The sequence below is a fragment of the Acidovorax sp. WCS2018Noco2-16 genome (assembly GCF_031843945.1).
Taxonomy (GTDB): domain Bacteria; phylum Pseudomonadota; class Gammaproteobacteria; order Burkholderiales; family Burkholderiaceae_C; genus Paracidovorax.
The window spans coordinates 854959-968686 of the sequence record NZ_JAVTJJ010000001.1 but is presented as its reverse complement, the minus strand read 5'-3'; the positions used below and the strand labels follow the sequence as shown (position 1 = coordinate 968686).

Below are 113728 nucleotides of genomic sequence, written 5' to 3'. Positions count from 1 at the left end.
CCGTGACGCCAAGCACCTCAACGCCGAAAGCTTCCAGCCGCACCTTGGTGTTCTGCAACTCTTGCACGGTATCTACGCGAAACGAGATGTGGTTGACCCACAGCGGCGTGTTGGGCGATGGCTCTGCCTTGACGTCGTCGCCCAGGTCGAAGAAGGCGATGAACGAGCCGTCGCGCAGCCGGAAGAAAAAGTGCGTGTACGGGCAGTACTCACCCGTGCTGGGCACGTGGTCGCTCTGGATGATGTGATAGAGCGGCAGGCCCAGGATGTCTTCGTAGAAATGGCGGGTTTCTTCCGCATCGCGCGCCTTGTAGGCGAAGTGGTGCAGCTGCTGCACGGCGGCGGGTGGGGGCAGGTCGGCCAGCACGGGTTGCGCGAGGGCATTCATGGCGGTCTCCGGTGAATAGTAAGTAATGGGGTGAATTCTACTATCCGTAATCAATTTCATTAAAGTGAACTTGCATGGGCTGCCGACTGCTCTTAAAGTTCGCAGCTTCGATCACGCCCTGATCGCTGCAACACCTTCACCGAGGTTCTTCACCCATGCGCCTGTAAGCCCCCTTCCGTCCGTTCCGCCTTCCCACAACGTCGGGGAATGCGGCTGATTCGATGGCTTGCAGCTTGACCATGGCGACATTCAACGCGGGCACCCGTCCGCAACGCGGTGCATGGGCCACCGCCCCCGATTTCTCTTCCTCTTCTTCTTCCTCTGATGCTTGCGCGCTGCGGTTCTGCCAGGTGCAGTGGCTGCGTCCCGACGGCAATGTGCTGTGGGCCGAGCCGCTGACGCTGAACCTTTCCGGCGGCATTGCCGGCCTGGTGGGCGACAACGGCGTGGGCAAGAGTGTGCTTTTGGCCCTGGCGGCCGGCACGCTGGAGCCGGCCGCAGGTACCGTTGCGCGCCAGGGGCGGGTGCATGTGGTGAACCAGCACTGTGCGGGCGTCACCGTGGCTGCGCTGGCGGGCATTGATGCCGTGCTGGCAGCGCTGGCCCGGCTGGGGGAAGGCCTAGGCAATGAAGCCGACTTGTTGCTGGCGGACGGTCGCTGGGATATGCCAGCTCGCTGGCAGCGTGCACTGGCCGGCGTGGGGCTGGAGCATCTTGCGCCGCGACAGGACGCAAACAAACTGAGCGGCGGCGAGCGCGCCCGCGTCGCCTTGGCCGGGGCGTTTCTTTCAGACGCCGACGTGCTGCTGCTCGACGAACCCACCAACCATCTCGATGGGCCCGCGCGGCAATGGCTGATGTCTGCGCTGGCCGATTGGCACGGCGCCGTGCTCGTCGCCACGCACGACCGCGAATTACTGGACGTGGTGGACCGCATCGCCGAACTCAGCCCTTTGGGCCTGCGCCAATACGGCGGCGCTGGAATCCGCACTGGCTTCGTTCACCGGTGCCTTGCTGGTGGTGTCGCACGACCCGCGCTTTTTGAGTGCGCTGAAGCCGCAGGTGAATTGGGCGTGGCAGCAACGGCGGTGGAACTTGGATGCGTCCCTCGCCAGCGATTTGCCGGTAACCCCATCAGCTCAATGGGCCAACGCGGCGTTCTTCCAGGCCGCGGCGGCGGCATCAGCATCGCCGCGCTGCTCGGCCAGTTCGGCCAGGTGACGCCACGCACGGCTGCGCAGGGCGTCGTCGTCAAGCTGTTGCGCCGCCTGCATGAACCGCTGTTGCGCAATGCCCCACAGTTGCCGGCGCAGGCAAGCCATGGCCGACAGGTAGTGCAGCCGTGGGTCGCGCGGGTTGTTCTGCTCGGCGGTTTCTATGCGCGCCAGCCAGGCGGGGTCGAGCGCGTCCAGGCTGTTTTCCAGCACGCGCACTAGCTTCAACGCTACCGCATCGGGCAAGCCTGCGGCCGCGTCGGCCAGCCGGTCCCAGGCGGGCAGCAGCCAGGTGCGCACCTGGGATGCGTCGCCCCCCAGGTGGCTCAGGCGCTGCGCGGCATGCACCGCCAGTTCGGGCATGGCGCGCTCGGCGGGCTCCAGCGCCAGCCACATGCGTTGCAGCTGGGCCGTGTCGTGCGCGCCGTCGATCAGCTCCATCGCCAGGCCGCGCACCATGCTTTGTGCAGCGGCGGGCGAGAAGGCGCGGTGCTTGCCCAGCAGGCGTGCGGTGTCCAGCGCCTCCTGCGTCTGGTGCGACAGGCGCGTGGCCTTCAGGCGGGCGCGCAGCGCCAGCGTGCGGCGTGCGGCGCCTTGTGGCAGCGCGGCCAGCCATTCCAGCGCGGCGGGTGCGTCGCGCTCGTCCAGCGACCAGCGGGCTGCGCGCAGCTGGGCGCCTTCGCGCAGCTCCAGCTCGCTCAAGGGCGCACGGTCTGGAATGTTGCGCAGGGCGTGATCCAGATGCGATGCGCGCGTGGGCCGGTCTTGCAGCGCGTGCGATGCCTCGGCCGCCACCAGATGCGCCAGCGTGCGCAGCTGGCGGCCGTGCGGTGCGGGCTCGCCGGCGGTATCGAGCGCGCTTTCCTGCATCAGCGCGGCGACGGCGGCCTTGCGCGATCGCAGGAAGCGGCCGGCCAGCAGTTGCGAGAGCGAGTCCAGCAAGGCGCCGTGCATGGCACGCTCCTTTTGCTGCACACGCCAGCGTCGTGCTTGCCGGGGCAATTCGAGCAGCGCGGCCAGGCCGCGCAGTGCCGCATACAGAAAGCCGAAGCCGCCGAAGATCAGCAGCAGCACCAGATTGAGCGACAGATCGATGCGGTAGGGCGGCCAGAACAGCGTGACCGAGCCCTGGTTGTTGCCCGCGAAAAGCGCCACCGCCACGGCGACGCCGAAAAGCCCAAGAAGCCAGAGTGCTGCGCGCATGTGTCGTAACCCGTGCGGTTCAGCGGCCGGCGGCGGCGGTGGCCAGCGCGGAGAGCGTGTCGTCCAGCGCGGGCAACTCAGCTGTCTTCATGTGCGCCTGCGCTTGCTGCAGCGTGGTGGCCGCAGCCTGGGTGCGGCGCGACGCGGGGTCGAAGTATTTGTTCAGCGATGTGTTGGCGGCGGCGAGGTCTGACCGCGCCGAATCGATCTGCCGCGCCAGCAATCCCAGGCGGGCGTTCAGCAGCTTCAACTTGAGGTTTTCGCGCAGAAAGAACGCCTGGTCGGGCGCCAGCAAAATAGCGTCGGGCCGGTCGATGCGGCTGATGCGCAGCAGGCCGCGGGCCTCGTCGCGCACCACTTCCCATACCGTCACCAGTGCCGCCTGCCAACGGGGAAGGTCAGCGGTGGAGGTGGGGGCGTCGCCCGCGGCCTGCGCGGCGGCCATGCGGCGTGTGGCCGCCGCCTGCGCCACGGCGTTCAGCAGGGGCAGGTCGTCCACCTGGCGCACCAGGTCGTCGATGCGACCCAGCAGGCCTGCCGTGTCGGTGACGGCTGCGCGGCTGATGCGGTCCTGGTCGCGCTCGATGGCGCGCTGCAGCGGTGCCAGGCGCGGCTGCGCTGCGCGGTCGATGCGCTGGTGGGCGCTGCGCAGGGCCGCAATCAGCGGCTCCAGGCTGCCGGTCAGCTGTGTCTGTTGCTGGGCCAGGCGAATGGCCGACTCGATGTCGACCACCAGGTTCTCGTCGCGCGAGCGCGACAGGCTTTGCATCAGCTCTTCGAGCTGGCTGCGTTGCAGCGCGACCTCGCTCACGCGGGTTTCGGCCACGGCCAGCCGGGCGGCGGTCTCGCGCGAGACGTCTTGCGCCTGGCGGGCCATGGTGCGCGCCTCGATGGCCTGCGCGCCGGAATCGGCCGACTGCCGCGCCAGCTGTTCCTGAATGCCCGACAGGCGCTGCCACAGCAGCACGCTGGCCACCAGGCCGGCCAGCGCGATGAAGCCCAGCACGGCAATGAAAAGCCGTGCGCTGGCCGTCAACGGTGCCGCTGCGGCCGTTGGCGGGTTTTGTGGCGCAGGAGGCGCAAGGCCGGGGGTGGGCTCAAAACTCATCGCAGGGATTCTATCGATGCGACCACGTCCGAGAGGGCCGGACGACATTCGGTAACCATGCCGAAACCCAGGCCGCGCGCCGCCTGCGCAATGCGCGGATGGGTGCACAGCGCCTGGGCCGCCTGCCAGTGCTGGCCGGGCAGGGCGGCGGCCAGGTGGGCGACGGCTTCGGAGCTGCTCAGCAGCCATACCGATCCATCGACAGTTGCTTGCTGCGCCAGCGATTGCTGCGCGGGCGTGAGTTGCGGCGCGCCGCGTTCGTAGACGGCGACGAAATCGACCTGCCCGCCGGCCTGTTCGATCTGCTGCGCCAGCCAGTCGCGCCCCCGGCCGCCTGTGCCGCCTGGCTCGACTGATGCGCCCGACGTGGTGCCGCGCACCACCAGCACGCGATCACCCGGCCGCACCTGCGGCTGCACCTGCAGCCAGAGCGACTCGGAATCGAACTGCTCTGCATCGGCTGCGGGGCTGTCGATGGCTGCAGCGGGAACGCCTGCCTCCAGCAGCGCCTGGCGCGTGCCGGGGCCAGGTGCCCATGCTCTTGTTTTGATAGCTGTCAGCGCTTGCGTATCAAGCGCTAGAGCCTGATTTGGCTCAAAAAAGTAATGCACGGCATTGCCGCTCACGAACATGAGGGCGCGCCAGCGGCACAAGTCGGCCCGAGCCTGTTGCAGCGCCGTCTGCAAGGCCGGCTGGGTGGCGGGCCCGATGGCGATCAGCGGCAGGGCCACGGCCGGCACGCCGCGCGCCTGCAGGTCGGCCACCCATTGCGCGGCGTCGCGCGCAGGACGGGTGACGATGGCGCGGCGGCGTGGTGGAGGCACTTCTTTCAGCCCGCGCCGCCTGCACGCAGCTGGGCCGACACGTCGGCGCCCAGCGCTTCGGCCTCGGCTGCGCGCTCCACGGTGGCCTCGGCAAACGCGTGCACCAGCGGGCGGCGGCCTTCCGGGTCGCCCCAGGCGGCCTGCAGCCGCAGCGTTTTGTCTGTCCAGCGGGCATGCGCGGCCAGCGGCATGGAGCAACTGCCGCCCATGGCGCGGCTGACGGCGCGCTCGGCCGTCACGGCCAGGCCCGTGGGCAAGTGCATGAGGGGCGCCAGCGCGGCGATCAGGTCGTGCCGCTCGCCCAGCACCTCGATGCCCAATGCGCCCTGGCCGGCGGCCGGCAGCATTTCGGCAGGATCAAAGGCGGTGCGGATGCGGTCCGTCAGGCCCAGGCGCTTGAGCCCGGCGGCGGCCAGCACGATGGCGTCGTAGCGGCCTTCGTCCAGCTTGCGCAGGCGGGTGTCCAGGTTGCCTCGCAGCGGCTCGATCTTCAGGTCCGGGCGCAGCGCCTGCAGCAGCACCTGGCGGCGCAGGCTCGATGTGCCGACCACGGCGCCCTGCGGCAGGTCGGCCAGCGACGCGTATTGCGGCGACACGAAGGCGTCGCGCGGGTCTTCGCGCTCCATCACGCAGGCCAGCACAAAGCCCTCGGGCAGCTCCATGGGCACGTCCTTGAGGGAATGCACGGCGATGTGCGCGCGGCCTTCTTCCAGCGCCACTTCCAGCTCTTTCACGAACAGGCCCTTGCCGCCCACCTTGCTGAGCGATCGGTCCAGGATCTGGTCGCCCTTGGTGGTCATGCCCAGCAGGTCCACGGCATGGCCGCGCGCACGCAGCAGGGCCTGCACATGCTCGGCCTGCCACAGGGCCAGGCGGCTTTCGCGCGTGGCGATGGTGATGGAGAGAGCGGGGGAGTTTTCTGGGGTCATCGCGGGGCTCGAAAAGGCCGCTGCCAGCAGACAAAAGGGGGCCTGGAACGCGTGCTGGACAGGGTGCCCGGGATGCTAGCATGCTGCGCTGCAGCAGCCCTGTTGACGCAAGTCATAGAAACCAAGAACCACGACAACCTGCGCCGACGCGCCTGGAGATCTCTGCATGAACGCGACTTCCCGCAAGACCGACGCCGCCAGCGGCACGCCCGTGGTGGTGGCCCGCAAGACCGACAAGGATTTGCCGCTGATCCAGGACATTCGCCTGCTCGGCCGCATTCTGGGCGATGTGATCCGTGAGCAGGAAGGCGTGGCCGCATATGACCTGGTCGAGCAGGTGCGCAAGCTGTCTGTGGCGTTCCGCCGCGATGCGGACCAGGACGCCGACAAGGCGCTCAAGAAACTGCTCAAGGGGCTGACGGGCGACCAGACGGTGAGCGTGATTCGCGCCTTCACGTATTTCAGCCACCTGGCCAACCTGGCCGAAGACCGCCACCACATCCGCCGCCGCACCGTGCACGAGCGTGCCGGCAGCGCGCAGGAAGGCAGCATCGAAGTGGCGCTGGCGCGGCTGCGCTGGGCCGGCATTGCGCCGCGTACCGTATCGCAGACGCTGGCGAAAAGCTACGTGGCGCCGGTGCTCACCGCCCACCCCACCGAAGTGCAGCGCAAGAGCATTCTGGATGCCGAGCGCGACATCGCCACGCTGCTGACCCAGCGAGACGACATCACCGACCGCGCGCAGCTCTACAACAGTGCGAAAGACGCGCTCACGCCGCGCGAGCTGGCCACCAACGAAGCCGGTCTGCGCGCCCGCGTCGCCCAGCTGTGGCAGACCCGGCTGCTGCGCTATTCCAAGCTCACGGTGGCCGATGAGATCGAGAACGCGCTGTCGTATTACGAATCGACCTTCCTCTCGGAGATTCCGAAGATCTACGCCGATCTGGAACGCGAGCTGGGCAACCAGCCCGTGGCGAGCTTTCTGCGCATGGGCCAGTGGATCGGCGGCGATCGCGACGGCAACCCGAACGTCAGCGCGGCCACGCTGTCGCTGGCGCTGGGACGCCAGGCCGAGGTGGCGCTGCGCCATTACCTGACCGAAGTGCATTACCTGGGCGGCGAGCTGTCGCTGTCGGCCCGCCTGGTGAAGGTGTCGCCCGAAATGCAGGCGCTGGCCGAGCGTTCGCCCGACACCAGCGAGCACCGCCAGGACGAGCCTTACCGCCGCGCGCTGACCGGCATGTACGCGCGCCTGGCGGCCACGCTCAAGAACCTGACCGGCGGCGACGCTGCGCGCCACGCCGTGGCGCCGCAGAACGCGTACCCGTCTGCAGGCGACTTTCTGGCCGACCTGCGCGTGATCGAGGCCTCGCTGCATTCGCACGGCGGCGCTGCCATGGCCGCCGAGCGTCTGCACCCGCTGGTGCGCGCGGTGGAGGTCTTCGGCTTTCACCTGGCCACCGTAGATTTGCGCCAAAGCTCTGACCAGCACGAGCGGGTGATCGCCGAGCTGCTGGACACCGCGCGTGTCGAGCCTGACTACGGCGCGCTGCCCGAGCCCGAGCGGCGCGCGCTGCTGCTGCGCCTGCTGTGCGACGCCCGGCCGCTGCGCGTGGTGGGCGCCACGTATTCCGAACACACGACGGCCGAGATCGCCATCTTCGAGACCGCGCGCCAGATGCGCGAACGCTTCGGCGCCGAGGCGATCCGCCACTACATCATCAGCCACACCGAAACGGTGAGTGACCTGCTGGAGGTGCTGCTGCTGCAAAAGGAAGTGGGCCTGATGCAGGGCACGCTGGACGGCCCAGCGCGTGCTGATCTGATCGTCGTGCCGCTCTTCGAGACCATCGAAGACCTGCGAAATGCCGCGCCCATCATGCGCGAGCTGTATGCGCTGCCCGGCTTCGCCGCGCTGGTGCGCGCCAGCGGTGCCGAGCAGGACATCATGCTGGGCTACAGCGACAGCAACAAGGACGGCGGCATCTTCACCAGCAACTGGGAGCTCTACCGCGCCGAGATCGCGCTGGTGGCCCTGTTCGACGACATGAACGCCGCCGCGCTGCCGGCCGCGCCCATTCAGCTGCGCATGTTCCACGGCCGGGGCGGCACCGTGGGGCGTGGTGGCGGGCCCAGCTACCAGGCCATCCTGGCGCAGCCGCCGGGCACGGTGCGCGGGCAGATCCGCCTGACCGAGCAGGGCGAGGTCATCGCCTCCAAATACGCCAACCCCGAGATCGGCCGGCGCAACCTGGAAACGCTGGTCGCCGCCACGCTGGAGGCCACGCTGCTGCAGCAGACCAAACCTGCGACCAAGGCCTTCCTGGAAGCGGCCGCGCAACTGTCGCAGGCCAGCATGGGCGCCTACCGCGCGCTGGTCTACGAGACCCCGGGCTTTACCGAGTACTTCTTCAATTCCACACCGATCCGCGAGATCGCCGAGCTGAACATCGGCTCGCGCCCCGCGTCGCGCAAGGCCAGCCAGAAGATCGAAGACCTGCGCGCCATTCCGTGGGGCTTCAGCTGGGGCCAGTGCCGCCTGACGCTGCCGGGCTGGTACGGGTTTGGCGCGGCGGTGGAGGCGTTCATCAAGGCGCCGGGCGAAGACCCGAAGGCGCGCCTGGCGCTGTTGCAAAAGATGTACCGCCAATGGCCGTTCTTTCGTACGCTGCTGTCCAACATGGACATGGTGATGGCCAAGAGCGATATGGCGCTGGCGTCGCGCTACAGCGAACTGGTGACCGACACGCGCCTGCGCAAGAGGGTGTTCGGCGCCATTGAGGCCGAATGGCAGCGCACCGGCGACGCCTTGTTGCGCATCACCGGCGAGCGTCAGCGGCTGGCCGGCAACACGGCGCTGGCGCGGTCCATTCGCCACCGGTTTCCGTACATCGACCCGCTGCATCACCTGCAGGTCGAGCTGGTGCGACGCTGGCGCGGCGGTCAGGGCAACGACCGGGTGCAGACGGGTATCCACATTTCCATCAACGGCATTGCGGCGGGCTTGCGCAACACGGGTTGATCCATGGCCGGTGGCTGTTGCTGATGGGTGGGCCGGGACGGGTGGGCTTGGAACTTGCGTGCTCGCCCTGGTCTTCGTGAAAAGAGTGGAATCGTGCAAAGCGCTATGACAGGTTGGTTGCGGCGTCTCTGGGCGCAGGACGCGTTCGTCTACAGCCTGCGGGTGTTCGTGGCGCTCAGCGGCGCGATGGCTCTGTGCTGGTGGATTGGCCGGGTGCCGCTGGTCATCCCGGTGTTCCTGGGCATCATCGCCAGCGCGCTGGCCGAGACCGACGACAGCTGGCGCGGCCGGCTGCGGGCGCTGCTGGTCACGCTGAGCTGCTTTGCGGCGGCGGCGTTTTCGGTCAAGGCGCTGCTGGGCTGGCCGATGGGCTTCGTCGTGGGACTGGCGCTGTCCACTTTCGGCTTCACCATGTTGGGCGCCCTGGGCGAGCGCTACCGCGCCATCGCATCGGCCACCGTGATCCTGGCGCTGTACACCGCCATCAGCGTGGTGCCCAGTCAAAGCGAGGGCAGCCCGTTCTGGCATGTGCCGGCCCTGCTGCTGGCGGGCGCGGCCTGGTACGGTTTGCTCTCGCTGGCCTGGTGCGTGCTGTTTCCGCACCAGCCGGTGAGGCAGAACCTGGCGCGGCTATACCGTGAGCTGGGCGCCTACCTGCGGCTGAAAGCCAGCGTGTTCGAGCCGGTGCGGGCGGTGGACATGGAGCGCCGCCGCCTGGCGCTGGCCCAGACCAACGGCCGCGTGGTGGCTGCGCTCAACAGCACCAAGGAAAGCCTGTTCTCCCGGTTGGGCCGCCAGCCGCCCACGGGCCGCATGCTGCGCCACCTGAACCTGTACTTCGTGGCGCAGGACATCCACGAGCGCGCCAGCTCGTCGCACTACCACTACAACGAATGGGCCGACGTGCTGTTCCACAGCGACGTGCTGTACCGGTGCCAACGCGTGCTCAAACTGCAGGGCGTCGACTGCACGCAGGTCGCAGATACGCTGCAGCTGCACCAGCCCTTCGTGCGCGACGGCGAGGTCGAGCGCGCACTGGCCGACCTGCACGACTCCATCGCCTACCTGGAGCGCCAGCAGCAGGCTGCCTGGCAGCGCCCGCTCAGATCGCTGCGCGCGCTGGCGCGCAACCTGGCCACGCTGGATGCGCAACTGACCGCCGCCACCCACCCCGAAGGCGGCGAGCGCCTGGGCGACAGCAGCCTGTTCGACCGCACGCCGCGCTCGCTGGCCGACGCCTGGGGCCGCGTGCGCGCGCAATTGCATGCGGGCTCGCCGCTCTTGCGGCACGCGGTGCGGCTGTCGCTGTCGCTGGCAGCGGGCTATGGCGTGATGCAGTTCACCGACCCGGCGCACGGCTACTGGATCTTGCTGGCAACCCTGTTCGTCTGCCAGCCGACCTATGGCGCCACGCTCTCGAAGGTCACGCAGCGCGTGGTGGGCACGGCCGTGGGGCTGGTGGTGGGCTGGGCGCTGCTGCGGCTTTTTCCGAGCCTGCAGCTGCAGGCGCTGTTCGCGGTGGCTTCGGGCGTGCTGTTCTTCGTCACGCGCACCAGTCGATATCTGACGGCGACGGCGGCCATCACGCTGCTGGTGCTGATGTGCTTCAACCAGAGCACGGGCGACGGCTACGCGCTGATCTGGCCGCGCTTGCTGGACACGATGGTGGGCAGCGCCATCGCGGCGGCCGCCATGCTGCTGGTGCTGCCTGACTGGCAGGGCCGGCGCCTGGCTGCCGTGGTGGCGCAGGCGGTGCGGTCCAACGCACTTTATCTGCGCGAGATCATGTCGCAGTACGCCACCGGCAAGGCGGACGACCTGGACTACCGCCTGGCGCGCCGCACGGCGCACAACGCCGACGCCGCGCTGTCCACCGCGCTGTCGCAAATGCTGCAGGAGCCGCGCCCCGTGCGCCGCCATGCGCGGCTGGGCATGCAGGTGCTGGTGCAGTCGCACACGCTGCTGAATTTTCTCTCGGCACTGGGTGCCCACCGGGGCCAGCTGGCCATCGAGGAGAACGACCCGCTGGTGGCCCAGTCAGCCGAGCACGCGGCCGGGCAGATCGAGCAGATCGCCCAGGCACTGATGGCACGCCGCCCGCCGGTGCCCGACGACGGCACCGCCGCCGCCCTGGCCGATGCGCTGGAGCGACAGGCCGACACGGCCGGCGAGCCGCTGCGGCTGGTGCTGACGCAGCTGGCGCTGGTGTGCCGGCAAATCGCGCCGCTGGGCATCATCGCTGCGCAGCTGGTGGCAGGCCCGGCGGCCTTGGCCGAGGCGTCGTCAGTCGCCCAGTAGCTCGCCCACCGGGCGCAGGTCGTCCACCCGGTCGCAGATGGCCTTGACGATCATCATCACTGGAATGCCCAGCAGCAGGCCCCACAGGCCCCACAGCCAGCCCCACGCCAGCACGCTGACGAACACCGCCACAGGGCTCATGGCGCTGGTGCGGCTGGTGAGCCACGGCGTGATGAGGTTGCCGATGATGGTGTGGATGATGAGCGACGCACCGCCGATGGCCAGGGCCATGTCCAGCGTGCCGAACTGCAGGAAGGCGACCAGGGCGGATGTGCCGGTGACCACCAGCGAGCCGATGTAGGGTGCCAGGTTCAGCGATGCGGCCACCACACCCCACACGGCCGGGTTTTCCAGCCCCAGCGCCGCATAGGCGGCCCACGTGGCAAAGCCCACCAGCACGCTGGTGAACACCTGCACCAGCAGGTAGCGCTGGATCTGTTTGGTGATGTCTTCCAGTACCTCGGCCGTAATCCGGCGCCGCTCCAGGCTGCTGCCGGCGATGCGCATCAGCTTGCGCTTGAAGAGGTTGCCCGACGCCAGCGAGAAGAAGGTGAGGAACACCACTACCGTCATCTGGCCGACGGCGGACGCGAGGCCCATGGTGCCGCTCCAAACGTAGTCGCGGATGTTGAAGGGCGGGCGCTCGATCACCACGCGCTGCACGCCGCGCTGCGTCTGCGGGGGCGCGGTTCCGGCGGCGGCCTGCTCGATCTGGCTGGCCGCGCGCTGCACGGTGTCCAGCGGGCTGGGGCCGCTCACGCGTTCGCGCACGGCATCGCGCACCTTGCGGGCGGCCACGGGCAGCGAATCCACCAGTTCGGCCGCGCCTTCGTTCAGCGACCAGGCCGTGCCACCCAGCGCGCCGAGAATGCTCAGCAGCAGCACGCCAGCGCCGGCCCAGCGCGGCACATGCCAGCGGTAGAGCCACTGCACGGCAGGCCGCAGCGAGATGGTCAGCAGCACGCTGAGCATGAGTGGAATGAACACCGCGCTGGCCCAATGCAGCACGGCGATGCTGGCAAACAGCGCCAGCAGGGCGAGCGACATGCTGCGTATGTCTACCGGCATGTTCAGCACGATGCGCTGGGCCTCGGCCTGCACGGCGGCAGCGGCCTGGGGCGTCAGGCTGGGATCGGCGGGTGGCGTCACCACCTTGGCAAACGGCTCGTCCGGCGGGGCTGGCTCGCTTGCAACGGCCTCGCCAGCGGCGGCCGGTGGCTCGTCGGCGGGGGCGCTGGCGGCTTCTGCGGGCTGTTCGGCCGCTGGCGAGGGCTCCACGGCCGGGCGGGCGGTGGAGGTGGAGGAAAGAGGCGTTTCGGGCATGGCCGCGATTGTGCGTCGGCCGTGGCCGCGCCGCGCGTAGGCGGCCACCGCAGCGCCGTCTGGTGCGCCGTGCCGCGCAGCATCGGCGCCACACTTGTGCTGGCTGCCCGCCGGTTTTGAGTGAAATAGGCCTGTAGCGCTTGATGGGTAAGCGTTGGTAGCTATTAATATAATAGCAATCTGATCCGAGGCTGTTGGAGGGCCGCCGGTGTTGCCTTGAACACCAGCGGGCAAGCAGCCCCTGAAAGCCTGCGCTGTTCGGCCGATTCAGCGGAGCCCGGAGCCTTAGCATTCCGCAATGCTTCTCGAACCACGCGCCCCGGGCGCTTCCCGCCACGCAACCGCTAACGCGGTGCTCCGTATCCGGCCTGCGCGCCGGACTCTGCCGCTGGCCCGCACATGCGCCGTTGCCGCGGCGACGGTGTGGGCCCTGACCGGCTGCGTCGCGCCCCCGCAGGACGTGCCAGCACCCGCAGTGCACGCGCTGTCTACCCAGAAGACCGCCCGCGCCGCCCACCACTGGGACGTGCTGGCGACCGACGTGGCCGCGCAGGTGGCCGACCGGCTGCGCGAATGGCCGGCGGGCGAGCATCCGATCCACGTGGCCTTGTCGCCCGACGACTCCGGCTTCGGCCGGGGGTTCAAGCAACTGGTGGTGACGCGGCTGGTCGAGCGCGGCCTGGCGGTCTCCACCGACGCGGGCCCGCTGCAATTGCAGATCGCCACGCAACTGGTGCAGCACCATGCGGGCGCGGCGCCCACGTCCAACGGGCCGTGGGTGGCCGACGGCGTGCGCACCGACCGCAGCCCGGTCGTGCCCACGCCAGACATCGCTGCCGGCGCGCTGCGCACCGAAGTGCTGGTGACCACCTCGCTCGAGCGCGAGCAGCGCATTCTGGTGCGCACCTCCGATGTCGTATCCATCGCGCAGGACGACGCGGCGCTCTACCAGGCACGCGTGATTCAGCCGGCCGCTGCGCCGGTGCCGATCATGCGCACCTGGAGGGTTGTGCCATGACGACCGACCGATCGTCCGTGTCGCCACCGGGCCGGCGCCTGGTGTTGCGGGCTGCCTTGGCGGCCGCTGCCACCGTCATGCTGGGCGCCACGGGCTGCGCACGCTTTTATTACGGCAGCGCCGCGCCCACCGATCCGGTGGATCTCGTCGAAGCCAATTACCGCGCGGCCGACGTGCTGCTGCAGACCGCGCCGCTGGACCCAACGCTGCCCGTGCTGGTCGCCACCATCGTGCAGGTGGACCGGCTCAGCGAATCGTCGCGCCTGGGCCGCGTGATTTCCGAACATATCTCTGGCCGGCTGGCGCAACGCGGCGTGCGGGTGACCGAGTTGAAGCTGCGCGAAACATTGGCCATGCGGCCAGGCCAGGGCGAGCTGCTGCTGTCGCGCGAAGCCCGCGAGGTGACGCAGGCGCAGTCGGCGCAGGCCGTGGTGGTGGGCACCTACGCGGTGTCGTCCGGTGCGGTGTTCGTCAGCCTGAAGCTGGTGAACCCGGTCGGCAACATCGTGCTGGCAGCGTGCGACTATGCGTTGCCGATGGACGGCACGGTGCGCGGGCTGGTGGCAGCGCAGTAAAGACTCTGTCGGGGTATGCTATTAAATTGGTAGCTGATTGCGCTGGTGGATAAAGCGCTGGAGGCCTGAAAGGCCTCCATTTTTTTTGTCTGATGCGGAAGTGGTGCGCTTAAGCTCAATGCAGCATCAACGCGCCGGCGCTCTTGCTCTTGCCTGCGCGGGCCGGCGGGTTGCACAGGCCGCAGACATAACCCCGGTTCTCATACAGCTCGGTCACGAACTGGCCGTTGCACTGCGTGCACTGCGTGCGCGTCAGCATGCCGGCATCGACGAACTTGACGAGGCGCCAGGCGCGGGTAAATGACAGCAGCGGCTCGATCTCGGCCGTGGCGACTTGCTCGTTGTACAGGCGGTAGGCCTTGGTCAGCAGTTCCACCGAGTCCAGGTCCACGCCCTTGGATAGGTATTCGTAGATGTTCAAAAACAGCGACGAGTGGATGTTCTCTTGCCACGTCAGGAACCAGTCGGTCGAGAAGGGCAGTTGGCCCTTCGATGGCGACTTGCCCGCGATCTCCTTGTAGAGTCGAATCAGCCGCTCGTACGACAGCGTGGTTTCCGATTCCAGCACCTGCATGCGCGCGCCCATCTGGATCAGCAACGCGGCGCGTTCGATCTGCTTGGATTCGTTCAGGACGCTTTTGACGGGTGCGGACATGGCGGGCTTTCGAAGGACGGTGAAGGGAGAGGCGAACGGTGCGATGAGCCAGGGCGGCTTCAGAGCACTTCCGACACGCGGCTGGCCATCAGGATGTTGGCGTGCAGCGCGTTGGTCGCTTCGTTGCCCACCTTGCGGGGCGTGTTGTGGTTGGTCAGCAGGCTCCACACCAGGCTATCGTCCACCCGGAAGCTGCACAGCAGCGTGTTGCGCGATGCCAGCTTGAGCACCTGCGCCGACGACAGCGAGGCCAGCAGGTCAGCCGCGTCTTCGTTCATGCCCAGACGGAACACCGCCTCCGCCTTGTCGTGACGGATCAGCGTCTGGGCCAGCATCAGGTAAGTGAGGTTGGCTTCGCGGATTTCAGCGAGAAGTTGTTCGGAGGTCATGTTCAATCCTTTTTCCAGTACCCGGTTCGGCGTTGCATGCGGTCTGCATGTGTTGCCTGATCCGTTGAAATGGATTGTGAATTCGCCCCAAACAAAAATTAAGTCGGGGGCTGGCTGCGCGTAGCGTCTGGTTGGCGCGCCGTTCTTGTAGGAATTTGCCTTACAAGCGCGTCTCGTCCGTTGGTGCGCCAAAGCCTTGCTCCAGACTCCTGTCACTGTGAAGCAACCGTCAGGCGACGCCCTGGACTGTGCTGTGCCGAGTCGGCCCTGGCGCTGCAGGCTGACAAATGGCCGTCCGACTGTTACATGTGGGCGCTGCGGCAAAACGGCGGCAAGCGGGGCGGAATGCTGTCTTATCGCGCCACCCATGCTGCTCTGAAAATGCTAGCACTCGGAATACCGTGCAGGCATGAAAAAACGGGCCGAAGCCCGTTTGTTTGTGTAGAGCGCCCGGAAGCGCCCTGGTGACTGTCTGCTCAGTCCTCTTCGCTCATCTGCGACTGCAGGTAGTTCTGCACGCCCACCTTGCTCAGCAGGTCGATCTGGGTTTCCAGAAAGTCGATGTGCTCTTCCGTGTCGTCCAGAATGCCCTGCAGCAGGTCGCGGGAGACGTAGTCGCGCACGGTTTCGCAATGGGCGATGCCGGCCTTGATGGTGGCCTGCGCGCCCAGCTCGGAGCGCAAGTCGCATTCCAAAATCTCTGGCACGTCTTCACCGACCTGCAGCTTGGCCAGGTCCTGCAGGTTGGGCAGGCCGTCCAGCATGAAGATGCGGTCCATGATCTTGTCGGCATGCTTCATCTCGCCGATCGACTCTTCGTATTCCTTCTTGGCCAGCCGGTCAAAGCCCCAGTGCTTGAGCATGCGGTAGTGCAAGAAGTACTGGTTGATGGCCGTGAGTTCGTTCTTCAGTTGCGCCTGCAGATGCGCAATGACTTGATCGTCGCCTTTCATGGGGCTCTCCTCTTTATCTATCTATGTATGGGTAATGCGCGCATTGTCGTGATCCAGGTCACGCCACACAAGGCAAGACCCCGCCTTGCCGGTCTGCGTGCGTGTGAGGCTGAGTCGCTTTCTCGTTTGGCGGCCTCATTGGATCGGACTTTCACCACGTCTTAATCGATAGCAATTGACAATCGAACTCATGGGTTCAATTAATTGGATTGATCGGGGGTTTGCACCTAGACTTCAGTCTTGTTCTTACCCATCCGCTCCATTCATTAAGGAAAAAGCAATGTCCCTGATCAATACGCAAGTGCAGCCCTTCAAAACCACCGCCTTCGTGAACCGCGACGGCAAGGGCGACTTCGTCGAAGTGACCGAAGCCAATCTGAAGGGCAAGTGGTCGGTTCTGATCTTCATGCCAGCCGCATTCACCTTCAACTGCCCCACCGAAATCGAAGACGCGGCCGACAATTACGCCGAGTTCCAGAAGGCCGGTGCCGAGGTCTACATCGTCACCACCGACACGCACTTCTCGCACAAGGTCTGGCACGAAACCTCCGACGCCGTCGGCAAGGCCAAGTTCCCGCTGGTGGGCGACCCAACGCACCAGCTGACCAAGGCTTTCGGCGTGCACATCGATGAAGAAGGCCTGGCGCTGCGCGGTACCTTCGTGATCAACCCAGACGGCGTGATCAAGACCCTGGAAATCCATTCCAACGAAATCGCCCGTGACGTGTCGGAAACCCTGCGCAAGCTCAAGGCTGCCCAGTTCACCGCCGCCAACCCAGGCCAGGTCTGCCCCGCCAAGTGGAAGGAAGGCGCCAAGACGCTGACGCCTTCCCTGGATCTGGTCGGCAAGATCTAAGCGACTCCCGTTCGCTAGCAGGAGGCGCCGCCCGGCGCCTTCCGGCCGGACCTCAGCATGGCGCCCCTGCGCCATGCCGTCCGGCTTTTTTTCGCCCGCTTTTTTGCCTGACCGCCAGCCCGCGCTGGCCCCACAACTCGAACTCCACAGGACACTTCCCATGCTCGACGACCAACTCAAATCCCAACTTTCCGCCTATCTGGAGCGCGTGACGCAGTCGTTCGAGATCGTGGCGTCCCTGGCCGACAGCGAAACCTCCGTGCAGACCCGCGAGCTGCTGGAAACCATCCAGACCCTGCGCAGCGACAAGATCAGCCTGCGCACCGACGGCAACGACGCACGCAAGCCATCGTTCACCCTGCAGCGCGCCGGCGCCCAGAACAGCCTGCGCTTTGCCGGCCTGCCGCTGGGCCACGAATTCACGTCGCTGGTGCTGGCACTGTTGTGGACGGGCGGCCATCCGCCGAAGGTGGAAGCCGACGTGATCGAGCAGATCCAGGCACTGGCACCGGCCGATGGCAGCGACTTCAATTTCGAGGTCTACATGAGTCTGACCTGCCACAACTGCCCTGACGTGGTGCAGGCGATGTCGCTCATGGCCATCATCAACCCGCGCATCAAGACCACGGTGATCGAAGGCGGCGCCTTCCAGCAGGAAGTGACCGAGCGCGAAATCATGGCCGTGCCCATGGTGTTCCTCAACGGCAAGGTGTTCGGCTCGGGCCGCATGACGGTCGAAGAAGTGATCGCCAAGCTCGACACTGGCGCGGCTGCGCGTGAAGCCGCCAAGCTGTCGGCCAAGGCGCCCTACGACGTGCTGATCGTCGGCGGCGGCCCTGCCGGCGCGGCGGCTGCCGTGTACGCCGCCCGCAAGGGCATTCGCACCGGCGTGGCGGCCGAGCGCTTCGGCGGCCAGGTCAACGACACGCTGGACATCGAGAACTACATCTCGGTCAGCAAGACGGACGGCCCCAAGTTCGCTGCCGCGTTGGAGCAGCACGTGCGCGACTACGAGGTCGACCTGATGAACCTGCAGCGCGCCCGTGCGCTCAAGCCCGCCGCCACCGAAGGCGGCCTGATCGAGATCACGCTGGAAAACGGCGGCACGCTGCAGTCGCGATCGGTCATCATTTCCACCGGCGCGCGGTGGCGCAACATGAACGTGCCCGGCGAAGAGCAGTACCGCACCAAGGGCGTGACGTACTGCCCGCATTGCGACGGCCCGCTCTTCAAGGGCAAGGCCGTGGCGGTGATCGGCGGCGGCAATTCGGGCGTGGAAGCGGCCATCGACCTGGCCGGCGTGGTCAAGCACGTGACGGTGCTGGAATTTGCCGGCGAGCTGAAGGCCGACGCCGTGCTGCAACGCAAGCTGCGCAGCTTGCCGAACGTGGACGTGATTCTGAATGCTCAGACCACCGAGGTGAACGGCGACGGCAACCGCGTCACGGGCATCACCTACAAGGACCGCACCAGCGAGGAAGTGCGCCAGATCGCGCTCGAAGGCATCTTCGTGCAGATCGGCCTGCTGCCCAACACCGACTGGCTCAAGGGTACGGTGGAGTTGTCGCGCTACGGCGAAGTCGTGGTGGACGCGCATGGCCGCACCAATGTGCCGGGCGTGTTCGCTGCAGGCGACTGCACGACGGTGCCCTACAAGCAGATCGTCATTGCGGCCGGCGACGGCGCGAAGGCCGCACTGGGTGCGTTCGATCACCTGATCCGCACGTCGGCACCGGCTTGAGGCCCAATTATGTGAGGGGGTGCATGCCTCAGACGACAGACAGAAAGCTCCCGTTCGGCCTGAGCTTGTCGAAGGGCTTGCGACACACGAGCCTTCGACAAGCTCAGGCCGAACGGTGGATATGTCTGAGGTAGGTTTCTATTCATGTTAAATCGGCCTCTATCGCTTATCCATCAAGCGCTATTAGCTATAAAAAAAGGAGCATCCGAAAGGTGCTCCTTTTTTCTTGTGCGCCGTTCGCTTGGCGCCGACGACTCCGCTTCAGTCAGGCGTTGGCGCCGCGCCGCTGGCCCAGCCGCCGCCCAGCACCTTGTACAGCGTGATGCGATTGGCCTGCTCGGCCAGTTGCAGCGAGATCTGCGTCTGCTGCGCGGTGTAGAGCGTGCGCTGCGCGTCCAGCACCGCCAGATAGCTGTCGGCGCCCAGGCGAAAGCGGCCCACCGACAGGTCGAGCGCGCGCTGCGTCGCATCCACCAGTGACGCCTGCGCGGCGAGCCGCTCCTGCAGCGTGGCGCGGTCGGCCAATGCGTCGGCCACCTCGCGGAAGGCGGTCTGGATGGACTTGTCGTACTGCGCCACGGCCGTGTCGCGTGCCACTTGCGCCACCTGCAGATTGGCCTGGTTGAGTCCGGCGGTGAAGATCGGCAGGCGGATCTGCGGCGCGAAACTCCAGGTGCGATTGCCGCCATCGAACAGGCCCGACAGCGCATTGCTGGCCGTGCCCACCGAGCCGGTCAGCGTGATCGACGGAAAGAACGCCGCGCGCGCTGCGCCAATGCTGGCGTAGCTGCCGCGCAGCGTGTATTCGGCCGCCTGCACGTCGGGCCGGCGCAGCAGCACGGTGGCGGGCAGGTCGGCCGGCACGGCCAGCAAGGCTGTGGCGGCGGCAGGCGGTGGCGGCAACGGCGCGCTGCTGGTGGTGCGCAGCGTGTCGCCGGGCGAGCCGGTTGGCGCGGGGCTGGCGTCGGTGCGTTCGGCCGCTGCCACGCTGTCAGGCAGCAGGGCGGCCGGCACCGGGGCGCCGACCAGCAGCGCCAGCGCATTGCGGTCGCGCGCCACCTGGGCGGCGAAGGTCGCCACATCCACGCGGGCCGAATCGACGGTGGTTTGCGTCTGCGCCAACGTCAGTCCCGATACGCCGCCCAGCGCATGGCTCCGGCGCGTCACGTCCAGCGACTGCTGCCGCGTGCGCAGCGTTTCGCGCGCCAGGCGCAGGCGGCGGCTGTCGGCGTCCAGCGTCAGCCAGGCATTGGCGATGTCGGCGATCAGGCTCAGCTCCACACTGCGGCGGCTTTCGCCCGTGCGCAAAAATTCTTGCAGCGCTGCGTCGTTCAGGTTGCGCACGCGGCCGAAGAAATCGATCTCGTAGCTGGAAAAGCCCAGCTGCGCGCTGTATTGCTCGCCCACGCTGGAGCGCCCGGCGGTGGTCAGGTCGTCGGCCGTGCGGCTGCGGCTGCCGCCCGCCGTGGCGTTGACCGACGGGAACAGGCCCGCGCGCTGGATGCCGTACTGCGCCCGCGCCCGTTCGATGGCCAGCAGCGCCATGCGCAGGTCGCGGTTGTTGGCGAGCGACAGCCCGATCAGTTCCGCCAGGCGCGGCTCCTGCACGAAGGCGCGCCAGTCCATGGGGCCGGCGTCGGCCAGCAAGGGCACGGCATCGGCAGCCGAAGCGCTGGTCGCTGCGGCTGCGGCGGGCTGCGGTGCATCCGCCAGCGTGGCAGGAACGGGCAGAGCGGGGGGCTGGTAGGTTGGCGCCAGGTTCACGCAGCCGGTCAACAGGGCGGTCGCCACGGCCGTGGCGATCAGGCAAAGCGGGGGAGTGTTGCGGCGCTTCATGCTGCGGATCCTTGCGGGGCAGGGTGCGGCGCAGGGCCGTCCGGCGGCGGCGTGCGCTTGGCGAAGAATCCGCGAATCAGCACGAAGAACACCGGCACGAAGAAGATGCCCAGCACCGTGGCTGACACCATGCCGCCCAGCACGGCCGTGCCGATGGCCTGCCGCCCGCCCGCGCCCGCGCCAGTGCCAATCGCCAGCGGCAGCACGCCGAAGCCGAAGGCCAGCGAGGTCATCAGAATGGGCCGCAGCCGCAGGCGCACCGCCTCCAGCGTGGCGTCGATCACGCTCTTGCCCTGTGCCTGCAGCTGCGTGGCGAACTCCACGATCAGGATCGCGTTCTTGGACGCCAGCCCCACCGTGGTCAGCAGGCCGACCTGGAAATACACGTCGTTGGACAGCCCCCGGCTGCCAATGCCCAGCAGCGCCCCCACGACGCCCAGCGGCACCACCAGGATCACCGAGAACGGCACCGACCAGCTTTCATACAGCGCGGCCAGGCACAGGAAAACGAACAGGATCGAAATGGCGTAGAGCAGAGGCGCCTGCGAGCCCGAGAGCCGCTCCTGGTAAGACGCGCCTGTCCACTCGAAGCCGATGCCGGCCGGCATCTCCTTCATGACCTGCTCGACCGTGTCCATCGCCGCGCCCGAGCTGACGCCGGTGGCCGCGTCGCCCACGAATTCATAGCTGGGGCTGCCGTTGTAGCGCTGCAGCTGGGGCGAGCCGTAGGTCCAGTACGTGCTGGAGAACGAAGAGAACGGCACCATCTGACCCTGGTTGTTGCGCACTGTCCAGGGCGCGATGTCCTGCGGCAGCATGCGGTAGGGCGCGTCGCCCTGCATGTACACGCGCTTGACGCGGCCCTTGTTCAGAAAGTCGTTCACGTAGGTGCCGCCGATGGCGCTCGACAGTGTGCTGTTGATGTCGCCCGTGGCCAGGCCCAGGGCGCCGGCCTTGGCGTCGTCGATGGTCACGCCCAGCTGCGAGGTGTCGTCGGGGTTGTTGCTGCGCACGTTGGCCAGTTCGGGCCGCTGGCTGGTCAGTTGCAGCACCTTGTCGCGCGCGACCACCAGGGCGTCGTGGCCGACGCTGTTCAGGTCTTTGAGCTGAAAGTTGAAGCCCGCGTTGGCACCCAGGCCGCGCACCGCTGGCGGCAAGATGACGAAGATGCGCGCGTCGCGGATCTTGCGCAGGTCGTTCGTGGCCTTGCGGGCGATGGCGTCGGCGCTTTGTGACGCCAGCGGGCGCTCGCTCCAGTCCTTGAGGCGCACGAAGCCGCGCGCCGAACTTTGGTCGCCGTTCGAGCCGGTGATGGAGTTGAAGCTCACCACGTCGGGCTGGGCCGCGAAGTACTTCTGCACCTCACCCATCACAGCCTGCAGGCGCGTGTTCGACGACCCCGCCGGCAGCGTGATCTGCACCTGCACGGCGCCCTGGTCTTCGTTGGGCAGGAAGGCCGTGGGCAGGCGCATGAACAGCACCGCCATGCCGCCCACGATGAGCGCGTAGACGATCATCATGCGGCCACCTCGGCGCACGATGCGGCCCACGCCGCGCTGGTAGCCGTCGGCCGTGCGGTCGAAGCGGCGGTTGAAGCCGTTGAAGAAACGGTCGAGCCAGCCCATGGGGCCGCGCCGGGGCGTGCTGCCGTGCGGGCTGTGCGCGCCCTTCGGAATGGGTTTGAGCAGCGTGGCGCACAGGGCCGGTGTGAGCGTGAGCGCCACCAGTACCGACAGCACCATCGCCGAGACGATGGTGATCGAGAACTGCCGGTAGATCACACCCGTGGAGCCGCCGAAGAACGCCATGGGAATGAACACCGCCGACAGCGTGAGCGTGATGCCCACCAGCGCGGGCGTGATTTCGGCCATCGACTTGCGCGTGGCTTCTTTGGGCGACAGGCCTTCCTCGCTCATCACGCGCTCGACGTTTTCCACCACCACGATGGCGTCGTCCACCAGCAGGCCGATGGCCAGCACCATGGCGAACATGGTCAGCGTATTGATCGAATAGCCGGCGGCCGACAGCACGCCGAAGGTGCCCAGCAGCACCACAGGCACGGCAATGGCGGGAATCAGCGTGGCGCGGAAGTTCTGCAAGAACAGGTACATCACCAGCACCACGAGGATCATGGCCTCGGCCAGCGCCTTCACCACCTCTTCGATGGAGGCTTCCACGAATGGCGTGGTGTCGTAGCTGGTGAAAGGCTTGAGCTGGTACGGAAAGAACGGCTGCAGCTGGGCGATGCGGGCATTCACCGCCTCGGCCACTGCCATGGCGTTGGCCCCATCGGCCAGCACCACGCCCATGCCCGCGCCGGGCTGGCCGTTCAGGCGCGAGGTGATGGTGAGGTTCTCGGCACCCAGCTCGATGCGGGCCACGTCCTTCAGGCGCACCACGGCGCCGTCGGTCGCCACCTTCAGCACAATGTTCTCGAACTCCTCCCGGCTTTGCAGCTTGCTGCGTGCGGTGATGGTGGCGTTGAGCTGCTGTTCGCCCACGGCGGGCAGGGCGCCCAGCTGGCCGGCCGACACCTGCGCGTTCTGCGCGTTGATGGCGTTGCCCACGTCGGACGGGATGAGCGCGAATTTCTCCAGCTTGGCCGGATCCATCCACACGCGCATGGCGTAGGGCGTGCCCAGCGTGGCCACGTCGCCCACGCCGTCGATGCGGCTGATCACATCAACCAGGTTGCTGGAGATGTAGTCGCCGATGTCCACCTGCGTGACCGACGGATCGGGCGAGGTGAAGGTGATGATCATCAGGTAGTCGTTGCCACCCTTGGTGACGGTGACGCCCCGGCTCTGCACGGCTGGAGGCAGGCGCGACATGGCCTGCTGCAGCTTGTTTTGCACCTGCACCTGGGCCACGTCGATGTTGGTGCCCGCGTTGAAGGTCAGCGTGGTGCGCGAGCCGCCCGAGGCATCGCTGGTCGAGCCCATGTAGATCAGGTTGTCCAGCCCTTTGAGCTGTTGCTCGATGACCTGGGTGACCGACTCTTCCACCGTCTTGGCCGATGCGCCCGTATAGGTGGCGCTGATGGACACGCGCGGCGGGGCGATGTCGGGGTATTGCTCCAGCGGCAACTGGCGGATGGACATGCCGCCCGCCAGCATGATGACGATGGCGATGACCCAAGCAAAGATGGGCCGGTTGATGAAGAACTGTGCCATGGGGCGCGTCCTGCGGTCAGCGCGCCGCGGCCGGCGTGGCAGCCGCTGGCGCGGACGCGGTCGGTGCTGCAGCAGCGGCGGATGCGCCCGGCGCTGCGGGGGCTGCAGGCGCGGCGGCACCGCCCTGGCCCTGCGGCTTGACCTGCACCTCCACCGCCTGCACCGTGTCGCCCGGCTTCACGCGCTGCAGTCCGTCGACCACCACGCGATCGCCGGCGGCGATGCCGCTCGTCGCCAGCCAGCGGTTGCCCACCGCATCGCCCACCTGGATGCGGCGGCGCTCGACCTTGTTCTCGGCGTTGACCAGCAGCACGCTGGCGTTGCCCGCGGCATCGCGCGTGACGCCTTGCTGCGGCACCAGCAGCGCCTGTTCGTTCACGCCGGTCTGCAGCACGGCGCGCACGTACATGCCGGGCATCAACAGGCCTTCGGGGTTGGGGATCACCGCGCGCAGCGTGATCGCGCCAGTGGTGGGGTTCACGTTCACGCCGCTGAACTGCAGCCGGCCCGGTTGTGGGTAGGTGCTGCCGTCTTCCAGCACCACGTTGATGCGCGCATCGCCGCCCTCCACGCGCTGAAAGCGCCCTTGTGCCAGCTCGCGCTTGAGACGCAGCACCTCGGTGGTGGACTGGGTGACGTCCACGTACAGCGGATCGGTCTGCGAAATGGTGGTGAGCGCGGCGGTCTGGTTGGCCGTGACCAGCGCTCCAGGCGTGACGGTGGACGTGGTGGTGCGGCCGCTGATGGGCGCCTTGATGCGGGTGTAGCCCACGTTGATGCGGGCGTTTTCCACCGCTGCCGTGGCCACGGCCAGGTCGGACTGCGCCTGCGCCAGCACGGCCTGGCTGTCGTCGTACACCTGGCGGCTGATGGCGTCTATTTTCACCAGCTCGGCATTGCGGCGGGCATTAGTCTCGGCGGTGCCGACGGACGAGCGGGCCTTGGACTGCGCAGCCTGGGCGCTGGCAAGCGCGACCTCGAAGGGCGAAGCGTCCAGCTGGTAGAGCACCTGGCCGGCCTTGACCTGGGCGCCTTCGGTAAAGAGCCGCTTTTGCACGATGCCACCCACCTGCGGGCGGATCTCGGCGCTGAGGTAGGCTGTGGTGCGGCCGGGCAGCTCGGTGGTGACCGTCTGGCGTTCGGGCTGAAGGGTGACGACCCCCGCCTGCACCGGCGCACGCGCGGCGGGCTTTTGCGATGCCTTGTCCGAACAGGCGGCCAGCGCCACAAAAGCGGTGGCGCAAGCCAGCCACCGAGCGCCGCGCAGGCTCATCGCAGAAGGCAGGGAAGGAGACATGGTGGAAGCCGCAGAGGCGGGCGTGAGAAACGCTGGAGGCGCGCTGTCGCGAAGGCGGAAGAACAGATTCATCGGGCGGGCGCTATCCGGATCATGTGGGGTGCGAACATTTTGCCGGGCAATGTGGGAGAAAGGTTGAAGCGCCTACGCCCTGGCAGGTCAGCACGTCGGGCGGCGGCGGTGGGTGATGTAATCCTGCGGCGGGCCGTGGGCTCGTCGCGTGTGGGCGGGCTTGTCCGCCACTCTCCTCCGTTCCAATGCCAACCATCGGGTTCCCGTGACTTTTCCCTGGCGTCGCTTCCAGCCTGGCATCACTGCCCGGCTGTTTCTGGCCGTGCTGTCCACGGCGGTGTTCGTGGTGATCGCCATGGGCGCGGCTGCGCAATGGAGCTTCAGCCGGGGTTTTGTGGGCTACCTGAACCAGCTGGCCGGCGAACGGCTGGAGGCCGCGCGGCCCCGTGTGGTGCAGGCTTACGTCACCCATGGCGCCAATTGGGACTTTCTTCGCGACGAGCGCTCGCGCTGGTTCAAGCTGCTGCGCCCGGTGGCCGACCCGGACGCGCCCTTGGCCGCCGGCCCCGTGCCGCCGCCCCTGTCGGACCTGACCGGCGCCGCGCTGCGCTCTACCCTGCTGGACGCCGACATGCGGTTCGTCGTCGGCCACGCCGACTTCCGTCTGGACGCTCCACGCTGGCCTTTGCTGGTGCAGGGCAACACCGTCGGCTGGATCACCACCGCACCGTTCGAGAGCGTGAGCGCGGCCGGCGACGTGCGTTTTGCCGCCAGCCAGTACCGCGCCAGCTGGACCATGGGCGCCGTCTCCGTCGTGCTGGCCGCATTGATCGCCCTGTGGGCGGCCCGCACGCTGCTGCGCCCGCTGCGCGCGGTGGCCGCTGCCACCCACCGGCTGGCGGCCGGCGACTACGCCACCCGCGTGCCGGTGCATTCGCACGACGAGGTGGGCCAGCTGGCGTCGGACTTCAACCGGCTGGCGCTCACGCTGGAGTGCAACGAGCAGATGCGCCGCGACTTCATGGCCGACATATCGCACGAGCTGCGCACCCCGCTGGGCGTGCTGCACGGCGAGCTGGAGGCCATGGAAGACGGTGTGCGGCCGCTCACGCGCGCCTCGGTGCAATCGCTGCAGGCCGAAGTGGCCACCCTGAACAAGCTCGTCAGCGATTTGTACGACCTGTCGCTGGCCGAAGCCGGCGCCATGACCTACCGGCACACGCCGCTGGACCTGGCCGAGTTGCTGCAGGCCAGTGCCACCGCCTACCGGTCGCGCCTGGCCGGGGCCGGCATCGCGCTGGAGATGCGGCTGGCAGCGCAGACGCTGGTGGTGTCGGGCGATGCGCGCCGGCTGCACCAGCTGTTCGGCAACCTGCTGGAAAACGCGGTGCGCTACACCGACGGCGGCGGCACGCTGCGCATCGAGGCCGAGCGCGAAGACGCCGGCTGGATCCGCGTGGCGTTCAGCGATTCGGCGCCGGGCGTGGCGGCGGAACATTTGCCGCGCCTCTTCGACCGCTTCTACCGGGTGGAAGCCTCGCGCAGCCGGGCCAGCGGCGGCGCCGGCCTGGGCCTGGCCATCTGCCGGCGTATCGCCGAGGCCCACCATGGCCGCATGGAAGCAGCGCAGTCGCCGCTGGGCGGGCTGTGCGTCACGTTGCGCCTGCCGGTGGCCGGGCCACAGGCCGCCGCGCTGCTGGAGGCCGGGCAATGACCTCGGTGGCGGCCGCTGGCGCAAGCACGCAGGCCGCGCCGCCCGCGCACATCCTCATCGTGGAAGACGAGCCGAAGATGGCCGCACTGGTGATGGACTACCTGCGCGCTGCGGGCCACCGTGCCGAATGGCTCGACGATGGCCGTGCCGTGGCGCCGTTCGTGCGCGAGCACCAGCCCGACCTGGTGCTGCTGGACGTGATGCTGCCCGGCCGCGACGGGCTGGAGGTGTGCCGTGAGCTGCGCACCTTCAGCGATGTGCCGGTGGTCATCCTGACTGCCCGGGTGGAAGAAGCCGACCGGCTGGCTGGCCTGGAATGCGGGGCCGACGACTACATCTGCAAGACGCCGTTCAGCCCGCGCGAGATCGTCGCGCGCGTCAAGGCGATCTTGCGGCGTAGCCGGCTCGCGCCGGCTTCGGCACCATCCGGCGACTCAGGCACGGCAGGGCCGGTACTGCGGGTCGATGTGGAGAGCTACCGCGCGTACTTCCAGGGCGCGCTGCTTGACCTGACGCCCGTGGAATTTCGCCTGCTGCGCACGCTGGCGTCGGCGCCGGGCCATGTGTTCTCGCGCGACGTGCTGTTGACCAAGCTGCACCACGACCACCGCGCCGTGACCGACCGCGCGGTCGACAGCCACATCAAGAACCTGCGCCGCAAGCTCGCGCAGGTCGATGCGGATTGCGATCCGATCCGGGCGGTGTACGGCGTGGGCTTCAGGCTCGATCTCTGACAGGGGGCCGACGCCGGCTGTGTGATAGTTCTTCCATGAACTTTCAAACAGTGCTCGACGAGATCAACGCCGAATTGCGGCCCCAGATGGGCCAGGCCGGCAAGGTGGCCGACTACATTCCCGCGCTGGGCCGGGTGCCGGCTCAGCGCTTCGGCATCGCACTGCGCACCTGCGACGGGCAAGAGGCCGCCAGTGGCGACAGCGAGGAGATCTTCTCGGTGCAGAGCATCTCCAAGGTGTTCTCGCTCACGCTCGCCATGAAGGCGATGGGCGAGGAGCTCTGGCAACGCATCGGCCGTGAGCCTTCCGGCACCGCGTTCAATTCGCTGATCCAGCTGGAGCTGGAAGAGGGCGTGCCTCGCAACCCGTTCATCAACGCCGGCGCCATTGCGGTGGCCGACCGGCTGGTGAGCCTGGGTGATGCGCCCGCGATGATTCTGGAGCTGCTGGAAAGCCTGTGTGGCGAGCCCATCGCCATCGACCCGGAGGTGGCCGATTCCGAGGCCGAGAACGGGCACCGCAATCTGGCCGTGGCGCACTTCATGAAGAGCTTCGGCAAGATCGACAACCCGGTGGCCCAGGTGCTGGACGCCTACTTTCATCAGTGCGCTATCCGCATGAACTGCGTGCAGCTAGCGCGTGCCGCGGGCTACCTGTGCCGCAACGGCGAACACCCCTACGGCGGCAAGGCCGTGGTGACTGATCGGCAGGCACGTCGCATCAACTCGCTGATGCTGACCTGCGGCACCTACGACGCGGCGGGCGAATTCGCATTCCGCGTGGGCCTGCCGTGCAAGAGCGGCGTGGGCGGCGGCATCGTCGCCATCCTGCCCGACGAGCTGAGCCTGTGCGTCTGGTCGCCAGCACTGGACGACAGCGGCAATTCGCACCTGGGCATGCAGGCGCTGGAATTGTTTGTGGCAAAAACCGGACTGTCGGTGTTCTGATTTCGGTCCAGCGGCCCGCAGGGTGACGGGTCGACTTGATCTGCATCAAGGTTTTTACAGGGGTGTTCCCTTGCCGGCGTCAAAAGGCTTTCGTGCGCGTTGATCGGCTCCTAACATGCGTCAAAACGTGTGCGTGTGCTGGCAGCGCCGGATTCGCACTTTCCCCAATGCATTGCAGCGCCGCCGGGGCATCCGGTGGTGCGCAATGGCCAAGACAGGGCGGTCTTCGTGCGAATCAATCTACCGGTCAGTGCCAATGAATACGCGTTCCCGCGCGGCGAAACGCTGGTGTCCACCACCGATCTGCAAGGCCGCCTGCTGTACTGCAACCCGATGTTCATCGAGGTCAGCGGCTACACGCGTGAGGACCTGTTGGGTCAGCCTCACAACATGATTCGCCACCCCGACATGCCTGAGGAGGCGTTTCGCGACATGTGGGCCACCATCGCGGCAGGCATGCCGTGGTCCGCCGCCGTGAAGAACCGGCGCGCCGATGGCGACTTCTATTGGGTGATGGCCAACGTCACGCCGCTGATGGAGAGTGGGCGCCCGGTAGGCTACATGTCGGTGCGCACCGAAGCCACGCGCGACCAGATCCAGGCGGCCGAAGCGCTATACGCCCGCATGCGCGCTGAAAAGCACGCCGGCCAGCGCATCCACACGCTGCGCGCCGGCCGGCTGGTGCGGCGCACCTGGGCCGGGCGATTGGCGCAAGGGCTGAACCTGGGCCTGGGCGCGCGCCTGGCGGCGGGTTTTGCCGCAGTCTTCGCCGCGTGCTTTGCGGCGTCGGTGGCCGACGGACAGGCACTGGATGCAGATGCCGTGGCCGCTTGGCTGGGCGCGCTGGGCGTCACCGTGGCGGCGCTGGCCTACGCGCGCCGCGTAGCCGTGGCGCCATTGGGGCAGATGGTGCAGGCCGCCAACCGCATCGCGGCGGGCGACCTGACGCAGTCCATCCAGGTCACGCGGCCTGATTTGATGGGCGACTTGCAGAAGGCGCTGGCCCAGCTCAACGTGAACCTGCTGTCCATCGTGCGCGATGCGCGGCAGGAGAGCGAGAAGATGCGCGCGGCCACGCAGGAGATCGCCACCGGCAACCACGACCTGTCGGCGCGCACCGAGACGCAGGCCAGCAACCTGCAGCAGACCGCTGCGTCGATGGAAGAGATCACCGGCACCGTGAAGCAGACGGTGGATGCGGCGCGGCAGGCCAGCCAATTGGCAGAGCAGGCCACCGGCATGGCCGAGCGCACCAGCGACGCCGTCAACAGCGTGGCGGCCACCATGCAGCAGATCCAGGCGGCGTCGGGGCGCATCAGCGAGATCACGCAGCTCATCGACAGCATTGCGTTCCAGACCAACATCCTGGCGCTGAACGCAGCCGTGGAAGCGGCCCGCGCGGGCGAGCAGGGGCGTGGCTTTGCCGTGGTGGCGCAGGAAGTGCGCAGCCTGTCGCACCGCACGCTGACGGCTGCCAAGGAGATTCGTGCGCTGATCGACGATTCGGCTGCCAAGGTGCAAGAGGGTCATCGCAAGACCGACGGCGCGCAGGCCACCATGGCCGAGTCGCTGGGCCTGGTGCGCAACGTGGGCACGCTGATCGGCGAGATCCACAGCGCCGCGACCGAGCAGCTGTCGGGCATATCGCAGGTGAATTCCGCCGTGGCGCACCTGGACACCATCACCCAGCAGAACGCCTCGCTGGTAGAGCACAGCGCGGGCCTGGCCACGCAGCTGCAACACCAGGCGCAGACCGTGACCGAGACGGTGCAGGTCTTTCGCATCACGGCGGGCGCCTCGTCGAGCAAGCAACCTGATGCAGTGGCACTGCGCCGGGCAATGAAGGCCCGGCGCGCTGATGCCCACGCGCAGCCTTCATTGGGACATGGCTGAAGCGTGGTTTGAGGTCAAATCGGCCTCTAGCGCTTATTGGTTAAGCGCTGATAGCTATAAAAAACATAGCATTTGATCTGAATTGTCAACAAGCCTGTACTGCGCAGGCTCGGCGCCCCCTTTTCTGGGCGGCGCCAACCGCTGGCGCCTACCATAGGTGACCGCGCCCGCCCGGGCCGCGACAACCTGCTGTCTTGAAGGACCGATCCATGAGCACTTCCAACAACTCGCTTGCCGACCAACTGTTCTCGCAACTGCAGGGCGCACCGTTGCAGCAGATCGCCCAGCAACTGGGCACCAGCCCGGCGCAGGCCCAAAATGCGGTGGGCGCTGCCCTTCCGCTGCTGCTGGGCGCTTTGGGCCGCAATGCCGAGCAACCCGGCGGCGCACAGGCAATCTTCGGTGCGCTGCAGCGCGACCATGCGAACGCGGCGCCCGCAACCGCCGGTGGTGGGTTTGATCTGGGCGGCCTGCTCGGTTCGGTGCTGGGCGGCGGCGCGGGCACGTCGACATCGGGCGGCGCAGACATCCTGGGCCACATTTTTGGCGGCCAGCAGCGCCAGGCCGAGGCCGGGCTGGGCCAGGCGACCGGCCTGGGCGCCAACGCCGGCCAGTTGCTGCAACTGCTGGCGCCCATCGTCATGGCCTTTCTGGCGCAGCGCGTCAACTCGGGCGGGCTGGATGCGGGCGCACTGGGCGACACGTTGGGCCAGGAGCGCGCCCATGCACAGCAGCAGGGCGGTGCAGGCGGAGGCCTGCTGGGCAGCCTGCTCGACCAGAACGGCGACGGCAAGCTCGATCTGGGCGACCTGATCAAGGCGGGCGGCAGCCTGCTGGGTGGCCGACGCTAAAGCCCCGCGCGTTCACACGCACGGAGCGTTTGCACGGGTTGCACGGGTTGCCAGCGCGACCCGGTTCGGCGGACACTGGGGGCGAGACACTCCCTTTGACCCCACCTTCCGGAGGCGCCCATGACCACCGTCGCAGAGATTCTCGGCTCCAAGCCCCACACCCAGGTTCACACCGTCACGCCCACCGATTCGGTGCTGCAGGCCTTGCAGCTGATGGCACAGCAGGGCATCGGTGCCCTGCTGGTGATGGAGGGCAACGACATCGCCGGCATCTTCACCGAGCGCGATTACGCCCGCAAGGTGGCCCTGCTGGGCCGCACCTCCGGCGACACCCGCGTGCGCGAGGTGATGACCAGCGCCGTGCGCTTCGTGCGGCCCACGCAGAGCACCGACCACTGCATGGCCGTGATGACCGAAAACCGCCTGCGCCACCTGCCGGTGGTGGACGAATCGGGTCAGTTGACCGGCATCGTCTCCATCGGCGACCTGGTCAAGCACATCATCTCCGAGCAGCAGTTCATCATCGAACAGATGGAGCAGTACATCACCGGCCACCGCGCCTGATGCGGCCGGCTGCACATCGAACCCCAGCGGCGCGCCGGCCGGCATGAGCTTCGACCTCGACTGGGGCCGCGCCAGCGAGGCCGGCCGCAAGCCGGTCAACGAAGACCGCGCGGGCCACGCCGAAGGCCGGGGCTCCGAGGTCGGACACGGCGCCATCGCCGTCATTGCCGATGGCGTGAGCGCTGGCGGCCGGGGCGCCGAGGCGGCTGCCACCGTCGTCGGGGCGCTGCTGCGCGACTACTTCGCCACGCCTGACACCTGGGACACCACTGTCGCGCTCGACCGCGTGCTGTTGGCCCACAACCAGTGGCTGGCCGGCATGAACCGGCGCCGCCAGCCGGCGATGGGGCTGACCACCGTCACCGCGCTGGTGCTGCGCGGCCAGTCTTACACCCTGGCTCATGTAGGCGACACGCGCGCTTATCTGCTGCGCGGCGGCACGCTGCAGCAGCTGACCACCGACCACGTGGTGCCGCACCGCGACCTGTCGCACCAGCTGACCCGCAGCGTGGGCTCGGACGAGCGCCTGCTGGTCGACTACGCGCAGGGCGACTTGCTGGCGGGCGACCGCTTTGTGCTGCTGACCGACGGCGTGCACGGCGTGCTGCCCGAGCGCGAATGGCGCGCGCTGGCGGCATCGCCCGACCTGTCCCCCCAGGCCCTGGCAGAGGCGCTGGTACAGGCGGCCTTGAGCCACGGCAGCCGCGACAACTGCACCGCCCTGGTGGTGCAGGTGCGCGGCGCCAGCGAGGCCACGCTGCGCGACACCGCCCGCCAGGCGCGCGCGCTGCCGGTGCCGCCGCGCCTGCGCCCGGGCGAGTTGCTGGACGGGTTGCAGGTGCTGGAGTTGCTGGCCGATACCGGCACGCACCTGGTCTACCGCATGAGCGCCCCGGTGGCGGACGATGAGGGCGCAGCCCCGCGGCATTACGTGCTCAAGGCGCTGTCGCCCCAGCGCGCGCATGACGAGGTCGAGCGCGACATGCTGGCGCACGAAGCCTGGCTGGCGCAGCGCATGCAGGGTGGCCGCGCCCGGCGCCATCTGGCCTGGCTGCACGCTGCACGGCCTTCCGGTACGGCCACGGCTTTCTACCTGCTCTACGACTGGCATGGCGGCGACACGCTGGGCCAGCTGCTGGCGCGGCGCCAGCCGGTGAGGGTGGCGCAGGCAGTGGACTGGACCATCCAGGCCGCGCAGGCGCTGGGCCAGCTGCACCGCCAGGGCGTGGTGCACCGCGACATCAAGCCCGACAACCTGCATGTGGGCGATGACGGCGTGCTGCGCGTGCTAGACCTGGGCGTGGCACTGTCTGGCCGCGAGCCCGAGGCCACACGGCTGCTGCATGCCGGCACGCCCAGCTACATCAACCCCGAGCAGTGGCCCGGCTACGACCTGGCGGCGCAGCGCGGCGGCGCTGCCGTGCCCGATGCGCGCAGCGATCTGTTCGCGCTGGGCGTCACGCTCTACCAGTTGCTGAGCCAGGGTCGCCTGCCTTACGGCGAAGTGGCCCCCTACCAGTTGGGCCGCTACCACCGCGACCCGCAGGCGCCCAGCCGCCACCACCCGGCCGTGCCGATCTGGCTGGACCACATTGCGCTGAAGGCCGTGGCGCGGGCCCAATCAAATCGTTTTGAGACGGCCGAAGAGTTGGTGCTGGCGTTGCAACGTGGCGCATCGCGCCCCTTGCCACCGCCCGGCGCCAGCCCGCTCACGGCCCGCTCGCGCGTGGCACCGTGGCAGATGGCGCTGGTGGTCAGCGTGCTGCTGAACCTGGTGCTGGTGTTCTGGGTGCTGTTCCTGCCGCGTTAGGCCGCGGCAGAAAACATCAGGCCGGCACCACGCGTGCCCGGCCGCCTTTTTCGGCCCAGGTGCGGGTCCAGCGCAGTTGCATCACCCGCAGCAGCACCAGCATGCTGGCCGCGCAGGCTGAAAAGAGCACAAAGCCCCAGAGGTAGGTGCCCGCGTATTGCTTGGACAGGCCCATGGCGTTGGGGATGAAGCCGCCGCCCAAGGCGCCGATCTCGCCGATCATCGAGCCGGCCACGGCCGTGGTCAGTGGCCAGCGCAGCGGCACCAGCTGAAACAACGCGCCGTTGCCCGCGCCCAGCGCCGCGAAGCAGACCAGAAACAGCAGCACCGTCACCGGCAGCGATCCTTCGGCAAAGCCGCACAGCAGCAGGCTGATGGTGGCCACCGCCAGCACGGCCGTCAGCGTGTTCACGCCGCCCCAGTGGTCCGACAGCCAGCCGCCGCAGATGCGCAGCGCCGCGCCCATGAAGGCCGCCAGCATGGTCAGTTGGCCGGCCTGTACCTTGCTCACGCCGAACTGGTCGTGAAAGTAGCTGGGCAAAAAGGTGGTCAGGCCGATGAAGCCGCCGAAGGTGACGGCGTAGATCAGGCTGAAGGCCCAGCCGTCTTTTTCGAACAGGCATGCCACGTGGTCGCGAAAGCTCGCGTGCTTGTCAACGTCGGGCGGCTCCTGTGCGAAGACGATCATCACCACCACCGGAATGGCCACGGCGATGGCCGCAAAGCCATACACCGACTGCCAACCGAATTTTTCGGCCAGCAGCGGCGCCAGCAGCGCGCAGACGGCCGTGCCCACGTTGCCCGCGCCCACCAGGCCCATCGCCAGGCCCTTGTAGCGCGGTGGAAACGAGCCCGAGCCCAGCGACAGCGCCACGCCGAAGCTGGCGCCCGCAATGCCCAGCAGCACGCCCATGGCCAGCAGGTCGTGGTAGCTGTCGACGAAGAAGTAGCCAAAGCCCAGGGCGATCGCGATGCCGCCCATCTCGACCAGCGTGGCGTTCTTGCGGCCGATGTACTGCGCCAGCACGCCCAGCGGAAAGCGCATCAACGCGCCGGCAAAGATGGGAATGGACAGCATCAAGCCCTTTTGCGCGGGCGTCAGCTGATAGGTCTCGCTGATGAACGGCGCCATGGCACCGTTGATGACCCAGATGCCGCACGAGAAGGCGAAGTAGAGAAACGATGCCCACAGCGTGGGGGCGTGGCCGGCTCGGTGAAAGTCGCGAAGAGATGCCATGGAAGTGTTCCGCCGCGCCGTTTTATGGGCACGCAAGAGGATGGACGAAAAAAAACGTCCGCTAAGAAGCTGCGGTGGTTGCTGCTTCTTGGCGGACGTCTTTGTCCTGAATCAGTCCGATGGCTCCATTGCCACCTGACTGCCGGTTCCGCATCCTCAAGCAAGTGCAATGCCAGCGAAACGGGGGCAACTCTTCAAGTGAGATGCAGCAATTTCTTGCAAGACTGGTGCGTCTGCGCGCTTATTTGGTGCGGGGGCACCAGCGGCGCTTCAGTGGGCTCCGTCGTGCACCGTCCAGGGTTGGGGTGCCATGGCTTTGTGTGTGACCTTGACATGTGTATCCACCGAACGCAGCCGCGCCTTCAATTTTTGCTTCAGATCTGCGAGATCCACTTTGGGAATGTGACTCGCGCTTTGCTCGACATGTACGACGATGTTGAGTTTGCGACATCCAAGCAACTGACGGCTCAGCACGCGTTCGCTCTCATCGCTGGCTGAAAGCTTTGCAGGTAGGAGTGCCGCCAGCGTGTGAAGCACCTTCGTTGCAATGGCATCTGGCAGCAGAGATGGCTTCTCCGTGTCTGGGTGACGGTAGTCCTTCACCTCGATTAGGTACGCGACCTTGTCAGGCGACAGTGCCACGACGTCCATTGCTTTTACGCCATTGCACATCTTGCTGAAATGTTGGCGGTAGAACGCCCACTCGTCGTATTTACTGGCCTGCCAAGCATCCGGAAAAACGAAATCCAGCCCATCTACATGCAGAGTGGGCATGGTTAATCTTCCATGGCGAGATAGCGATCTGACTGGGCCAGACTTTCTTCCAGGGAGCTAATGTCTCCCATGTCCGCCAGCGTGGGTCCCTGGTGGACGTCCATGCCGTTGTCGCCGGATTGCAGGCCGAAGAACTGGGCCTTGACGCCACGATGGGCATCGCTGTGCAGCAAGATGTCCAGTTCACGCAACAGGAAAAGACTGTGGGTTGCCAGAAATATCTGAATTCCTGCTTTGCTCAATGCGGCGATCACTCCCGCCACTTCACGCACAAGCCGAGGATTCAGGTTGGCCTCTGGCTCATCCCAGAAAAGGTAGCCTTTATCCAGCAGCACTCCTGAGGCGATCAATCGAGCAAGCATGCCCAGCTTGCGAACGCCTTCTGCGACCAGTGGCATCTCCATGCGCCCACTGCCCTGCTGCAAGTAAAAACGTCCGTTGGAGTCCAGCTCTATGCTGCCATCCATCGCGGCTTCCAAGGGCTGCAGCAATTCTTTGATTCGGTGCTGTTTCGGGCCTCTCTGCAGGGGTGTCCCGAGGAGCAGGCAGGTGTCTCGCCACGTTTCTTCAAACTCCAGAAACCGGCTTTCATACACCGCAACGAAGTTGGGAAAGATAGCCAGAAGTTCGCGCGTGGGCAGATAGGCGGGTGCAGCTTCCAGCCATTTCTTTGGCGCAGAGCCAATGACCACTTCGGACTTGCTGTTCGTTGAGAAGCTGAAGTCGGTGTTCAGCCCGGTATCGGAAAACTCCAGTGCAACGTCGCACCTTTCTCTTCCTTGACGCCTGCGTGCCAGCCGCCCCAGACTTTCTGGACGGAAAACGTTGACCAGCTTGGTTGCCAGCAAGCTTTGCAGCGCCTTTTGGGTCGGCGTTTCGGCTTTGGGTTTGCGTCCTTCATCGTGGCTTGTTGCCATGACTGCATAAGCCACCTTCAACAAATGCGTTTTGCCCGCGCCGTTTTCTCCCACGATGACATTCAGCTGCGGCGAAAAATTCAGATCGGCTTCAGAAAAGACCGTGAAATTCTTCAGGCGCATCCGTTTCAACATACCTATCCTTGCATCGTGATCGCCTCCGCGCGGTGTCAATCCGGCCGCGGGATTGGCGCACAGCAGGCGTAACTGTGAGCCGACGATGGTAACCACGTTGGCTTTGCCTGCAAACCGAGACGGTATGTCGCCTCGTGAATGCAGGCAAGCACTTCCCCTGTGCCCTCAAGCCGCTTTTTCGACGTGGCCCTGGCGTGTGTACAGAAAGTCGAGCACCGCCTTGCGGCACTGCAGGTAGCGAGCGTCTTCGGCCAGCGCCACGCGGTGGCGTGGGCGCGGAATGTCCACGTGCAGCACCTCGCCGATGGTGGCGGCCGGGCCGTTGGTCATCATCACGATCTTGTCGGACAGCAGCACGGCTTCGTCCACGTCGTGGGTGACCATGACCACGGTGCTGTGCGTGCGCGCGACGATCTCCAGCAGCTCGTCCTGCAGCTTGGCGCGGGTGAGCGCATCCAGCGCGCCGAAGGGCTCGTCCATCAGCAGCACCTGCGGCTCCATCGACAACGCCCGGGCGATGCCCACGCGCTGCTTCATGCCGCCGGAAATCTCGCCCGGCCGCTTTTGCGCCGCAGCGGTCAGGCCCACCAGCGCCAGTGCGGCGTCGGTGCGCTCGCGCAGCTGGGCCTTGGTTTCCTTGCGGCCGAAGACGCGTTCGACAGCCAGGTACACGTTGTCGAAGCACGTGAGCCAGGGCAGCAGCGAATGGTTTTGAAACACCACCGCGCGCTCGGGGCCGGGGCCCTGGATTTCCTTGTTGGCGCACAGCAGCGCGCCGGCGGTGGGCGTGGTCAGGCCCGCAATCAGGTTCAGCAGCGTGCTCTTGCCGCAGCCCGAATGGCCGATCAGCGCGACGAACTCGCCCTTGGCAATGGTCAGATCGATGCCTTTGAGCGCCGGGAACAGGCCCTTGGCGGTCTTGAAGGTCTGGTCGACCCGCTGGACTTCGATGAACTTGGTGGTGAGAGATGTGTGCATGAGGAACTCCTGGTTTTGTCGAGGACCACCGTGGAACCGGCTTTGCCGGGCCACTGGTGGTGCTGCCCCCTGAGGGGGTGACGCGCCGTAGGCGCGGCTCAGGGGAGGGTCAAGTCTTGACCTCTTCGAACGTGAAGGCCGTAGCCAGCTTGACCAGGGCGTATTCGAGCAGCAGCCCGACGATGCCGATGACGAAGATCGCGATCAGGATGTTCTTGACGTTCAGGTTGTTCCACTCGTCCCACACCCAGAAGCCGATGCCTACGCCGCCGGTCAGCATCTCGGCCGCGACGATCACCAGCCAGGCCGTGCCCACGGCCAATCGCACCCCGGTCAGCATGTAGGGCAGCACGGCAGGGAACAGGATGGTCGTGGCGATCTTCCACTCGCTGAGGTTCAGCACGCGGGCCACGTTCATGTAGTCCTGCGGCACACGCTGCACGCCCACGGCGGTGTTGATGATCATCGGCCAGATGGAGCAGATGAAGATGGTCCAGATAGCCGCCGGGTTGGCGCCCTTGAAGACCAAGAGGCCGATCGGCAGCCAGGCCAGCGGCGACACCGGCCGCAGCAGGCTGATGAGCGGGTTGAACATGCGCGATAGGAAGGTGAAGCGCCCGATCACGAAGCCCGCCGGAATGCCCACCAGCGCCGCCAGGCCGAAGCCCACGGCCACGCGTTCGAGCGACGCCAGCACGTTCCAGCCCACGCCCTGGTCGTTGGGGCCGTTGCGGTAGAACGGGTTCTTGAAGATCTCCAGCGCCTGCTGCCAGGTGTCGAAGGGCCCTGGAATACTCTGCGCGGTGGCGGCGGACACGATGGCCCACACGCCGATCAGCAGGCCCAGCCCGCAAACCGGTGGCAGCACGACGAGCCAGAAGCTGCGCGACAGCGCGGCCCAGTCGCGGCGCGGCGCGGCAGATGCTGCGGCCGCAGGGGTTTTCAAGTCGTTTTGGCCTGTAGCGCTTATGGATAAAGCGCTTCCAGCTACTAACTTGATAGCGTTGTCGGATGCCGAAGGGGCGGAATCCAGCGGGGAATGAAAGACGGCACTGACCATGGTGTGTGCTCCGGTGTGCGTTGACGGGTGGGGCTTTGTGGGGTGACGGTCACATGGCGGTCAGAGGGCTCAGGCCTTGACCTTGAAGCCGTCGGCGTACTTCTTCGGGTCCTTGCCGTCCCAGACCACGCCGTCGACCAGCTTGTGCGTGCGCATGTCGCTGGTGGGCAGCGGCACCTTGGCGGCGGTGGCGGCCTGCTTGTAGACGTCGATGCGGTTGATGGACTTGGCCACGCCCAGGTAGTCGGGGTGGTCCTTCAGCAAGCCCCAGCGCTTGTGCTGCGTCAAGAACCACATGCCGTCCGACAGGTACGGGAAGTTGGCCGCGCCGCCGTTGTAGAACTTCATGTGGTCCGGGTCGTCCCACGTCTTGCCCATGCCGTCCTGGTAGCGGCCCAGAATGCGCTGGTTGATGGCGTCCACGCTGGTGTTCACGTAGGCCTTGCCGGCGATGGTTTCGGCCATCTTGGTCTTGTTGGCCAGGCCTTCGTCGATCCAGCGGCCCGCCTCCAGAATGGCGGCCGTCACAGCGCGCGCCGTGTTGGGGTACTTCTGTACGAATTCAGACGTGGTGCCCAGCACCTTTTCGGGGTGGTCCTTCCAGATCGCCTGCGTGGTGGTAGCGGTGATGCCGATGCCGTCCATGATGGCGCGGTGGTTCCAGGGCTCGCCCACGCAGAAGCCGTCCATGTTGCCCACGCGCATGTTGGCCACCATCTGCGGCGGCGGCACGGTGATGACCTTGGCGTCCTTCAACGGGTCGATGCCGTTGGCCGCCAGCCAGTAATAGAGCCACATCGCGTGCGTGCCGGTGGGGAAGGTCTGCGCGAAGGTGTATTCCCGCTTTTCGGTGGCCATCAGCTTGGCGAGCGTCGGGCCGTTGATGGCGCCCTTGTCCGCCAGCTTCTTGCTGAGCGTGATGGCCTGGCCGTTCTGGTTCAGGTTCATCAGCACGGCCATGTCCTTCTTCGGGCCGCCCAGGCCCATGTGCACGCCGTAGATCAGGCCGTACAGCACGTGGGCAAAGTCCAGCTCGCCGGTGGCCAGCTTGTCGCGCACGCCGGCCCAGCTGGCTTCTTTGCTGGGCACGATGGTCACGCCGTACTTCTTGTCGATGCCCAGCACCGAGGCCATCACCACGCTGGCGCAGTCCGTCAGCGGGATGAAGCCGATCTTCACTTCCTTCTTTTCCGGGGCGTCGGAGCCCTGGGCATGCACCAGCGCACGCAGCGCGGGGCTGATGCCCACGGCGCCTACGGTGGCGGCTTGCAGCACAGTGCGGCGTTGCAGGCTGGATTTCAAAAGATCGGTCATGGAAAACATCCTCGAAGCGGATTGGAAAAACGACAAAGGCGTCCGCACGCCACCGCAGCGTTCAATGAAGCTCGCTGCAGCGGGTGGGGACGCCTTTGTCCGGATTTCGATGCGCACCGCCCGCCCTTGGGCGGCATGCATCGCGGTGTGACCTGCGTTGGTCTGCAAGGCATTACGCAAGCGGTGTGCCAGCGTGTTCGAGAATGTGTTTTGCTATTTATTTGATAGCTGTTTGCGCTTGATGCGCGGGCGCTGCAGGCTGGTTTGACTCAAACGCTGGTGCATTGGGTGGCTCTGTGAGTCGCAGTCTGTGGTGCGCTGCCGCACTGCGCTTGTGCGGTGCACCAAATCCGTCGTGAGGCGCTGCGCTGGTGCGCGCCTGCCGGGTCGATCTCTGAGCGACCCCTAAGCGATCTCCGGGCGCTCAGCCCATCAGGTCGGCCACGTCCAGCATGCGCTGGGCCACGTCCACCAGTTTCAAGCCCTTGTCCATGGCGGTTTTGCGCAGCTTGTCGTAGGCCGCCTTTTCCGTCAGGCCCTGGCGCTGCATCAGCAGGCCCTTGGCGCGGTCGATGGTCTTGCGGTCCTTCAGCTCGGACCGCGCATCGGCCAGCTGCGAGCGCAGCTCCTGCTCGTGCTGAAAGCGCGCCATGGCCACGTCCAGGATGGGGCGGATGCGCTGCGGCGCCAGCCCGGCCACGATGTAGGCCGACACACCCAGCGCCACCGCGTCTTTCACGTGGGTGGTGTCTTCGTCGTTGGTGAACATGACGATGGGCCGGCGCTCATCGCGCGTGGCCATCACCACGTGTTCTAGAGCGTCGCGCGCCTCGCTCTCGGCGTCCACGATGATCATGTCGGGCTGCAGCTGCGCGATGCGCTCGCGCAGGAACACGTCGGCCGGCAGCGTGGCGACCAGGTTGAAGTGGTTTTCCAGCAGCCCGATGCGCAGCGCACGCGAGCGCTCGGCCTGCAGAAGCGCATGCTCGTCGTCCGGGTCGGTCATGGCCAGGTCAGGGGCCACCACCACGATTCTCAGGGGCTCGCTCATGTCCCAAGCATAAGCAAGAAATACACCCAAACCCGCTCGACTCCTGCGCCTTTTTTGCACCGCCGAGGTGAATGCGTGTCGGCCTGGGGCGTTGGGCTGAATCTTGCATGGAAGCCCGTCCGGGGAATAGCGAAATCCCAAGGCCGGCGGAAACCCCATAGCTTTTCACTCCCCGGTCGGCTATACACGGCACCGCAATTCACAGAGATGGAGTTCAGACAATGGTTGTGTTGAAACAAGGGCAAGGCGTAGTCGGACAGCGCCGCCGCCAATGGACCGCCCGCATGGCGGCAGTGGCGGCAGCTGCCGTAGTGGGCTTGGGGGCGAGCGGGTGCAGCAAGGTGCCCGACACCATCCGCATCGGCGTGGCGCAGCCTTTGTCGGGCAATCTGGGGGCGCTAGGGCAGGACCTGCTCAACGGCGTGACCATGGCGGTGGATGAACTCAACCGCGCCGGCTTTGTGGTGGACGGCAAGCGCGTGACGCTGGAGGTGATCGCGCAGGATGACCGCGCCGACGCCGCCTCGGGCAAGGCCGCCGCCCAGCAACTGGTGAACGATGGCGTGGTGGCGGTCATCGGCCACCTCAATTCCGGCGTCAGCATCGAGGCCGCGCCCATCTACGGCGAAAAAGGCATCGCCCAGATGGCCATTTCGACCAACCCGCGCTTCACCCAGCTGAACCTGCCCACCACCTTCCGGCTGGTGGCCAACGACACGCTGCAGGCCAAGGCCATGGGCTCGTTCGCCGCCACCCAACTGGCCACAGCCAGCTATGCGGTGCTGGACGACGGCACGCCGTACGGCAAGGGCCTGGCCGACGGCGCGGCGCAGCAACTGGCGGCCGAGAAAAAGCAGGTCACCGTGCGCCAGTCGTTCGACGACCGCACCACCGACTTCGCCGACGTGGCGGGCAAGCTGCAGGCCGCCAGCGTGGGCGTGATCGTCACCACGCTGAACGACTTTCAGGTGCTGGCGCTGCTGGAAGCGTTGAAGAAAGTGGGCCACACCCGCGTGTCGGTGCTGGGCGGCGACACCATCAAGACCACCGACATGACCAAGGCGGACGGCATGGTCGATGCGGTGTACGCCACGTCGCCCGTGCTGGAGGCGCGTGAATTCATCACCGGCCGGCAGTTTCTGGACAAATACACCGCTCAGTTCAAGAAGGCGCCGGCCTATGGTGGCCACTACAGCTACGACGCGATGTACGTGCTGTCTGCCGCCATCAAGCAGGCGGGCTCGGCCGACCCCAAAGCCATTGCCGCTGCGCTGCACACCATCAACGGCTACGCGCCGGTCACCGGCACCATGACCTGGGACGCGGCCGGCGAACAGCGCTATGGCGCCGTGGGCGTCTACAGCCTGCGCGGCGGCCGCTGGGAAATGCGCATGCGGTCAGACCGCTGGTAGTCGCGCGATCACCCTGCGTGCCACGAGAGGCGGCCTGCCCGCCTAAACTCGCGGCATGAGTTTGTTGATCCTCGGAATCGAATCGTCCTGCGACGAAACCGGCGTGGCGCTTGTGCGCTCGCATGACGGCCCCGGCGTGCCCACGCTGCTGGCCCACGCACTGCACAGCCAGATCGCCATGCACCAGGCCTACGGCGGCGTGGTGCCCGAACTGGCCAGCCGCGACCACATCCGCCGCGTACTGCCGCTGACCGAAACGGTGCTGGCCGAAGCCGGCCACCAGCTGTCCGACGTGGACGTGATCGCCTATACGCGCGGCCCGGGCCTGGCCGGCGCGCTGCTGGTGGGCGCGGGCGTGGCCTGCGCGCTGGGCGCGTCGCTGGACAAGCCCGTGCTGGGCGTGCACCACCTCGAAGGCCATTTGCTGTCGCCGTTCCTCAGTGCCGATCCGCCGGAATTTCCCTTCGTCGCGCTGCTGGTGTCCGGCGGGCACACGCAGTTGATGCGCGTGGACGGCGTGGGCCGCTACACCCTGCTGGGCGAGACCATCGACGATGCGGCGGGCGAAGCCTTCGACAAGTCGGCCAAGCTGCTGGGCCTGGGCTACCCGGGCGGGCCGGCTCTGTCGCGCCTGGCAGAGCAGGGCGACCCCCTGGCCTTCAAGCTGCCGCGCCCGCTGCTGCACAGCGGCAACCTCGACTTCTCCTTCGCCGGCCTGAAGACCGCCGTGCTGACGCAGGCCAAGAAGCTGGGCGACGACCTGCAAGCGCGCCGCGCCGACCTGGCCGCCAGCACCGAGGCCGCCATCGTCGACGTGTTGGTCAAGAAGACCCTGGCCGCGCTGAAGCAAAGCGCCCTGCAGCGCGTGGTGGTGGCCGGCGGCGTGGGCGCCAACCGCCTGCTGCGCGAACAACTCAACGCCGCCTGCGCGCGCCTGAAGGTGCGCGTGCATTACCCCGAACTGCATCTGTGCACCGACAACGGCGCCATGATCGCCATGGCCGCGGCCATGCGCATCGCGGCGGGCCGGCAGTCGCCCAACCGCGACTACGCCTTCGACGTCAAGCCGCGCTGGCCGCTGGATGCGCTGGATACGCCGGCGGGATCGGCTGCCGTCGCTGCGGTCCAGGCTTCAAAAGTTTGAGTGTTTTTGGCCTCTAGCGCTTATCTATAAAGCGCTAGTAGCTATAAAAATAATAGCAAACGCAAAAGGTCTCAGTACATCAACCGCTCAGGCCGCACTTCCTGCAGGATGGTCGTGGCGATCTCTTCGATGCTCTTGGTGGTGGTGGACAGCCAGCGAATGCCGGATCGCCGCATCATCGCCTCGGCCTCGGACACCTCGTAGCGGCAATTGATCAAATCGGCGTATTTCGAGCCCGGCCGCCGCTCGTTGCGAATCTGCGAGAGCCGCTCGGGCAGGATGGTCAGCCCAAAGATCTTCTTGCGGTGCGCCTCCAGCGCGGGTGGCAGCTGGCGGCGGTCGAAGTCTTCCGGAATCAGCGGGTAGTTCGCCACCTTCAGGCCGCACTGCATGGCCAGGTACAGGCTGGTCGGGGTCTTGCCGCTGCGCGACACGCCCACCAGGATCACGTCCGCGCCGGCCAGGTCGCGGTGGCTCTGGCCGTCGTCGTGGTCCAGGCTGAAGTTGATGGCGTCGATGCGCTGCGTGTATTCCTTGCTCTGGCTCACGTCTGAAAAGCGCCCCACGCGGTGGTGCGACTTGATGCCCAGCTCGCCCTCCAGCGGGCGGATGAAGGTGCCGAACATGTCCAGCAGCATGCCCTTGCAGCCGCCTTCGATGATGCGCAGCACGCCCATGTTCACCAGCGTGGTGAAGACGATGGGCTTCTTGCCCTCCAGCTCGGCCGTGTGGTTGATCTGCCGCACCACCTGGTGAGCCTTGTCCTCGGTGTCGATGAACGGCAGCCGCACGTGGCGCGGTTTCATCTCGAACTGCGCGAGGATGGCGTTGCCGAAGGTTTCGGCCGTGATGCCGGTGCCGTCGGAGATGAAGAAAACGGTGCGCGTGTGCATGGGCAGGGGTGCCGGAGGCAAGGATCGGGGTGAGAAAAAAGGCCGGCCGAATTCGGCAGGGCGGGCGGGCCGTTGCCAGCCTACAATCTCGCCCATTATTCCCAATTCCCCACCATGCGACGCGGCTGCCCACTATCAGAACAGCAAAGCCAGCTGCCACGCATGGGCGCACGCCCACTTCTTCTCTCGCTCCGCTTGGGCGCAGGCGCGGATCCGCTTTCAACTTCTGGAGCTTTCCCATGTCTGCACTCTTCAACGCGACCGCCCTGGTCGTTCCGTTTGAAAACCTGAGAATGACCGACGTCGAGTCGGTGGGCGGCAAAAACGCCTCCCTCGGCGAGATGATCTCCCAGCTGCCCCAGGGCGTGCGGGTGCCCACGGGCTTCGCCACCACGGCGCACGCGTTCCGTGAATTCCTCAAGCACGAAGGCCTGGCCGACCGCATCAGCCAACGCCTGGCCGCGCTCGACACCGAAGACGTGCGCGCGCTGGCTGTGGCCGGCGCCGAGATCCGCGGCTGGCTCGAAGCCCAGCCGTTCCCGGCCGACCTGGAAAAGGCCGTGCGCGACGCCTTCGCCACGCTGTCTGCCGGCAATGCCGAAGCGAGCTTCGCCGTGCGCTCGTCCGCCACGGCCGAGGATTTGCCCGATGCATCGTTCGCCGGCCAGCAGGAAACCTTCCTGAACGTGGTGGGCGCTGACGACGTGCTGCACAAGATGAAGGAAGTGTTCGCGTCGCTCTACAACGACCGCGCCATCAGCTACCGCGTGCACAAGGGCTTTGCGCACGACGTGGTGGCCCTGTCGGCCGGCGTGCAGCGCATGGTGCGCTCCGATCTGGGCGCGGCCGGCGTGATGTTCACCATCGACACCGAAAGCGGTTTTGAAGAGGTGGTGTTCATCACCTCCAGCTACGGCCTGGGCGAGACGGTGGTGCAGGGCGCCGTGAACCCGGACGAGTTCTACGTGCACAAGCCCATGCTGGCGGCTGGCAAGAAGTCGGTCATCCGCCGCAACCTGGGCTCCAAGCTGATCCAGATGGTGTTCGCCTCGGCCGACGAGAAGAAGGCATCGGGCAAGCTGGTCAAGACCACCGACGTGCCCACCGAGCTGCGCAACCGCTATTCGCTGACCGATGCCGAAGTGCAGCAGCTGGCCGCCTACGCTGTGGTCATCGAAAAGCATTACGGCCGCCCGATGGACATCGAATGGGGCAAGGACGGCACCGACGGCCTGCTCTACATCCTGCAGGCGCGCCCCGAGACGGTGAAGAGCCAGTCCAAGGGCCAGGCCGAGCTGCGCTACAAGCTCAAGGGCCAGGGCACCGTGCTGGCCGAAGGCCGCGCCATCGGCCAGAAGATCGGCACCGGCCCCGTGCGGCTGGTGAGCGACATCGCCGAGATGGACAAGGTGCAGCCCGGCGACGTGCTGGTTACCGACATGACCGACCCGAACTGGGAGCCTGTGATGAAGCGCGCCAGCGCCATCGTCACCAACCGCGGCGGGCGCACCTGCCACGCGGCGATCATCGCGCGCGAACTCGGCATTCCGGCCGTGGTGGGCTGTGGCGACGCCACCAGCTTGCTGAAAGAAGGCACGTTGGTGACGGTGAGCTGTGCTGAAGGCGACACCGGCAAGATCTACGACGGCCTGCTGGAAACCGAGGTGACCGAGGTGCAGCGCGGCGAGATGCCGTCCATCAAGACCAAGATCATGATGAACGTGGGCAATCCGCAGCTCGCCTTCGACTTCTGCCAGCTGCCCAACGAAGGCGTGGGCCTGGCGCGGCTGGAATTCATCATCAACAACAACATCGGCGTGCACCCGAAGGCCATCCTGGACTACCCGCAGATCGATGCCGACCTGAAAAAGGCTGTCGAATCGGTGGCCCGGGGCCATGCATCGCCGCGCGCCTTCTACGTGGACAAGGTGGCCGAAGGCATCGCCACCATCGCGGCGGCCTTCTGGCCCAAGCCCGTGATCGTGCGCCTGTCGGACTTCAAGTCCAACGAATACCGCAAGCTGATCGGCGGCAGCCGCTACGAGCCCGAAGAAGAAAACCCGATGCTGGGATTTCGCGGAGCGGCGCGCTACATCAGCAAGGAATTCGGCGAAGCCTTTGCCATGGAATGCGAAGCCCTCAAGCGCGTGCGCGGCGAGATGGGCCTGACCAACGTGCAGGTGATGGTGCCCTTCGTGCGCACGCTGGGCCAGGCCGACCGGGTCACGCAACTGCTGGCCGAACATGGCCTCAAGCGCGGCGAGGCGGACCTCAAGGTCATCATGATGTGCGAGGTGCCTTCCAACGCCGTGCTGGCCGACGAGTTCCTGCAGTTCTTCGACGGCTTCTCGATCGGCTCCAACGACCTGACCCAGCTGACGCTGGGCCTGGACCGCGATTCCGGCCTGGAGCTGCTGGCCGCTGACTTTGACGAGCGTGATCCGGCCGTGCAGGCGCTGCTCAAGCGGGCCATCTCTGCCTGCCTGGCGCAAGGCAAGTACGTAGGCATCTGCGGCCAGGGCCCCAGCGACCACCCTGACTTTGCCCAGTGGCTGGCCGATGAAGGCATCTCCTCGATCTCGCTGAATCCCGACAGCGTGATCGCCACCTGGCAGCAACTGGCCCGCTGACGAGCGCGGCCGCCGCCATGCTGCAGCCGGCCACCGACGATGTGCCCGTGACGGGCACCGCGTTTGCGCCGGATCTGCATGACGCGCGGCATCTGTGGCTCAAGGCCGGCTTGCTGCTGGTGTGGGCGCTGGTGTCCTTCGGCGCCTGCTACTTTGCCCGCGACCTGCAGATGATGGTGGCCGGCTGGCCGCTGGGTTACTGGATCGCGGCGCAAGGGGCCATCCTTGTCTTCATCGCCGTCGCCGTCGTGTATTGCGTGGCGATGGACCGCTTCGAGCGCAAGGACGCTGCGTCGGCGGCAGTCTCTGCGGTGCCCACGCCGTCGTCGCCTTCGCCACCGCAGCACCATGTCTGAGCACGATGACGGTGGCGGCCGCTCCACCTCGGCCCTGCACCGCATTCTGGTGATCTACGTGGTGGGCGTGCTGCTGTTCGTCGGCCTGATGGCCTGGGCCGAGCAGCAGGGCCTGTCGCGCCAGTGGATCGGCCCGCTGTTTCTGTTTTTGACGGTAATGGCCTATGCGGTCATCGGCGTCTATGGTCGCACCACCGACCCCGAGGAATATTACGTCGCCGGCCGGCGCGTGCCCGCCGTCTACAACGGCATGGCTGCTGCGGCCGACTGGATGAGCGCCGCCTCGTTCATCAGCCTGGCCGGCGCGCTGTATCTGCAGGGCTTTGCCGGCCTGCCCCGGCAAGCGGGCGGGCTGGCCTATCTACTGGGCTGGACGGGAGGCTTTTGCCTGGTCGCCATGCTGATCGCGCCGCACCTGCGCGCCATGCGCCTCTACACCGTGCCCGACTTCTTCCAAGTGCGCTACGGCGGCCGCTGGCCGCGCGTGATCGCCGCGCTGGCCGCGGCGGCGTGCTCGTTCACCTACGTGGTGGCGCAGATCTACGGCGTGGGCCTGATCGCCTCACGCCTGACCGGCGTGCAGTTCGAGATCGGCATCATGCTGGGCCTGGGCGGCGTGCTGCTGTGCTCGTTTTTGGGCGGCATGCGCGCCATCACCTGGACGCAGGTAGCGCAGTACGTGGTCATGCTGCTGGCCTTCCTGATCCCTGTGTCGTGGCTGGCCTACAAGCAGCTGGGCAACCCGGTGGCGCCGCTGGTATATGGCGCGCAGATCGGCAAGATCGCCGGTCTGGAAGCGCAACTGCTGGCGTCGCCGGCCGAGCACGAGGTGGTGCTGGCCTACCAGCGACGGGCGCAGGACTTTGAATCACGCCTGGTCGATGTGCCTGCCGCCATGGAGCGTGAGCGCGAGGCGCTGAGCGAGCGCATGCGCCGCCTGCGCGCGCAGAACGCCGATGTGGGCCTGATCGTGGCAGCCAGCCGCGAAATGGCGGCACTGCCCCACGACGAAGCGACCGCGCGCGCGCGCTGGACGCGCGAGATGCGTGAGAACCAGGAGCGTGCCCGCCCGCTGGGTGGCCTGCCGCGCCACAGCCAGGCCTACGGGGGCGACCCCGAAGGCACGACCGAAGAACGGGCCGAGTACGAGAACATGCGCCGCAACTTCCTCGCGCTGATGTTCTGCCTGATGGTCGGCACCGCCGGCCTGCCGCACCTGCTGACGCGCTACTACACCACCACCAGCGTGTCGTCAGCCCGCGCGTCGGTGGCGTGGTCGCTGTTTTTCATTGCGCTGCTGTATCTCAGCGCGCCGGCGCTGGCTGTGCTTGTGAAGTTCGAGGTGATGAACAACCTGGTGGGCAGCCACTTCGACGCACTGCCGCACTGGATGGCGCAGTGGGCGCGGGTCGACCCGGCGCTGCTGTCGGTGGAAGACGTGAACGGGGACGGCATCCTGCAGTTCGGCGAGATCCACCTGGGCACTGACCTCATCATGCTGGCCACGCCCGAGATCGGCGGGCTGCCCTATGCCGTCTCGGGCCTGGTGGCGGCGGGCGGGCTGGCCGCTGCGCTGTCCACCGCCGACGGGCTGCTGCTGACCATCAGCAACGCCCTGGTGCGCGATCTGCGGGTGCGGGACGGCCACCACACGGCGTCGCCAGAGCAGCGCGTGATCCTCACCAAATTCACGCTGCTGATCGTGGCGCTGGCGGCGGCTTTCGTGGCGGCGCTCAAGCCCTCTGAAATCTTGCCCATGGTGACGGCGTCATTCTCGCTGGCTGCGTCGGCCTTCGTGCCTGCCATGGTGCTGGGCATCTTCTGGCGCGGCACCACCCGCCAGGGCGCAGTGGCCGGCATGCTGACCGGGCTGGGCGTCACCGTGTACTACCTGCTGTCGCATGTGGCCGGCGTGCGCGCATGGGTGCCACAGGCGTTGTTGGCCGATGGCTTCTGGTTCGGCATCCAGCCGATTTCCGCGGGCGTGTTTGGTGTGCCGGTGGGCTTGGCGGTGGCATGGGCGGTGAGTTTGGTGACCCGAGGTGCCGGACGCATCAACACGGCGTGAAGGCGCTTTCTGCCGACCGCTCCAGTGCCGCCTGGCGGAAAACCGACAAATTCAGGGGGCATGGATCGCCCCATTCACAAATTGCTACAACTATGGCAATCTCTGATGCGATCCAGCGAGGCCATTCCGCCCCCGCTGCACAGTCGATTCTCAAGGGACGCCATGATTCTCGTGAAGACGCAGACCGGCCAACAGGCAATGAAGGATCGCCAGGGCGGCCTCACGCCTCGACAGCGCTCGGCGTTCATCCTGTTTGACGGAAAGCGGGCGCTGGAGCAGGTGCTGGCTGCCACAGCCGCCATGGGCATCACCGTGGCCGACGTGAAGGCCATGGTCGACAGTGGTTTGCTGGAGCTGCTGTCAGGCTCCGCTGAGTCGACCGCATTGCTGGACGGCACTGCAGTGCCCGCTGCCTCAAGCGATGCGCCAGCAGGCGCCGCACGTTCGACCATGGAACGCTACCAGGCGGCTTACCCGATTGCCACTGCGCTGACGGCTGAACTGGGCCTGCGGGGCTTTCGGTTGAATCTGGCGGTGGAGGGCGTGTCAGGCTACGAAGACCTGGTGGCACTGGCCCCACGCATTCGGGAGGCCGTGGGCGACGCCAAGTTTGCAAGGCTGCAAAAGGCACTCGACGCCTGAGCACCGGTTCTGCAAACCACCGACCGGGTTTTTTGGGTTTTCATAACTTTCACCCGAACATGAAAAAAGCGGCCCGTCGAGGCCGCTTCTGTTTGCGCAGAAGGGGTGCGGCTGCTTCAGTTGCCCACGCCCAGCAGTTCCACGTCGAACTTCAGCGTGGCGTTGGGTGGAATCACGCCGCCAGCGCCGCGGGCGCCATAGCCCAGTGCCGCAGGAATGATCAGCGTGCGCTGGCCGCCCACCTTCATGCCCTGCACGCCTTCGTCCCAGCCCTTGATGACCATGCCGGCGCCCAGGCCGAACTCGAACGGGTCATTGCGGTCGCGGCTGGAGTCGAACTTGGCGCCTTGTTCGCCGTTGTTGTAGAGCCAGCCGGTGTAGTGCACGCTCACGGGTTGGCCGGGCGTGGCTTCAGCGCCTTCGCCCACAACGGTGTCTTCGTATTGCAGGCCGGAATCGGTGGTGGTCAGGGCCATGATGTTCCTTGATTAACGATTTAATTGCTATTAAAAGTGTAGCTGCTAGCGCTTGCTGAATAAGCGCTAGAGGTCAAAAATGCTCTGAAAGCTGACGGCTTGACCGAGCGGCTCGTGCCGCATCTGCCCCGACAGCAAGAGCACTTGCCTTTTTACTTCTTCACGCGGGCAGCAGCCCAGCGAGTGGCGAAAGCCTGCACGTCCGACAGGCGCTTGAGCAGGTCCACGCCGGAGGGCGTGACGGTGTAGCCGTCGCTGCCGTGGTCCAGCAGGCCGCATTCGCGCAGTTCCTTGATGCGGGTGTTCAATGTGTTGGGCGTGATGCCGCCCACGCTGTCTTGCAGCAGACGGAAGGTTTGGGGGTGGCCGTCGCGCAGTGCCCACAACACGCGCAAGGCATAGCGGCATTCCAGCTTCTCGAACAACTGGTTGATGGCGGCGTTTTCTTTGGAGCTCATGGACGCTTCTCCTTGCTCAAAATGTCAGGGGATGCGGGCCGGCGCGCCTTCAGCGCGTGGAACCGCAGGAACGCTATCAATATAGCGGCGAATTGATTTTGCTACAAGTTTAATAGCTCAGGAGTGAACTGCACTCTGCGCTGGACGCGGAAAACGTGGCGTTACGTAGACTGTTGCAACGGTGCCACGCGGGGTCGGTCCGTGTCAGGTTCGCTCGCCCAGATGGTTCAGCAGCAGTTGCGCGGCGGGCGTGAGGGCGGGCTCGGCACGAAAGCACAAGGCGAACCGCCGCCGCGCCCAGTCGTCGGCCAGCGGCACCACGCGCACGTTCGATGCGGCGGCAAACGGCGCGGCCACCTCGGCCGGCACCACGCTGATGGCGAGGTTGGCGCGCACCACGCGAAGCGCCGCATCGAAGTTGGTCACCTGCACGCGGTGCGCCAGCGTCTTGCCGGCCACGGCGGCGGCGCGGGTCAGCAGCATCTGCACGGCGCTGAGCGCGGGCATGCTCACGAATTCATGTTCCAGCACGTCGGCAAAACGCACGCTCGTCAGCTGTGCCACCGGGTGCGACGGATGCGCCACGATGGCCAGGTGGTCGTGCCGGTAGCTGCGCGTTTGCAGGCCCTGCAGGTCGGCCGCGTCCCAGCAGATGCCGATGGATGCAGCGCCCTCGCGAATGCCACGCACCACCTCGGGGCTCACACGCTCTTCCATGCTCACGCGGATGTCGCGGTGCACCGGGTTCTGCAGGAAGGCAGCCACATCGTCGGCCAGCGATTCGGCCATGACCGAGGCGGTCACCAGCATGCGCACATGGCCGCGCACGCCGGCGCTGAAGGCTGCCATGTCGCGCTCGATGCGCCCCACGCTGGCCAGCATCTCGCGCGCATGTTCCAGCAGCGCCTCGCCTGCGGGCGTGGGAGTTACGCCATGACGCCTGCGCACCAGGAGGCGCGCGCCCACGATGTCTTCCAGTTGCGCCAGACGCTTGCTGATGGCCGAGCCGACGATGGCTTCCTGCGCGGCGGCGCGGGCGATGTTGCGGTGCTCGCAGACGGACACGAAGAGCTTCAGGCTTTGCAGGTCGAGCGGGCGCATGGGGGCATGCTTTCTGAAGTGGCGGGTGGAGTTGGCAAGTCGAGGACTCAGATATTCCCATCGGGAAGCATAAGCCTTCCAAAATTGATGAGATGGCGCAGCAGGGCATTCCTAGAATCGACGCCATAACGATCGGAGATACCATGAGCCCCACCATTCCCCGCCCCGCCGGGACTGCAGCCATCGTGCGCGAAGTGGGTCTGCGCGATGGCCTGCAAAGCATCGCCACCATCGTGCCGACGGCCCACAAGCTCGCGTGGATCGACGCGGCCTATGCGGCGGGCCAGCGCGAAATCGAAGTCGGCTCCTTCGTGCCTGCGCGCCTGCTGCCGCAACTGGCCGACACCGCTGAGGTGCTGGCGCACGCCAAGACCTTGCCGGGCCTCGTCGCCTCGGTGCTGGTGCCCAATCTGAAAGGCGCCGAGCGTGCCATCGAGTGCCAGGCCGACCTGATGGTGGTACCGCTGTCCGCCAGCCATGCGCACAGCCTGGCCAACCTGCGCAAGACGCCCGACGAGGTGGTGGCCGAAGTCGCCCGCATCCGCGCGGCACGCGACGCGGCCGGCAGTCGCACATTGATCGAAGGAGGCGTGGGCACGGCCTTCGGCTGCACGCTGCAGGGCGAGGTGGCTGAGGGCGAAGTGCTGCGGCTGATGCAGGCCCTGCTGGACGCCGGCGCCGACCGGGTGAGCCTGGCCGACACAGTGGGCTACGCCGACCCGGCCACCGTGCAGCGCCTGTTTGAAAAGGCGCGCGCGCTGGTGGGCGACCGGCTGGCCTGCGCGCACTTCCACGACACGCGCGGTATGGGCCTGGCCAACGTCTATGCCGCCTGGCAGACCGGCATCACGCGCTTCGACGCCTGCCTGGCAGGCATCGGTGGCTGCCCGCACGCTCCGGGCGCAAGCGGCAACGTCACCACCGAAGACCTGGCCTTCATGCTCGAGCGCATGGGCGTCGGCACGGGGCTGGATGTGCCTGCGCTGTTGGCCCTGCGCGAGCGCGTCGGAGTTTGGCTGGCGGGCGAGAGCCTGCACGGCACGCTCTGGAAGGCGGGCCTGCCCAGAACCGCAGCGCCTGCCGCCGCCCCTGCGCTGGCAACGGTCTGAGCCGCTATCGTTGTTCCCATGAATGCCTCCATGAATCCTTCGTTCTCTTCACCATCTTCCCCCGCCGCCGACCGCCCCCCATTGCCCCTGGCGGGCCTGCGCGTGGTGGAGTTCACCCACATGGTCATGGGGCCGACCTGCGGCATGGTGCTGGCCGACCTGGGCGCCGAGGTCATCAAGATCGAACCCGTGGATGGCGACCGCACGCGCCACCTGCTGGGCGCGGGCGCGGGCTTCTTTCCCATGTTCAACCGCAACAAGAAGAGCATTGCGCTCGACCTGCGCAAGCCCGAAGGCCTGGAAGTCGCGCGCAAGCTTGCCGCGTCGGCCGACGTGGTGGCGCAGAACTTCAAGCCCGGCGTGATGACCAAATACGGCCTGGACTACGCCGCACTGTCGAAGTTGAACGAGCGGCTGATCTATGTGAACCACACGGGCTTTCTGCCCGGCCCCTATGAGCACCGCACCGCGCTCGACGAAGTGGTGCAGATGATGGGCGGGCTGGCCTACATGACCGGCCGACCGGGCGACCCGCTGCGCGCGGGCACCAGCGTGAACGACATCATGGGCGGCATGTTCGGCGCCATTGGTGCCATGGCCGCGCTGATGCAGCGGGGCATCACCGGGCGCGGGCAGGAGGTGGATTCGGCCCTGTTCGAGAACAACGTGTTCCTCGTCGGCCAGCACATGATGCAGTACGCCGTCACAGGCCAGCCGGCCGCGCCCATGCCCGACCGCATCTCCGCCTGGTCGCTGTACGACGTGTTCAGCGTGAAGGACGGCGAACAGATCTTCCTGGCCGCGGTGAGCGATGCGCAGTGGGTCACGTTCTGCGACGCCATGGGCTATGCCGACCTGAAGAACGACCCCGCACTGGCGCTCAACAACGACCGCGTGCGCGTGCGGCCCACGCTGCTGCCCGAACTGCGCCGCCGCCTGGCCGCGCACACGGCCGAGGAACTGTCGGGCATCTTCGAGCGCCACGGCCTGCCGTTCGCGCCCATCCTGCGGCCCGAGCAGCTTTTCGACGACCCGCACCTGAACGCCACCGGCGGCCTGGCCGACGTGACGCTGCCCGACGGCGAGCGCGCCGGTAGCACGGCGCGCGTGACGCTGCTTCCGCTGCGGCTGTCCGGCCACCGCATGGGTGTGCGGATGGACCCGCCGCAGCTCGGCCAGCACACCGAGGAGTTGTTGACCAGCCTGGGCTACACACCGCAGCAGATCGCCGCGCTGCACGGAGCGGCCGCCGTGGCATGACGCCGCCTTGCCAGCGCGGCCATCGTCCGCGCACTCGCCGAACAGATCGATAACGACAACGGAGACAACCACCATGACGCATTCCACACTTCTTCGTGCCGGCGCCCTGTCATCGCCTGCGCGCCGCCGCATTCTCATGGGCAGCGCAGCCGCTCTGGGCGCGGCGACGCTTGCGCGGCCCGGGGTGTCGTGGGCGCAGCCGCACAACGACAAGCCGCTGCGCGTGATCCTGCCGCTGTCTGCGGGCTCGGGCACCGACGGCGCCATGCGCGCCATCAGCCACAGCCTGGCCAAGGCGCTGGGCCAGCCGGTGGTGATCGAGAACCTGCCGGGCGCAGGCGGCATCACCGGCACGGCGCAGATCGTGCGCGCGCCCAAGGATGGATCGGTCATCGGCGTGGTCTCCAACAACCACGTGGTCAACCCCAGCGTGTACCGGAACATTCCGTTCGACTCGCTGGCCGACATCACGCCCATCACCATCCTCGGCGCCACGCCCTTCGTGCTGGTGGCGCATCCCTCGGTGCCGGCCAAAACGGTGCAGGAACTGATCGCTTACGCCCGCGCCCAGCCCGGCGTGCTGAATTACGGCTCGTCGGGCAACGGCACCATCCTGCACCTGGGCGCGGCGATGTTCGTGGACCAGACGCAGCTTGATATCAAGCACATCCCGTACAAGGGCATGGGGCCGCTCATGAACGACATCCTGGGCGGTCAGGTGCAGCTGGGCGTGGTGGCGGTGGCGCCGGCGGCGGCGCACATCAAGTCGGGCGCCATGCGCGCCCTGGGCGTCACCACGGCCGCGCGCGTGCCTACGTTGCCCGGCGTGCCCACCATCGCCGAGCAGGGCCTGGCCGGGTTCGAGCTGGAAGGCTGGATCGCACCCGTAGCGCCTGCAGGTCTGCCGAAAGCCGAGCTGGCACGCCTGTATGGCGGCTTCAAGGCCGCCATGGACATGCCCGAGGCACGGGATGCGCTCGTCGCGCAGGGCTACGAGATCAAGCTCACGCCGCCCGAGCAGGCCGCCGCCTTCTTTCGCAGCGAGGCGGCGCGCATGGCGCAGGTGGTCAAGAGCGCGAACGTGAAGATGGACTGACGCGGCTGCGTCGTGGCGCCCTTGGGTTGAAAGTGTTTTGCTATTTAATTGATAGCTGGTTGCGCTTTGCCAACAAGCGCTAGAGGCCAATTTGGTCATAAAAAGGCGCCAAGGACTGGCGCTTCGGTGCTGCAGCCTGTGGTGCTCAGAAGTTGTAGCGCAGACTCACGTTCACGCTGCGCGGTGCGCCCCAGGTGTAGAACAGCCCTTGCGAAGTGAAGTTCGTCACGCCCGCGTAGTAGTGCTTGTCGAACACGTTGTTCACGTTGGCGCTCACGCTCAGCAGGCGGGTGATTTCATAGCGGGTCATCAGGTCTAACAGCCAATACTCATACTGGCGAAGCGTAGCGGCGGGCGCTGACTTTGCGCCTCTGAGGATCTATGTCCTGTGCGGCCAAGTAAAGACTTTACAAATGCGATTAATTTTCATTCGCGTGCCATAGAATCTCGGGTTTTCCCGGGCGCCACATGGCCTGTGATCGCCTCACGCGTCCAAGTCGCGTCCTCCTGCCTCTCGCCTTCTTTTTTGCATGACCCGCCCTCCGGACCACCGCCGCCGTTCTTTCTGGCTCAAGACTCTGCACGAGTGGCATTGGGTGAGCTCCGCGCTCTGCCTCATCGGCATGCTGTTGTTTGCGGTGACCGGCTTCACGCTCAACCACGCGGGGCAGATCGAGGCCAAGCCGCGCGTCACGAGCCTGCAGGCCACGGTGCCGGCTCAGGTACTGGGCAGCGTAAAGCCGCCCGAAGGCAAGGACCGGGCGCCGTTGCCGCCCGCACTGCAGCGCTGGGCGCAAGCGCAATGGAGCATCGACACCGCCGACCGCGAGGCCGAGTGGTCGCCCGACGAGGTCTACGTGTCGCTGCCGCGCCCCGGCGGCGACGCCTGGCTGCGGGTGGGCCTGGCCGATGGCGCGGCCGAGTACGAACGCACCGACAGGGGCTGGATCTCCTATTTCAACGACCTGCACAAGGGCCGCAACACGGGCGCCGCCTGGAGCTGGTTCATTGACATCTTCGCCGCCGCCTGCCTGGTGTTCTGCATCACCGGCCTCTTCATCTTGAAGATGCATGCGGGCAACCGCCCCTTCACCTGGCCCATGGTGGGCATGGGGCTGGTGGTGCCCCTGCTGCTGGCGCTCCTCTTTATCCACTGAACCGAAAGACGACGAATGAAGCATTCATCGACAAAGCCGACGGCGTTGCGCTATTCCGTAGCGCTGGGCGCCTGCCTGGGCGCGCCGGCCTTCGCCGCGGGCTTGAGCATTGGCGTGGAGATTCCGCGCCTGGACGTGGCCGAATACCACCGCCCTTACGTGGCCGTGTGGGTGGAGCGCGCGGACGCCACCGTGGCCAGCACGCTGGCTGTCTGGTACGACGTGAAGCTCAAGAACGACGAGGGCGCCAAGTGGCTCAAGGACATGCGCCAGTGGTGGCGCCGCACCGGGCGCGAACTGGCCTTGCCCATCGACGGCGTGACGGGCGCCACTCGCCCGGTCGGCAAGCACCAGCTGCAGTTCTCCGAAGGCTCCAACCCCTTGGCCAAGCTGCCGGCGGGCAATTACAAGCTGGTGGTGGAGGCCGCACGCGAAGTCGGCGGCCGCGAGCTGGTCACGATTCCCTTCGCCTGGCCTTCGCCCAAGGGCGAGCAACTGCGCGCCAAGGGCAGCAGCGAACTGGGAGAGGTCACTCTCGACCTGAAGCCCTGAGAACGCCTTTCACCTTTTTGCTTTTTCACTGAACTCCAGGACTCACATCATGCATTTCAAGACCCGTATCGCCACCTGCCTCGCCGTGCTCTGCGGCGCCTTGGGCTCCGCCCAGGCCCACAACGTGTGGTTGCTGCCGTCGTCCACGGTGCTGTCCAAGGCCGAATGGATCACCGTCGATGCGGCGGTGTCCAACGACTTGTTCTACTTCAACCACTTTCCGCTGGGGCTCGACAACCTGGTCGTCACCGCGCCCAACGGCGCCACCGTTGCGCCGGAAAACACCCACAAGGGCAAGCTGCGCAGCGTGTTCGACCTGAACCTGACGCAAACCGGCACCTACCAGCTGGCCGTAGTCAACAACGGCCTCTTTGCCACGTACAAGGACAAGGCCGGCGCCAACAAGCGCTGGCGCGGCACGGCCGAAAAGTTCGCTGCCGAAGTGCCTGCCGACGCGCAGGACCTGAAGGTGACGCAGTCGGTCGGCCGCATCGAAACCTTCGTCACCGTGGGCAAGCCCAGCGCCGTCAAGCCCACGGGCAAGGGCCTGGAACTGGTGGCGGTCACGCACCCCACCGATCTGGTCAAGGGCGACAAGGCCACTTTCGCCTTCCATGTGGACGGCCAACCCGCCGCCGGCCTTGAAGTGCTGCTGGTGCCCGGCGCCACGCGCTACCGCGACAAGAAGGAAGAGATCAAGGTCACGACCGACGCCAAGGGCCAGTTCAGCGTGACCTGGCCCACCGCCGGCATGTACTGGGTAGACGCCGATGCGACCGACGCCAAGACCTCGCTGCCGCAGGCCAAAGAGCGCCGCCTGTCGTACGTGGGCACGTTCGAGGTGCTGCCCTGAGCTTTGCTCCCGTCAACGATAACGGGGCCGCCCCGGTGCGTGTGCGCTACACGGGTGCGCTGGCGCAACCGGGTCAGCGGCTGCCGGTGGCCGGCGCCACGTCTTTTGCACAAGGCGCTGCACCGGTGACCCTGCGCCGGGCCGACCCGGCGGCGCTGCAGACCTTGTCGGGCGAAACCATGGGCACAACCTGGAGCGTGCGGCTGGCCAACCCGGCGTTCGCTCCGCTGGCACCGGTGCAGGCTGCCATCGAAGAAGCGCTGGCCACGGTGGTCACCCAGATGAGCCACTGGGAGCCCGAATCGGAGCTGTCGCGCTTCAATCACTCTGCGCCGGGCAGCCGGCACCGCTTGTCGCCTGAATTCTTCGCCGTGCTGCAGTCGGCTTGCGACTGGGCGCGCACCAGCGCAGGTGCGTGGGATCCGACCATTGGGCCGCTGGTCGATGCCTGGGGCTTCGGGACGCATGACTCGCCGCGCATTCCGTGTGTGAACGTACTGGCTGAAGCGCTTGCCCTGGTCGGTTTCGAACAATTGGCGTTGGACGCCGAAACACGCAGCGCCCTGCAGCCCGGCGGCGTGCGCCTGAATCTGAGCGGCATCGCCAAAGGCTTTGCCGTCGACCACGTGCACGAACGCCTGCAGGCACTGGGCTTCACCGATGTGCTGGTGGAAGTGGGCGGCGAATTGCGCGCCAGCGGCCGCCGGCCCGACGGCGCACCCTGGCGCGTCGCCGTGGCCGACCCGGCCGACGGCCCGCCGCGCAGCATCGCATTGCAGGACTGCGCCATCGCCACGTCCGGCGACCGCTGGCATGCCTTCGAGCATGCAGGCCGCCGCTATTCGCACACGCTCGACCCGCGCACGGGCGAGCCGGTTCGCCACGCACTTGCCAGCGTCACCGTGCTGCACGCGCAATGCATGCAGGCCGATGCGTTGGCTACCGTCATCACCGTGCTGGGGCCTGCCGAAGGCCTGGCCTTTGCGCAGCGCCATGGGCTGGCGGTGCTGCTGTGCGAGCGCATGCCGCACGGCCTGGCCTGGGCTGCCACGTCCGCGTTCGACGTCCTTTCGGCATGACTGCGGTGTGGGGCTTGTCGATTCCCGCGTCGCGCCTGTTCGCCGCGCTGCTGACCGTGGCGCTCTACGCACTGATGTGCGCCGCCATCGCATGGCGCGAGCGCCGGCGCGCACAGCATGTGCGGTCAGAGGCGGCGTCGCTGGCCGCGGCGCGCGACGGCGCTGTGCCACTGCTGGTGGCCTATGCCAGCCAGACCGGCCAGGCCGAGGAAATCGCCCGTGAAACTGCCCGCCTGCTGCATGCGGCGGGCGAGCCGGTGCAGCTGTGCGAACTCGACTCGGTGGACGCGGCCCGGCTGGCCGCCACGCAGCGGGCGCTGTTCATCGTCAGCACCTACGGCGAAGGCGATGCGCCTGACAACGCGGGTGGCTTTCAAGGCCGCCTGATGGGCGCCGCAGCACCGCTGCAACCCCCTCATCTTTCCCATCTGCAGTACGGCGTGCTGGCCCTGGGCGACCGCCAATACGCGCACTTTTGCGGCTTTGGCCGCCAACTGGACGAGTGGTTGCGCGCGCAAGGTGCCATGGCGCTTTTTGAACGCGTGGAGATGGACAACGGCTCTGCCACCGCGCTGCAGGCGTGGCAACATCAATTGGCGCAAGTGGCCGCGCTGGATGAGCCGCCCGCATGGCAGTCGCCTGTCTTCGAGGCCTGGACACTGGTAGCACGCCGCCACTTGAACCCGGGCAGCCAGGGCGCGCCCGTGTTTCACCTGGAATTCGCGCTGCCTGCAGCCGCGCAGGCTGCGGCATGGCAGTCGGGCGACCTGGTGCAGGTGTGCGTGCCGGCCGATGCGCAGCACCCGCGCGACTATTCCATCGCGTCCGTTCCCGCCGACGGCCGCGTGCACCTGACGGTGCGCCAGAGCGTGCGCGGCGACGGCACACCGGGCATCGCATCGAGCTGGCTGTGCGAGGGGCTGCCGCTGGGCGACTCCGTGGAGATGCGCTTGCGTGCGCACAGCAACTTCCGTTTGGAAGGCAATGCCGCGCAGCCGTTGATCTTGATCGGCAATGGCACGGGAATCGCCGGCCTGCGCAGCCACCTGCGGGCACGGAGCGCGGCAGGTCAGGGCGCGCCAAACTGGCTGGTGTTTGGTGAGCGGCAGTCTGCCTGCGACTTTTTGTACCGCGCAGAGATCGACGCCTGGCGGGCCGACGGCACGCTGCGCCGGCTGGACCTGGCGTTCTCGCGCGATGGGGCCGAGCGCGTGTATGTGCAGGACGTACTGGCAAAGGCCGCTGACGATGTGCGCACCTGGGTGGAGCAGGGCGCCGCCATCTACGTGTGCGGCAGCCTGCAGGGCATGGCGCAGGGCGTGCACGCTGCGCTGCAGGGCGCGCTGGGCGATGCACGCATGGACGAACTGGTGCGCAGCGGGCGCTACCGGCGCGACGTGTATTGATGGCCCGAATGCAAGCTGCCCGGCGCGGTACTTGACCGGCCGGGCAGCTTTAGCCCTTTTTGGGGCTGCGTGGCTTACTTCGCCGCGACAACTTCAGGCATGCCCGACGAGTGGTGGTGGGCGATCAGCCACTGGCCGTTGACCTTCTCGTACACGTAGGTGTAGCGGGCTTTCACGCTCTTGCCGTCCTTGAACTTGAACGTGTAGGTGCCCACGTCCTGCGCCACGTTGCAGCCGATGCGGATGACGCGCTTGTCGATGGTCCCGACCGGCTCGCCTTGAAGGAACTTCACGAAGTAATCGCGAATTTCCGCCGGCGTGGTGCGCGGCTGGTTCGACACGGTGGGCAGCAGCACGCCGTCCTGTGCGTAGTTGGCCGTGACCTTGTCCGGATCCAGCGTGCGAAGCGAGGCGTTCCAGCGGTCGAACAGGCCCTTGACCTGCTGCTCGTTGATCGGAGCGCAAGTGGTGTCGCTCAGTGCTGCTGGCGCCGTCGATGCTGCTGGTGCCGTCTGTGCGATAGCGGGCGCCGTTGCGGCCAGGGTGGCCAGAGCAGCAGCCGAGAGAGAGAGTCGAAGCAGCTTCATGGAAATGTGCGTCCTTGTAGAAATAGGTTTTTTGAACACGCCGGCTTGTGTTGTTTGCCGGCGTTGCACCGCGATGGCGTTGCAGAACCTATTCTTCGAGGAGCGCATGAACATGAACCTGCCCTGCGCATGAAGTACGCATGACGGGAACATGAACAGAAGGTGAACGCTGCGGCGGGCTCGCGCCTCAGCCATATCAGTCTGGCTGCGCGTCGAGCCGGTAGCCGAAGCCGCGCACGGTTTTCAGCAGCGCCACGGCGTGGCCTTCATCGATCTTGGTGCGCAGGCGCCGCACATAGACGTCCACCACATTGGTCAGCGGATCTTCGTTGGTGCCCCACACGTTCGACAGGATGCGCTCACGGCTGTAGACGCGGCCTGGCGCGCTCATCAGCAATTCCAGAAACGCGAGTTCCTTGGCGGTCAGGGCGATGGGCTGGCCCGCGCGGCTGACCTGCATGCGCTCGCGGTCGAGCACCAGGTCGGCCACCTGCAAGGTGCTGGCGCGCTGGCGCTGGTCGCGGCCGCGACGCAGCAACGCTTCGATGCGCGCGAGCAGTTCTTCGAACGCGAAGGGTTTGGTCAGGTAGTCGTCAGCACCCAGGCGCAGGCCGTTGACCTTGTCCTCGGTTTCGTTGAGCGCGCTGAGCATCAGCACCGGCAGCTGGCAGCCCTCGGCGCGCAGCGTCTGACACAGCTCCAGGCCGCTCAGGCCGGGCAGCATCAAGTCCAGCAGCAGCAGGCCCGACTCGGCGGCGCGTGCCATCTCCAGGCCTTCGGGGCCGGTGCGCGCCAGCTCCACGGTGTAGCCCTCGGCCCGCAGGCCGCGAATGAGAAAGTCCGCGACCCGCGGGTCGTCTTCCACCACCAGAATATTCATGATTGGTCTTCTTCGGCTGCCAGCAGCAAGGTGATTCGCACTTGCGTGCCTGCACCGGGTGCGGTGTGTTCTATCTCGATATGCCCGTGGTGCGCCTGCACGATGGCCTGCGCGATCGACAGGCCGATGCCGGTGCCGTCGGCCCGGTGCGCACGCGCCCGCTGGCCGCGCACGAATCGGTCGAACACCTGCGCAACGTCTTCCGGATCGATGCCGATGCCCTCGTCTTTGACGACGATGTGAGCCTCGCCTTCCACGCATTCGCAGTCCAGGCGCACGGTGCCACCTGTGAGTGAATAGCGCACGGCGTTGTCCAGCACGATCATCAACGCCTGGCGCAGCCGGTCGGGGTCGGCCTGCACATGGGCGGCTTTTTGCAGCGCGCCCGCTGCGCCATCGGATGGGGCCTGCACCTGCACGCCGCGCCCGGCGCCCAGTGCGCTGGCCTGCTCGGCCGCGTCTGCCAGCAGCGGCCCCAGCGGAACCCGCCTAGGCTGCATGACCAAGCGGTCGGCCTCGGCCTTGGCCACCAGCAGCAGGTCGCGAATGACCTGGGTGAGTTGGTCCACCCCGCTGACGATGCGCCGCAGCGTGTGGCGGTATTCCTCGGGCGGCCGGTCGGCACCGCGCAGCGCGATCTCCGCCTCGCCGCGGATGGCGGTGGCTGGCGTGCGCAGCTCATGTCCCAGGTCGGCAAACAATTGGCGCCGGCGCAGGTCGGCACCCTGCAGCGCCTCATGCGCGGCGCTCAACTCGCGCGTGCGCGCCGCCACGGCGTCTTCCAGCTCGCGGCGGGCCGCGTCTGCTCGGGCGCGGTGCTGCTGCAGCTCGGCCGCCATGGCGTTGAAGTGCTGCGCGACGCGGTCGAACTCGTCGTGCGAACCCAGTGCCACGCGGTGGTTCAGGTCGCCCGCCTGCAGTGCGCGCGTGCCTTCCAGCAGGCCTTCCAGCGGGCGCTGCAGCCGGCGGTTCAGGTGAAAGGACAGCGCGGCCGCCACGGCCAGCGTGATCAGCACCATGGCGATGGCGCGGCGGCGCAGGGCCTCCAGGCCTTGCTCGGTGTTGTTGCGTGCCACGGGCACAGCGGCGCGTTGGCGGTCGATGGCGCCGTTGATGAGCTCGCGCAGATCGCGGCCGCGCGTCATGTCGAATGTGGCGTTCAGCTCGGCAAAGACAGCAGCGAAATCGGCCCCAGATTCAAGCGGCTGCAGCTGGGCGAGCCGCGCCTCGACCGCGCGGATGTTGTCGTCCAGCAGCTCGGCTACCGTCACCAGTTGGGGCACCTCTTGCGGCAGCGCCGTGCCGTCCCGTTGGGCCATCGCCGTCCACAGCGCCATGTCGCGCTGCGCCAGCTCTGTCAGGGCGTCGGCGTTGGCGTGCATCTGCTGCAGCAGCCGGTTGCGCACTTCGGGTTCGGCACCGGCGTTCATCAACTGCTGCGTGGCCCACACGCGCAGCCGCTGCTTGGCGGACGACAGATCCAGCAGCTCGGTCAGGATGTCACTGGCCAGGCGGCTGTGTTGGGCGTAGTCGTTCACGCGCTGCACGCCCCAATGCACGAAGGCCGCCTGGATGCAGACCAGGGCGACAAGGGCGGCGAACGCCAGGGAGAGTCTTGCTCGGTACATGGAGGCTGGACGTGCGGGTGATGGGCGAGGGCGAGGTCGAGGGCGACGGATTATGAAGCGGTGGCGGCGGCACGGCGTTTCTTTTGCAGTGCGCCAACTTGGGGCTGCGGGTCTCAGAAAAAAGGGTATCTGAGCTGTTGAGCCACAGGCAGGTATGCCAAGCGTAGCGGATTCAAGGTGCTATAAATAATATAGCTACTTGCGCTTATTGGTAGAGCGCTAGAGGTCGATTTGACCAATATTTCACGTATGACCGCTCAACCCTGAGCGCCCTCGGTGCCCGCCGCCAGCAGCGTGCCGGCCTGCAGCTCCGGTGCAATCAAAACGAGCGGGTCGCATTCTTCGCCAGGCCTCTTTGAGCCAAGCGCTGAGCGCAATGCATTAGGTTCTCAATCGGCAAGGATTTCAGGACCGAAACGAAGTGGCTCTTCAGCCTGTACTTTGGTAAGTGTTGGCACAACGAAGGCAATCATTAGAGTTGGGTTCTGGGAACTACATCACGCCCCTTCCACGGACGATTGCGCGGCCTGAATCACCTTCGCACCCAGTTGGCGCGTATTCATGGTTCCACCCATCCTATTGTGAATTGATACGCCCAGTTGATTCGCGAGCTGTCGAAGGATTGGAAGTGCGGGACTCACCGTGACCCCGTCTTTTGAGACCGAGATTGTTGTGCTCTCATCGCGCTCAATGATGTATCCACCGACCTCAACGGTTGCGCATGCCCCTGCAGTCATGGCGGATGCATAAACGATGTCGGTTCCCTCGGGTAGCACCGCCAGTACCTGGTCAACAGCCTCCATCACCTGGTCTCCCCAGCGTTTGGCCAAGGCATAGGTTTGATTCTCAATGTGGAAAAGCGCAGCGTCCTGGGTGAAGTAGCCACTGGATTGACCACGCATGGCTTGGACGAACTCCGTCTCGTTCAGACGACCCACGCTAGACAGGAACACCGTGTCGGATCTCCAAGGAATGGCTTCGCTGATCTGTTTGGGCGAAATGCCCAGTCGTAAGGCTTCCGCTACCACCAGGTGCAGCACCCTGCGCCCTGCAATGCCCGCGAAGCTCTTCTCACCAATGGATAGGTCGTAGCGGGCCAGGGTGCGGTCGTACGATCGTGCCGCCGCTTGCTCCTGGGCTCTCTCACGAACCGCCACCTGATATTGCGCGGCCTCAGGAAGGGGTATCAATTGCTGAACATCGAGCAGCACTCGTTGATCAAGTTGATGGGGGCGGATCTGTACGCAGCGGAGGTCAAGTCCTTGGCGATTGAGCCACAGCACCGAGGTCGTGAGCTCTTGGTTGAAGTTGGAAGCGGCAAGCACCACTCGGACCGTTTCATCAAGCGCGACAGTGCCTTCTTCTTTTCCAAGAAAGGCGCGAATACCCAGCTCCGCATCCAACTCTGATTTTTGCTGGGACAGGTATTTCCGATGGGCCTCGACGGCCTGGCTAAAGCTCATCGTGGAGATCATTGCGGCATATCGGAGCGCCTGCAATTCCATGTGAGCACCATCTTCGCGTTTCAGCTCAACCACCACCAGCTTGGCATCCTCGTCCAGGCACAGGAGGTCAATACGACGATTGGCGCCAACCCAGTCTCCAAACTCCTCCGCCAGAACCATCGTCCGCACGCCGGGTGTGATAGCGGTGATGTTTGCCCGTAGCGCACGCTGGAGGTGACTGCGCTCATAAACACCGAGATCGGTGAAGCTGCTTAGCTGGACGGGATCAAGGGTGTGATCACCACTCAGTTCATAAAGCGCCATCTCAACAATTCCTCAAGTGTGTACTCATGTATTCTGGCCTTGCAGCACCAATCAGTTTGGAACTTGGTCTTGCTCGGGTTACCGGCTGAAAAGTGCCAGTAGCTGCAGAGGTACAAGGACGCCGGCGCCTGCAACTACCAGCCCATACCGACAGCTCAGTTGTGGCATGCCATTGGCAACGCCCCCACCGAGTGGTGTTTCGAGCAGTCTGAGGGACGAGGAATTTTTCAACCCTGCTGGTTTCTCATCCTGGAATTGTGCTGGAGATGGCTTCCACGCTTATTAAACAAGTACATGTAGCTATTAACTTAATAGCACCGATGGCGATGCGCCCGCTGCATGCAGGCGGAACACCGCCACGCCATCGATCAGTTGCCGGGCCTGCCCGTTCAAGCTGCTGGCCGCTGCAGCGCTCTCTTCCACCAGCGCAGCGTTCTGCTGCGTGGCGTCGTCCATGCGCACGATGGCCTGGGTCACGCGCAGCATGTCGCGCGTTTGCTCGGCGCTGGCCTGGCTGATGGCTTCCATCAGGGTACTGACGCCGCGAATGGAGTCGACCACCTCGCCCATGGTGCTGCCCGCATTGCGCGCCAGGGTGGAGCCGGCTTCCACGCGCTCCACGCTGGTCTGGATCAGCCCTTTGATCTCGCGTGCGGCAGCGGCGCTGCGGGTGGCCAGGCTGCGCACTTCGCTGGCCACCACGGCAAAGCCGCGGCCCTGCTCGCCCGCACGCGCAGCCTCGACGGCGGCGTTCAGCGCCAGGATGTTGGTCTGGAAGGCGATGCCGTCGATCACGCCGATGATGTCGGCGATCTTGCGCGAGCTGTCCTGAATGCCTTGCACCACTTCCACCATCTGGCCCACGACCTGGCCGCCACGCTCGGCCACGGCGGCGCCATTGCGGGCCAGCTCGCTCGCACGCAACGCGCTGGAGGCGTTGTTCTGCACGGTCTGCTGCAACTGCTGCATGGACGACGAGGTTTCGTCCAGCGACGCGGCCTGCTCTTCGGTGCGCAGGCTCAGGTCGGTGTTGCCCTGGGCGATTTCGGCGCTGGCGCTGGCCACGCCTTCCGCGTTGCTGCGTACGCCCGACACCACGCGCTCCAGGTTGTCCTGCATGGCGGCCAGGGCCTGCAGCAGCCGTGCGGGTTCATCGTTGCCTTCGGCGTCGATGGCCGTGGTCAGGTCGCCCGCCGCCACCTGGTGGGCCACCGACACGGCCACGCGCAGCGGCCGCACGACGGAGCGGGTCAGCCACCAGCCCGCCAGCGCGCCCAGCCCGGTCACCAGTGCCAACGCCACCAGGCTGCTGACCAGCGCGCGCTGCGCATCCTGCGCCGCCTGCTCGGCAATCGCGGTGCTGCTGCTGGCCACCTGCTGGCTCAATTCGCCCAGCAGGCGTGCGGGGCCCTGGTCGATGTCGGCCACGTCGGCGTCACCGGCAGAAGCGACGAAGCCCAGCGACTGGAAAGCCTCGAAGCCCTTGCGGTAGCCCTGCGCCATCTGCGTGTGGGCATCGACGAACTTTTGCAGGGCCGCGCGCTCGGCGCCGTCCACCAGTTGCGGCGACAGCGCCTTGGCGGCGTCGGCCACGCGTTTTTCGCTAACGAGGAACGCGTTCCAGTGCTGCTCGCGCTTGCGCGCGTCTTCGCCGCGCAGCAGCGTGTTCTTCCACTCCATGACCTGGTTCTTGAACTCGCTTTCCATGCGGGTCACGGCGCGCTCTTGCGCTACGCGCTGCTGCACTGTCGTGTCATACGTGCCCAACGTGCGGTACAGCGCGGCAATGCCGAACAGCGACGCGCCGATCATCAGCGCCAGCACCAGGCCCAGCGCGCCTGCCATGCGCGTGCCGATGGCGTATTGGGACATTTTCATCACGGATTTCCTTGGGATACGGCTGCGGGCGACTCGGCACGCTTCAGGCCTTGAGCTTGGCTTCAGGCCTTGAGCTTGAGCAGGTAGACCATCACGCGTGCGGTGGTCAGGTCCAGCTCGATGAATTCGGCGAAGTCCTTGCCCGTCAGCCACGACGCGTCCCAGCGGTTGGTGCGCAAGGTGCGTTGCCAGGATTCGTGCGCGGTGGCGGCCTCCACCGCCGTCACCATCTCTGCCAGCCGGGTCGCTGAAACACCCTTGCCGGTGAACACGCCGCGCCAGTTGGCCATGGCGGCGTCCAGCCCCTGTTCGCGAAACGCCGGCAGGCCGAAGGTGGAGCGGCGCGCCGACACGCCGATGGCGCGCAGCTTGCCCGATGCGATGGCGTCGCTGAATTCGCTGTAGCCCGACAGGCCCAAGGCGGCCTTGCCTGTCAGCAAGGCTTCCACGACCTCGTTGCCGCCGGCAAAGGGGCGGTACACCAGTGCCTCGGGGTTGGCCTTGGCGCCCCGAGCCAGCACGCCCGCAAAAATGTGGTCCACGCCGCCCGCGGAGCCGCCTGCGATCGGAACGGCGGCCAGGTCGGCCTTCATGGCATCGGCCAGGTCGCGAGTGGTGCGAATGGGCGACGACGCAGGCACGGCCGCCACCAGGTAATCGCTGGTCAGGCGTGCCACCGGCTGAATCTGTGTCAGGTCCACGGCCGGCTTCTGTAGCGCTACCGCTCCGACCATCACCGTGCCGCCCATCAGCAGGGTGTTGGGGTCGTTGCCGTACTTCTCGGCATAGCGCGCCAGGCCGATGGTGCCGCCCTTGCCGCCCACGTTCTCGTACTCGACCTGATCGACTGCACCCGCGCCGATCAGCGCAGCGCCGAGTGCGCGGCCCGTCTGGTCCCAGCCACCGCCCGCGTTGGCCGGAATGACGATACGCAGCGTGCCTGCCAGTCGCACGGCCTTGGCTTGCGGCCGGGGTGCCGTGGCCTGCGCCAGCACGGCGTTGCTCCAAGGTGTTGCCAAGGCCGCCCATGCTGCGACCCGGAACAGAACCGTTCTGCGTGGAGCGTTCATCAGGCTCTTTTGCTGCTGAATGGCAGCCAAGTCAGCGGAGACCGAATGCACGTGTTTGGAGGAGGACATGGCGTTGATTGTTACTGTTTGTGAGCCGGAGTCATGGTGTGCGTTGAAGCTGTCAATTGGCTGTCGTCTGTATGAGGGTATACGCGGAGAGGCGCAACCCTGCCGTTGTAGCTAGCGCCCGCGCGCCTCAGCCAGCTTCACCAACACCTGCAGCGCCCGGTTCAGCGGCGTAGGCACGTCCAGCGCCGCCCCGCGCTGCACCACATAGCCGTTGAGGTGGTCGATCTCGCTGGGCTTGCCGCGCGCCAGGTCCTGCGCGGTGGACGACAGCTGGCCCGGCATGGTGGCGGCAATGCCGCGCACGGCAGCCTGCACATCGCCTGGAATGCGGATGCCGTCGGCCTGGGCGACCCGCAAGCATTCCGCCACCACGTCGCCGATCACGTCGGTGACGCCCGGCGTTTGCACCAGTTGGCCATACGGCTGCTGCGACAGGGCCGAGAGCGCGTTGTACGCACAGTTGAGCACCAGCTTGGCCCACAGGGCGCCGCGCACGTTGTCCGAGATCTCGGTGGCGATGCCCGCCGCGCTGAACTGCTGCGCCACGGTGGCGCTGAGCGGGGAGGGCGCAATCACCAGCTCGCCCCGGCCGTGATGCCGCACGTGGCCGGGGCCTGCCATCTCGGTGGCCACGTAGACCACGGCGGCCGCGACGGGCGGCCCGTCATCTCCTTCGCCGCTCAGCACGCTGCGCACGCGCTCGTCGTTGTCCACGCCGTTCTGCAACGTCAGCACCAGCGCGTGCGGGCCCAGGTGCGGACGCATCTGCCGGGCCGCGTCCTCGGTGTCGGTGGACTTCACGCAGAACAGCACCACGTCGGCACCGGCCACGGCGCTGGCGTCGGTGTGGGCCGCCAGCGGCACCTGCTCGTCGAGCGCCACGGTCTGCAGCCGCAAGCCGTGCGCCTGCACGGCCTGCACATGGGCCTGGCGCCCGATCAGCGTGACACCATGGCCGGCGCGCGCCAGCAAGGCGCCGAAGTAGCAACCGACCGCGCCGGCGCCGAGCACGGCAATGCGCAGCAGGGGCGCGGTGGCAGATGCAGAGGCCGATTCCTGGTTGGACATGATTGCTCCTGAATTAATAGCTGTCAGCGCTTGATGAATAAGCGCTAGAGGCCGTTTTGACCATAAAAAAGCCCCGCAGGGTGAGTGCGGGGCTGATGGTGTGTGCGGCCATCGCGGTGTGATGGCCGGCTGCAGCGCTGAAGGCTTACAGCGAATCGATGAAGCTGCGCAGCTTGTCGCTGCGGCTGGGGTGCTTCAGCTTGCGCAGGGCCTTGGCTTCTATTTGGCGAATGCGCTCGCGTGTCACGTCGAACTGCTTGCCCACTTCTTCCAGCGTGTGGTCGGTGGACATCTCGATGCCGAAGCGCATGCGCAGCACCTTGGCTTCGCGTGGCGTCAGGCCGTCCAGGATGTCCTTGACCACGTCGCGCAGGCCGGCCTGCATGGCGGCATCGATGGGGGCGGTGTTGGCACCGTCCTCGATGAAGTCGCCCAGGTGGCTGTCGTCGTCGTCGCCGATCGGCGTTTCCATCGAGATCGGCTCTTTGGCGATCTTCATGATCTTGCGGATCTTGTCTTCCGGAATCTCCATCTTCGCGGCCAGGATGGACGCGTCGGGCTCGAAACCGAATTCCTGCAGATGCTGGCGCGAGATGCGGTTCATCTTGTTGATCGTCTCGATCATGTGCACCGGAATCCGGATGGTGCGCGCCTGGTCGGCGATCGAGCGGGTGATGGCCTGGCGGATCCACCACGTGGCGTACGTCGAGAACTTGTAGCCCCGGCGGTATTCGAACTTGTCCACCGCCTTCATCAGGCCGATGTTGCCTTCCTGGATCAAGTCGAGGAACTGCAGGCCGCGGTTGGTGTACTTCTTGGCGATGGAGATCACCAGGCGCAGGTTGGCCTCGATCATTTCCTTCTTGGCATCGCGCGAAGACCTTTCACCGTCGTTCATGCGCTTGTTGATGCCCTTGAGTTCAGGCAGCGGCACCACGACGCGTGCTTGCAGGTCCATCAGGCGCTGCTGCAGCTCTTGCACCGGCGGAATATTGCGCTGCAGCACGACGCTCCAGGGCTTGCCCGATGCGGCCTGCTTCTCGACCCACTTCAGGTTCAGCAGGTTGGGCGGGAAATCCTTGACGAAGGTTTCCTGCGGCATGCCGCACTTGTCCACGATGATGCGGCGCAGCTCGCGCTCCTTCTTGCGCACGTCGTCCACCTGGCCGCGCACCATGTCGCACAGCTTCTCGATGGTCTTGGCGGTGAAGCGGATGGTCATCAACTCGGCCGACAAGGCCTGCTGGGCCTTCATGTACGCGGGCGTGCCGTAGCCTTCCTTGTCGTAGATCTTGTGGACCTTCTCGAACAGGTCGCGCATGGTGTCGAAGCGGGACAGCGCTTCGCGCTTCAATTCCTCGAGCTTCTTGGTCAGGGCCTTGGAGCCGCCCTTGCCGTCGTCGTCGTCTTCTTCGTCGAATTCGTCGAAGTCTTCTTCGGCCACGTAATCGTCGGCTTCATTCGGGTTGGAAAAGCCGTCCACGATGGTGGAGATGACGACCTTGCCTTCGCGAATCTCTTCGCCCATCTTCAGGATCTCGGCGATGGTGGCGGGCGATGCGCTGATCGCCTCCATCATGGCCTGCAGGCCGCCTTCGATGCGCTTGGCGATCTCGATTTCGCCTTCGCGCGTCAGCAGCTCGACGGTGCCCATTTCGCGCATGTACATGCGGACCGGGTCGGTCGTGCGGCCGAATTCGCTGTCGACGGTAGAGAGAGCCGCTTCGGCTTCTTCTTCCGCTTCTTCGACGGTAGCGGCCGTGGGCGTCACGTTGTTCTGGAACAGCGTTTCAGCGTCGGGCGTCTGCTCGTACACGGCCACGCCCATGTCGTTGAGCATGGTGACCACGACTTCCATGGTCTCGGCATCGACCAGCTTGTCGGGCAAGTGGTCGGAGATTTCGACCTGCGTCAGGTAGCCGCGCGTCTTGCCCAGCGTGATCAGGGTCTTCAGGCGCGAGCGGCGCTTGGCCAGGTCTTCTTCGGACAGGACGGTCTCGTCCAGGCCGAATTCCTTCATCAAGGCGCGTTCCTTCGCCTTGCTGATCTTCATGCGCAGCGGCTTGACCTTTTCGACCGGCGCAGCAGCGGCCACGGCGACTTCGGGTTCCGCTTCGACTTCGCCTTCCAGGTCGGACTCGATGTCGGACAGGTCGGCATCGTCGCCGCCTTCGGCTTCACCGGCCTTGGGCTTGCGGCCGCGCTTGGCGGGCACTTTGGAAGCAGCGGCCGTCGTGGCGGCGCCAGCAGCCTTGGCCGGGCGGCCGGGGCGCTTTTTCGGGGTGTCGTCGTCGCCTTCGGCGGCAGCAGGTGCGGCCTTGACGCGGACGGGCTTCTTTTTCAGCAATTCATCGGCAGCTTTGATGAGCTCGGCAGAACTTTTCACGGGTGAGGTCTTGACTTTGTTGGCTGCGGCACGGGGGGCAGGCGGGGCGGCCACGGTTTTTTTCGCGGGCGCTTTCACAGCGGATTTTGAAACGGCCTTCGCGGCGGTGCCTACGGCGGACTTGGGCGACTTCGCGGACTTTTGAGCGGGCATAGGCAACCTCAGGATCAAAGACGGACACAAAGAAAACGCAAGCGCCACGGTTCCCGGCGCGGGTGGCACGGCGCAGGCTCGCAGCCCGCGCGGCTCGAGAAGCCATGAAACTATTCAGGTAGCTGAAATAGGTATCAGGTTCTCAAAAGGCAAGATGTCTGGGCGAACATTTGGTGTGCAGTCCTTGCGGCAGTTGGGGCGGTTGTGCGCGTTCGTCACGGTTGCCCCGGGGCCGGAGGTATTGCTGTCGCTCTTGCCGATTAACCCTACATTATACCGGCCTGCCAAATTGCAAGAGGCAATGTCAAGCCAAAAGTCAAGTAGTGCGGGGCGCTATGCCGCGCAAATCTTTGATGCGCTGCTCCAGCGCCTGGTAGCGCGCCAGGGCGTCGGGCTCGCGGGTCACGCGCAAAATCAGCTCTTTTTGCTCGCGCTTGAACTCGTCCACCAGCATGCGGTCGAGCAGGCTGCGCAGTTCGCCGCGCAGCTCGACGGTGTCGCCCTCGGTCTGCGCGTGCGACCCTGTCATCACCCGTTCGGCGGTCGCTGCGCAGGCGTGGCCGCGCAAGGCTTCGCGCAGCACGGCCCAGGCTTGCGGGCCATGTTCGTGCAATTGGCCCTCCAACCACGTGAACAGCGATCCATGGGGCGCAGGCTGTGCGCAGAGGGTGGCGTGGTCCTCGTGCGACAGGTCTTCCAGAAACTCCATGTGCGATAGCAGCAGCCGCGCGGCGTGGTCGGCGCGGCTGGACAGCGGCGTGCGCGGCAGCGGGGGCTGGGGCGGGCGCTCGTCTTTCTTCCACTTGGATTTCCAGTCGCCCTTTTTCCAGTCGCCGCTGGATTTGGTAAACGGCTTGCGGCCATAGCTCTCGCCTGCGGCGGCCTCGCTGGGCGGGTACCAGCCGCCGTCGGCCGAAGCGCCCTGGCCCCAGGGCGGCTCGTCGGCGTAGGGGTTGTGCTCATCCGCCGGTGGGCGGGCCGCGCTGCGCGTGGGCGCACGGGCTGCGTCCTGCGCGCTGGCCTGCTGCCACAGCTCGGCCAGGTCTTTGGCATCCAGTTGGCCGAGGTCGCCCAGCTCGCCCAGCAACTGGCGGCGCAGCGCACCGTCGGGCAGTGCGGACCAGAGTGGGCGCGCATTGCTCAGCATGTGCGCGCGGCCTTCTGCCGTGCCCAGGTCGCACCCCTCACGCGCCGCCTCGACGAGGAAGCGGCTCAGCGGCATGGCGTCGCCCACATGGCGTGCGAAGGCCTCGGTACCGTGCGCGCGGATGAAGCTGTCCGGGTCGTGCTCGGCCGGCAGAAAGAGAAACTTCACGCTGCGCGTGTCGCTGGCATAGGGCAGGGCGCCGTCCAGCGCCTTGCGCGCCGCGCGGCGGCCGGCGCCGTCGCCGTCGAAGCTGAACACCACCGTGTCGGTGAAGCGAAAAAGCTTGTGCACGTGTTCGGGTGTGCAGGCGGTGCCCAGCGTGGCCACGGCGTTGGGAAAGCCCAACTGCGCCAGCGCGACCACGTCCATGTAGCCCTCTGTGACCAGCGCAAAGCCGTGTTCGCGGATGGCGGTCCGTGCCTCGAACAGGCCGTAGAGCTCGCGGCCCTTATGGAACACCGGGGTTTCGGGCGAATTCAGGTATTTGGGCTTGTCGTCCCCCAGTACCCGGCCGCCGTAGCCGATGCATTCGCCCTTGACGTTGCGGATCGGGAACATCACCCGGTCGCGAAATCGGTCGTAGCGCTTGTCCTGCCCGTCCTCGCCCACGATGACCAGGCCGCTTTCTTCTAGCAACGGGTCGTCGTATTGGGGGAACACGCTGGCCAGCCCCCGCCAGCCTTCGGGCGCGTAACCCAGGCCGTAGCGCTTGGCGACCGAGCCCGACACGCCCCGGCCCTTGAAGTATTGAATGGCGCGGGGTGAATCGCGCAGGTGGCGGCGCCAGGACTCGCCCGCCTTTTCCAGCACATCGTTCAGCGTGGCCTGCTTCTGGCGCTGGGCGGCGGCGCGCTCGCGCTCTTGCGGCGACACGTTGTCGTCGGGCACCTGCAAGCCGGTCTGCTGGGCCAGGTCCTGCACGGCCTCGACGAAGCCCATGCCGGCGTGGTCCATCAGGAAGCCGATGGCATTGCCGTTCTTGCCGCAACCGAAGCAGTGAAAGAACTGCTTGGACGGGCTGACGCTGAACGACGGCGACTTTTCCCCATGGAAGGGGCACAGGCCCATGAAGTTTGCCCCGGCCTTCTTGAGCTGAACGTAGCGGCCCACCACGTCGACGACGTCGACGCGTGAAAGCAACTCCTGGATGAACGACTGCGGGATGGACACCGGGGGATTTTCGCCCAATGGACCGCTTGGCCGCTGAAGCCGGCGTTTTCTTCTTCACCGCGCGGCCTGTAGGCGCCGTCTGGCGCAGGCGCCGCTCTCACATTCGCTAAGCTATTGCCATGACCACGCCTTCTTCGTTGCCTGGTGGCACGCCCGCTCCCTGCCGCTCCTGCCAGGACGCGCCGTCGCTGGACTTCACTTTCACCATGGCGTTCCAGCCCATCGTGGATACGCGCGATCGCCGGGTGGTGGCCTATGAGGCCCTGGTGCGCGGCACGGACGGCAGCGGCGCGGCCAGCGTGCTGGCTCGGGTGACCGACGCGAACCGCTATGCGTTCGACCAGTCCTGCCGCATGAAGGCGGTGGAACTCGCCAGCCGTCTGGGCATGGAAGGCCTGCTGCACATCAACTTTCTGCCCAACGCGGTCTACCAGCCCGAGGCCTGTATCCGCGCCACGCTGGCGGTGGCCGAGCGCTGCGGCTTTCCGCTGAACCGCATCGCCTTCGAGGTGGCCGAGCAGGAAAACGTGGTCGACAAGGCACACCTGAAGAACATCCTGCAGTCATACAAGCGCCGCGGCTTTCACACGGCCATCGACGACTTCGGCGCGGGCTATGCAGGCCTGGGCCTGCTGGCGGACTTCCAGCCGGACATCATCAAGATCGACATGGCACTGGTGCGCGGCATCGACACCGACACGGTGCGGCAGGTGATCGTGCGGGCGATTCTTGGCGTGTGCGAATCGCTGGGCATTCAGGCGCTGGCCGAGGGTGTGGAGACCGAAGCGGAGCTGCACACGCTGCAGGGCATGGGCGTGCACGTGTTCCAAGGCTACCTTTTTGCGCGGCCCGAGGTGGAGGCGCTGCCAGTGGTCCGCTGGCCGTGAATGGCGATTGCTATTAATTTAATAGCTAACTGCGCTTGATGGATAAGCGCTAGAGGCCGATTTGGCTTGAATTTTTCCAAGTGGCGGCGCAGTGGCCGGCCGGCTCAGGGTTGGGCCAGCACGCCGCGCGCTGCCGTCTGTTGCCCCGAACCCGGCCCTTCGGCGGGCATGCGCACCTGGGGCAGGCAGTCCGGATATTCCCGCTGAATGAAGGTGACCAGCGCCTCGCGCACGCGGCAGCGCAAGTCGAACGCCAGGCCGGACGAGCGCGCAGACACCAGCACCCGGATCTGGATGGTGCGCTCGGTCACGTCGGTCAGCTGCAGCACCTTGACCCGGCGGTCCCATTCGGGCGCGGTTTCCAGCACCCGGTCGAGTTCGGCGCGCAGCGGGTCCAGCGGCAGGCGGTAGTCGGCAAACAGAAACACCGTGCCCAGAATTTCCGAGCTGGTGCGCGTCCAGTTCTGGAACGGGTTCTCGATGAACCACTGCAGCGGAATGATCAGCCGCCGTTCGTCCCAGATGCGCAGCACCACATAGGTGCCGGTGATCTCCTCCACCCGGCCCCATTCGCCTTCGATGATCAGCACGTCGTCGATGCGGATCGGCTGCGCCAGGGCGATCTGCAGCCCGGCGATCATGTTGCTGAACACCGGCCGCGCGGCAATACCGACCACCAGGCCCACCACCCCGGCCGACGCCAGCAGGCTGGCGCCCACCTGCCGCGCGCCCGGAAAGGTCATCAGCATCAGCGACAGGCCGGCCATGACCACGCCCGACATGGCGGTGCGCGACAGCACCCGCGCCTGCGTGGCGATGCGCCGCGCCTGCAGGTTGTCTTCCACGTCGGCCGGGTGCTGGGCGATGACACCGTTGGCCAGCCCGCGGATCGCCCGCACCAGCAGCCAGGTGGCACAGGCGATGACGAGCAGGCCGTTCACATGGCGCACGCTGTTGATGTAGAGCTGGTCGTCGCCCGCCGCCTGCCATACCAGTTGCAGGACAAAAAGCGGCAGCAGGATGCGCATCACCGGCACGCTGGCCTTCACGACGGCGTGCAGCAAGGGGGCAGAACGGGTAGCCCGCAGCGCCACCATCGCGGCGATGCGGTGCCCGATGGCGGCGGCAATGACGGCGGCCAGCGCCGCAACGGCCGTGGCGAGCCACGGGGACAGCTGTAGTGAGTCGAGCATGGATGGGGTGATCGGCTGGTGATGTTGACCAGCAGATAAGCAAACCCCGTACCGTAAGGGCGCCAGCGCTCGGTGACTGTCGGAGAGCTTCCCGGCTGCCGGAACCTCTTCACATTCACTGGCTAAAAACCAACCCTAATCCGGTTACGTTTTGACATACTGTGCAAAGACACGGAAAGCGCTCGCGTTGCCATCGCAGCCCAGGCGCCTCCGCTCACCGCATGAGGACATATCCCGTGATGGCAAAACACCCAGAACCGCCCACCGGCAGTTCGCCCGCCTGCAGCAGGCTCGGCTGGAGGTATTTTTGAGTCGCGCCCGCGACAGCGCTCCGGCCCCGCTGCTCGAGCGGTGGAGTGACCGTGGCGCCGGGTGGTGGCGAGGCACGCTCGTCGTGCTGCTGGTGGCGCTGGTCGGCTCCATCTTGCTGGTCGAGCTGCTGACAGAACTGCGCGCTCGCGACCGGGCCGGCGACCGTGCGCAGATTCTGCAGGCCGCTGCCGACCGGCTGGTGCACCAGACCAGCGGCGGCCCCATGCTGGGCGCAGTCACGCTGATGGGGCTGGCCGAGCCCTCCCTCAAAGAACTGGCGCTGGGACGTTTGCCGCCCGACTCACCCATCGCTCTGGCGCGCCTGGCGCTGGTGCGCGAGCGCTTTCTGGGCAGTGGCGTCTATGTGTTGTCTGCCGACGGAACCGTGGTGGCGCACGACACGCCCGGGCCGTCAGCGGTCGGCTTGAACCTGGCTTTCCGGCCGTACTTCCGCCGGGCGATGGGGGGCGCCGTTGCGGTGTATGCGGCCCTGGGCACCAACACGCACGAGCGCGGGCTCTATTACGCCGCCCCGCTCTATGAAAAGGAAACACCTTCCAGCGCCATCATTGGCGTGGTGCTGTTCAAGATGGTGTTTGACACCTTCGAATCCACGCTCACCCGCGTGGGCCACCCGATGCTGCTGATGTCGCCCCAGGGTGTGGCGTTTGCGTCCACGCGGCGGGAATGGCTCTACGCCATGACTCCGCCGCTGACGCAGGAGCGCATCGAAGAAATCCGTGGGCTGCGGCAGTTCGGGCGGCAGTTCGACAACGGTGTGGCGTCGGCGTTGCCCTTCCGCGCCGATGCGCAGGAGGCGCTCATCGACGGCGTTCCCTACGCCATCAGCCGCCGCGACATCGACTGGAATGACCCGGCGGGCCCCTGGCGCCTGGTGATGCTGGACGACGTGAGTGCGCTGATGCCCACGGCAGAGCGGCTGTGGCTGGGTGGTGGCGTTTTCGCTCTGCTGACCTTGTTGGGCTCGATGGTGCTGGACATGCTGCGCAACCGCATGCGCATGCGCGCGGCGCTGGAGCGCTTTCGCGTGCTGGGCGCCGCGCTGGAGAGCAGCCCGGTGGCGGTCACCATCACCGACGCCGATGGCGTCATCGAGTGGGTGAACCCGCAGTACGAGCGCAAGACGGGCTATTCGTTGGCCGAAGTGCGCGGCCACAAGCCCGGCATCGTGGCCAGCGGCCAGACCCCGCGCGAGACGTTCAACGGCATGTGGTCGCACCTGCTGGCCGGCCGATCGTGGCAGGGTCATTTCATCAACCGACGCAAGGACGGCACGCTGTTCCACGACGAAGCCACGCTGTCGCCCGTGTTCGACGCCCGGGGCAAGCGCATTGCCATCGTCGGCCTGCATGAAGACGTGACCGACCGGCGCACGCTGCAGGCGCAGGTGGCCGAGCAGCTGGCGTTTCAGCAGGCGCTGATCGACGCCATTCCGGTGCCGCTGTTCTACAAGGGGGCCGACGGCCGCTACATTGGCTTCAACCGGGCGTATGAGCAGGCCTTTGGGGTGCAGCGCAGCGACCTCATCGGCAAGACCGTGCTGGACCTTGAATTTCTGCCCGCCGACGCGCGCGCGCGCTTCGAGGGCGACGCGCTGGTGGCGCTGGCGGGCGAGCAGTGGGTACACAAGGAAGTGGATTTGCCCTATGCCGACGGCCTGGTGCATCACACCTTGTTCTGGCTGCACGGCTTTAACCGGCCCGATGGCTCGCCCGGCGGCGCCATCGGTACTTTCGTCGACATCACCGACCGCCAGCGCGCCGAGCACGACCTACGCCGCGCCAAGGAACTGGCCGAGGAAACGGCCGCGCTCAAATCCAACTTCCTGGCCAACATGAGCCATGAGATCCGCACGCCGATGAACGCCATCATCGGCATGTCGCACCTGGCGCTCAAGTCGGGGTTGAACGCGCGGCAGTTGGGCTACGTCTCCAAGATCCAGCAGGCGGGGCAGCACCTGCTGGGCGTGATCAACGACATCCTCGACTTCTCCAAGATCGAGGCCGGCAAGCTGGTGGTGGACAAGCAGCCCTTCGTGCTGGACCGCATGCTCGGCGGCGTGGCCGACGTGGTGGGCTACAAGGCGGCAGCCAAGGGGCTGGAGCTGGTGCTGGACGTGGGCGCCGACGTGCCGCCCAACCTGGTGGGCGACGCGCTGCGGCTGGGGCAGATTCTCATCAACTACGCCAACAACGCCGTCAAGTTCACCGAGCGCGGTGAAATCCACGTGCTGGTGCGCCTGGTGGAGGCGGTGGGCGCGCGCGTGGTGCTGCGCTTCGAGGTGCGCGACACCGGCATCGGCATTGCGCCCGACCAGATGGAGCGGCTGTTCCAGAGCTTTCAGCAGGCCGATGCGTCCACCACGCGGCGCTACGGCGGCACGGGCCTGGGGTTGGCGATCTGCAAGAACCTGGCGGAGCTGATGGGCGGCCAGGCCGGTGCCGACAGCACGCCGGGCGAGGGCTCGTCGTTCTGGGTGACGGTGCCGCTGGAGCGTGGCGAGGCGCCCCGTTCGCTGCTGCCGCATGCTGGCATGCGCGAGCGGCGCGTGCTGGTGGTGGACGACAACGAAACCGCAGCCACCGTGCTGGCCGACATGCTGCAGTCCATGGGCTTTGAAGCCACGCAGGTGCATTCCGGCGCCGCCGCACTGCAGACGCTGAACGACGCCGCCGCGCTGGGGCGCAGCTTCGGCCTGCTGCTGCTGGACTGGCAGATGCCCGGCATGGATGGCATCGAGTTGGCACGGCGCATTCGCGCCATCGGGCTCGACCAGGTGCCGCAGATGCTCATGGTCACTGCGTATGGGCGGGACGAGCTGATTCGCGCCGCGCGCCAAGAAGGCATCGACTCCGTGCTGGTCAAGCCGGTCAGTGCATCGGTGCTGTACGACACGCTGATGCAGCCGCTGGAACACGGCTGGCTGCCCAGCCACGCGCCGCTGCTGCAGGCCGTGCCCGACGAGCTGCCCGAGTCGATACGCGGCGCGCTGGTGCTGCTGGTGGAAGACAACGAACTCAACCAGCTCGTTGCCACCGAGCTGCTGCGCGACGCCGGCCTGCGCGTGGACTTGGCCGCCAACGGCCAGATTGCGCTGGACCGCATCGCGCGCCAGCGTTACGACGCGGTGCTGATGGACATGCAGATGCCGGTGATGGACGGCGAGACCGCCACCCGCCAGCTGCGTGCCGACCCGCGCCATGCCGGCCTGCCCATCATCGCCATGACCGCCAATGCCATGGAGACCGACCGCCAGCGCTGCTTTGCCGCCGGCATGAACGACCACGTCGCCAAGCCCATCGACCCGCCCGTGCTGTGGGCTGCCCTGGTGCGCTGGATAAAGCCTCGCGGAGAGGGCGCTGCGATCTCTGCCCGGCCCGCCGGTGCGCCGGCTAGCCGGCCTGTGCACCATCTGCGCGAGCCCGCCGTGGTGTTGCCGCACGACGTGGCTGGGCTGGACGCCATGCTGGGGCTGCAGCGCGCGCTGGGCAAGCCGGCGCTCTACGCCGACATGCTGCGCCGCTTCGCCCAGGGCCAGCGCGGCACCGACCGTGCGCTGGAGGCGGCCGAACAGGCCGGCGACCGGGCTCTGGCGGAACGGTTGGTGCACACGCTGCGGTCGGTGGCCGCCAATATCGGCGCGCGCGGCCTGGCCGAGCAGGCCCAGGCGCTGGAACAGTCGCTGCGCGCGGGCGAGCCGGCCGACGCGCGCCAGCACCTGCGCGATGCGATGGCCTTGTCGCTGGCCGTGCTGCTGCGAGGGCTGGACGCCTGGATCGACGCCACCCGCGCCGCTGCAATGCCCAAAGCCATTGCGGCCGCGGCCGACGCTGACGCGGCGACGTCCCAGGAGGCCGTGCGCCAGCTCACCGCCCTGCTGCAAGAAGACGACCCCGCAGCGCTGGACTGCCTGCAACAGAACCGCGCTGCGCTGCAGGCGGCGCTGGGCGACGCTTTCGACGCGCTGGAGCGCAGCACCCGTGATTTCGAGTTCGAGCAGGCACTGGCACTGCTCGGCCGTGTGGACCCTGCCTGAGCACCCACAAGACACCCCTCACAGCCTCACCTCGCAGGAACCGACACCATGGACCCGACTTCGCTTGCCGATCCCCGCGACAGCTTTGCGGACAAACCCAGCGCCACGGTGCTGGTGGTGGACGACACCCCCGACAACCTGACGCTGATGGGCAACCTGCTGGCCGGGCGCTACCACGTGCGGGTCGCCAACCATGGCGAAAAGGCGCTGAAGATCGCCCAGTCCGCCACTCCGCCTGATCTGATCCTGCTGGACATCATGATGCCGGGCGTCGACGGCCACGAGGTCTGCCGCCGGCTCAAGGCCAACGCAGCGACGCGCGACATTCCCGTCATCTTTTTGACCGCGCGGGCGGAGTCGGAAGACGAGCGAGTGGGCCTGGCGCTGGGCGCGGTGGACTACATCACCAAGCCTATCAGCCCGCCCATCCTGCTGGCGCGCGTGCACACGCACCTGGCGCTCAAGGCCACGGCCGACTTTCTGCGCGACAAGAGCGCCTACCTGGAGCGCGAGGTGGCGCTGCGCACTCTGGAGGTGCAGGCCATTCAGGACGTGACCATCATGGCGATGACCTCGTTGGCCGAGACGCGCGACAACGAGACCGGCAACCACATCCGCCGCACGCAGCTGTACGTGAAGGTGCTGGCCGAACGCCTGCGCCATCACCCGCGCTTCGAATACCTGCTGAACGATCGCACCATCGACCTGCTGTACAAGTCAGCGCCGCTGCACGACATCGGCAAGATCGGCATTCCCGACCGCATCCTGCTCAAGCCCGGCCCGCTCACGCCGGAAGAGTTCGACATCATGAAGACCCACACCACGCTGGGGCGCAGGGCAATCGAGGAAGCCGAGCGGCGCTTGGGGATGCGCGTGGCGTTCTTGAGCACGTCCAAGGAAATCGCCTACAGCCACCAGGAAAAGTGGGACGGCAGCGGCTACCCCGAAGGCCTGAAAGGCGACGACATTCCGGTGTCGGCCCGGCTGATGGCGGTGGCCGACGTGTACGACGCGCTCATCAGCCGCCGCGTCTACAAGCCGGCCTACACGCACGAACAGGCTTGCGGCACCATCATCAAGGGCCGAGGCAACCATTTCGATCCCGACATGGTGGATGCCTTCGTCGAGGTGGCTGACGACTTCCGCGTCGTGGCGCAGAAATATCCTGATCCGGATCCGGAGTCCTACTCGGATTGAACCGAGATCTTCGAAAATACCCATAAAAATAGCTGCTAGCGCTTATGGGGTAAGCGCGAGCAGCTATTTTATTTATAGCAATGTCCTGGATCGATCTGTGCAATGCGCACCGGGAGCGAGCCCGGTGATGCCGATCAGAACAGGGCGGGTGCGGGCTTGTCGCCGTCGCCAGACGTGGGCGTTGCGGGTGCGGCGTCGGTCGCGGCGCCGGGCGCGGGCTGGGCGTCTTGCGGTACCACCGGCACGTCCAGGTCGTCGGCCGCCTGGCGCACTGCAGCCTTGTCGCCGGCACTGGCGAACTTGCTGTACTTGCTGAGGATGGGCACCAGCTGGCCGTAGATGCGCGGCGAGCCGGCCAGGCATTCGCGTTGCTCCAGGAAGTCGGCCTCGCCCGTGAAGTTGCCCACCAGGCCACCGGCTTCGGTCACCAGCAGCGAGCCGGCCGCCACGTCCCAGATCGACAGGCCGGTTTCAAAGAAACCTTCAGTGAACCCGGCGGCCACGTAAGCCAGGTCGAGCGCGGCGGCGCCCGGGCGGCGCAGGCCGGCGGTGCGCTGCATCACGTCGGCCATGATGTTCAGGTAGTTCTTGAAGTTGTCGCCCGGGCGGAACGGAAAGCCCGTGGAGATGAGCGATTCCTTGAGCTGCGTGCGCTTGGACACGCGGATGCGGCGCTCGTTCATGTAGGCGCCGCGGCCCTTGGTGGCGGTGAACAGGTCGTTGCGGGTGGGGTCGAAGATGACCGCCTGCTCGACCTTGCCGCGCACGGCCAGCGCGATGCTGACGCAGTACACGGGAAAGCCGTGGATGAAGTTGGTGGTGCCGTCCAGCGGATCGATGATCCAGACGAATTCCGAATCCTTCGCGCCATATTCATTGCCCGACTCTTCGGCCAGGATGCCGTGGCCGGGGTAGGCCGTCAGCAGCGTCTCGATGATGATCTTTTCGCTGGCGTGATCCACCTCGGTCACGAAGTCGTTGATCTGCTTTTGCGAAATACGCACGGATTCCACGTCCAGCGCCGCGCGGTTGATGATGGCGCCGGCGGCGCGTGCGGCCTTGGTGGCCACGTTGAGCATGGGATGCAGATTGGTCGACATGAATTGTGTTGGGAAGGACAGAAGGGCCGTCAGAAAAACGGCCTGGACCGGCGATGCGGGCGAAAGTAGGCTGGATTTTACCCATGCTGCTCGCGCGTGTCGTTGTGAAGGCATCCGGCGACCTCCGATGTCGGCGCTCGCAAGCTGTTCGCCTTCGGGTGTCCGGCATGCGGCGACAATGGCGGGCTGTCTCGGGGCACGCCCGGACGCTTGCCTTTTCCTCCTGTGAGTTCTGCCATGCGCACCCGCTTCATCCTCATCCAGACCAGCCATGCCGGCAACGTGGGCGCCACGGCGCGCGCCATGAAGACCATGGGTTTCGACGATCTGGTGCTGGTGGCGCCGCGCTGGGCCAACGTGCTGCGCCGCGAGGAAACCATCCAGCGCGCCAGCGGTGCCCTGGACGTGCTGGCGAACGCCCGCATCGTCGCCACGCTGGACGAAGCGCTGGACGGCATCAGCCACCTGTGCGCCACGGCGATGACGCCGCGCGACTTCGGCCCTCCCACGCGCCAGCCGCGTGCGCATTTCGAGATGCTATTGAAAAAAGAGCAGCCAGCGCTTGATGGTCAAGCGCTGCAGGCCGATTTGATCAATGAACCAGAGGTGACGCCTGAAGCCGAAGCCGGCGTGGCCTTTCTCTTCGGCAGCGAACGCTTCGGCATGGCCAACGAGGACGTCTACCGCTGCCACGTCGCGCTCTCCATTCCCACCGACCCGCAGTTCGGCTCGCTCAACCTGGGCGCGGCGGTGCAGGTCATCGCCTATGAATGGCGCCAGGCGCTGGGCGGCTTCGAGAATCCGGCGGTGCCTGCGGATGCAGCGCCCGTGCGCGCCGATGCCCAGCAGGTCGCCGGCATGCTGGAGCACTGGGAGCGCGCGCTGGTCGGCATCGGCTTTCTCGACCCCGCCGCGCCCAAAAAGCTCATGCCCCGGCTGAACCAGCTGTTCAACCGCGCGCAGCTGGGCCAGGAAGAAATCCACATCCTGCGTGGTGTCGCCAAGGCCATGCTGGAGACAGCGGAGCGGGCGCGGCGATAGACTGCCCGCCGTCGTCAGCGTCTTCGCTGATTGGCTCATTCGCATATTTCAAAAACAACTGTCCGTCCCCCATGTTTGCCCGCCTTCGCTCCGACATCCAGTGCATCCTCGACCGCGATCCTGCCGCGCGCAGCACGTGGGAGGTGGTCACCTGTTATCCGGGCCTGCATGCGATCTGGCTGCACCGGCCCGCGCACTGGTGCTGGAACCACGGCCTGAAATGGCTGGGGCGCTTCATCTCGCACATCGCGCGCTGGGCCACGGGCATCGAGATCCACCCCGGCGCGGTGATCGGCCAGCGCGTGTTCTTCGACCATGCCATGGGCGTGGTGGTGGGCGAGACGGCGGTGATCGGCGACGGCTGCACCATCTACCAGGGCGTCACGCTGGGCGGCACCTCGCTCTACAAGGGCGCCAAGCGCCACCCGACGCTGGGCCGCGACGTGGTGGTGAGCGCGGGCGCCAAGGTGCTGGGCGGCTTTGAAGTGGGCGACGGCGCAAAAATAGGCAGCAACGCGGTGGTCATCAAGCCGGTGCCGGCCGGCGCCACGGCGGTGGGCATTCCGGCGCGCATCATCGAGTCCAAAACCGGCGCCAGCGCCGACGTGACCGAGCCGCAGCCGCCCCAGCGCTTCAGCGCCTACGGCATCACGCAGGAAGACGATCCGCTGTCGCAGGCCATGCGCGGGCTGATCGACAACGCCTCGTCGCAGGAGCAGCAGATCGCGCTGCTGTGGGAAGCCATCGAAAAGCTGGCCCGCACCGCGCCGCAGGCCGGCGGCTGCGTGCCGGGCAACGCAGCCCGCAGCGAGCAGTTCGAGGCCGAGCGCCTCAATGCGCTGGTGGGCAAGTAAGGCGGCGTAGGCCTTTTGCTATAAAAATAATAGCTACCAGCGCTTATAAATAGGGCGCTAGAGGCCGATTTGATTGATATTTTCAGTCGCGCGGCGGCCGCTGCGCCGTCTTGGGCCGGAAGGCCTTGCACACCGCGTCGCGCGTTTCCAGGTACGGCCCACCGATCAGATCGACGCAGTAGGGCACGGCCGCAAAGATGCCTGGCACGGCCTGGCTGCCATCGGCGCGCTTGAGGCCCTCCAGCGTTTCGGCAATCGCCTTGGGCTGGCCCGGCAGGTTGATGATGAGCGCGCTGCCGCGCACCACCGCCACCTGGCGCGAGAGGATCGCCGTGGGCACGAAAGCCAGGCTGATCTGCCGCATCTGCTCGCCAAAGCCTGGCATCTCCTTGTGCGCCACGGCCAGCGTGGCCTCGGGCGTCACGTCGCGCAGCGCGGGGCCTGTGCCGCCCGTGGTCAGCACCAGGCTGCAGCCGCAGCCGTCCACCAGCTCGATCAGCGTGGCGCTGATGGTGGCCTGCTCGTCGGCAATGAGCCGGGGCTCGAAGCTGATGGGGTTGTGCAGCGCGCGGCCCAGCCAGTCCTGCAACGCAGGCAGGCCCTTGTCTTCATAGACGCCAGTACTGGCCCGGTCGCTGATGGAGACGATGCCGATGCGGACCGGCTCGGGGGGCGGCAGGGCGGGCAGGGTCTCAGGCATCGCTGCTGTCTGTGTTATCGGTGCCCGCGTCGTCCATCTGGTCGCGCACCAGCTGGAACAGCTCGCGGTAGGCGCGGCCCTTGCGCGGGGCCAGGCCTTGCGACACCTGCACGTTCGCGACCTTGCCCTCGGGCTGCGCGTCCTTGCGGGCCTGGCGGATCAGCGCGCGAACCTGCTGCGTGTCGGTGCGCGGAAACTGCTCCAGCCATTCGGCCAAAGCGCCGTCTTCGGCGATGAGCCGTTCGCGCCATTGCTCGGCCTGGTGCAGCGCCAGCTTCTCGGTGGCCGAACCGCTGTGCTGTTCTTGCAACGCGGCCTGGGCGGCCAGCACGGTGGCTTCGTCGAGCTTGCGCATCAGCTTGCCGACGTACTGCATCTGGCGGCGCTTGCCTTCGAAATTCGTGATGCGCTTGGCTTCGGCCAGCGCGTCGTGCAGCTTTTCAGGCAGCTGCAGGCGGTCGAGCAGGTCGAGGCGCAAGGTAAGCAAGTCGCGGCCGAGAATCTGCAGCGCATCGCTTTCGCGCTTCAGGTCGGTGCGGCTCGATTCGCTCGTGCCTTTGAGTTCGGCCTTCAGTTCGATGTCGAGTTCGCTGCCTTCGGCAACGAACTGGCCTCGCACGAAGTAGCCTTTGGTGGGTTTGCGTGACATGGGTGGGGAGACAGGGGGAGGGGCACGGGCGTGCCCGGGGAAAGACCCGGCTCCATGGCGCCGGGGAGCGGCAAGTATCATAGCTGCCGATATGAATACACCCCGTGCACGCGCCGCCGCCGGCGCAGATTCCGCCCCCGCCGACAACGGCTTCAGCTACACCCGTCCGTTTTTTGAAGGCCTGGTCGACCACGCCCTGGCGCACGCCCGCAAGCTGGGCGCCACCGATGCCGGCGCCGAAGCGTCAGAAGGCTGCGGTCTGTCGGTGAACGTGCGCAAGGGCGAGCTGGAAACCGTGGAGCGCAACCGCGACAAGTCGCTGGGCGTGACGGTGTACGTGGGCCACCGGCGCGGCAATGCCAGCACGTCGGACTTTTCCCTGGCCGCCATCGAGCGCACCGTGCAGGCCGCGCACGACATCGCCCGCTTCACCGCCGAAGACCCGGTGGCCGGCCTGCCCGACGCGGCCGACATCGCGCCCGAGGCCACGCACCGCGACCTGCAACTGTTCCACCCCTGGGCCATCAACAGCGAAGAGGCGGCGCGCCTGGCCATCGAATGCGAAGACGCGGCGTTGCGCACGCACAAGCGCATCACCAACAGCGAGGGCGCGGGCGTGTCGGCCCAGCAGAGCCATTTCTTCAGCGCCCACACGCGTGGCTTTCGCGGCGGCTATGCCAGCTCGCGCCACAGCATGTCGGTGGCACCCATCGCATCGCTGCCCGGGCGCAACGCCGAGATGCAGCGTGATGCCTGGTACAGCTCCATGCGCGATGCGGCCGAGCTGTCGGCCCCCGCGCAGATCGGGCGTTACGCCGCCGAGCGCGCCTTGAGCCGCCTGGGCAGCCGCAAGATCCCGACCATCGAATGCCCGGTGCTGTTCGAATCGCCGCTGGCCGCAGGCCTGCTCGGCGGCTTCGTGCAGGCGGTGAGCGGCGGCGCGCTCTACCGCAAGAGCACCTTCTTGCTCGACTCGCTGGGCAAGCGCGTCTTCCCCAAGCACATCGATGTGCTGGAAGATCCCTTCACGCCGCGCGGCAAGGGCAGTTCGCCCTTCGACGAGGAAGGCGTGCGCGTGGCGGCCCGCAAGGTGGTGAACGCCGGCCGCGTGGAGGGCTACTTTTTGTCGACCTATTCGGCGCGCAAGCTGGGCATGAAGACCACCGGCAATGCGGGCGGATCGCACAACCTCACGCTCACCTCGCGCCACACCCGGCCGGGCGACGATCTGGACGCCATGCTCAAGAAGCTGGGCACGGGTCTTTTCGTGGTCGAACTGATGGGCCAGGGCGTGAACTACGTGACGGGCGACTATTCGCGCGGCGCCAGCGGCTTCTGGGTAGAGAACGGCGAAATCGCTTTCCCGGTGCATGAGATCACCATCGCCGGCAACCTCAAGAACATGCTGCAGGGCATCGAAGCGGTAGGTGCCGATGCGTATAACTACGGCGCCAAGACGGTGGGCTCGATTCTGATCAACCGCATGAAGGTAGCCGGCAGCGGAGCCTAAGGCGAGCGCAGAACGGCTGCCAACAGGCAAAAAAAGACCTGCCGAGGCAGGTCAAATTGCTTGAAAAGCAAAGGGAGGGTGCCGGCTGTAAGGCCGACGGATTCATCTTAGGATGGCTGCCGTGCGCTGTGTGCGCCGGTTGTGCCGCTGGGTGGAAACACGGGAATTGCACTCGTCCGCGCCGGTTTGCATAGACCGCCAGCATGCGGTCGAGTCCTACGCAGGCATGGGCGCTTCGCGAACGTCCGCGGAACCTAGGGTTTTCTACGATGGCCTCATTCACATTCTTCCGGCTAGTCCGGTGAAAGGCTATCGTGAGCAACTGGTACCGTTTGGATTTGGGCAGTGAACGTGATGCGTTCGAGCCCGCTCGCCAGATTCAGCAAGTCTTCATGGCCAAGTTTCTGATGGCAAAACCGGGTTCTGGCCGGGCGCTATTTTCAAGCTATGACTCAGTCGCCGACAAGGTTTGCCTGTTCTTCTCGCCCGCAGCTGCCGACATCGCGATCCGCTTTCGCTCGGTGCCGTGCGAGAAGCCGGTAGCGCCGTCGTACCTGAGCCTGTTGGCGGGCGAGGGCGATGCGCTTGCGGTGCACTTTCCAGAGCCGCTCGCGGCCTGATTCGAAGGTTTTCGCGCGTCTTCAATCGTCGATAGACGCGCTCCAGCGCTGGCCCCAGTCGCGGGCCTGGTCGATGGTGCGGCGGTCGCGTTTGGTAGGGCGGCCGTCCTGCAGCGTGTCTGCGGGCTCCGGGGCCAATCGCCGCAGTTCGGCGGCGGCCGCGCGTGCCGCAACGCTGTCGGGTGTTTCTTCATAAAGCAACTGCGCCGCTGGCGCCGGGCCGCGCATGCCGCTTAGTGCGCGCACGGTGACGGTGCGCTCCACCGGCCCCTGCCGCATCACCAATGTGTCGCCGGGCCGGACATCGCGTGACGGCTTGGCCAGTTGGCCATTCACCGTGACCCGGCCCTTGCCGATCTCTTCCGCTGAAAGGCTGCGGGTCTTGTAGAAGCGAGCGCACCAGAGCCACTTGTCCAGCCGCATGGCTGCGAGGGGAGTCTTAGTCATCGAGGTCATTGGGATCAGGTGGGTACGCTTTGGCAGGCTTAAAGCCAATGGGCAGAACTGTCTTGCGGGGTGGTATTCAGCGCTCGCTGGCGCTCGGGTTGCTTGCCTCCAGCGGCAGGCGCACGACGGCGTCCAACCCGTTGATGTGGCCGCCTGCCTCCCGGTTGACCAGGGCGATGGTGCCTCCCAGCGTCAGCACGATCTCCTGGCAGATGGCGAGCCCCAGGCCCGAACCGGTGCGGATGTCTCCGGCTGAAAAGGGCTGAAAGAGGCGCGTTGCCAGTTCCGCGTCGATGCCCGGCCCCTGGTCGGCGATGGTGAGCGCGGCGTGGCGGCCGTCGGTGCGCAGATCCACCGTCAGGGTGCTGCCGGGCGGCGCGTGGCGGATGGCGTTGTGCAGCAGGTTGCGCGTCAATTCGCGCAGCATCCATTCATGCGCACGCAGCGGTGCCGGGTCGGTGTGGATGCCGAAGTCCAGGTCGCGCTGGGCCACCAGCGGCGACAGATCGAGCGCCACCTCGCGCAGCACCGCATCCAGCCGCGCCACGAGCGGCGCGCTTTGCTGGCGCAGTTGCTCCACCTTGGCCAGCGCCAGCATCTGGTTGGCCAGTTGCGTGGCGCGATCAACCGTGTCGCCGATCTCGCGCAGCGCCTGCTCGGGCGGCGCATCGCCACGCAGGGCCGATTGCACCTGAATTTTCAACACGGCAAGCGGCGTGCGCAGCTGGTGCGAGGCATCGCGCACGAATCGCTTCTGGTGTTCCAGCAGGTAGGCCAGGCGCTGCATGACGCCGTTGGTGGCGTCGATCAGCGGTTGCAGCTCGCGCGGTGCCGCAGGCGCGCTGATGGGGCTCAGGTCTTCTTCGGTGCGGTTTTGCAGGTGCACGCTCAGCTGGCGCACCGGGCGGGTCGCGCGCTGCACCACCAGCACCACGATGAGCGCGATGGCGGCCACCAGCAGCGCTTGCCGTAACACGGTGGCCCACAGCATCTGCAGGGCGAGCGTGCGGCGCAACTCCAGCGTTTCGGCGACCTGGATCACCGCCATGCCCCGGCCGTTGGGTGACGACACGGGCTGCAGCAGCACCGCCACGCGCACCGGCTGGCCCCGGAATTCGTCGTCATAGAAATCCACCAGCGCGGCATAGGGCGGGCGGTCGGGAATGGTGCCGCGCCATACGGGCAGTTCGGCAAAGCCTGACACCAGCTCGCCATGCATGTTGGATACGCGGTAGAACATGCGGCTCTGGTTGTCGGCCTCGAAGGTCTCCAGCGCCGAATAGGGCACGGTGGCACGCAGGATGGCCGCGTCGTCGTAGCCGTTCACGTCCAGCTGCTCGCTGATGCTTTTGGTCGATGCGAGCAGGGTGCGGTCATACGCCGTGTGCAGCGATTCCAGCGTTTCGCGGTAGAGGCTCAGCGTGTTGAAGACGACGAAGACGATCACCGGCACCAGAATGCCCACCAGCAGTTGCCGGCGCAGCGACAGGGCCAGCGGGTGCCTGCTGCGTCGCCTCATGCATCAGCCTGTGCGTCGGCCTTCAGCAGGTAACCCAGCCCTCGCAGCGTCATCAGCGTCAGGCCCGTGCCCGACAGCTTCTTGCGCAGGCGGTAGACGACGACTTCGATGGCCTCGTACTGCACGTCGAGCTGGCCGGGGAAGACCAGCTCGTAGAGCCGTTCCTTGGTGATGGCATGCCCCGGCTGGGCCAACAATGCGTGCATCAGCGCCAGCTCGCGCGGGGTCAGCTCCATCACTTCGCCAGCCAAGTAAATTGCACCGCTATCTTTTTCATAGCGTATGGCGCCCACTGTGATTGCGCTAGGGGCCGATTTGGCTTCCAACTGTTCGCCACTGCGGCGCAGCAGGGCGCGCAGGCGCGCCTCCAGCTCGTCCAGATCGAACGGTTTGGGCAGGTAGTCGTCGGCACCGGCGTTCAGGCCCAGCACGCGGTCGCCCACGGTGCCGCGCGCCGTCAGTAGCAGCACGGGCGTGCGCAGGCCGCGCGCCCGGGCTTGTTGCAGCACTTGCAGGCCATCGAGCCCGGGCAGGCTGAGGTCCAGCACGACGGCGTCGGGCGGCCTGGCGATCCATTGGGCGAGCGCCGCGCGGCCGTCGGCCAGGGCGGTCACCTCCATGCCGCGCCGCACCAGCGATCGCTGCAGCGTGGCCTGCATGGCGGCGTCGTCTTCCACGAGTAACAGTTGCATGCGCGGCACCATATCACCGGCTGTGCGGGCCCGCCCCATGGGTGTTTTCCCTGAGTCTGCGGACAGCCATTTGACAGGCTGCGCGCGCATCATCGCCTGCGTCAGATTGCATCCAACATTAGGAGACACCTATGCGTCGCGATACCTTCCTCAAGTCTTTGGCCGCCCTGGCGGCTGCCGGCACGCTGCCGCTGTCGGCCCATGCCGCATCGGCCGTCAAGATGCTGCTGCCGGCCAACCCCGGTGGTGGCTGGGATACCACGGGCCGCGCTTTAGGCAAGGCCCTGCAGGACGCAGGCGTGGCCTCTTCGGTCACCTATGACAACAAGGGTGGTGCAGCCGGCGCCATCGGCCTGGCGCAGTTCGTCAACGGCTCCAAGGGCGACCCCAATGCGCTGATGGTGATGGGCGCCGTGATGCTGGGCGGCATCATCACCGGCAAGCCGCCGGTCAACCTGACGCAGGCCACGCCCATCGCGCGCCTGACCAGCGAATACAACGTGTTCGTGCTGCCCGCCAACTCGCCCTTCAAGTCGATGGCCGAGGTGATCGCCCAGTTGAAGAAAGACCCCGGCAGCGTGAAGTGGGGCGGCGGTTCGCGCGGTTCCACCGAGCACATCGCCGCTGCCATGATCGCCCGCGAAGTGGGCGTGGACCCGGCCAAGATCAACTACGTGGCCTTCCGTGGGGGCGGTGAGGCCATCGCTGCCATTTTGGGCGGCAACGTGACCATCGGCGGTGGTGGCTACAGCGAGATGGCCGAATACATCAACACCAAGAAGATGGTGCCTGTCGCCGTCACGTCCGGCCAGCGGCTCAAGGGCTCTTCGGTGCCCACGCTCAAGGAGCAGGGCGTGAACGTGGAGATTGGCAACTGGCGCGGCGTCTATGCGGCCCCTGGCATCACGCCGGAGCAACGCAAGGCGCTCATCGACATGGTGGCCAAGGGCCTCAAGAGCAAGAGCTGGGCCGAGTCGATGGAAAAGAACGACTGGACGCCCGCGTGGCTGGCCGGCGACGAGTTCGGCACCTTCGTGGATGCCGAGTTCGCCAGCCTGCGCGCCACGATGGTCAAGGCCGGCATGGTCTGACCCTTCTTCTCTGCTGTGTCCCCGCTCCGCCTCGCAGCGGAGCCGGCGCGCGGCGCACCACCCACCTCGGGCCGCGTGCGCCGCAGCCTTGCCGGCACGCGTGGCAACCGCTGCGCCCGGTGTCAGGAGCTTCCCCATGACTGAACGCTTGATAAATCAAACCACGACGGGCGAGGTGCCTTCGCCCGGCCCCGGCAACGTACCCGCCGCACGCATGCAGGCCGTCGTCGGAGCCGGCGTGCTGCTGACTGCGGCCGCTCTGGCCTGGGGTGCCATCGGCATTCCCTCCAACTCGGGTTATGGCGGCGTGGGCCCCAACTTCCTGCCCTGGCTGGTTGCGGCCGTTCTGGGCGTGTGCGGCGTCTTTCTGGTCTGGGAGGCGCTCTCCGGCGGCTTTCGTGAACTGGACGCGGGCACCGGCGCCGAGCGTGCCGACAAAGGCGCCTTCGTCTGGGTGTCGGCCGGCCTGCTGCTGAATGCTGCACTCATCACCACCATCGGCTTCATCTTCAGCTGCACGCTGTGCTATGTGCTGGCGGTGCAGGGCCTGCGCCGTGCGGCAGGCCAGCCTGCTTCGGGCCAGGTGCGCACCTGGGTGACTGATGTCGTCACCGGGCTGCTCATCTCCGCCCCTGTCTTCTGGGCGTTCACGCAATTTTTGGCGATCAACCTGCCGGGCCTGACGAACACGGGGTGGCTGTAATGGAAATATTTGACGCATTGATGGCCGGCTTTGCCACGGCCGCCACGCCCGCCAATCTGCTGTGGGCGCTGGTGGGCTGCGCGCTGGGCACCGCCGTGGGCGTGCTGCCCGGCATCGGCCCTGCCGTGGCGGTGGCCATGCTGCTGCCCATCACGGCCAAGGTCGAGGTCACGGCTTCGATGATCTTCTTTGCCGGCATTTACTACGGCGCCATGTATGGCGGCTCGACCACCTCCATCTTGCTGAACACGCCGGGCGAGACGGCCAGCATGGTCACGGCGATGGAAGGCAACAAGATGGCCAAGAGTGGGCGCGCGGGCGCTGCGCTGGCCACCTCGGCCATCGGCTCGTTCATGGCCGGCACCATCGCCACGGTGGTGGTGACGCTGTTCGCGCCCTACGTGGCCGACTTCGCCGTCAAGCTCGGCCCGCCTGAATATTTCATGCTGATGGTGCTGGCCTTCACCACCGTCAGCGCGGTGCTGGGCAAGAGCACCGTGCGCGGCATGACGGCGCTGTTCGTGGGCCTGGCGGCCGGCTGCATCGGCATGGACCAGATTTCCGGCGCCGCGCGCTACACGCTGGGCCAGTCCGAACTGCTGGACGGCATCGACATCGTGCTGGTGGCCGTGGGCCTGTTCGCAGTGGCCGAGGTAATGCATGCCGCCATGTACGAAGGCAAGGTGGTCGACACGCAAAACCGCATGGGCCGCGTGCACATGACCAATATGGACTGGAAGCGATCCATTCCCGCCTGGTTGCGCGGTACCGCCATCGGCACGCCTTTTGGCTGCATTCCGGCCGGCGGCACTGAGATTCCGACCTTCCTGAGCTACGCGATGGAAAAGAAGCTGGCCAAGGGGGAGAACCAGGCCGAGTTTGGCACCAAGGGCGCTATTGAAGGCGTGGCAGGCCCCGAAGCCGCCAACAACGCTACGGTAACGGCGGCGCTGATTCCGCTGCTGACGCTTGGCATTCCCACATCGAACACCACGGCAGTGCTGCTGGGCGCGTTCCAGAACTACGGCATCAACCCTGGTCCGCAACTGTTCACCACCTCGGCCACGCTGGTCTGGGCGCTGATTGCGTCGCTCTACATTGGCAACCTCATGCTGCTGGTGCTGAACCTGCCCTTGATCAGCCTGTGGGTGAAGTTGCTGAAAGTGCCCAAGCCGCAGCTCTACGCCGGCATTCTGATCTTCGCGACCGTGGGCGCTTACGGCATGCGCCAGAGCACCTTTGATCTGTTCCTGCTCTATGGCATCGGCCTGCTGGGCGTGCTGATGCGGCGCTTCGACTTCCCCACCGCTCCCGTGGTCGTCGGCATGATCTTGGGCCCGCTCGCCGAAGCGCAGATGCGCAATGCCATTTCCATCGGCGAAGGCAGCTGGCTGGTGTTCTTGCAGCGGCCCATGTCGCTCACGCTGGTGGTGATCGTGCTGGCCGTGCTGATCGTGCCGCGCGTGATGAAGCAGCTGGCCAATCGCAAGTTGCGGCGCCTGCATCAGATGGATGCGTGATCGGCATGACTGACGCGCGCTGAACCTCGGCGCGGTGTAGCACCAGAAAACGCCCGGCTTTGACCGGGCGTTTTGCATGGGCGGCGCTGAAAGCTTTCAGCGGGCAGGCGTGGTCTGCCCCGAAGACAGCGCTGGTGCTTCTGTTTGCGTGGCCCGGCTCAGCCGTCGGCGTGCCAGCCACAGATACAGCCCGCTGCCCAGCACCACGATGGTTGCGATATCCAGCAATGCCCAGATGATCTTCATCGGCATGCCGCCGTAGTCACCAAAGTGCAGCGGCTGGGAGACCAGCAGGGCGGTGAGGTACCACGGCAGCTGGGGTGCAGCAGTCACCTGGGCCGTCTTGGCATCCACCAGCACCGGCTGCAGCAGGCGCGAGGTGAGGGGAGAATCGCCGCGCAAAAAGAACGTGTGGTGGTGCGGGCTGGAAAACGCCGTGCCTGGGAACGCGATGAACGACAGCTGGGTGCCCGGCGCGCGGGCCATGGCCGCCTCCATCGACTTCTGCACCGACGCGCGCTGCTCCACCGGCGTGACGGCCTGGCCCTTGTAAGGCTCCAGCAGAGCGGTCAGCTCGGAGTATTGCCAGTACTTGATCAGCAGGTCGGCCCAGGTGTTGATCATGCCGGTGCCGCCCACCACCAGCGCCCACACCAAAGTGACGATGCCCAGCAGGTTGTGCAGGTCCAGCCACTTCACGCGGGTGGACCGCTCCCGGCGCACCTCGCCGAATTGCAGCTTGCGCATGAAGGGGGCGTACAGCACCACGCCGGTGACCAGGGCTACCAGCAACAGCAAACCCATGAACCCGAGGAACAGCTTGCCGGCCAAGCCCGCGAACAGATCGACGTGCAGCTTGAACATCACGTACATGAAGCCTTCGTCGAAGCGCGGCTGCGCCAGGACGGCGGCTGTGCGCGCATCGATGGCCACCGAGCGGAAGTCGTCGGTGGGCGCTGGCGTGGGCGTGAGCGTGGTGAACCACAGGTCTGTGCTGTCCTCGGGGTGCGATGCGAACTGCACCACGCGGTCGGGGTGCTGGGCGCGAGCCACCTCCAGCACCGTGTCCAGGCTGGCGCGCGGTGTGCCTTGCGGCATGGGCGGCGCCTCTACTTCGGTGCCCAACAGGTGCCCGATCTCGTGGTGAAAGATCAGCGGCAGGCCGGTCAGGCACAGCAACAGCATGAAGATCGTGCAGACCAGGCTGCTCCATTTGTGCAGCCAGGTCCAGCTGCGCAGCGTGCGGGGCGACATCATGGGTGCCGTGTGCGTGCTCAGAAGTCCACGCTGGCGCTGACCACGAAGGTGCGCGGCGCGCCCAGCACCAGGTAGCCCGAGCCGGGATAGCCGCCGACCGACGCCCAGTAATTTTTGTCCGCTACGTTGTCGACGCGGGCGCGCAGCGTGAGGGCGCGGCCGTTCCATTCGGTCAGGTAGCGCACGCCCAGATCCAGGCGGGTCCAGCCGTCCACGCGCAGCGTGTTGACGGCATTGGCGTAACTGGCGCCGGTGTGCACGACGCGTGCATCCAGCGCCAAACCGCTTGCGCCTGGAACATCCCACTCTGCGCCTACCGTGGCCTGCAGGCGTGGAACGCCGATCACACGCTTGCCGTCGGTCGTCGCGCTGCCGGTGCTGCGTTGCTTGGCGTCCAGCCAGGTCGCGCCACCCAACAGACGCAGGCCCCGCATGGCTTCGCCGTGCACGGTCAGTTCCACGCCCTGATGGCGGTCTTTGCCTTCCGACGTGAACCGGTTATTGACCAGCACGGAACGCGGTTTATCAGTGGAGAACAGGGCGATGCCCGCGCCCACGCGGCCGCCGTCATACTTCACGCCGATCTCCTTTTGCTTGGAGACGTAGGGAGCCAGGTTGTCGCCCGCGTTGATGACTGGAACGCCGGCCGACGTGGCGGGAGCCGTGTCACCTTGCACCAGCCCTTCGATGTAGTTGCCGTACACCGAGATCTGCGGCGTGGCCTTGAACACGGCACCCAGCACGGGGCTCGTACGGCTGCCCTCGTACACGGTGCTGCTGCCGCCCGGGTTGGTCACCGCATCGTTGAACACCACGCGATAGCCGACCGATTCGACTTCGATCTTCTGATGGCGCGCGCCGATGGTGATCAAAGCGCGGTCGTCCAGGAATGACAGCGTGTCGCCCAGCGCAAAACTGCGCAGCTTTGTGCTGCCGTTGTAGGCCGGGCTGGACAGGTCGTTGCCCAGGAAGTTGAGCGGTGTGACCGCGTAGCTTGTGGGGGTGTAGATGCTGGTGCGCAACGTCTGCCCGGTGCCGGAACTCAAGCCGTATGCGTTGTCTTTCTTCAACTGGAATGCCGACAGGGCTGCGACGATTTCGTGGCCTACGCTGCCTGTCCGCAGTTTGGTGCGTACACCGACCTCGCCCGTATCCACCTGGTCCTTGCGGGCGTTGTCGAAGCGGCTGGTGGTGGCTGCTCCGTTGCCTGCGTCGGTGAGCGTGACGTTGGCCAGGGAATTGGCTTCCTTGCTGCGCCGCAGTCCGTAGGCAGCCCAGGCCGTCACGTCACTGCTGATGTCCCACTCGCCACGCACGGTGCCGAACACATCTCGTTCGTTCGAGTACGACCATGGCTGGGCCCAGTTGGAATCGGCATCAGGTGCCGAGGGAATGCCAGCCAAGTTGGCTGAAGGCGTGACGTTCGTGCGCGTGCGCTTGAGCCGGTTGTCCTGCCAGCCCACGTCGCCCGACAGGCGCACGTCGCGGCTGCGCCAGTCCAGGCCCAGGGCGAGCAGGCCCAGCTGGCTCTTCTCGTCGTCGATGGACGTGCCGTCGCCGCGATAGGCAGCGTTCAGGCGGATACCGGTAGCGCCGTCCGGGCCTACGCGGCGCGCGATGTCGGTGGCGACCGTGGCGTTGCCGCTGTCGTCGATGCTGGTGCTCACGCGGGTCAATGACTCGTTGGGTGCGCGTTTGGGCAGCAGGTTGATGCTGCCGCCGATGCCGCCGCCGTTCGGGCTGGCGCCGACAAGGAAGGCCGAAGCGCCTCGCAACACCTCGACGCGCTCAAACAATTCGGTCGCGATGTACTGGCGAGGCAGCAGGCCGAACAGGCCGTTGTAGGCGACGTCGTCGGAGCTGAGGATGAAACCGCGAATGAAGTACGACTCCTGGAAGTTGCCGAAACCGCGCGCCATGCGCACAGAGGGGTCGTTCTGCAGCACGTCGCCCACGCTGCGCGCGTGCCGGTCCTGAATCAGCTCATTGGTGTAGCTGGTAATGGAGAACGGCGTTTCCATGTTGTCCCGCGTGCCCAGAATGCCGGCGCGCCCACCGCGGGCGACCTGCCCACCGGGGAAAGCCGGTGACAGGCCCTGCGCCGACGCGTCGGCACTGGCGTTCACGTTGACGGTGGGCAACTCGGCAGCGGGTACGTTGGCTGCTGCTGCAGCATCTTGTGCATGGGCTGTCAGGGTGTGCAGGGCAAGAACTGCGGCAGCGGCAATGGGATGGAGGCGGTTCATGGATGAGCCAATACAAGTAGAGGTCGGAACTGGGGATGGAGAAACGAAAAAGTGGGTGCTACACGGCTTGCGGGCTGCTCAGCGCGGCGCAGAGGCGGTGGTGCGTTTGCGCGGCAACGCGTACCAGGCCATCACGGCCACCGGAACGCCCAGTGCGAGCCACGACCACGTATCGCCCCAGTCGTCGGACACCAGGGCCGAGAGCAAGCCGCTGAGGGTGAGCACTCCGAGCACGATCGGCCACAGCCAGAGTTGCAGAAAACGGCGCGGGCCTGCGGGCGAGGATGTCTGCTCAGGTGAGGTCATGGTCGTTGTGGATCGGCTGGCGAGGCGGCTAGTGGCGGCGCGGCTCGGGGAAACGGCAAAAAGGGGGAAGCTTCGAGGCAATGCAGGCTGCCTGCCGCAGCTGGATATCGCAGCATCGACGGTGGATGCCGAGGTCCACAGCGAAACGAGGGGCGCAGCGATTCTCTCAGTAGATGAGAATTATTAACATTCCGTTGTTGTGGTCAGGCAACGGAAACTCGCTGGAAACCGGAATGCATCGAACCTGTGCGGCGAGGAGGACGCACCGCATTTCGCAGGCACCCCGAAGGACTGCGCCGTCCTTCGGGGGCTCCCCACCAGAGAAGCGCGCTTGCAAAGGCGGCATTCTATGGCGAATGAGAACCGTTACCAGGTAGAACGCGTTGCGTGCCTACGTCGCGTATCGGGCCAGGGCGTCAGCATTCAAGTTCCTACCCGGATCGAATTCTCGGGATCAGCCTTTGCCGTTATCGGGCCCGCCGGCCCAGGAGTGCATCCATGTCCAGCCGAAACAACCAAAAAGCTGCTGCCTTGTGGCGCCAGGGCACCGAGTTGTCCGTTGCCGCCCCCCAGGTGATAGCCCACCGCCTTGCCCGCATGGCCGCAGCAGGACCGCAGCCGTCGGCACGCGACCAGCGCGAATTCACCCGCATGGTGGCCGAAAAGCAAACCGCCTTTGCCCAGGCCTGGATGGCGATGGCCACGCAGTCAATGGTGACCGGCCCTGCGCTGGCGATGAGCATGGCACGCAGTTGGTTCATGCCCTGGGGATCGAAGGGATGGACCGGTCAGCAGGCACTGGCCACGCAGTGGCAGTCGGCCGCGCTGGGCGTGATGGGCAAGGGCCTGGCGCCGGTGCGTTCCGCAGCGGTCGCCAATGCCAAGCGCCTAAACCGCCTTTAACGCTGCAGATTCTGGCGCCTGCCAGGGCGGCACCGCGCCGCTCAGGCCAACTTTACGCGGCGACGGCCGGAATCTGAAGGCCCCGCGCGACGGCTGGGCGTTGCACGAAGGCGTCCAGTGCGCGCTGCAGATGGCTGAAGTCGCCCAGGCCGACCAAGTCGGCAGCGTCGTAGAACCCGCCCATGTTGCGCACCCACGGAAAGATGGCGATGTCCGCAATGCTGTAGTCGTCGCCCGCCACCCAGGCGTTGTCTTTCAATTGTCGGTCGAGCACGCCCAGCAGCCGCTTCGATTCCGCCACGTAGCGGTCGCGCGGACGTTTGTCTTCATAGTCCTTGCCGGCGAACTTGTGGAAGAAACCGACCTGGCCGAACATGGGCCCGACGCCGCCCATCTGGAACATCAGCCACTGCAGCACGCGATAGCGCCCGGCGGCGTCCTGCGGAATGAACTGACCGGTCTTGTCGGCCAGGTAGACCAGGATGGCGCCCGACTCGAACAGCGCCAACGGCTTGCCGCCCGGCCCGTCGGGGTCAAGGATCGCCGGAATCTTGTTGTTCGGATTCAGCGACAGAAATTCGGGCGACGTCTGGTCGTTGGTATCGAATGCCACGCGGTGCGGCTCGTACGGCAGGCCGGTTTCTTCCAGCATGATCGACACCTTCACCCCGTTGGGCGTGGGCAGCGAATACAGCTGCAGCCTTTCAGGATGTTTTGCAGGCCATTTGCGGGTGATCGGGAAGGCGTCGAGTCGATTCGTCATGCAGAGGCTCCAGCCAAAGGTTGAGGGTCAGGAAAAAAACGATTGCGGTGTGATTCAGCGCAGCGTCCAGCCACTCAGGTTCTGCTGGGCGATTTCGGTCAGTGCCGTGATCCAGGGCGCGCTGTCGTTCAGGCAGGGGATGTACCGAAACTCCTGCCCGCCCGCATGCAGGAAGGCTTCACGCGCTTCCTGGTTGATTTCTTCCAGCGTCTCCAGGCAGTCGCCGGTGAAGCCCGGGCACATTACATCCACGCGCCGCGTGCCGGCCTGTGCCATGGCGACCAGAGTGGGCTCGGTATAGGGTTCCAGCCACTTGGCCTTGCCAAAGCGCGACTGGAAGGTGACGCGGAACTGATGCGGCGCCAGGCCCAGCGCGTCGGCCAGCAGGCGCGCGGTGACCAGGCATTCGGCCTGGTACGGGTCGCCCAGGCGCACGTTGCACTCTGGAATGCCGTGAAAGCTCATCACCAGTTCTTCGGCCGGTCCGCCCTCCCGCTGCCAATGGGCGCGCACGCTTTGGGCCAACGCGCCGATGTAGCCGGGATGGTCGTGGTAGCTGTTGACGAAGCGCAGCTCTGGAAAGCGCCGTTGTCGCCGTGCCCACGCCGTGACGTCGTCCACCACGCTGGCGGTGGTGGTAGCGGAATATTGCGGATAGAGCGGCAGCACCAGTACGCGGTCCACGCCTTCGTCCTGCAGTGCCTGCAATTGCGATGCGATAGATGGGTTTCCATAGCGCATGGCGTGCCGCACGGCGATGCGCGCGCCAGCCTCGCCCAGCCAGCCGCACAGCATCACGGCCTGCTTGGCCGTCCACACCGCCAGCGGCGATCCTTCGGGCGTCCAGATGCTGGCGTATTTGGCAGCCGACTTGGCCGGCCGCACCCGCAAAATGATTCCGTACAGGATGGGCAACCAGGCGATGCGCGGAATCTCGACCACGCGCGGGTCGCCCAGAAACTGCGCCAGATAGCGCCGCAGCGCAGGTGCGGTGGGCTCGTCGGGCGTTCCCAGGTTGCACAGCAGCACGGCGGTGCGGGGTGGGGCGGATGGATTGGGTGGCGCTACGGCGGGGGCGCCGGAAGGGGGCAGGGCAGGCATGGCGGCCATTGTCGAGGATGACCGCTATGCTCGCCGTCATGCTCGACATTTCCCGCATTCGCGCCATCACGCTCGACCTGGACGACACGCTCTGGCCCATCTGGCCGACCATCGAGCGAGCCGAGCAGGTCCTGCGCGCTTGGCTCTTGACCACGGCGCCCGCCACCGCCGCACTGCTGGCCGTGCCAGAAACGGCCAGCGCCATTCGCGCCAGCGTGGTGGCCGCTCACCCGCACCTGTCGCACGACCTGAGCGCGCTGCGGCGCGAGAGCATCCGCGCAGCGCTGCATGCAGCCGGTGAAGACACCGCGCTGGCCGAGCAAGGCTTCGACGTGTTTTTTGCCGAACGCCAACGGGTGGAACTGTACGAGGACGCGCTGGAAACGCTGGAGTGCCTGTCGGCCCGGCACCCGCTGGTGGCGCTGTCCAACGGCAATGCCGATCTGCAGCTGATCGGCATCGGCAGCTACTTTCGCGCCAGCATCAGCGCGCGTGAATTCGGCACGCCCAAGCCCGATGCGCGCATCTTTCTGGCCGCTGCCGAGGCGGCGGGCGTGGCGCCGGCCGAGGTGCTGCACGTGGGCGACGATGCAGCGATGGATGCGCAGGGCGCCGTTGCCGCCGGCATGCAGGCCGTGTGGATCAACCGCACCGGCCAGCCGTGGCCGCATGGCGATATGCAGGTGCCGCATGCCACCGTGCACGACTTGCGCGGGCTGTGCGCCTTGTTGATCTGATTGCTATAAAAAAGATAGCTGCTTGCGCTTATTAATCAAGCGCTAGAGGCCATTTTTATAGTGAAACCTTGCCCCGCCAGATGTCGCGGTACATGGCCCAGTCGCCCATGAAGCTGTAGAGCGGGCGCTTGAAGCTGGCTGGCCGGTTCTTCTCGAAGGCGAAATGGCCGACCCAGGCGAAGCCGTAGCCGCACAGCAACCCCGCCAGCAGCCAGCCCGGCTGGCCGGTCATCACCATCAGCGCCAGGCAGACCAGCGACAGCGTGGAGCCGGTGAAGTGCAGGCGCCTGCAGGTACGGTCGCTGTGCTCGGTCAGGTAGAAGGGGTAGAACTCCGCGAAGCTGCGAAAGCTGCGCGGGTCGGTGGCGAGCCCGCTGGCTGGCAGGGGCGGATGGGAGCGTGTGGACATGGCGTGTCTCCTTGCGCCTTCTGAAACCCGAGGCGCTTGGGCCAGTGTAGAAGTCGCCCCGCCGGAGCACCAGCGGGCCGACCCGAACCTCAGCCCGTCAGAAAGTCCCGCAGGGCGAACAGCGTTTCGTCGGGCGCTTCCGTCATCTGGTGGTGCCCGCTGGGCAACTCCACTACAGTCACTGTGCGGCCGGCGGCGCGCGCCGTGGCGATCAACCCCTGCGCGGCCTTGGGGTGCGTCATCTGATCCTGCCCGCCCAGCGCGAACAGCACCGGCGCGGTGACGCGGGTGATGGCCGCTTCGCCGCCCGCGTACTGGTCGCAGGCCACGAAGCCACGGTGGAACACATTCACCGCCGGGTTCGAGCGCAGCACACGCCGGCCCAGCGCCATGCCCGCGCCGAACACCCAGAAACCCGCGCCCGAAGGCGGCGCCAGCGTGCTGCGGGAGAACACGTTGACCATGCGCAGCGCCTTTTCGGGCTCGTTCAGCGCGGCGTCGATCAAGGCCGGCGACACCTTCATCGGGTAGGCGGTGCCCACCAGTGCCAGGTGGCTGGCGCGGCCTTGCAGCCGGGCGGCGGCTTCCAGCGCGATGAGCGATCCCCAACTGTGGCCGACCAGCGCCGCGCGCTGCACGCCGGCGGCGTCCAGCAGGGCGATGATGAAGTCGCCCGCCTGTTCCACGCTGGCGGGCGCCTCGCCTCCGCTGCGGCTGTGGCCGGGAAGGTCCACCGCCAGCACGTTCCAGCCGTGGTGGGCCAGATAGCGGCTTTGCAGTGCCCACACGCTGTGGTCGTTCAGCACGCCGTGGATCAGCACCACGGTGGGTTGGGCCGCATCGAAGGGCTTGCCGCCGGTGTGGCAGTAAGTGCGGGCTCCGTTGACGTCGATGTACATGGTGTCAGCCCCCCGCCTTCTCGGCCGCCTTCAGCGCGCGTTTCAGGTCGTCGATCAGGTCGTCCGCATCTTCCAGGCCGATCGACAGGCGGATGGTGCCCTGCGAGATGCCGGCCTGCTGCAGCGCCTCGTCGCTCATGCGAAAGTGCGTGGTGCTGGCCGGGTGGATCACCAGGCTGCGGCAGTCGCCCACATTGGCCAGGTGGCTGAAGACCTTGAGCGCTTCGATAAAGGCCTTGCCCTGCGCGCGCGAGCCTTTCAGATCGAAGCTGAACACCGAGCCCGCGCCGCGCGGCAGCAACCGCTGGGCCAGCGCATGGCTGGGGTGCGATTCGAGCATCGGGTGCCCCACGCAGGCCACGACCGGCTGGGCCGCCAGAAATTCGACCACGCGCTGTGTGTTGCGCATATGGCGCTCCATGCGCAGCGGCAGCGTTTCGATGCCCTGCAGAATCAGCCACGCCGTGTGCGGGCTCATGCAGGCGCCGAAGTCGCGCAGCCCTTCGCGGCGCGCACGCAGCAGGAAGGCGCCCACGGTCGACTCTTCAGTAAACACCATCTGGTGAAAGCCGTCGTAGGGCTGGGTCAGCTCGGCGAATTTGCCCGCCGAGCGCGGCCCGTCCCAATCGAAGCTGCCGCCATCGACCACCACGCCGCCGATCACCGTGCCGTGGCCCGACAGGAACTTGGTGGCCGAGTGGTAGACCAGGTCCGCGCCGTGCTCGAACGGTTTGATGAGCCAGGGCGATGTCAATGTCGAATCGACCAGCAGCGGCACGCCGGCGTCATGGGCGATCGCGCTCACGGTGGGAATGTCCAGCACGTCCAGCCCTGGGTTGCCCACGGTTTCACCGAAGAACAGCTTGGTTTCAGGGCGCACGGCCGCGCGCCAGCCGTCGATGTCATCGGGCTTGACGAACGTCGTCTGAATGCCGAAGCGCGCCAGCGTGTAGTGCAGCAGGTTCTGCGAGCCGCCATACAGCGCCGTGCTGGCGACGATGTGGCTGCCCGCGCCCATCAGCGTGCAGATCGCCAGGTGCAAAGCGGCCTGGCCGCTGGCCACCGCGATGGCGCCCACGCCGCCTTCGAGCGCAGCCACGCGTTGCTCCAGCACCGCGTTGGTCGGGTTGCTGATGCGGCTGTAGACGTGGCCGGGGCGTTCCAGGTTGAAGAGCGACGCGGCGTGGTCGCTCGACTCGAACACGAACGAGGTGGTGAGATGGATGGGAACGGCGCGCGCGCCGGTGGCGGGGTCGGGCACGGCGCCGGCATGCAGCGCAAGCGTGTCGAAGCCTGGGTCGGAATAGCCGGGCATCTGTGTCTTGTCTCCTTCTGTACGTCTGTGCGCAGCATTGTGGGCTATATTCTTTCGCTACCCGCCCGCCGCCCGCGTGGGCCTGAATCCCCGGAGACACCCCATGAAAGTCAGTGACATCCTTCGCGTGAAAGGCAGCACGCTCTATACCGTGACGGCCGACGAACCGCTGGCGCAGGCGGTGCAGGTGATGGCCGAGAAGGACATCGGCTCGCTGGTGGTGATGGACCACGGCGACCTGGTCGGCATGCTGACTTTCCGCGAGGTGATCCAGGCGACGGTGAAAAACGGCGGCAGCGTGGGCACGATGCTGGTGCGCACCGCCATGGACGACGCGCCGCTGACCTGCACCCTGGAAACCGACATGGACGAAGTCCGCCGCATGATGCTGGGCCGCCACGCCCGCTACATGCCGGTCATGAACCAGCGCATGCTGATGGGCGTGATCAGCTTCTACGACGTGGCCAAGGCCGTGGTGGACAGCCAGAACTTCGAGAACCAGATGCTCAAGGCCTACATCCGCGACTGGCCCGAAGAAGATTCGCAAGAGTCGCGCCCCGCGGCCTGATCGACTGCTTTCTTTCCCCAGTTTCAGCATCAAATCAGCTGCCAGCGCCCATCAGTAGGGCGCTGGCAGCTATTTTTTTGATAGCGATGCCCAGTTGCTGCGTGGGAGCGTCCTGTGGAGTGGGGCCGGCCGGGCCTGCGTCTGCAGGGATAATCGCCGCCCATGAGCGGCAACACCATCGGATCCCTATTCGCAGTCACCAATTTCGGTGAATCCCACGGCCCGGCCATTGGCTGCGTGATCGACGGCTGCCCGCCGGGCATGGCGTTGACGGAGGCCGACATCCAAGCTGACCTCGACCGCCGCCGCCCCGGCACCAGCCGCCATGTCACCCAGCGCGCGGAACCCGACGCGGTGGAGATCCTGTCGGGCGTGTACGAAGGCCGCACCACCGGCACGCCCATCGCCCTGCTGATTCGAAACACCGACCAGCGCAGCAAGGACTATTCGAACATCGCTCAGAGCTTTCGCCCGGGCCATGCCGACTACACCTACTGGCACAAGTTCGGCATTCGCGACCCGCGCGGCGGCGGGCGTTCGTCCGCACGGCTGACGGCGCCCACCGTGGCCGCCGGCGCCGTCGCCAAGAAGTGGCTGGAAGAAAAGTACGGCACACGCTTTCGCGCCTGCATGACGCAGATCGGCGAGCTGGAGATTCCATTCGAGAGCTGGGACCACGTGCCCCACAACCCGTTCTTCGCGCCCATGGCCGACGTGTCGGCGCTGGAGGACTACATGGACGCGCTGCGCAAGGCGGGCGACTCGTGCGGTGCTCGCATCCGCGTGCAGGCCACGGGCGTGCCGGTCGGGTTGGGCGAGCCGCTCTACGACAAGCTGGATGCCGACATCGCCCACGCACTGATGGGGCTGAACGCGGTCAAGGCGGTAGAGATCGGCGCCGGATTTGCGAGCGTGGTGCAGCGCGGCACCACGCACGGCGACTCGCTCACGCCCCAGGGTTTTGCCAGCAACAACGCGGGCGGCATCCTGGGCGGCATCAGCAGCGGCCAGGACATCGAGGCGACCATTGCCATCAAGCCGACCAGCTCCATCATCAGCCCGCGTGAATCCATCGACGTGCACGGCCAGAGCACCGAGGTGATCACCAAGGGCCGGCACGACCCCTGCGTGGGCATCCGTGCCGCACCCATCGCCGAGGCGCTGCTGGCGCTGGTGCTCATGGAGCATGCACTGCGCCATCGCGCCCAGTGCGGCGACGTGGTGCAGGAAGTGCCGCCAATCAAGGCCTCGTTTCTCTGACGTGGGTGGCGGGGGAGGGTCCGGCATGGCGCCGGTCTAACCGCCTTCGGTTGGCTTTATAAGCCTAATTGGCCTCTAGCGCTTATGTAGTAAGCGCTAGTAGCTATAAAATTAATAGCATAGCGTCGTGCGCTAGCAAAAGCCGGTTGGGCTTCCAGGCGCCAAGGCTCCGGCTACTTGCGCACCTCGTCCACCAGGGCCCGGAACTCGTCGATGTCTTCGAAGCTGCGGTAGACGCTCGCAAAGCGGATGTACGCCACCTTGTCGAGCTTCTTGAGTTCGCGCATCACCAGCTCACCGATGCGGTTGGAGAAGATCTCGCGCTGGCCCAGGTTGAGCAGCTTTTCTTCGATGCGCTCGATGGCGCTGTCGATCTGGGTGGTGCTTACCGGCCGCTTGCGCAGTGCCAGCGTGAACGAGCCCGTCAGCTTGGCCCGGTCGTAATCCACCCGCCGCCCATCCTTTTTCACGATGGTGGGAAAGTTGACTTCCGGCTTTTCGTAGGTAGTGAACCGTTTTTCGCAGGCGCCGCATTGGCGCCTGCGCCGCACGAATTCACCGTCCTCGGCCACGCGGGTCTCCACCACCTGCGTCTCATGGTGGCTGCAGAACGGGCACTTCATCGCAGGTGCCTGCGGTACCTGCGAAGGCGAACGAGGCCTGCGCTCAACGGTAGACCGGGAAGCGGCTGGTCAGCGCATGCACCTTGGCACGCACTGCGGCCAGGTTGGCCTCGTCACGCGGGTTGTCCAGCACGTCGGCCAGCAGGTTCGCGGTGATGCGGGTTTCTTCTTCCTTGAAGCCGCGCGTCGTGATGGCGGGCGTGCCCACACGGATGCCGCTGGTCACGAACGGCTTTTCCGGATCGTTCGGAATGGCGTTCTTGTTGATGGTGATGTGGGCCTGGCCCAGAGCCGCTTCGGCTTCCTTGCCGTTGATGCCCTTGGCGCGCAGGTCCACCAGCATCACGTGGCTTTCAGTACGGCCGCTGACGATGCGCAGGCCGCGCTCGATCAGCGTCTCGGCGAACACCTTGGCGTTCTTCACCACTTGCTGCTGATAGGTCTTGAATTCGGGTGTCAGCGCTTCCTTGAAGGCCACGGCCTTGGCGGCAATGACGTGCTCCAGCGGGCCACCTTGCAGGCCGGGGAATATGGCGGAGTTGATCGCCTTCTCGTGCTCGGCCTTCATCAGGATGATGCCGCCGCGTGGGCCGCGCAGGCTCTTGTGTGTGGTGGACGTGACCACATCGGCAAACGGCACGGGGTTGGGGTATTCACCCGCCACCACCAGGCCGGCGTAATGGGCAATGTCCACCCAGAAGATCGCGCCGACTTCCTTGGCGATCTTGGCGAAGCGTTCGAAGTCGATGCGCAGGGCATAGGCCGAGGCGCCGGCGATGATCAGCTTGGGCTTGGCTTCACGGGCCTTGGCCTCCAGCGCGTCGTAGTCGATCTCTTCCTTGTCGTTCAGGCCGTAGGAGACGATGTTGAACCACTTGCCGCTCATGTTCAGCGGCATGCCGTGCGTCAGGTGACCGCCTTCGGCCAGGCTCATGCCCAGAATGGTGTCGCCCGGCTTGACGAACGCCAGCAGCACGGCCTGATTGGCCTGCGAGCCGGAATTGGGCTGCACGTTGGCAGCGTCGGCACCGAAGAGCTTCTTGACGCGGTCAATGGCGAGCTGCTCAACCACGTCCACGTTTTCGCAACCGCCGTAGTAGCGCTTGCCTGGGTAGCCTTCGGCGTACTTGTTGGTGAGTTGCGAGCCTTGCGCAGCCATCACGGCGGGCGAAGCGTAGTTTTCGCTGGCGATCAGCTCGATGTGCTCTTCCTGGCGGACGTTTTCCGCCTGGATGGCCGCCCAGATTTCGGGATCGGCTTGTTCGACAAGAATATGGCGTTGGTACATGGCGTGGCAGTCCTATGAACTTGTGTCCCTTGAAACAAGGGCTGCCCAGGCGAACGGCTGAACGCAGCGAACGGATCGGTGCGGCACGCTTCCCAGTGGTTCACAGGAGGTGCCTCCTGCCGGATTCCACGTCAGCGGCGGCGGCCTGCAAAGGTCGCCGCGCCTATCGCCAGTCGCGTGCCCTGCTAGTGTAGCTGACCTCGGCGCCCTGCTTGGCAGCCGGCAGCGCAGAGGACTTGCGTTCAGCTTTCCGCGCCGGAGAGCAGCGCGACCTTTTCAGTCGGTGCAGAGTCGGGCGTGGCGGTGGTCGTGGTGGGCACGACGACCGGGGCCGCCGAAGCGGGCGCCTTGGTGGACAGCATGGGTGGCGATGCCGGCTGCGCTGGCACCAGAGGCACCGATCGGCCGCCAGCCACCTGCCGCAGGCGGAAATGCTCAGCCAGCACCTTGGCTGCGTAGCCGCCGTCGTCCGCCAGATTGGCGGCACCGACGTAGTGCCGCAAGCCACCTTCCAACGAACCGGCGCGGGTAATGCACTCCTGCAGAACCCTCACTCCCACGCGCAGATTCGAGACGGGGTCGAACGCTGCAAAGTGGCCGCCGAAGTTGTCGTACTTGTCGGTGTGAACGCGCGTCATCACCTGCATCAGCCCTTGAGCGCCCACGGAGCTTTGCGCAAAGGGATTGAAGCTCGACTCCACCGCCATGATGGCCAGGATAAGCGTCGGGTCGAGCTTGGTACGCGAGCCGATGTCATAGGCCTCCGACACCAGCACGGCCAGCGGCTCGGGAGCCACGCGGTACTTCTTGCTGAGCCAGTAGGCCACAGCTGCCTGTTCCTTGGGCAGATCCTTCGGGTTGCTAGCGGTAGCGCGTTCGCTGGCACCTGGCTCCACTGGAGCGCCCAGTACGGCGACTTGGCGCGCTTGCAGCCAGCCGCGCAATTGCTCTTCACCGGCATCGCGCAAGTCGGGTCTTGCAGTGAGGGTGATGGCCACGAAGGCCACGGTCAGCCCGACGAGGGCGAAACCGCTGTGGGTGATTTCAAGAAAGCCGTCGGCGACATCGGATGCGAAAGTTCGCACACCGGCCACCAAAGTTCCTGACGCTGTCATAGCTCTTCCTTTCTGAGTCGAGACCTGTGAAGCGGCCCTCACAACAAGGGACGCTTGCCAGGCTTCTCGCCTGGATTGGTACGCCATCGAATTCGCGTCGTGCGCATTTGCGCGGCATGACAAACGAACTGACTTAGCCGGTTTCGGCAGCGGAATTGGGTTTTTAACCAGCCCTATCTTTTGGGCTGGCGGATTCTAGGAGCGGTCTAAATGCCAAGTCAATACTAACAAATTCAATTGTAAGAATGAAAAAGTATAAAGAAACTGTTTAAAAGTACAGTCTTCAAGGTTTGTTAAAGGGTTTTCCCTAGGCTTTTTGCGGTGTGATTTGTCACACCTTTTCCGCTGCTCGGCGGTCTCGCAATCGGTGGCCTTCAAGTCATTGAATAAACCATTTGCAGGGCCTGCCACATCGGACTAAGGTGGCGTTGCCTGCACCTGCAGGCGCCGCCAAATGGAGCTTGGCAGCCTGCTCGACCGGCATTCAGTGCCCCGAGCGTGACACCTGGGCTTTCACGAGGCATACCCTGAAGGCAATACCTTGCCTTCTGCCGAACCGACGTTCAACTCGGGGACGCAAATCGATGGCATACGACCTTTGTGTCGGCCGTCAAGCCCGGTGCTGGATTCGTCCGCCACCGGGCTTTCTTTTTTGCTTTTATTTACAAGGTCGGTTGCGCGATTTCTGGTGGAATGCCGAATTCGTACACACCATAAGTCTCGCCCCTTGTCATCCATATTCGCTTCCAATCGTGCGCGACGCGCCTCTCTCGTGCTTGCTTGGAGCATCGGCGCGGTCATGCTGACTTGGCTGTTGGCCTGGTGGCTGGTTCCGATTGTGGTCAAGGCGCAGTTGGAAAAACGCGTTTCAGATCTGCTAGGTCGAGCAGTCATGGTAGGCGAAGTGGATTTTCGGCCTTGGACGCTGGAACTCACGCTGCTTGATGTGGCGGTAGCCCGCACATCCGGGCCATCGCCCCAACTGGAGATCAAGCGTCTCTATATAGATGCGGAACTGCAGTCCCTGGTGCGACTGGCACCGGTCATTGATGCAATCCAGATCGACGAGCCTGTTTTTCGGTGGGCCCAAACGGCGCCCGGCCGTTACGACATCGATGATGTGCTTGTGCGACTGGCTGCTCGCAGCACCCCTTCACCTGCTTCCACGGAACCCGCGCGGGTGGCTCTCTACAACATCACGCTTGCCGGCGGCGCGATGGATTTCGAAGACCGTACGGCGGGGCGTACCCAGTCAGTGCGCCAGTTGAACCTGGCGGTGCCTTTTCTCAGCACCTTGGCCGTGCACCGTGAGATCACCGTGACCCCCAGGCTGGCGTTCGAGCTCAACGGCAGCGCTTTCGAGACCACCGCCCAGGCCACACCTTTCGCGGCCGGCCATCGCGCTGATGTGCATCTCCAGGTCAGGCAGCTCGACCTGGCCCCTTTTGCCGCACACCTGCCTGCTTCTGTGCCCTTGCGGCTTCAGTCAGGGCTGCTGGATGCCGATCTGCGTCTGTCGTTCGAGCAGGACGCGCAGGCCGAGCAGGCGTCCATTTCTGTCACCGGTTCCGCCGCCATTCAAGGGGCTCGGCTCCTGGATCGGCAAGACCGGGATGTGGTCGCGTTCGACAGGCTGCGCGTGCAGTTACGCGACGTGCAGCCGCTCAAGCGAGTGGTTCGGCTGGGTGCGGTGGACTGGTCGGGCCTGCGCGCCGAGTTCCGGCGCGGTGCTGACGGCGCGCTGGACCTGCCAGGCTGGGTTCCAGCGTCCGACGGCGCGTCGGCAGTCCCGGCAACGCCTCCAACGACGGCTGCTGCCGGTGCCTGGCGTGTTGAGGTGAGCCGGCTGTCCGTCCAAGATGCCCTTGTCGGCTGGACCGACCTCAGTGTGGGTGGCGGCCGTTGGGAGGCGCGCCGCGTCCATCTGGTCAGCTCCGACATCGCCTGGCCCTTGCAGCGCCCGCTGCACTTTCAGGCTGACGCGCAAGTGGTGGGTGATGTGGCTGCAGTCGTCCCCGCGGCACAGCTGTCGCTGGCGGGGCAGGCTACCGATAGCTCGGCCTCCGCCGCGTTATCGGTGCAAGCCTTGCCGCTCGAGCTTGCGGCGCCTTATTTGAAGGCTTATCTGCAGCCTCGGCTCAGTGGCGCCGTCGATGCGGATATGGGGCTGGCTTGGAATGGGCCGGCGCAGGTGGTGAAGGTGGCAAAGCTGTCTGTCCGGGATGTGGCTTTGGCTTGTGGTGACGGAGCTTCGCCTTGTGCCGCCACGCTGGCCGAGGCCGGCATGAACAAGCCCGGCAAGGGGCGCCTGCTCGATCTGCAGAACCTGATGGTGGAAGACGCGTGGATTCGTCTGCACCAGCGAGAAGCCAGCGTAGGACGCGTTTCGCTGATTGAGCCGCGTGCTTTGGTATCGCGCAATGCGCAGGGGCATTGGGCTTTTGAAGACTGGCTGGCGCCACGCCCTGCGGCATCGATGCCGCTGCCACCAACATCGCAGGCCAAACCTCCTGCCGCCCCATCGGCCGCCAATGCACCCTGGACGCTGCAATTGAATGAGGCGGTCGTCGAGGGTGGCGCGCTGGCCTTCCGTGATGAGGCCGCGGGCAGGCCTGTGGCCATTGACCTGTCTTCACTGCAAATGCGCTTGCGAGATTTCGCACCCCTGGCGCAGGCGGGGTCGTCGCCGCTGTCGGCTCTCGACATTTCCGCGCGCGTCGGCTCGGGCCGGTTCGATCCGGGTCGCTTGAGTTACGAGGGTACTTTGCGTGTGGCGCCGCTGGAGTTGCAGGGCAAGGTGCAGGCAAGCCGTCTGCCTTTGCAGGCCATCGAGCCGTATATTGCAGACCGATTGAACGTGCGTATCGCGCGTGCCGAGGGTGGCTTTTCGGGGAATTTGCGGCATGCTCAGGCAGAGCGCGGAGCTTCCACCACCTTGCAGGGCGACCTGGTGTTCGACGAGGTTCGCGTGCGGGACGCTGGCGTGAACAACGGCGCAAGCTCGTCCGACGCCACGGCCGTCGTGGGCGGTGGTGGCCGCAGCGATCTGATTCGCTGGAAGTCCTTGGGCTTGCGCGGCGTGAACATAACCGCACTGCCAGGCCAGCCGGTGTCGCTGGAAGTGCGCGATACGTCGCTGACTGACTTTTTCGCCCGGGTCGTGCTGCAGGAAAACGGGCGCCTCAATCTTCAGGAGGTCGTCAAGGCGTCGGCCTCGCCAGCGGGGAACGTGAGTGGCACGGCGCCGTCATCATCGGCGCCTGGCGCTGCTGAGTCTTCAGGCCCCGACGCCATTGCGCGCGCGGCCGACGCGCCCACTCTGCGTTTCGGTCCCATCACCCTCAGTGGGGGCAGCGTGCAGTTTTCGGACCGGTTCGTGAAGCCGAACTATTCCGCCGACATCACCGAGCTTGCTGGGCGTTTGAGCGCATTCTCATCCGCCGTGCCGGGCGAGGGCGGTGAAGCACAGATGGCCGATCTGGAGTTGCGCGGCAAGGCGGAAGGCACGGCCGCCGTCGAGATCGTCGGCAAGCTCAACCCGCTGGCCCAGCCGCTGGCGCTCGACATCAAAGGCCGCATGCGCGATCTGGATCTTCCTCCACTGTCGCCTTACAGCGTGAAATATGCCGGGCATGGCATAGAGCGCGGCAAGCTGACGATGGACGTGAACTACAAAGTGTTGCCCAGTGGCGAGCTTACGGCCAGCAACCGACTGGTGCTGCGTCAACTGGCCTTCGGCGACCCGGTTGAAGGAGCGCCGGCCAGCCTGCCGGTGCGGCTGGCGGTGGCGCTGCTCGCCGACCGCAACGGTGTCATCGATGTGGATCTGCCTGTCAGTGGCTCGCTCAATGACCCGCAGTTCAGTCTGGGCGCGGTGATCTGGCGGGTCATCGGCAATCTGGTGATGAAGGCGATCACGTCGCCGTTCTCGCTGCTGGCGGGCGCGTTCGGAGGCACCGAAGACCTGGGCGTGGTCGAGTTCGCGCCCGGTAGCGCCGCTCTGCAGCCCGAAGCGCAGGCCCGGTTGGATAAAGTGGCCCAGGCACTGACGGATCGCCCGGCGCTGAACATGACGGTGGTGGGCGAAGCGGCGCTGGAGGCAGAGCGTGAAGGGTGGAAGCGGCAACGCCTGCAAGACCTGGTGCAGTCTGAGAAACGCCGCATGGCCGCGCGAACGGGGCAGGCCGCAGGGCAGGTGTCACCCGTGAGTGAAGCCGAGTACCCCCAATTGCTCGAAGAAGCGTATCGCCGTGCAGACATCAACAAGCCGCGCAATCTTGTCGGCATGGCGAAGGATTTGCCTCAGTCCGACATGGAAAGTTTGTTGCTGGCCAACATCCCGGTGCCCGCTGACGCCATGCGAAGCCTGGCGATCGCTCGCGGCGTGGCGGTACGCGACTATCTTGCAGAGCGCTCGGTCACGGTGGATCGGTTGTTTGTAGGCGCTCCTCGCGTGGATGGATCTGGCGATTCGTGGGGGCCTCGTGCCAGCTTAAGTCTGGAGAGGCGATAAGAGTGGCCGTTGAGGCGTCTGTTGCGTGTGACGCAACCGGTGC

General features: G+C 66.3%; 95 protein-coding genes, 1 pseudogene and 1 riboswitch (1 of these 97 cut by a window edge). Of the genes and pseudogenes, 44 read left to right on the top strand and 52 right to left on the bottom strand.

Annotated elements, in window-relative coordinates; genetic code table 11:
- Positions 1–388: the 5' portion of a VOC family protein gene (locus RQI28_RS04370; protein WP_311221334.1), read on the bottom strand. 239 nt of this gene lie to the left of the window's left edge; the window shows 388 of its 627 coding nt (coding positions 1–388); its start codon is at positions 386–388; its stop codon lies off the left edge, out of view.
- A gap of 221 nt (positions 389–609) precedes the next feature.
- On the opposite strand from RQI28_RS04370, the pseudogene RQI28_RS04365 reads away from it, so the two are divergent.
- A pseudogene (locus RQI28_RS04365) lies at positions 610–1203 on the top strand (ATP-binding cassette domain-containing protein); the annotation flags it as partial.
- Positions 1204–1527: 324 nt separating this feature from the next.
- Here the strand turns inward: RQI28_RS04365 and RQI28_RS04360 are convergent.
- From RQI28_RS04360 to hemC, 4 genes are read right to left on the bottom strand one after another with little or no spacing between them, the layout of a single operon-like run.
- Positions 1528–2805, bottom strand: a complete 1278-nt coding sequence (locus RQI28_RS04360; protein WP_311221333.1) for a heme biosynthesis HemY N-terminal domain-containing protein — start codon at positions 2803–2805, stop codon at positions 1528–1530.
- A 19-nt stretch (positions 2806–2824) separates the two neighbouring features.
- Positions 2825–3913 carry a uroporphyrinogen-III C-methyltransferase gene (locus RQI28_RS04355; RefSeq protein WP_311221332.1) on the bottom strand — a complete coding sequence of 363 codons (1089 nt, stop codon included), beginning with the start codon at positions 3911–3913 and terminating at the stop codon, positions 2825–2827.
- Positions 3910–4737, bottom strand: a complete 828-nt coding sequence (locus RQI28_RS04350; protein WP_404976822.1) for a uroporphyrinogen-III synthase — start codon at positions 4735–4737, stop codon at positions 3910–3912. The genes RQI28_RS04355 and RQI28_RS04350 overlap by 4 nt, the downstream gene beginning before the upstream one ends.
- 5 nt (positions 4738–4742) lie before the next feature.
- Entirely contained in the window at positions 4743–5666 is a 924-nt protein-coding gene (gene hemC / locus RQI28_RS04345; RefSeq protein ID WP_311221331.1) for a hydroxymethylbilane synthase, read from the bottom strand.
- Between the two features lie 166 nt (positions 5667–5832).
- Here hemC and ppc point away from each other — a divergent pair, with 166 nt between their 5' ends.
- Together ppc and yccS are read left to right on the top strand one after the other, a co-directional pair.
- Positions 5833–8688 carry a phosphoenolpyruvate carboxylase gene (ppc, locus tag RQI28_RS04340; RefSeq protein WP_311221330.1) on the top strand — a complete coding sequence of 952 codons (2856 nt, stop codon included), beginning with the start codon at positions 5833–5835 and terminating at the stop codon, positions 8686–8688.
- Positions 8689–8793: 105 nt separating this feature from the next.
- Positions 8794–10986, top strand: coding sequence for a YccS family putative transporter (yccS, locus tag RQI28_RS04335; protein WP_311221329.1), 2193 nt, complete (start codon positions 8794–8796; stop codon positions 10984–10986).
- Here the strand turns inward: yccS and RQI28_RS04330 are convergent.
- Positions 10972–12309: an AI-2E family transporter gene (locus RQI28_RS04330; RefSeq protein ID WP_311221328.1), complete on the bottom strand. Its 1338-nt coding sequence runs from the start codon at positions 12307–12309 to the stop codon at positions 10972–10974. The genes yccS and RQI28_RS04330 overlap by 15 nt on opposite strands.
- A gap of 352 nt (positions 12310–12661) precedes the next feature.
- On the opposite strand from RQI28_RS04330, the gene RQI28_RS04325 reads away from it, so the two are divergent.
- Both RQI28_RS04325 and RQI28_RS04320 read left to right on the top strand, forming a co-directional pair.
- The gene (locus RQI28_RS04325; RefSeq protein WP_311230885.1) at positions 12662–13327 is read left to right on the top strand and encodes a hypothetical protein; all 666 of its coding nucleotides are present in this window, start codon (positions 12662–12664) and stop codon (positions 13325–13327) included.
- Positions 13324–13902 carry a FlgO family outer membrane protein gene (locus tag RQI28_RS04320; RefSeq protein ID WP_311221326.1) on the top strand — a complete coding sequence of 193 codons (579 nt, stop codon included), beginning with the start codon at positions 13324–13326 and terminating at the stop codon, positions 13900–13902. Before RQI28_RS04325 ends, RQI28_RS04320 begins: the two co-directional genes overlap by 4 nt.
- Positions 13903–14017: 115 nt before the next feature.
- Here RQI28_RS04320 and flhC read toward each other — a convergent pair whose 3' ends face one another.
- The 3 genes from flhC to bfr form a co-directional block, all read right to left on the bottom strand.
- The gene (flhC, locus tag RQI28_RS04315; protein WP_311221325.1) at positions 14018–14557 is read right to left on the bottom strand and encodes a flagellar transcriptional regulator FlhC; all 540 of its coding nucleotides are present in this window, start codon (positions 14555–14557) and stop codon (positions 14018–14020) included.
- 59 nt (positions 14558–14616) lie between these two features.
- A complete protein-coding gene (gene flhD / locus RQI28_RS04310) occupies positions 14617–14946 on the bottom strand; it encodes a flagellar transcriptional regulator FlhD (protein ID WP_311221324.1) in 330 nt (109 codons plus the stop codon).
- A gap of 476 nt (positions 14947–15422) precedes the next feature.
- Complete coding sequence (gene bfr, locus RQI28_RS04305; protein WP_311221323.1) at positions 15423–15899, bottom strand: bacterioferritin; 477 nt, start codon at positions 15897–15899, stop codon at positions 15423–15425.
- Between the two features lie 280 nt (positions 15900–16179).
- On the opposite strand from bfr, the gene ahpC reads away from it, so the two are divergent.
- Together ahpC and ahpF are read left to right on the top strand one after the other, a co-directional pair.
- Positions 16180–16755 (top strand): alkyl hydroperoxide reductase subunit C, encoded by a 576-nt coding sequence (ahpC, locus tag RQI28_RS04300; RefSeq protein ID WP_311221322.1) that lies wholly within the window; start codon positions 16180–16182, stop codon positions 16753–16755.
- A 160-nt stretch (positions 16756–16915) separates the two neighbouring features.
- Positions 16916–18496, top strand: a complete 1581-nt coding sequence (gene ahpF / locus RQI28_RS04295; protein WP_311221321.1) for an alkyl hydroperoxide reductase subunit F — start codon at positions 16916–16918, stop codon at positions 18494–18496.
- A gap of 261 nt (positions 18497–18757) precedes the next feature.
- Here ahpF and RQI28_RS04290 read toward each other — a convergent pair whose 3' ends face one another.
- The 3 genes from RQI28_RS04290 to RQI28_RS04280 are packed head-to-tail and all read right to left on the bottom strand — an operon-like array spanning position 18758 to position 24802.
- On the bottom strand, positions 18758–20332 hold the full coding sequence (locus RQI28_RS04290; protein ID WP_311221320.1) for a TolC family protein: 1575 nt from the start codon (positions 20330–20332) through the stop codon (positions 18758–18760).
- Positions 20329–23505, bottom strand: coding sequence for an efflux RND transporter permease subunit (locus RQI28_RS04285; protein WP_311221319.1), 3177 nt, complete (start codon positions 23503–23505; stop codon positions 20329–20331). Before RQI28_RS04285 ends, RQI28_RS04290 begins: the two co-directional genes overlap by 4 nt.
- A gap of 16 nt (positions 23506–23521) precedes the next feature.
- Positions 23522–24802, bottom strand: coding sequence for an efflux RND transporter periplasmic adaptor subunit (locus RQI28_RS04280; RefSeq protein ID WP_404976823.1), 1281 nt, complete (start codon positions 24800–24802; stop codon positions 23522–23524).
- A gap of 277 nt (positions 24803–25079) precedes the next feature.
- On the opposite strand from RQI28_RS04280, the gene baeS reads away from it, so the two are divergent.
- The 7 genes from baeS (at position 25080) to RQI28_RS04245 (ending at position 33327) form a co-directional block, all read left to right on the top strand.
- Positions 25080–26528, top strand: a complete 1449-nt coding sequence (baeS, locus tag RQI28_RS04275; RefSeq protein WP_311221318.1) for a sensor histidine kinase efflux regulator BaeS — start codon at positions 25080–25082, stop codon at positions 26526–26528.
- A complete protein-coding gene (locus tag RQI28_RS04270) occupies positions 26525–27262 on the top strand; it encodes a response regulator (RefSeq protein WP_311221317.1) in 738 nt (245 codons plus the stop codon). The genes baeS and RQI28_RS04270 overlap by 4 nt, the downstream gene beginning before the upstream one ends.
- A 35-nt stretch (positions 27263–27297) precedes the next feature.
- A complete protein-coding gene (locus RQI28_RS04265; RefSeq protein WP_311221316.1) occupies positions 27298–28209 on the top strand; it encodes a glutaminase in 912 nt (303 codons plus the stop codon).
- Positions 28210–28437: 228 nt separating this feature from the next.
- Positions 28438–30102 carry a methyl-accepting chemotaxis protein gene (locus RQI28_RS04260; protein ID WP_311221315.1) on the top strand — a complete coding sequence of 555 codons (1665 nt, stop codon included), beginning with the start codon at positions 28438–28440 and terminating at the stop codon, positions 30100–30102.
- Between the two features lie 209 nt (positions 30103–30311).
- Positions 30312–30953 carry a DUF937 domain-containing protein gene (locus RQI28_RS04255; protein ID WP_311221314.1) on the top strand — a complete coding sequence of 214 codons (642 nt, stop codon included), beginning with the start codon at positions 30312–30314 and terminating at the stop codon, positions 30951–30953.
- Between the two features lie 120 nt (positions 30954–31073).
- Entirely contained in the window at positions 31074–31517 is a 444-nt protein-coding gene (locus tag RQI28_RS04250; RefSeq protein ID WP_311221313.1) for a CBS domain-containing protein, read from the top strand.
- 43 nt (positions 31518–31560) lie between these two features.
- Positions 31561–33327, top strand: a complete 1767-nt coding sequence (locus tag RQI28_RS04245; protein WP_311221312.1) for a bifunctional protein-serine/threonine kinase/phosphatase — start codon at positions 31561–31563, stop codon at positions 33325–33327.
- Between the two features lie 16 nt (positions 33328–33343).
- Here the strand turns inward: RQI28_RS04245 and RQI28_RS04240 are convergent, their stop codons facing one another.
- The 6 genes from RQI28_RS04240 to RQI28_RS04215 all read right to left on the bottom strand — a co-directional run bounded on the left by RQI28_RS04240 (position 33344) and on the right by RQI28_RS04215 (position 39742).
- Positions 33344–34564 (bottom strand): MFS transporter, encoded by a 1221-nt coding sequence (locus RQI28_RS04240; protein WP_311221311.1) that lies wholly within the window; start codon positions 34562–34564, stop codon positions 33344–33346.
- 270 nt (positions 34565–34834) lie between these two features.
- Complete coding sequence (locus RQI28_RS04235) at positions 34835–35338, bottom strand: hypothetical protein (protein WP_311221310.1); 504 nt, start codon at positions 35336–35338, stop codon at positions 34835–34837.
- Positions 35339–35340: 2 nt separating this feature from the next.
- Complete coding sequence (locus RQI28_RS04230; RefSeq protein ID WP_311221309.1) at positions 35341–36486, bottom strand: AAA family ATPase; 1146 nt, start codon at positions 36484–36486, stop codon at positions 35341–35343.
- 69 nt (positions 36487–36555) lie between these two features.
- Entirely contained in the window at positions 36556–37368 is an 813-nt protein-coding gene (locus RQI28_RS04225; protein WP_311221308.1) for an ABC transporter ATP-binding protein, read from the bottom strand.
- Positions 37369–37477: 109 nt separating this feature from the next.
- Complete coding sequence (ntrB, locus tag RQI28_RS04220) at positions 37478–38428, bottom strand: nitrate ABC transporter permease (protein ID WP_311221307.1); 951 nt, start codon at positions 38426–38428, stop codon at positions 37478–37480.
- 69 nt (positions 38429–38497) lie between these two features.
- A complete protein-coding gene (locus RQI28_RS04215; RefSeq protein WP_311221306.1) occupies positions 38498–39742 on the bottom strand; it encodes a CmpA/NrtA family ABC transporter substrate-binding protein in 1245 nt (414 codons plus the stop codon).
- Between RQI28_RS04215 and RQI28_RS04210 the strand changes: the two genes are divergently transcribed.
- Positions 39741–39893: a hypothetical protein gene (locus RQI28_RS04210; RefSeq protein ID WP_311221305.1), complete on the top strand. Its 153-nt coding sequence runs from the start codon at positions 39741–39743 to the stop codon at positions 39891–39893. The genes RQI28_RS04215 and RQI28_RS04210 overlap by 2 nt on opposite strands.
- Positions 39894–40166: 273 nt before the next feature.
- Here RQI28_RS04210 and RQI28_RS04205 read toward each other — a convergent pair whose 3' ends face one another.
- Positions 40167–40793: an ANTAR domain-containing protein gene (locus tag RQI28_RS04205; RefSeq protein ID WP_311221304.1), complete on the bottom strand. Its 627-nt coding sequence runs from the start codon at positions 40791–40793 to the stop codon at positions 40167–40169.
- Between the two features lie 221 nt (positions 40794–41014).
- Here RQI28_RS04205 and RQI28_RS04200 point away from each other — a divergent pair, with 221 nt between their 5' ends.
- Together RQI28_RS04200 and tsaD are read left to right on the top strand one after the other, a co-directional pair.
- Entirely contained in the window at positions 41015–42205 is a 1191-nt protein-coding gene (locus RQI28_RS04200) for a branched-chain amino acid ABC transporter substrate-binding protein (RefSeq protein WP_311221303.1), read from the top strand.
- Positions 42206–42260: 55 nt separating this feature from the next.
- Positions 42261–43349: a tRNA (adenosine(37)-N6)-threonylcarbamoyltransferase complex transferase subunit TsaD gene (gene tsaD / locus RQI28_RS04195; RefSeq protein ID WP_311221302.1), complete on the top strand. Its 1089-nt coding sequence runs from the start codon at positions 42261–42263 to the stop codon at positions 43347–43349.
- Between the two features lie 71 nt (positions 43350–43420).
- On the opposite strand, the gene RQI28_RS04190 is transcribed toward tsaD, so the two are convergent.
- The gene (locus RQI28_RS04190) at positions 43421–44242 is read right to left on the bottom strand and encodes a pyruvate, water dikinase regulatory protein (protein ID WP_311221301.1); all 822 of its coding nucleotides are present in this window, start codon (positions 44240–44242) and stop codon (positions 43421–43423) included.
- A gap of 239 nt (positions 44243–44481) precedes the next feature.
- Between RQI28_RS04190 and ppsA the strand changes: the two genes are divergently transcribed.
- The 4 genes from ppsA (at position 44482) to RQI28_RS04170 (ending at position 49938) form a co-directional block, all read left to right on the top strand.
- A complete protein-coding gene (ppsA, locus tag RQI28_RS04185; RefSeq protein WP_311221300.1) occupies positions 44482–46872 on the top strand; it encodes a phosphoenolpyruvate synthase in 2391 nt (796 codons plus the stop codon).
- Between the two features lie 17 nt (positions 46873–46889).
- Positions 46890–47228, top strand: a complete 339-nt coding sequence (locus RQI28_RS04180; RefSeq protein ID WP_311221299.1) for a DUF4212 domain-containing protein — start codon at positions 46890–46892, stop codon at positions 47226–47228.
- Positions 47221–49296: a VC_2705 family sodium/solute symporter gene (locus RQI28_RS04175; protein ID WP_311221298.1), complete on the top strand. Its 2076-nt coding sequence runs from the start codon at positions 47221–47223 to the stop codon at positions 49294–49296. Before RQI28_RS04180 ends, RQI28_RS04175 begins: the two co-directional genes overlap by 8 nt.
- Positions 49297–49458: 162 nt before the next feature.
- Positions 49459–49938 (top strand): hypothetical protein, encoded by a 480-nt coding sequence (locus RQI28_RS04170; RefSeq protein ID WP_311221297.1) that lies wholly within the window; start codon positions 49459–49461, stop codon positions 49936–49938.
- A gap of 116 nt (positions 49939–50054) precedes the next feature.
- Here the strand turns inward: RQI28_RS04170 and RQI28_RS04165 are convergent, their stop codons facing one another.
- From RQI28_RS04165 to RQI28_RS04155, 3 genes are all read right to left on the bottom strand, one after another.
- On the bottom strand, positions 50055–50414 hold the full coding sequence (locus RQI28_RS04165; RefSeq protein ID WP_311221296.1) for an FKBP-type peptidyl-prolyl cis-trans isomerase: 360 nt from the start codon (positions 50412–50414) through the stop codon (positions 50055–50057).
- Between the two features lie 152 nt (positions 50415–50566).
- The gene (locus RQI28_RS04160; RefSeq protein ID WP_092939804.1) at positions 50567–50872 is read right to left on the bottom strand and encodes a helix-turn-helix domain-containing protein; all 306 of its coding nucleotides are present in this window, start codon (positions 50870–50872) and stop codon (positions 50567–50569) included.
- Between the two features lie 204 nt (positions 50873–51076).
- A complete protein-coding gene (locus RQI28_RS04155) occupies positions 51077–51973 on the bottom strand; it encodes a LysR family transcriptional regulator (protein ID WP_311221295.1) in 897 nt (298 codons plus the stop codon).
- A gap of 143 nt (positions 51974–52116) precedes the next feature.
- On the opposite strand from RQI28_RS04155, the gene RQI28_RS04150 reads away from it, so the two are divergent.
- The 3 genes from RQI28_RS04150 to RQI28_RS04140 all read left to right on the top strand — a co-directional run bounded on the left by RQI28_RS04150 (position 52117) and on the right by RQI28_RS04140 (position 55438).
- The gene (locus RQI28_RS04150) at positions 52117–53082 is read left to right on the top strand and encodes a hydroxymethylglutaryl-CoA lyase (RefSeq protein ID WP_311221294.1); all 966 of its coding nucleotides are present in this window, start codon (positions 52117–52119) and stop codon (positions 53080–53082) included.
- 30 nt (positions 53083–53112) lie between these two features.
- On the top strand, positions 53113–54342 hold the full coding sequence (locus tag RQI28_RS04145) for a CaiB/BaiF CoA-transferase family protein (protein ID WP_311221578.1): 1230 nt from the start codon (positions 53113–53115) through the stop codon (positions 54340–54342).
- Positions 54343–54415: 73 nt separating this feature from the next.
- Entirely contained in the window at positions 54416–55438 is a 1023-nt protein-coding gene (locus RQI28_RS04140) for a Bug family tripartite tricarboxylate transporter substrate binding protein (protein WP_404976825.1), read from the top strand.
- Between the two features lie 145 nt (positions 55439–55583).
- Here the strand turns inward: RQI28_RS04140 and RQI28_RS04135 are convergent, their stop codons facing one another.
- Entirely contained in the window at positions 55584–55748 is a 165-nt protein-coding gene (locus RQI28_RS04135; RefSeq protein ID WP_404976826.1) for a hypothetical protein, read from the bottom strand.
- Between the two features lie 220 nt (positions 55749–55968).
- Between RQI28_RS04135 and RQI28_RS04130 the strand changes: the two genes are divergently transcribed.
- From RQI28_RS04130 to RQI28_RS04110, 5 genes are read left to right on the top strand one after another with little or no spacing between them, the layout of a single operon-like run.
- Entirely contained in the window at positions 55969–56595 is a 627-nt protein-coding gene (locus tag RQI28_RS04130) for a PepSY-associated TM helix domain-containing protein (protein WP_311221293.1), read from the top strand.
- A gap of 15 nt (positions 56596–56610) precedes the next feature.
- Positions 56611–57147: a DUF2271 domain-containing protein gene (locus RQI28_RS04125; protein ID WP_311221292.1), complete on the top strand. Its 537-nt coding sequence runs from the start codon at positions 56611–56613 to the stop codon at positions 57145–57147.
- Positions 57148–57196: 49 nt separating this feature from the next.
- Positions 57197–58000: a DUF4198 domain-containing protein gene (locus tag RQI28_RS04120; protein WP_311221291.1), complete on the top strand. Its 804-nt coding sequence runs from the start codon at positions 57197–57199 to the stop codon at positions 57998–58000.
- A 35-nt stretch (positions 58001–58035) separates the two neighbouring features.
- Positions 58036–59079 (top strand): FAD:protein FMN transferase, encoded by a 1044-nt coding sequence (locus tag RQI28_RS04115; protein WP_404976827.1) that lies wholly within the window; start codon positions 58036–58038, stop codon positions 59077–59079.
- Complete coding sequence (locus RQI28_RS04110) at positions 59076–60485, top strand: sulfite reductase flavoprotein subunit alpha (protein ID WP_311221290.1); 1410 nt, start codon at positions 59076–59078, stop codon at positions 60483–60485. The genes RQI28_RS04115 and RQI28_RS04110 overlap by 4 nt, the downstream gene beginning before the upstream one ends.
- Positions 60486–60559: 74 nt before the next feature.
- On the opposite strand, the gene RQI28_RS04105 is transcribed toward RQI28_RS04110, so the two are convergent.
- From RQI28_RS04105 to dnaG, 9 genes are all read right to left on the bottom strand, one after another.
- Positions 60560–61072 (bottom strand): SgcJ/EcaC family oxidoreductase, encoded by a 513-nt coding sequence (locus tag RQI28_RS04105; protein ID WP_311221289.1) that lies wholly within the window; start codon positions 61070–61072, stop codon positions 60560–60562.
- A 196-nt stretch (positions 61073–61268) separates the two neighbouring features.
- Positions 61269–61952: a response regulator transcription factor gene (locus RQI28_RS04100; protein ID WP_311221288.1), complete on the bottom strand. Its 684-nt coding sequence runs from the start codon at positions 61950–61952 to the stop codon at positions 61269–61271.
- Positions 61949–63580: an ATP-binding protein gene (locus RQI28_RS04095; protein ID WP_311221287.1), complete on the bottom strand. Its 1632-nt coding sequence runs from the start codon at positions 63578–63580 to the stop codon at positions 61949–61951. The genes RQI28_RS04100 and RQI28_RS04095 overlap by 4 nt, the downstream gene beginning before the upstream one ends.
- Positions 63581–64077: 497 nt before the next feature.
- A complete protein-coding gene (locus RQI28_RS04090; RefSeq protein ID WP_311221286.1) occupies positions 64078–65349 on the bottom strand; it encodes a hypothetical protein in 1272 nt (423 codons plus the stop codon).
- 303 nt (positions 65350–65652) lie between these two features.
- Complete coding sequence (locus RQI28_RS04085) at positions 65653–67227, bottom strand: methyl-accepting chemotaxis protein (protein ID WP_311221285.1); 1575 nt, start codon at positions 67225–67227, stop codon at positions 65653–65655.
- A gap of 62 nt (positions 67228–67289) precedes the next feature.
- Positions 67290–68297: a tripartite tricarboxylate transporter substrate-binding protein gene (locus tag RQI28_RS04080; protein WP_311221574.1), complete on the bottom strand. Its 1008-nt coding sequence runs from the start codon at positions 68295–68297 to the stop codon at positions 67290–67292.
- Positions 68298–68477: 180 nt separating this feature from the next.
- On the bottom strand, positions 68478–69434 hold the full coding sequence (locus tag RQI28_RS04075) for a 2-dehydropantoate 2-reductase (protein WP_311221284.1): 957 nt from the start codon (positions 69432–69434) through the stop codon (positions 68478–68480).
- A 145-nt stretch (positions 69435–69579) separates the two neighbouring features.
- Positions 69580–71973: an RNA polymerase sigma factor RpoD gene (gene rpoD, locus RQI28_RS04070; protein ID WP_311221283.1), complete on the bottom strand. Its 2394-nt coding sequence runs from the start codon at positions 71971–71973 to the stop codon at positions 69580–69582.
- Between the two features lie 316 nt (positions 71974–72289).
- The gene (gene dnaG, locus RQI28_RS04065; protein WP_311221282.1) at positions 72290–74290 is read right to left on the bottom strand and encodes a DNA primase; all 2001 of its coding nucleotides are present in this window, start codon (positions 74288–74290) and stop codon (positions 72290–72292) included.
- Positions 74291–74409: 119 nt separating this feature from the next.
- Here dnaG and RQI28_RS04060 point away from each other — a divergent pair, with 119 nt between their 5' ends.
- Positions 74410–75177, top strand: a complete 768-nt coding sequence (locus RQI28_RS04060) for an EAL domain-containing protein (protein WP_311221281.1) — start codon at positions 74410–74412, stop codon at positions 75175–75177.
- 104 nt (positions 75178–75281) lie between these two features.
- Here RQI28_RS04060 and RQI28_RS04055 read toward each other — a convergent pair whose 3' ends face one another.
- The gene (locus tag RQI28_RS04055) at positions 75282–76370 is read right to left on the bottom strand and encodes a mechanosensitive ion channel family protein (RefSeq protein WP_311221280.1); all 1089 of its coding nucleotides are present in this window, start codon (positions 76368–76370) and stop codon (positions 75282–75284) included.
- Between the two features lie 307 nt (positions 76371–76677).
- On the opposite strand from RQI28_RS04055, the gene RQI28_RS04050 reads away from it, so the two are divergent.
- Together RQI28_RS04050 and RQI28_RS04045 are read left to right on the top strand one after the other, a co-directional pair.
- Positions 76678–80739 carry a response regulator gene (locus RQI28_RS04050; RefSeq protein WP_404976829.1) on the top strand — a complete coding sequence of 1354 codons (4062 nt, stop codon included), beginning with the start codon at positions 76678–76680 and terminating at the stop codon, positions 80737–80739.
- Positions 80740–80787: 48 nt separating this feature from the next.
- Complete coding sequence (locus tag RQI28_RS04045) at positions 80788–81936, top strand: two-component system response regulator (protein ID WP_311221279.1); 1149 nt, start codon at positions 80788–80790, stop codon at positions 81934–81936.
- 134 nt (positions 81937–82070) lie between these two features.
- On the opposite strand, the gene RQI28_RS04040 is transcribed toward RQI28_RS04045, so the two are convergent.
- Positions 82071–83036, bottom strand: a complete 966-nt coding sequence (locus tag RQI28_RS04040; protein ID WP_311221278.1) for an inositol monophosphatase family protein — start codon at positions 83034–83036, stop codon at positions 82071–82073.
- 237 nt (positions 83037–83273) lie between these two features.
- Here RQI28_RS04040 and RQI28_RS04035 point away from each other — a divergent pair, with 237 nt between their 5' ends.
- Both RQI28_RS04035 and cysE read left to right on the top strand, forming a co-directional pair.
- The gene (locus RQI28_RS04035; RefSeq protein ID WP_311221277.1) at positions 83274–84077 is read left to right on the top strand and encodes an RNA methyltransferase; all 804 of its coding nucleotides are present in this window, start codon (positions 83274–83276) and stop codon (positions 84075–84077) included.
- A 71-nt stretch (positions 84078–84148) separates the two neighbouring features.
- Complete coding sequence (cysE, locus tag RQI28_RS04030; protein WP_311221276.1) at positions 84149–84931, top strand: serine O-acetyltransferase; 783 nt, start codon at positions 84149–84151, stop codon at positions 84929–84931.
- Between the two features lie 82 nt (positions 84932–85013).
- Here the strand turns inward: cysE and mog are convergent, their stop codons facing one another.
- Both mog and yjgA read right to left on the bottom strand, forming a co-directional pair.
- Entirely contained in the window at positions 85014–85631 is a 618-nt protein-coding gene (mog, locus tag RQI28_RS04025) for a molybdopterin adenylyltransferase (RefSeq protein WP_311221275.1), read from the bottom strand.
- Positions 85624–86280, bottom strand: coding sequence for a ribosome biogenesis factor YjgA (yjgA, locus tag RQI28_RS04020; RefSeq protein ID WP_311221274.1), 657 nt, complete (start codon positions 86278–86280; stop codon positions 85624–85626). Before yjgA ends, mog begins: the two co-directional genes overlap by 8 nt.
- A gap of 91 nt (positions 86281–86371) precedes the next feature.
- Between yjgA and pmbA the strand changes: the two genes are divergently transcribed.
- Both pmbA and RQI28_RS04010 read left to right on the top strand, forming a co-directional pair.
- Positions 86372–87790, top strand: coding sequence for a metalloprotease PmbA (gene pmbA, locus RQI28_RS04015; RefSeq protein WP_311221273.1), 1419 nt, complete (start codon positions 86372–86374; stop codon positions 87788–87790).
- A gap of 314 nt (positions 87791–88104) precedes the next feature.
- Positions 88105–88410 (top strand): hypothetical protein, encoded by a 306-nt coding sequence (locus tag RQI28_RS04010; protein WP_311221272.1) that lies wholly within the window; start codon positions 88105–88107, stop codon positions 88408–88410.
- Positions 88411–88431: 21 nt separating this feature from the next.
- On the opposite strand, the gene RQI28_RS04005 is transcribed toward RQI28_RS04010, so the two are convergent.
- From RQI28_RS04005 to RQI28_RS03995, 3 genes are all read right to left on the bottom strand, one after another.
- Positions 88432–88857 (bottom strand): RNA-binding S4 domain-containing protein, encoded by a 426-nt coding sequence (locus RQI28_RS04005; RefSeq protein WP_311221271.1) that lies wholly within the window; start codon positions 88855–88857, stop codon positions 88432–88434.
- Positions 88858–88933: 76 nt separating this feature from the next.
- Entirely contained in the window at positions 88934–90376 is a 1443-nt protein-coding gene (locus RQI28_RS04000; RefSeq protein ID WP_311221270.1) for a sensor histidine kinase N-terminal domain-containing protein, read from the bottom strand.
- Positions 90373–91068: a response regulator transcription factor gene (locus RQI28_RS03995; RefSeq protein WP_311221269.1), complete on the bottom strand. Its 696-nt coding sequence runs from the start codon at positions 91066–91068 to the stop codon at positions 90373–90375. Before RQI28_RS03995 ends, RQI28_RS04000 begins: the two co-directional genes overlap by 4 nt.
- Positions 91069–91199: 131 nt before the next feature.
- Here RQI28_RS03995 and RQI28_RS03990 point away from each other — a divergent pair, with 131 nt between their 5' ends.
- The 3 genes from RQI28_RS03990 to RQI28_RS03980 all read left to right on the top strand — a co-directional run bounded on the left by RQI28_RS03990 (position 91200) and on the right by RQI28_RS03980 (position 94382).
- Entirely contained in the window at positions 91200–92159 is a 960-nt protein-coding gene (locus tag RQI28_RS03990) for a tripartite tricarboxylate transporter substrate-binding protein (RefSeq protein WP_311221268.1), read from the top strand.
- Positions 92160–92373: 214 nt separating this feature from the next.
- Positions 92374–92862 carry a tripartite tricarboxylate transporter TctB family protein gene (locus RQI28_RS03985; RefSeq protein WP_311221572.1) on the top strand — a complete coding sequence of 163 codons (489 nt, stop codon included), beginning with the start codon at positions 92374–92376 and terminating at the stop codon, positions 92860–92862.
- A complete protein-coding gene (locus RQI28_RS03980; protein ID WP_311221267.1) occupies positions 92862–94382 on the top strand; it encodes a tripartite tricarboxylate transporter permease in 1521 nt (506 codons plus the stop codon). Before RQI28_RS03985 ends, RQI28_RS03980 begins: the two co-directional genes overlap by 1 nt.
- A 96-nt stretch (positions 94383–94478) precedes the next feature.
- Here RQI28_RS03980 and RQI28_RS03975 read toward each other — a convergent pair whose 3' ends face one another.
- The 3 genes from RQI28_RS03975 to RQI28_RS03965 all read right to left on the bottom strand — a co-directional run bounded on the left by RQI28_RS03975 (position 94479) and on the right by RQI28_RS03965 (position 98191).
- Positions 94479–95639, bottom strand: coding sequence for a PepSY-associated TM helix domain-containing protein (locus RQI28_RS03975; protein WP_404976830.1), 1161 nt, complete (start codon positions 95637–95639; stop codon positions 94479–94481).
- A gap of 17 nt (positions 95640–95656) precedes the next feature.
- A complete protein-coding gene (locus RQI28_RS03970; protein ID WP_311221266.1) occupies positions 95657–97885 on the bottom strand; it encodes a TonB-dependent receptor in 2229 nt (742 codons plus the stop codon).
- Positions 97886–97963: 78 nt separating this feature from the next.
- Positions 97964–98191, bottom strand: coding sequence for a hypothetical protein (locus RQI28_RS03965; RefSeq protein ID WP_311221265.1), 228 nt, complete (start codon positions 98189–98191; stop codon positions 97964–97966).
- A 498-nt stretch (positions 98192–98689) separates the two neighbouring features.
- On the opposite strand from RQI28_RS03965, the gene RQI28_RS03960 reads away from it, so the two are divergent.
- Positions 98690–99094, top strand: a complete 405-nt coding sequence (locus tag RQI28_RS03960) for a polyhydroxyalkanoate granule-associated phasin (protein WP_311221264.1) — start codon at positions 98690–98692, stop codon at positions 99092–99094.
- Positions 99095–99146: 52 nt separating this feature from the next.
- On the opposite strand, the gene RQI28_RS03955 is transcribed toward RQI28_RS03960, so the two are convergent.
- Both RQI28_RS03955 and hemH read right to left on the bottom strand, forming a co-directional pair.
- Entirely contained in the window at positions 99147–99857 is a 711-nt protein-coding gene (locus tag RQI28_RS03955; protein ID WP_311221263.1) for a glutathione S-transferase N-terminal domain-containing protein, read from the bottom strand.
- Positions 99858–99911: 54 nt separating this feature from the next.
- Positions 99912–100958: a ferrochelatase gene (gene hemH, locus RQI28_RS03950; protein WP_311221262.1), complete on the bottom strand. Its 1047-nt coding sequence runs from the start codon at positions 100956–100958 to the stop codon at positions 99912–99914.
- 38 nt (positions 100959–100996) lie between these two features.
- On the opposite strand from hemH, the gene RQI28_RS03945 reads away from it, so the two are divergent.
- Positions 100997–101695: an HAD-IA family hydrolase gene (locus RQI28_RS03945; protein ID WP_311221261.1), complete on the top strand. Its 699-nt coding sequence runs from the start codon at positions 100997–100999 to the stop codon at positions 101693–101695.
- Between the two features lie 55 nt (positions 101696–101750).
- Here the strand turns inward: RQI28_RS03945 and RQI28_RS03940 are convergent, their stop codons facing one another.
- From RQI28_RS03940 to RQI28_RS03930, 3 genes are all read right to left on the bottom strand, one after another.
- On the bottom strand, positions 101751–102104 hold the full coding sequence (locus tag RQI28_RS03940; RefSeq protein WP_311221260.1) for a DUF962 domain-containing protein: 354 nt from the start codon (positions 102102–102104) through the stop codon (positions 101751–101753).
- 89 nt (positions 102105–102193) lie between these two features.
- The gene (locus RQI28_RS03935; RefSeq protein WP_311221259.1) at positions 102194–103003 is read right to left on the bottom strand and encodes an alpha/beta hydrolase; all 810 of its coding nucleotides are present in this window, start codon (positions 103001–103003) and stop codon (positions 102194–102196) included.
- Positions 103004–103007: 4 nt separating this feature from the next.
- Entirely contained in the window at positions 103008–104318 is a 1311-nt protein-coding gene (locus RQI28_RS03930) for an O-acetylhomoserine aminocarboxypropyltransferase (protein ID WP_311221258.1), read from the bottom strand.
- Between the two features lie 103 nt (positions 104319–104421).
- Between RQI28_RS03930 and RQI28_RS03925 the strand changes: the two genes are divergently transcribed.
- Positions 104422–104886: a CBS domain-containing protein gene (locus RQI28_RS03925; protein WP_311221257.1), complete on the top strand. Its 465-nt coding sequence runs from the start codon at positions 104422–104424 to the stop codon at positions 104884–104886.
- Positions 104887–105048: 162 nt separating this feature from the next.
- Positions 105049–106146 (top strand): chorismate synthase, encoded by a 1098-nt coding sequence (gene aroC, locus RQI28_RS03920; RefSeq protein WP_311221256.1) that lies wholly within the window; start codon positions 105049–105051, stop codon positions 106144–106146.
- A gap of 173 nt (positions 106147–106319) precedes the next feature.
- On the opposite strand, the gene nrdR is transcribed toward aroC, so the two are convergent.
- From nrdR to RQI28_RS03900, 4 genes are all read right to left on the bottom strand, one after another.
- Complete coding sequence (gene nrdR, locus RQI28_RS03915; RefSeq protein ID WP_311221255.1) at positions 106320–106769, bottom strand: transcriptional regulator NrdR; 450 nt, start codon at positions 106767–106769, stop codon at positions 106320–106322.
- 43 nt (positions 106770–106812) lie between these two features.
- Positions 106813–108057 carry a serine hydroxymethyltransferase gene (gene glyA, locus RQI28_RS03910; protein WP_311221254.1) on the bottom strand — a complete coding sequence of 415 codons (1245 nt, stop codon included), beginning with the start codon at positions 108055–108057 and terminating at the stop codon, positions 106813–106815.
- Between the two features lie 36 nt (positions 108058–108093).
- Positions 108094–108244, bottom strand: a riboswitch (ZMP/ZTP riboswitch).
- 55 nt (positions 108245–108299) lie between these two features.
- Positions 108300–109172 carry a lytic transglycosylase domain-containing protein gene (locus RQI28_RS03905; protein WP_311221253.1) on the bottom strand — a complete coding sequence of 291 codons (873 nt, stop codon included), beginning with the start codon at positions 109170–109172 and terminating at the stop codon, positions 108300–108302.
- Between the two features lie 513 nt (positions 109173–109685).
- Positions 109686–110066 carry a hypothetical protein gene (locus tag RQI28_RS03900; protein ID WP_311230884.1) on the bottom strand — a complete coding sequence of 127 codons (381 nt, stop codon included), beginning with the start codon at positions 110064–110066 and terminating at the stop codon, positions 109686–109688.
- A gap of 10 nt (positions 110067–110076) precedes the next feature.
- On the opposite strand from RQI28_RS03900, the gene RQI28_RS03895 reads away from it, so the two are divergent.
- Positions 110077–113685, top strand: a complete 3609-nt coding sequence (locus RQI28_RS03895) for a DUF748 domain-containing protein (protein ID WP_311230883.1) — start codon at positions 110077–110079, stop codon at positions 113683–113685.
- Positions 113686–113728: the final 43 nt, after the last annotated feature.

Bases quoted from the DNA above. Each gene is read 5' to 3' on its own strand.
- RQI28_RS04360 (WP_311221333.1), bottom strand. From the start codon at position 2,805: ATGCGCGCAGCACTCTGGCTTCTTGGGCTTTTCGGCGTCGCCGTGGCG.
- RQI28_RS04355 (WP_311221332.1), bottom strand. From the start codon at position 3,913: ATGAGTTTTGAGCCCACCCCCGGCCTTGCGCCTCCTGCGCCACAAAAC.
- hemC (WP_311221331.1), bottom strand. From the start codon at position 5,666: ATGACCCCAGAAAACTCCCCCGCTCTCTCCATCACCATCGCCACGCGC.
- ppc (WP_311221330.1), top strand. From the start codon at position 5,833: ATGAACGCGACTTCCCGCAAGACCGACGCCGCCAGCGGCACGCCCGTG.
- yccS (WP_311221329.1), top strand. From the start codon at position 8,794: ATGACAGGTTGGTTGCGGCGTCTCTGGGCGCAGGACGCGTTCGTCTAC.
- RQI28_RS04330 (WP_311221328.1), bottom strand. From the start codon at position 12,309: ATGCCCGAAACGCCTCTTTCCTCCACCTCCACCGCCCGCCCGGCCGTG.
- RQI28_RS04320 (WP_311221326.1), top strand. From the start codon at position 13,324: ATGACGACCGACCGATCGTCCGTGTCGCCACCGGGCCGGCGCCTGGTG.
- flhC (WP_311221325.1), bottom strand. From the start codon at position 14,557: ATGTCCGCACCCGTCAAAAGCGTCCTGAACGAATCCAAGCAGATCGAA.
- flhD (WP_311221324.1), bottom strand. From the start codon at position 14,946: ATGACCTCCGAACAACTTCTCGCTGAAATCCGCGAAGCCAACCTCACT.
- bfr (WP_311221323.1), bottom strand. From the start codon at position 15,899: ATGAAAGGCGACGATCAAGTCATTGCGCATCTGCAGGCGCAACTGAAG.
- ahpC (WP_311221322.1), top strand. From the start codon at position 16,180: ATGTCCCTGATCAATACGCAAGTGCAGCCCTTCAAAACCACCGCCTTC.
- ahpF (WP_311221321.1), top strand. From the start codon at position 16,916: ATGCTCGACGACCAACTCAAATCCCAACTTTCCGCCTATCTGGAGCGC.
- RQI28_RS04290 (WP_311221320.1), bottom strand. From the start codon at position 20,332: ATGAAGCGCCGCAACACTCCCCCGCTTTGCCTGATCGCCACGGCCGTG.
- RQI28_RS04285 (WP_311221319.1), bottom strand. From the start codon at position 23,505: ATGGCACAGTTCTTCATCAACCGGCCCATCTTTGCTTGGGTCATCGCC.
- RQI28_RS04280 (WP_404976823.1), bottom strand. From the start codon at position 24,802: ATGTCTCCTTCCCTGCCTTCTGCGATGAGCCTGCGCGGCGCTCGGTGG.
- RQI28_RS04270 (WP_311221317.1), top strand. From the start codon at position 26,525: ATGACCTCGGTGGCGGCCGCTGGCGCAAGCACGCAGGCCGCGCCGCCC.
- RQI28_RS04265 (WP_311221316.1), top strand. From the start codon at position 27,298: ATGAACTTTCAAACAGTGCTCGACGAGATCAACGCCGAATTGCGGCCC.
- RQI28_RS04255 (WP_311221314.1), top strand. From the start codon at position 30,312: ATGAGCACTTCCAACAACTCGCTTGCCGACCAACTGTTCTCGCAACTG.
- RQI28_RS04250 (WP_311221313.1), top strand. From the start codon at position 31,074: ATGACCACCGTCGCAGAGATTCTCGGCTCCAAGCCCCACACCCAGGTT.
- RQI28_RS04245 (WP_311221312.1), top strand. From the start codon at position 31,561: ATGAGCTTCGACCTCGACTGGGGCCGCGCCAGCGAGGCCGGCCGCAAG.
- RQI28_RS04240 (WP_311221311.1), bottom strand. From the start codon at position 34,564: ATGGCATCTCTTCGCGACTTTCACCGAGCCGGCCACGCCCCCACGCTG.
- RQI28_RS04235 (WP_311221310.1), bottom strand. From the start codon at position 35,338: ATGCCCACTCTGCATGTAGATGGGCTGGATTTCGTTTTTCCGGATGCT.
- RQI28_RS04225 (WP_311221308.1), bottom strand. From the start codon at position 37,368: ATGCACACATCTCTCACCACCAAGTTCATCGAAGTCCAGCGGGTCGAC.
- ntrB (WP_311221307.1), bottom strand. From the start codon at position 38,428: ATGGTCAGTGCCGTCTTTCATTCCCCGCTGGATTCCGCCCCTTCGGCA.
- RQI28_RS04210 (WP_311221305.1), top strand. From the start codon at position 39,741: ATGGAAAACATCCTCGAAGCGGATTGGAAAAACGACAAAGGCGTCCGC.
- RQI28_RS04215 (WP_311221306.1), bottom strand. From the start codon at position 39,742: ATGACCGATCTTTTGAAATCCAGCCTGCAACGCCGCACTGTGCTGCAA.
- RQI28_RS04205 (WP_311221304.1), bottom strand. From the start codon at position 40,793: ATGAGCGAGCCCCTGAGAATCGTGGTGGTGGCCCCTGACCTGGCCATG.
- RQI28_RS04200 (WP_311221303.1), top strand. From the start codon at position 41,015: ATGGTTGTGTTGAAACAAGGGCAAGGCGTAGTCGGACAGCGCCGCCGC.
- tsaD (WP_311221302.1), top strand. From the start codon at position 42,261: ATGAGTTTGTTGATCCTCGGAATCGAATCGTCCTGCGACGAAACCGGC.
- RQI28_RS04190 (WP_311221301.1), bottom strand. From the start codon at position 44,242: ATGCACACGCGCACCGTTTTCTTCATCTCCGACGGCACCGGCATCACG.
- ppsA (WP_311221300.1), top strand. From the start codon at position 44,482: ATGTCTGCACTCTTCAACGCGACCGCCCTGGTCGTTCCGTTTGAAAAC.
- RQI28_RS04180 (WP_311221299.1), top strand. From the start codon at position 46,890: ATGCTGCAGCCGGCCACCGACGATGTGCCCGTGACGGGCACCGCGTTT.
- RQI28_RS04175 (WP_311221298.1), top strand. From the start codon at position 47,221: ATGTCTGAGCACGATGACGGTGGCGGCCGCTCCACCTCGGCCCTGCAC.
- RQI28_RS04170 (WP_311221297.1), top strand. From the start codon at position 49,459: ATGATTCTCGTGAAGACGCAGACCGGCCAACAGGCAATGAAGGATCGC.
- RQI28_RS04165 (WP_311221296.1), bottom strand. From the start codon at position 50,414: ATGGCCCTGACCACCACCGATTCCGGCCTGCAATACGAAGACACCGTT.
- RQI28_RS04160 (WP_092939804.1), bottom strand. From the start codon at position 50,872: ATGAGCTCCAAAGAAAACGCCGCCATCAACCAGTTGTTCGAGAAGCTG.
- RQI28_RS04155 (WP_311221295.1), bottom strand. From the start codon at position 51,973: ATGCGCCCGCTCGACCTGCAAAGCCTGAAGCTCTTCGTGTCCGTCTGC.
- RQI28_RS04150 (WP_311221294.1), top strand. From the start codon at position 52,117: ATGAGCCCCACCATTCCCCGCCCCGCCGGGACTGCAGCCATCGTGCGC.
- RQI28_RS04145 (WP_311221578.1), top strand. From the start codon at position 53,113: ATGAATCCTTCGTTCTCTTCACCATCTTCCCCCGCCGCCGACCGCCCC.
- RQI28_RS04140 (WP_404976825.1), top strand. From the start codon at position 54,416: ATGACGCATTCCACACTTCTTCGTGCCGGCGCCCTGTCATCGCCTGCG.
- RQI28_RS04135 (WP_404976826.1), bottom strand. From the start codon at position 55,748: ATGACCCGCTATGAAATCACCCGCCTGCTGAGCGTGAGCGCCAACGTG.
- RQI28_RS04130 (WP_311221293.1), top strand. From the start codon at position 55,969: ATGACCCGCCCTCCGGACCACCGCCGCCGTTCTTTCTGGCTCAAGACT.
- RQI28_RS04125 (WP_311221292.1), top strand. From the start codon at position 56,611: ATGAAGCATTCATCGACAAAGCCGACGGCGTTGCGCTATTCCGTAGCG.
- RQI28_RS04120 (WP_311221291.1), top strand. From the start codon at position 57,197: ATGCATTTCAAGACCCGTATCGCCACCTGCCTCGCCGTGCTCTGCGGC.
- RQI28_RS04110 (WP_311221290.1), top strand. From the start codon at position 59,076: ATGACTGCGGTGTGGGGCTTGTCGATTCCCGCGTCGCGCCTGTTCGCC.
- RQI28_RS04105 (WP_311221289.1), bottom strand. From the start codon at position 61,072: ATGAAGCTGCTTCGACTCTCTCTCTCGGCTGCTGCTCTGGCCACCCTG.
- RQI28_RS04100 (WP_311221288.1), bottom strand. From the start codon at position 61,952: ATGAATATTCTGGTGGTGGAAGACGACCCGCGGGTCGCGGACTTTCTC.
- RQI28_RS04095 (WP_311221287.1), bottom strand. From the start codon at position 63,580: ATGTACCGAGCAAGACTCTCCCTGGCGTTCGCCGCCCTTGTCGCCCTG.
- RQI28_RS04090 (WP_311221286.1), bottom strand. From the start codon at position 65,349: ATGGCGCTTTATGAACTGAGTGGTGATCACACCCTTGATCCCGTCCAG.
- RQI28_RS04085 (WP_311221285.1), bottom strand. From the start codon at position 67,227: ATGAAAATGTCCCAATACGCCATCGGCACGCGCATGGCAGGCGCGCTG.
- RQI28_RS04080 (WP_311221574.1), bottom strand. From the start codon at position 68,297: ATGAACGCTCCACGCAGAACGGTTCTGTTCCGGGTCGCAGCATGGGCG.
- RQI28_RS04075 (WP_311221284.1), bottom strand. From the start codon at position 69,434: ATGTCCAACCAGGAATCGGCCTCTGCATCTGCCACCGCGCCCCTGCTG.
- rpoD (WP_311221283.1), bottom strand. From the start codon at position 71,973: ATGCCCGCTCAAAAGTCCGCGAAGTCGCCCAAGTCCGCCGTAGGCACC.
- RQI28_RS04060 (WP_311221281.1), top strand. From the start codon at position 74,410: ATGACCACGCCTTCTTCGTTGCCTGGTGGCACGCCCGCTCCCTGCCGC.
- RQI28_RS04055 (WP_311221280.1), bottom strand. From the start codon at position 76,370: ATGCTCGACTCACTACAGCTGTCCCCGTGGCTCGCCACGGCCGTTGCG.
- RQI28_RS04045 (WP_311221279.1), top strand. From the start codon at position 80,788: ATGGACCCGACTTCGCTTGCCGATCCCCGCGACAGCTTTGCGGACAAA.
- RQI28_RS04040 (WP_311221278.1), bottom strand. From the start codon at position 83,036: ATGTCGACCAATCTGCATCCCATGCTCAACGTGGCCACCAAGGCCGCA.
- RQI28_RS04035 (WP_311221277.1), top strand. From the start codon at position 83,274: ATGCGCACCCGCTTCATCCTCATCCAGACCAGCCATGCCGGCAACGTG.
- cysE (WP_311221276.1), top strand. From the start codon at position 84,149: ATGTTTGCCCGCCTTCGCTCCGACATCCAGTGCATCCTCGACCGCGAT.
- mog (WP_311221275.1), bottom strand. From the start codon at position 85,631: ATGCCTGAGACCCTGCCCGCCCTGCCGCCCCCCGAGCCGGTCCGCATC.
- yjgA (WP_311221274.1), bottom strand. From the start codon at position 86,280: ATGTCACGCAAACCCACCAAAGGCTACTTCGTGCGAGGCCAGTTCGTT.
- pmbA (WP_311221273.1), top strand. From the start codon at position 86,372: ATGAATACACCCCGTGCACGCGCCGCCGCCGGCGCAGATTCCGCCCCC.
- RQI28_RS04005 (WP_311221271.1), bottom strand. From the start codon at position 88,857: ATGACTAAGACTCCCCTCGCAGCCATGCGGCTGGACAAGTGGCTCTGG.
- RQI28_RS04000 (WP_311221270.1), bottom strand. From the start codon at position 90,376: ATGAGGCGACGCAGCAGGCACCCGCTGGCCCTGTCGCTGCGCCGGCAA.
- RQI28_RS03995 (WP_311221269.1), bottom strand. From the start codon at position 91,068: ATGCAACTGTTACTCGTGGAAGACGACGCCGCCATGCAGGCCACGCTG.
- RQI28_RS03990 (WP_311221268.1), top strand. From the start codon at position 91,200: ATGCGTCGCGATACCTTCCTCAAGTCTTTGGCCGCCCTGGCGGCTGCC.
- RQI28_RS03985 (WP_311221572.1), top strand. From the start codon at position 92,374: ATGCAGGCCGTCGTCGGAGCCGGCGTGCTGCTGACTGCGGCCGCTCTG.
- RQI28_RS03980 (WP_311221267.1), top strand. From the start codon at position 92,862: ATGGAAATATTTGACGCATTGATGGCCGGCTTTGCCACGGCCGCCACG.
- RQI28_RS03975 (WP_404976830.1), bottom strand. From the start codon at position 95,639: ATGATGTCGCCCCGCACGCTGCGCAGCTGGACCTGGCTGCACAAATGG.
- RQI28_RS03970 (WP_311221266.1), bottom strand. From the start codon at position 97,885: ATGAACCGCCTCCATCCCATTGCCGCTGCCGCAGTTCTTGCCCTGCAC.
- RQI28_RS03965 (WP_311221265.1), bottom strand. From the start codon at position 98,191: ATGACCTCACCTGAGCAGACATCCTCGCCCGCAGGCCCGCGCCGTTTT.
- RQI28_RS03960 (WP_311221264.1), top strand. From the start codon at position 98,690: ATGTCCAGCCGAAACAACCAAAAAGCTGCTGCCTTGTGGCGCCAGGGC.
- RQI28_RS03955 (WP_311221263.1), bottom strand. From the start codon at position 99,857: ATGACGAATCGACTCGACGCCTTCCCGATCACCCGCAAATGGCCTGCA.
- hemH (WP_311221262.1), bottom strand. From the start codon at position 100,958: ATGCCTGCCCTGCCCCCTTCCGGCGCCCCCGCCGTAGCGCCACCCAAT.
- RQI28_RS03945 (WP_311221261.1), top strand. From the start codon at position 100,997: ATGCTCGACATTTCCCGCATTCGCGCCATCACGCTCGACCTGGACGAC.
- RQI28_RS03940 (WP_311221260.1), bottom strand. From the start codon at position 102,104: ATGTCCACACGCTCCCATCCGCCCCTGCCAGCCAGCGGGCTCGCCACC.
- RQI28_RS03935 (WP_311221259.1), bottom strand. From the start codon at position 103,003: ATGTACATCGACGTCAACGGAGCCCGCACTTACTGCCACACCGGCGGC.
- RQI28_RS03930 (WP_311221258.1), bottom strand. From the start codon at position 104,318: ATGCCCGGCTATTCCGACCCAGGCTTCGACACGCTTGCGCTGCATGCC.
- RQI28_RS03925 (WP_311221257.1), top strand. From the start codon at position 104,422: ATGAAAGTCAGTGACATCCTTCGCGTGAAAGGCAGCACGCTCTATACC.
- aroC (WP_311221256.1), top strand. From the start codon at position 105,049: ATGAGCGGCAACACCATCGGATCCCTATTCGCAGTCACCAATTTCGGT.
- nrdR (WP_311221255.1), bottom strand. From the start codon at position 106,769: ATGAAGTGCCCGTTCTGCAGCCACCATGAGACGCAGGTGGTGGAGACC.
- glyA (WP_311221254.1), bottom strand. From the start codon at position 108,057: ATGTACCAACGCCATATTCTTGTCGAACAAGCCGATCCCGAAATCTGG.
- RQI28_RS03905 (WP_311221253.1), bottom strand. From the start codon at position 109,172: ATGACAGCGTCAGGAACTTTGGTGGCCGGTGTGCGAACTTTCGCATCC.
- RQI28_RS03900 (WP_311230884.1), bottom strand. From the start codon at position 110,066: ATGACTGCTCGACCTAGCAGATCTGAAACGCGTTTTTCCAACTGCGCC.